The following is a 115,343-nucleotide window of genomic DNA, read 5'->3' as shown; positions in this document are numbered from 1 at the left end:
TGGGCGCTGACTACCTACGGTAGACGTCTGTTCCTATCCGTCATCGACGTCTGGAGAGACATCCATCACAATAGGGCCAAAACCTGCGAGATGGGGGAATACCGTGGTGGAGGATGAAAAGGCCTGTTCCATCGCCCTCGCCATGTGCAGAGGATTGGAGAGGACGAGCCTGCTGCGCTTGGTCGAGGCGCTCGGGAGTGCGACCAGGGTTTGGGAGGCAGACCCGAGGGACTGGACGGAAGCCGTGCGCCTTCAACCGGCCACCGTGCGGACGTTGGAGGATTGGCGCCGCCGAGCGCGACCGTTTCACCTCGAGACCCAACTGGCGGAGCGAGGGGTCCATTGCCTCGTCCGCGGCCTGCCGGACTACCCCAAGTCCCTGTTGCATCTGACCTATCCGCCGCTGTGTCTGTTTGTCAGCGGCCAGCTTTCGGCGTTGAAAAGGCTCAGTGTGGGCGTGGTGGGTACGCGCCGGGCGTCGCCGTACGGATTGGAGGCGGCCCGCTGGACCGGGCAAGTGCTGGCGCAAGCTGGGTTTTGTGTTGTGTCCGGCATGGCTCTGGGCATCGATGCCGCGGCCCAGGAGGCTGCCCTCTCGGCTGGCGGGTGTACGGTGGCCGTGTTGGCTTCCGGCATCGACATCTGTTATCCTCCTTCCCATCGGACTTTGTACGAACACATCAAGCGGCACGGCCTGCTTGTCAGTGAATATTCCCCGGGAACGCCTGTGGCCCGTCATCGGTTTCCGGAACGCAATCGCACCTTGGCGGCCTTGTCCCACGTGGTTGTGGTCATTCAGGCCGGAGAACGCAGCGGCGCCTTGGGGACGGCCGACATGGCGCTGGAGTTGGGCAGGGACGTATACGCCGCTCCAGGGCCTATCACCTCCATCCACTGCCGCGGCTCCAATCGGCTGCTTCAGGACGGGGCGCGCCTGCTGATCGATCCGCATGACCTTGTCGCCGACCTGGGCGGTGCCTTGGACTCGGTCCACCGCGAGGCCCATCGCCCTCCGCAGCGGTGGCAGGCGTTGTACGAAGCGGCGCTGATGCACGCTTCCCCCGATCAATTGGCGGCCGGTCTGGGTTGGCCGTTGGCCAGAGTGTACGCAGGCCTGTTGGAGCTGGAAATAGGCGGCTGGCTGGAGCGCGCGCCAGGGGGCGGGTACCGGGCAGGAGCGGGTTTGCAATCAAAAAAGCGGTGATGCTATCATGGGTTGACACAGGTTTCTGAGAATGAATGGGTAGGAATACCTATTCATTGTGGAGCGTGGAGCCTCCACCGGACCCGGACGCATCAGGCATGGCCGATGCAGAGCGGAGGCGCGGGATAGCCATGAACGCTGGCCGGGATTGAGGGGGAAACAGATTGGCGGATTATTTGGTCATCGTGGAATCGCCGGCAAAGGCGAAGACCATTGGCAAATATCTGGGAAAACGCTACACGGTCAAGGCTTCGATGGGACACGTGCGAGACTTGCCCAAGAGTCAACTGGGCGTGGATATCGAGCATGACTTTGAGCCCAAATACATCACCATCCGCGGCAAGGGCGACGTCATCAAAGGACTGCGCGAGGCCGGGAAAAAGGCGAAACGCATCTTCCTGGCGGCTGACCCAGACCGCGAGGGTGAGGCGATAGCCTGGCACCTGGCCCACCTGCTGAATGTCGATCCGTCCGATTCATGTCGTGTGGTGTTTCACGAGATCACCAAGGACGCGGTCAAGGCGGCCTTTCAGCACCCGCGGCCGCTGGATTTGGACCTGGTCAAGGCGCAGCAGGCGCGCCGCATCTTGGACCGGTTGGTCGGTTATCAATTGAGTCCGCTCTTGTGGAAAAAGGTAAAAAAGGGTCTGTCAGCCGGTCGTGTCCAGTCTGTGGCGGTGCGGCTGATCGTCGACAGGGAGCGCGAGATTCGCGCCTTTCAACCGGAGGAGTATTGGACCGTTGACGCTCGTTTTAAGACTGACAAGGGGGCCTTTACAGCCCGTTTTCACGGATACGGAGAGGAGAAGACCACGCTGGCCAACCGAGCGGCGGTCGACGAGCTGCTCCAGGCCGTTGCCGATGAGTCGTTTGTGGTGGAGTCGGTGAAAAAGGCGGAGCGGCGTCGCAATCCGAGTCCTCCGTTTATCACCAGCAGTTTGCAGCAGGAGGCTGCGCGCAAACTGGGCTTTCGCGCTTACAAGACGATGGCGGTCGCCCAGCAACTGTACGAGGGCCTGGACGTCGGTGCCGGCGGCGCCGTGGGCCTTATCACGTATATGCGCACCGATTCTACACGTATTGCCGAATCGGCCCAGGCAGAGGCTCGCTCGTACCTGCGGGAGCGGTTCGGCGAGGAGTATGTACCCGACGCCCCACGCCAATATACCAGCAAGGGCGGGGCCCAGGATGCGCACGAAGCCATTCGGCCGACCTCCGCGGCACGCGATCCGGAGTCAGTCAAGCCCTTTCTCTCGCGTGACCAATACCGTTTGTACAAGTTGATTTGGGAACGGTTTATGGCCAGTCAGATGGCTTCCGCCCTGCTCGACACCACCACGGTGGATATTCGGGCGGGGCGGGCGCGGTTCCGGGCCAGCGGCTCGGTTGTGCGTTTCCCCGGTTTCATGGCCGTGTATACGGAAGGCCGCGACGATGCGGGGGCAGATGATGAGCAGACCCGCCTGCTGCCGCCCCTGGAACCGCATCAAGCCTTGGCGCGACCCGATCTCCAGCCGGAGCAGCACTTCACGCAACCGCCGCCGCGCTATTCAGAATCCAGTTTGGTGAAGGCCATGGAGGAGTTGGGCATTGGGCGGCCCAGCACCTATGCGCCGACCATCGATACCATCCTGAAGCGAGGCTATGTGGTGCTTGAGCAGAAACGGTTCCATCCGACCGAGTTGGGCGAGATTGTGGTCGACCTCTTGCTGCAGTACTTCCATGAGTTGATTGATGTCGACTTCACGGCAAATCTGGAGCAGGAACTGGACTTGGTCGAGGAAGGGAAAATTGATTGGGTCAGGCTGCTGGGCGAATTCTACGACTCCTTCGAGCAGCACCTGCAGCGGGCCGAGGACCTGCTCGACCAGGTGGAAATTGCCGACGAGGAATCGGACGTGATCTGTGAAAAGTGCGGCCGCAGGATGGTTTATAAGCACGGACGCTACGGCAAGTTTCTCGCTTGTCCGGGCTTTCCGGAGTGCCGCAACACCAAGCCCATCGTCAAGGAGGCCGGGGTCAATTGCCCTCAATGCGGCAAGCCTTTGGTCGAGCGCCGCGGTAAGCGGCGGGTTTTCTACGGCTGCAGCGGCTATCCGGATTGCGACTATGTGTTGTGGAACCGGCCGACCGGAGCTTTGTGCCCGGTGTGCGCTCATCCCATGGTCGAGAAGCGGATCAAGGGGGAAACCGTGGTCGTTTGCAGCAATGAGGCCGCTCACCCGGACGCCGAGGGGAGCGCGGCGGGTGTCCGGAAGGAACGTCCGGCAACGTCTGGGGCATATGCTAGGGGGTAGATGCGGATGCATGTCACCGTGATTGGCGCCGGATTAGCGGGCTCGGAGGCGGCCTGGCAGGCTGCCCGGCAAGGAGCCTCCGTGACCCTGTACGAAATGAGGCCGCTGGTTCAGACGCCGGCCCATCACACGTCCTGGTTTGCCGAGTTGGTGTGCACCAATTCTTTGCGGTCCAACGCTCTGACCAACGCGGTCGGATTGCTGAAAGAGGAGATGCGGAGGCTGGACTCTCTGATCATGCGGGCCGCCGACGCGAATGCCGTGCCCGCGGGCAGCGCTTTGGCCGTCGACAGGGAGGGGTTTGCCCAGGCGGTGACACGGGCGCTGGAGCAGCACCCACGCGTCACCGTGCGTCGGGAAGAGGTCCGCGACATCCCGACCGACGGAATTGTCGTGGTGGCAACTGGCCCTCTGACTTCGCCGGGGCTCTCAACCGCCATCGAGAGATTGGTCGGTGGCCGGCACCTGTACTTCTACGATGCGGCGTCGCCGATTGTGACCAGCGACTCGATTGACAGGGAGAAGGTGTTCGCCGCTTCCAGGTACGGCAAGGGGGAGGCGGCATACCTGAATTGCCCGTTGGACGAGAAGCAGTTTGAGGCTTTTTACGAGGCGCTGGTCACTGCCGAGACAGCCCCTCTACACGACTTTGAGGAAGAAAGATACTTCGAGGGTTGTATGCCGATAGAGGTGATGGCCAAGCGGGGCCCGAAAACTTTGCTGTTTGGACCGATGAAGCCCGTGGGTCTTGAGGATCCGCGCACTGGGCGGCGGCCCTATGCGGTTGTGCAGCTGCGCCAGGACAACGCGGCCGGTAATCTGTACAACATCGTCGGGTTTCAGACCCACCTGAAGTGGGGTGAGCAAAAGCGGGTGTTCCGGATGATTCCCGGACTGGAGCAGGCGGAATTCGTGCGATACGGGGTGATGCACCGCAACACCTACATGAACAGTCCCACTGTCCTCCTGCCGACGTATCAGACACGGGTACGCCCCACTCTGTTTTTCGCTGGACAGATGACGGGCGTCGAAGGGTATGTGGAATCGGCGGCTGCCGGCCTGATAGCTGGTCTCAACGCCGGACGACTGGCCGTCGGCCAAAGCGTTCTCACGCCGCCACGAACCACCGCCATCGGCAGTTTGGCTCACTATATTACGGAAGCTTCACCGGACAATTTTCAACCGATGAATGCCACGTTCGGCCTGTTTCCACCACTGAAAGAGACAGTTCGTGACAAATGCGAGCGCCATCAAAAACTGGCGGATCGAGCGCTGGCGGACTGGCAGCGCATGCTGGCCGGAATCGAGGTGTGACTTGGGTGTCCTGTTTGACTTCGTATGTGACGGAGTTCTTGACCCGCCTGCAGGATGAAAGGGGTGCCTCTGTACACACCGTGGTCGCGTATCGTCAAGACTTGCAGATCCTCCAGGACTTTCTGCGGGAGCGCCACAAGGACGCGCCCGGCCAGGTGACCCTGACCGACCTGCGCGCCCTGTTGGCGCAGGAGGTGCAGCGAGGCCTGGCCAAACGCACGTTGGCCAGGCGGTTGTCCTGTTATCGGCGTTTTTTTGACTTCCTGGAACGCGAAGGTGTGGTGACCGGAAATCCGGCTCGAGCGGTGCGATTGCCCAAGTTCCCGAAGCCGATTCCGGACTTCTATTATCAGGAAGAGGTCAAGGTTTTGTTGGATTCGATAGGACAGCAAGACATCTGGTCGGCACGCGACCGAGCGCTTTTAGAGTTGTTGTACGCCACCGGTGTCCGCGTGAGTGAATGCGTCGGACTGGATGTGGGGGATGTAGACCTTGCGCAGGGGATAGTCCGCGTGTTGGGCAAAGGGCGCAAAGAGCGGTACGTATTGATGGGTTCCTATGCCATCCAAGCGGTGCGTGTCTACCTATCGTTGCGCGGGCCCGAACTTTCGTCCAACTCACCCCTGTTCATCAACCGGCGCGGGGCTCGCTTGACTGACCGCAGCGTGCGCCGAATTCTCGGTAAGTGCATCGAACGTGTCGGCCGTTTGCACCATATCAGCCCGCACGCGCTGCGGCACAGCTTCGCCACCCATATGTTGGACGGCGGGGCTGACCTGCGCGCCGTCCAAGAGTTGCTGGGGCACGCCAGTCTGTCCTCCACGCAAATCTACACCCATACGACACGGGACCGGTTGGCGCGCGTCTATGACCGGGCGCATCCGCGGGCACGGCTCACGGATGGGGGAACAAAGGAGGAGTAACACATGTCGGACTTGCACGCGACGACTATATTTGCCGTCTTGCGCGACGGCCGCGGGGCGATGGCGGGCGATGGTCAGGTGACGCTAGGCAACACCATGATCATGAAGCAAAACGCCCGCAAGGTGCGGCGGCTGTATCAGGGACGCGTCATTGCCGGATTCGCTGGCTCCGTGGCCGATGCGTTCACGCTGTTTGAGAAGTTCGAGTCGCGGCTGGAAGAGTTTGACGGAAATCTGCAGCGGGCCGCCGTCGAGCTGGCGCGCGAATGGCGTTCCGACAAGGTGCTGCATAAGCTGGAGGCCATGCTCATCGTCATGAATGAGCAGCACCTGTTCATTCTCTCAGGCAGCGGCGAGGTGATTGAACCGGATGATGGCCTGTGCGCCATCGGTTCGGGCGGGGCCTATGCCCTGGCGGCCGGGCGTGCGTTGGTGCGTCACACCTCCATGGATGTGGCGGACATTGCCCGCGAGGCCTTGAAGATGGCGTCGGAGATCTGCGTCTACACGAATGATCATATTGTGGTCGAGGAACTAGGCACAGGACCTGCTTAAATTTTGGAGGCGGTAAGATGGCCTATCGGGAACTAACCCCGCGTCAGATTGTCGAAGAACTGGACCGATACATTGTCGGGCAGCAGGCGGCCAAACGCGCGGTGGCCGTGGCGCTGCGCAACCGGATGCGACGCGCGAAGCTGGCGCCCGAGCTGCAGGCGGAGGTCACGCCGAAAAACATTCTCATGATTGGTCCGACAGGCGTTGGCAAGACGGAGATTGCCCGCCGCTTGAGTCGCTTGGTTGGGGCTCCTTTTATCAAGGTGGAAGCGACCAAGTTCACCGAGGTGGGCTACGTCGGTCGTGATGTCGAATCCATGGTGCGCGATTTGGTGGAGACGGCCATTCGCATGGTGAAATCGGAACACATGGAACGGGTCAAAGACCAGGCTCGAGAACACGCTGACGAACGGATCGTTCAGGCATTGGTACCAGACCCGAGCGCGAAGCGAAGTATGCGCAATCCGTTCGAAATGTTGTTTGGCGCCAACCCCGGCGCATCCGGTGAGCAGGAGACACTTTCGGAGAGCGTCCGCAGCGAGCGACGGCGGGTTCGTCAGCAACTGCGCGACGGTCAGCTGGAGGACCAGGAGATTGAAATCGAGGTGGAGGAACAGGCGGCGCCGATGATGGGTTTTCTGCCCGGCATGGGCGCGGAGGGAATGGGCAATCTGCAGGAGATGTTGGGGAACTTGTTGCCCAAGCGGCTGCGCAAGCGGCGCCTGACCGTGCGCGAGGCGAGGCGCGTGCTGGAGCAGGAAGAGGCGCAGAAACTCATTGACATGGATGCGGTGACGGCCGAAGCGGTCCGGCGCGTCGAAAACCACGGGATCATTTTCATCGACGAGATGGATAAGATTGCGGGCCGGGAGCAAAACACGCGCGATGTTTCGCGCGAAGGTGTGCAGCGTGACATTCTGCCGATTGTCGAAGGCTCCACGGTGGTGACCAAATACGGGCCGGTATCGACGGATCACATTCTGTTCATTGCGGCTGGTGCGTTTCACATCTCCAAGCCCTCCGACCTGATTCCGGAACTGCAGGGGCGGTTCCCGATTCGCGTGGAGCTTACGAGCCTGACCGCGGATGATTTTGAAAGAATCCTGAAAGAACCGCAACACGCCTTGCTTAAGCAATATACCGCTCTGCTGGAAACGGAAGGGGTGAAGGTCCGCTTCACCGACGAGGCGATCCGTCGCATCGCTGAACTGGCCGTGCAGGTGAACAAGGAGACCGAGAACATCGGGGCGCGCCGTCTGCACACCCTGGTCGAGAAACTGCTGGAGGACTTGTCCTTCGAGGCTCCAGACGTACACCTGGAAGAGGTAGTCATTACGCCTGAATATGTCCAGGAGAAGTTGGAGGCCATTGTCGTGAACCGCGATCTCAGCCAATTCATTCTGTAGTCCTGTGGGCTAAATCAGGTTGGGCCACCGAAAGTTTGGTGGCTTTTTTTCATTCATGGGGAATCGTGTCGAAGTATGCAGGAATCTACCGCAGGGTGTCGAATTAGTAACCCTAGGAAAGTTGTTATGCCCACAGGAATCGTGCCCATGTTGTGGCAGAGGATGACGGGGTGAAAACATGACACTGGACACAGGGACGTTTCAACTTCTGCAAAATGCGTTAGCGGCGTCCGATTTGCGTCAGAGCGTATATGCCAACAACATCGCCAATGTGGATACACCTGGTTACAAGCGCCAGGATGTGTCTTTTGAATCGATGCTGCAGCAGCAGCTGGCGTCGACGGATGGCTCCGGTCTGACCACGGACGAGTTGAATCAGTTGGTGTCCGTGCAGCCGCAGTTGGTCACTGACACATCGACAGAGGTACAAAACAACGGCAACAATGTCGATGTGGATGCCGAGATGAGCGAATTGGCGGCGAATCAGATCCGTTACAACGCGCTCGTGCAGGATGTGGATCTTCGGATACTCCGCCTGCGCGAAGCGATTCAAGGGGGGTGATACCCGGTGTCGTGGCTAGGCGATTTAGCCATCAGCGCGTCCGGGTTGACTGCTGAACGTTTGCGCATGGATGTGATCGCCAACAACATCGCCAACGCGAATACGACGCGCACCCCGACGGGCGGTCCCTACCGTCGAGAGATGGTCGTGCTAGCGCCGCGGACCAATAGCTTTCAGGATGCGCTGTCGGCGGCGCAATCGGGAACGGAGTCGGATGCCGGCGTCCAGGTGGTCGGGATTGTACAGGACCCGAGCCCCTTTCGAGTTGTTTACGACCCAGGCAATCCGGACGCGGTCAATGGATACGTACAGATGCCCAATGTGGACGTTTCCACCGAGATGGTCGACATGGTTTCCGCGGCTCGCGCGTATCAGGCGAACGTGACGGCATTTGACGCCGCCAAACAGATGGAGACGGCTGCTATCTCCTTGGGCAAGTAAGCGGCGAGCAGCGGATTGTCATGGAGGAGGAAAGTCTATGGCTATCACAGGCGTGAACGGTGTGGCTTCGTCCGCATCGACTCTGACATCGTCAGCGAGTGCGCCCGCGAAGAGCACAATGTCGTTCAGCGATGTGTTGGGCAAAGCCTTGGATGACGTCAATGGTGTCTTGCAGCAGGCAGATCAGGCGGCGGTGTCGTATGCTGCCGGTGGGTCGACGACGATTGACCAATTGATGGTGGCGGAACAACAGGCTTCGCTTGCTCTGGATTTGGTTGTGCAGACTCGGGACCGGGTGATCAGCGCTTACCAATCGTTGATGAACATGCAGATGTGACTCTGACAACCTGTGGCGTCAGAGCAGATAGGTGTCCGTGAGGGAACACAACGTAGACAAGAGATACAAGGCATGAAAGAGAATCCACATGGGGACTGGCTCGGCGCCTGCGGATGGTCAAGTCAGACGCGCCGGACGCACCCGTGCCCGTACACGATGCGGCTGCCTGTCTACCACTTTTGTGTTGGGAAAAGGGGTTTTTCAAGTGTGTAAGTAGTCTGTGAGTAAGGGTGAACTGGTTTGAACGCATCGTTCGGCGGTTGGTGGCAACAACTGAGTTCGCGCTTGAGTTCGCGCTGGGGACGCTTGTCCGGTCGGCAAAAACGAAATCTGGTGATTGCCGCTGCTGCGTTGACTGCCTGCATCGCTGTGTCTGCATGGCTCGTGTCGAGACCTCACTATGTCACAATCATGAGCGGGCTGGACGATAAATCGCTCGGAGAAGTCCAGTCAAAGCTTGAAGACCTCAAAATTCCTTTCGAAATCAATGGCTCGTCGGTGCTGGTGCCTCAGCGTCAGGCCGATGAAGCCCGCATCCAGTTAGCGACTGCTGGTCTCCCAGACTCTGGATACATCGGCTACAGTTCGGTTTCGAATTCCTTTGGGATGACGGAAGACCAGTTTAACATACAAGTTTTGGATGCCCTCCAGCAAAGCTTGAACCACACAATTGAAAGCATCGATGGCGTGGAAAGTGCGCAAGTACATATTGTCATGCCGCAGGAACAGGTGTTTGTGTCGCAGCCCCAGGACACGGCCAAAGCCTCCGTGTTTGTGCAGTTGGGCACAGGGGTGCAGTTGTCCTCCGCCCAGGTGGCCGGAATCCAGCAGTTGGTTGCCCATTCCGTCAAGGGTCTGTCGGCAAGCAACGTCACGGTCGTTGATCAGAACGGTGTGAATTTATCCTCCGACTCGGAATCGACCACGGGATCCGTCACGGCGAGCACGGAATTGGCGCAACGGCAACAGCTGGAGCAGGATCTACAGCAAAAGTTAACTTCCGGGCTGGAGCAAATCGTCGGCCCAGGGAACGTGGTGGTGATGGTGCACGCGAATGTAACGTTTGATCGCGTGCAGAGCAAATCGCACGTGGTTCAACCAGTGCCAGGCCAGGATACCGGGCTGCCCTCCAGTCAACAGGTGGTGCGCAAGTCGGACAATTCACAAGGGACGGGCGCGGGCGGCGCTGCTGGACAATCATCGACGAATCCCGGACTGCCCACCTATGCTGGAAACGGGACAGGCAGCTCCACGTCCCAATCCACAGATGACGAAACCAACACCACGTACGATAACAGCTATACCGATACCACCACAGTGCATGACCCAGTACAGATCAACGGCTATGACGTGGGGGTCATGCTGAACTCGTCCAGTGCCAAGCTCCCACCGGCCGTCCTGAACCAGGTGAAGCAATTCGTCCGCAATGCGGTCGGTGCTTCCACGGGGACCAATGCGCAGAATTCGGTGTCGGTGATGAAGGTTCCATTCCAGACGCAGCCCGCTACGGCGGCCCCGGCTGCAGCGTGGCGTTGGTGGGTGGCCGCTGTTGCCGCCGCTGTGTTGCTGGCGGGAGGCGTGTTGCTGTGGTGGAGACGCCGCCAGAACGAGGAAGGGGCGGAGCCAGAGTCCGTCGACCTCCCGGCCGTCGAGGAGTCTTTGCCTGAGTCCTTAACGGATGAGGAACAAATCAAGCGCCAATTGGCGCGGCTGGCCCAGCAGCGGCCTGAGGAGTTTGCGAATCTGATCCGGACGTGGCTTGTCAGTGATTAGTCGTACAAGGGGGCGGGTGCGGTGCAGCGGCGCAGACGAGAATTGACAGGTAAACAAAAGGCCGCCATCCTGCTCATCAGCCTTGGCCCTGAAGTGGCAGCCCGAGTCTATCAACAGTTGTCGGAAGACGAGATTGAACAGTTGACCTATGAGATCTCCAATTTGCAACAGGTGGACACGGACCTGGAGGAGCGGGTGCTGCAGGAGTTTCACGACATTGCGGTGGCCAAAGATTACATATTGACCGGCGGCATCGAGTATGCTCGCGAAGTTTTGGAGCGGGCCCTCGGCCGGGATGAGGCCGAGCGGGTGTTTCACAAACTGACGTCCGCCTTGCAAGTTCGCCCGTTCCACCAGGTTCGCAGGGCCGATCCGCAGCAGTTGGCCACTTTTTTGCAGGATGAGCATCCGCAGACCATGGCGTTGGTGTTGTCTTATCTCGATCCGGATCAGGCCGCTTTGGTGATCTCCTCCCTGCCGCATGACCAACAGGCGGATGTGGCGAGGCGAATCGCCTTGATGAACAGCACATCTCCCGATGTCGTGGCTGAGGTTGAACAGGTGTTGGAGAACAAGCTGGCCATGATGACGAATGTGGATGCCCAGATGACGGGCGGCGTGGACTCGGTGGTGAAGATTTTGAACAATGTGGACCGGGGGACGGAGAAATCCATCCTGGAGACCCTGGCGATGCAGGATCCCGAGCTTGTCGACAACATCAAGCAGAGGATGTTCACTTTCGACGATATCGTGTATCTGGATGCCCGTTCCATTCAGCGGGTCATTCGCGATGTGGACCCGCGAGACCTGCAACTGGCGCTTAAAGTCGCCGGCGACCAGGTACGGGAGGTCATCTTCAACAACATGTCCAAGCGGATGGCCGAATCGTTTCAAGAGGAGATGGAGTACATGGGCCCCGTCCGCCTGCGCGATGTCGAGGATGCTCAACAGCGGATCGTCGCTCTGATCCGGAGACTGGAGGAGGCTGGCGAGATTATTGTCGCTCGCGCTGGGGGAGATGACATCATTGTCTAAGGTGTTAAAGCACACCACGCAGATCTGGCCCCCCGTCGAATCGGTCACCATTGAAGGCCCTGCGGTCGCGGTGGCCCAGGAGGCGGTCGACATCGAGGTTTCCGGGGCGGCCGCCAGCGAGGTGGCTGAACGGATGGGTCTGGAGGAGTCTCTGGCCCGGGCGCGTCAGCAGGCGGATGAGATCGTCTCCGAGGCTCAGCGTCACGCGCAGCGAGTGTTGGAGGACGCGCGGCGGACAGAGGAGCAAATTCACGCGCAGGCCCGAGAAGCGGGCTTTGCCGCCGGGTTTCAGCAGGGCTTGGAACAGGGAGAAGCAAAGGCGCGCGAAGCTTGGCTGGAGCGAATTGCGCAGGCCCAGGCCATAGTGGCCCAGGCGGAAACGCAGCGCGTGCGGCTCCTGCAGGCAGCCCGCCCGCTGCTGGTTGGCATCGCCATGGAGGCAGTGCGTGTCCTCCTGCGCCGTGAATTGACCCTTGCCCCGGCTCAGATTGAGGAGATAGTGCAGGAGTTGCTCGATTACGTGCTGGAAGGGAGCCACGTTGAGGTGCGCGTCCACCCGGACGACTTTCGGCAGGCGAACGAGGCTCAGCCTCGCTGGCGTCTGGGCAAGCCTGGGGATTGGGACATTGCCGTGGTTCCTGATCCGGACATCAGCCCCGGCGGCTGTGAGGTGCGATCCGAAGCTGGGCGCTTGGACGCGCGGATCGAGACGAAGCTGGAGCTGTTGGAACAGGTCCTCCCGCAACTTCTGGAGAGGGGGTCAGAGGATGGTTGAGACCGCCTCCTACGCTCCCATATTGCAGAGCATGCGTTGGTTCCGGCTGTATGGTCGGGTGGCCAAAGTCGCCGGCATGACTGTGGAATCCAAGGGACCCTACGCCAGCATCGGAGACATCTGCTCCATCCTGTCTCAGGATGGGAGGCAGTGTTTGGCGGAAGTGGTCGGATTCCGCGACGAACGGCTGCTGCTGATGCCGTTGGGGGAGCTGTCATCGATAGCGCCCGGTGCGGAAGTGTTGGCTCTTGGTGAGCGGTTGACGGTTCCGTGCGGCCCGGGACTGCTTGGGCGTGTGTTGGACGGCCTGGGCTATCCGATGGACGGTCTGGGTCCCATCCTGGATGCCCGGCCGCAGCCGCTGGACACGGCGCCGCCCAATCCGTTGGTGCGGCAACCCATCTTGAACCAGGTACAAACCGGCGTTCGCGTCATCGACGCGCTGCTGCCCGTCGGCCTCGGCCAGCGGATGGGGATTTTCGCCGGCAGCGGCGTGGGCAAGAGCACGCTGCTGGGGATGATAGCCCGCAACACCTCGGCGGATGTGAACGTCATCGCCCTGATTGGGGAACGCGGTAGGGAGGTGCGCGAATTCCTCGAGCGCGATTTGGGCGAACAAGGCAAGCAGCGCAGTACCGTCGTGGTCGCCACATCGGACCAGCCGGCCCTGATTCGGCTCAAGGCGGCATTTGCGGCGACCGCGATTGCGGAGTACTTCCGGGATCAAGGGTTGGCCGTCAACCTGATGATGGACTCTGTGACGCGTTTTGCCATGGCTCAGCGGGAAATTGGCCTGGCTGTCGGTGAACCGCCCACCAGCCGCGGCTATACGCCGTCGGTTTTCGCGCTCCTGCCGCGCTTGATGGAACGAGCGGGGGCAGGGGAGACCGGCAGCATCACGGCCTTTTACACCGTGTTGGTGGACGGGGACGACTTGACTGATCCGATTGCCGACGCGGTCCGCGGCATCCTGGATGGGCACATTGTCCTATCGCGGGATCTGGCGAATGCAGGGAGATTCCCGGCGGTGGACGTGCTGGCGAGCGTAAGCCGGCTGTTTTCCCGCCTGGCAGGCCCGGGTCACCGCCAAGCCGCCGTTCAGGTGCGGGCTTGGCTGCAGCGCTACAAAGAGGTCGAGGACTTGCTGCGGATAGGAGCTTATCAGTCCGGACTGGATAAGGAGACCGATGTGGCCATCTCGCGGATGCCTGAATTGCGCCGATTCCTTGAACAAGGCGAGGAGGAGTCCGCATCGGTCGAGGAGACGGTGGCGAGATTGTGCGAGTTGGCGGGGGTGAGGGAATGAATCGCAAGCTGCAGGTCCCAGAGCGGATGCGTCAAGTCAATATGCGCCTGGAAGAGATGAGGCTGCTCCGCCTGGCTCAGGCGGAGCGGCAGGCGGCGGCCGCTCGGCAAGAGTGGGACCAGGTGCGCGACGAGCGTCAACGGGCGCTGGCGGCGCGGCTGCGGGCGCCATTGGGGCGGGATTGGTGGCTGTGGCAGTTGTATGCCGAAGCGCTGCAAGTCGCCGGAAAACGGGTCGGCGAACGCGTGGAGGGACTGGAGGCGGCGGTGGAACAGGGGCGCCAGGAAGTACGAGCGGCTCACCAGGAGCAATTGCGATGGGACACGCTGCTGCGGCAACGCAGGGCCCAAATCGCCGTCGAGCGACAAAAGGTCGAGCAGCGGCAACTGGATGAAATCGGGCTGCAAATGCGGATGCGGGCCGGGGCGGGTGAATGAGGTGCAGGCAGGAAAGCCAAGGAGTCAAGGACGGGCAGCGGCTGCGCCAGCGCGCCAGAAGATGGAGTTGGAGGCCAACGATTCTGCCGGTCGGAAAGTGGCATGGTTCCTCCTGGTCATCGTGGTGCCGTTGTTGGCCGCCGCCATCATGGTCGCGGCGGCGCTGCAGTACCTCGGTTTTCCCGTCTGGCAGACCGTGCGCCAGGACCTACACCTGGGTTCTCAGACATCTGGGACATCCGCATCCAAGCAGGATCAGCTTTCGTACAAGCTGACCCAACAACAAAGCCGGTTGAGACAGTTGCGGCAGGAAAATGCCCAGCTTAAGGCCGAGCTGCAGTCCGAACAGCAGGCCAATCGACGGCTCGACTCCCAGCTGCAGGCGGCGCAGCGGAAATTGACGCAAGCCACCGCGTCCCAGGCCAAGGCACAAGCCGAGGCCAAGGTGCTAAAAGACATGGAGCCCCAAGCCGCGGCCAAAGTCCTGGATCAGATGTCCATCGATGAAGCTGCTCAGGTGGTGGCGGAGATGTCAGCGGCCGACTCGGGGGCCATCCTGGCCGAGATGGATGCCGCCCGGGCAAGCAAGATCCTCGCCAAGTCCGCCGCGGAAGGCGCCGCGAACGGATCGGCCAGCGGCGCGGGGACGGCGACGGGCGCGGCCGCCATGCCGGCGAATGCGACTGGCGGGCAGAGTGTAACAAACGGAAATCAGGTCGGCTGACACAGTCTGAAGGGAGGTGACAGGTGTGATGCACAGCTTCCCATTCTCGGGGCAGGCCCCGCGAGCGCCGGGTACGCCGCCCTCGGTGACAACCCTGGACACCGGGAAGCTGCGGTCAGCGTTGGCACCAAATGGGCAGCCCTCCCTCCGGGGGGCCTCGGGGCGACGCCGGGCAGGCTTCCATCAGGTCGAGTTGGGACCGACAAGTCGGCAGCAGACCGACCCGTCCCCGCAGGATTTTTCCGCCTGGCTGTTCCTGCTGACACAGACGGGGGCAGGCAACCCGAGCCGGGTTGAGGATGGCCTCGTGCACAAGTCCCCGGAGGGGACGAGCATCGGGCGGACGCAGGCCCGCGCAAGTCCGGAGAGCGCCGGCAGGACGGTGGGAGTCCACATTCAGACCGCAGCCGCGGAGCGCTTGTTAGACGTCGGCCCTGGGCACGGACGGATGGCTGGCGCTACCGACCCACATTCCTCGGGTGCGAAGACGGTGGCGCGGCCTGGCGGGGCGGCGCCTGAAGCCGGACCTTTGCTCTTTCGTGCCGCTGGACCTCAGAGGGAAACACCCGCGCCGGGTGTGCCGTCGGACACGTCTTCCAAGCGGGAGGATGCTCGGTCTGAGTCGCCTATGGGTCGCACGCAGGTGATTGGGCAACAATCTGCACAGTTCGTGGGTCAGCGGCATCCGGCCCAACAGGGCGGGACTGAAGGGGTACGTTCCCACGTTGATGCCTCTCAGGGGAACGTGACGTCAGCCCCCGGGGGCTCCGGCAAGGATACGACGGGGAAACCGACCCAGCGTCTGCATACCGACATGACTGCCGGGAACCAGTTGGCGCCGCGCTCGAAGGGCGCAGTCGGCCCGTCCAACCAATCCGCGGCCACGGAGGGACGTCCGTCAGCGGCAGGCTTCGCAGCGGCTCTGAGCGGGCAGCTGGATGCGCCTCCAACCGCATCCGAGCGGTCCGATGCTATTCCACCACAGATGGTGAGCCAGACTGTGGTTCAGCTTGATCACCCGCTCGCATCGCGACAGCTGGCCGAGGTGGTGCACAGACAGGTTGCCCAGGGTGCAGCCACCCTGGAGGTATCGGTTCACCCCGAGGGATTGGGTCCGTTGTCGGTGACCGTGTCCGAGACGGGTGGCGGCGTCGCCGTGCAGATTACGGCTGCCCATCCAGCCACCGTCAGCTGGTTGCACCAGCAATCGGCCGCGCTGACGCACGCCCTGCAGGACGCGGGTGTCCAGTTGTCCGGCCTGCAGGTGGGATTCGGCAGCAACAGTTCCAGCTCGGGCGCAGGTGGCGCCGGTGGGGGATCGGACCGGGAGCGCGAGCGTTCGGCCAAGTGGCGCACCGCCCCAGAAGTTACCGCCGCGCAGGGGCAGACGCTATCCGGCCCCGACGCCAGCGGACTCGGGGCCTGGATGAGCGGTCAATCCATCGGCTTTGTCGCGCGCGCCTAACCGGTAATCATCTTCACGGAGGAGGCGAGGACACATGTCGAGTCAGGTAACGGCGCCGGGAGGCAACCTGGACGAGAACGCGTTCTTGCAGATGATGGTGACCGAGATGCAGTACCAGGATCCGCTGGAACCGATGGACGATACACAGTTTCTCTCGCAGTTGGCACAGTTCACCGCGCTCGAGCAAATGACCAACGTGGCCCAGACGGATCAGTCGGTGCTCAGTACTTTGCAATCCCTGGCCGGTATCTATCAAGCATCTTATGCGCACCAGTTGCTTGGTTCCAATGTGGTCGTTACGGCGGATGACGGTAGCACCGTCTCCGGCGTGGTGACAGCCATTCGCTACGTCAACGGAAGTCCACAGTTGGTGGTCAATGGAACCAATTACGCGCTCAGCTCCCTTCAGCAGGTGAGCGATTCGGCTTGAAGAGGGACTCTGGTCACCGAGCGAGAAACGATACGGGCATTCCAAGCAGGGAGTGAGAAACAATGCTGCGTTCCATGTATTCGGCCATTTCCGGCATGCACGCGTTTCAAACCGACCTGGACGTCATCAGCAACAACATCGCCAATGTCGACACCCCTGGCTTCAAAGCCGGCCGTGCCGATTTCAGCGATATTCTCAGCCAAACCATCAACACCGGCAGCGCGCCAGTGGGCGGTCTGGGCGGGACGAATCCCCAACAGGTCGGCCTCGGCGTGAAAGTGGGCGCCATCGACACGCTGTTCACTCAGGGCGCTCCGGAGACGACCAACAATCCGACCGACCTGGCCATTCAGGGGAACGGGTTGTTCGTCGTCGACATGAACGGCAATCGGTATTACACGCGCGCGGGCAATTTTACGGTTGATGAAAATGGGTATCTCGTTTTGCCCAATGGGGCCAGGTTGATAGGCTATGACGCAGCGACAGGCAATTTGGTGGATCTCCGGGTGGATCCGGACCAGTACACCGACATCAGCATCGGCCTGGACGGCACAGTGACCGCAACGGACAAGACCACCAACACGCTGACCACAATTGGGCAGGTGGCATTGGCCATGTTCCCTAACCCGGCCGGGCTGGAGAAGGTGGGAGACACGATGTATCAAGTGGCTCCTAACTCTGGTACTCCTACTATTACACAGCCGGAGAGCAACGGCGCCGGTCTGATTCAATCGGGCGCGCTGGAGATGTCCAATGTGGACCTCACCCAGGAGTTCAGCAACATGATCATCGCCCAGCGCGGGTTTGACGCCAATTCGAAGGTCATCGGCACCGACAATGCGATTCTGAACGACATCGTCAACCTCAAGAACAGCTGATCCGGACGACCGCTGGTCCGGCGGGCGGCCAGGGGACTCCCGGCCGCCCGGAAGAGGGGGAACGTTGGGTGATTGAATTGACACGCCTCAACGGCAGCGCCGTGTGGTTGAACCCTCTGCTCATTGAATCGATTGAAAGCACGCCGGACTCGGTGGTGACGTTGTCGAACTCCCACAAGTATGTGGTCAGGGAGACGCCGGAGCAGATTCGGCAGGCGGTGGTGGAATTTCTGGCGGCCGCCGGTTGGATGAGTGGAATGCAACGAGGGAGTGGAGAGTTTTGAAGAGGATGCTGTTGGTAATGTCTGCCGCCATTGCAGCGATTGCCGTGTGCCTTGCCGTGGCGGTCGGCTGGTATAAATATTGGCGGCCGACGGCCACGGCAAAGCCGGACAACAAAACGTTGTCACCGGCCCAGCAACACGCATTGCTGGTTCAACTGCCGCAAACCACGACGAATTTGAAAGGGGACGGATTAGTTCAGTTCACCATCGCATTGCTACCGCAGGACGATACGACAAAGCAAGAGTTGTCCGATATGAAGCCGGCGCTTTTGGACCTTCTGAATGCGACGATGCGTCGGTTCACAGCCGCCCAACTGGCCACGGACACGGGGGTCAATCAGTTGAAACAGACCGTATTGGATAGGGTCAATCAGTTGCTCCCCGATGGGCGCGTGGAAAAGGTACTCATTCTTAACCTTGTGACGCAGTAGAAAGGGGCGGGCTCTGTGTCGGAAGTTCTGTCGCAAAGCGAAATTGACGCCTTGTTGTCGGCCCTTACCAGCGGTCAATTGAAGGCGGAGGAAATCCGCGAGGCGGCCGAGGAGAAATCGGTTCGCGTTTATGATTTCCGCCGGGCGATGCGGTTTTCCAAGGACCAGATGCGCATCATCGCGCGCATCCATGAACACTTCGCGCGCCTGTTGACCACGCAGCTGGCGGCGCAGCTGCGGATTATTGTCCAGATTCAGGTCGAATCGGTGGATCAGGTTCCCTACGAGGAGTTCATCCGGTCGGTTCCCGCACTGACGGTAATGGAAGTGATGGAGTTCACTCCGCTCACCGGCAAGGTGGTTGTGGAGATGAACCCGCAAGTGGTGTTCGCGCTCCTGGACCGGATGCTGGGGGGGACGCCGCAGGGACCGTATCGGGAACGGGAGCTGACGGAAATCGAACAAGGGCTCTTGGAGCGCGGGCTATCCGGCATGGGCAATTTCTTTGCCGAGGCTTGGCGGAGTGTGGCGGACCTGAATCCGCATCTGCTGACGTTTGAGAGCAATCCCCAGTTCCTGCAGTTGGCCACGCCCAACGAGACGGTGCTGGTGATCACGCTGAGTGCGCGCATAGGCGGGGTGTCGGGTCTGTGGAACATTTGCATTCCATACGTCACGGTGGAACCCTTGGTACCCAAGCTGACCACCCAGTACCTGTTTGACGCCGCAGTGGCGAAACAGGATGGCTCGTCAGGCCACGCCTTGGCGGGCCACATGCAAGCTGTGGACGTGGAGGTCACCGCTGAACTGGGTTCCGCCGACTTGACCCTGGAGGAACTGCTCGACATCAATGTCGACGACATGATCCCGTTGAACACCGGCATTCACGATCCGATCCGGGTGTTTGTGGACGGCGTGCCGATGTTCACGGCCAGGTTGGGCCGCTCCCGGGATAAGATGGCGGTGCAGGTTCTCAGCTTGTGGAAAGAGGTGTATGACGATGACGGACCACCAGAAGCTGTCGCAGGAGGAGATTGACGCCTTGTTGCAACAGGCGTCGACCGCCTCCACTGGCGACGGCGCGCCCGAGAGCGACTCCTTCTCCATCACTGGGGAAGACATGGACGTGCTTGGGGAAATCGGGAACATCAGCTTCGGTGCTGCCGCCACGTCGCTGTCAACGTTGTTGCAGCAGCGGGTGGAGATCACCACCCCGACGGTCAGTCTGTACCAGGCGGAAAACCTGCGCGGGGAGTTTCCTAAGCCGTTTGTCGTGGTTGGGGTGCAATACACAGAAGGCTTGACCGGGACCAACGTTTTGTTGGTGCAATTGGATGATGCGAAGACGATTGCCGATCTCATGCTGGGCGGCAACGGGGAGAACGTCCCGGATGAACTCAATGAACTGCACCTGTCCGCCGTCGCGGAAGCGATGAATCAGATGATGGGCGGTGCGGCGACGGCGATGTCCCAGATTTTCGGCAGGCCCATCAACATCTCTCCGCCTGAGGTGCAGTTTGTCGACCTTTCCAGCGAAGAGTGGCATTTCGGGGTCTCCGGTCCGATTGTCAACGTGTCGTTTCGCATGCGGGTGGGCACTTTGATTGATTCGACCATTATGCAGTGGCTGCCCTTGTCCTTCGCAAAGGAAATGGTCAATTTGGTAAGGTCGCCGGATGGTTCCTCCGATGCAGACGAAGGTGCGGCGGCGCCGACGGAGGGAGACGGTGGGCCAAGTTCCCCGGAATCCGTGGGTGCTGGCGGTGCCAGCGCACAGGGTGCAGCGCAAGCGGCCGCTGCGGCAGCGTCAGACCGCGGCGCCGAGGCGGAGACAGCGGCGGCCTACGCGGGTCCGCGACCCACGCAAGTGAATGCCCGGCCGGCTCGGGTGGTGCGCCCGGAATTTGTCGACCTGAGCGCGGAGACGGCTGTGCGTGAAGGAGAACCGCGCAACCTGGCATTGTTGCTTGATGTGCCCCTGCATGTGACGGTCGAATTGGGGCGCACGAAGAAGAAAATTGGTGATATCCTGAATTGGACGCAGGGTACCGTTGTGGAGCTGGACAAGCTGGCCGGGGAACCGGTGGATATCCTCGTCAACAATAAGCGCGTCGCAACCGGGGAAGTGGTTGTCATCGACGAGAACTTCGGCGTGCGCGTCACCGAGATCATCAGCCCGTCGGATCGGGTTAGAAAGTTGCAATGAGAGGTGGATGAATAGTGTCCAAGCGGATTTTGGTGGTAGACGATGCGGCGTTCATGCGGATGATGATCAAAGACATCCTGACCAAAAACGGCTATCAGGTGATCGGCGAGGCTGCGGACGGCAATGAGGCTGTGGACAAGTACCAGGAACTGCGGCCGGATTTGGTGACTCTCGATATCACCATGCCGGAATTGGACGGGATTGGCGCGTTGAAGAAGATCCGCGCGCTGGACCCGGGGGCGCGCGTCATCATGTGTTCGGCTATGGGGCAGCAGGCCATGGTGATCGATGCCATCCAGGCCGGCGCCCGCGACTTTGTGGTCAAGCCGTTTCAGGCGGATCGCGTCCTGGAAGCCGTGCAAAAGGCGTTGGCGTAAAGGTTGGAGGAAAAACGGTGAGTTGGAGACAACGGCTCCGAAACCTGTTCGGAGCGGCCACCTTGGGGTGGGCGGCGGGTGGCTGGCTGTCCGTGGCCTGGGCCAAGACCTCGACGGTGGATTCCGCCGTCGGCAACACGTGGCTGATGGGACTGCGGCTGTTGCTGGCCCTCGGGGTGATTCTCACTTTGGTCCTGCTCACGCTGCGTTGGCTCGGGCACAAGGGCGGAGTCCCCGCCAGAGGCGCCATTGAGGTACTGGCGGCGCGGCAGATCGCACCGGGCCGGTTTGTCCAGGTGATTCAGGTGGAGAACAGGCGTTATCTGATTGGTGTCGGGGAACAGGTCAGTCTCCTGGCGGATGTGACGGAAGACTATCCAGTCCCCGAGGGGACATGGGAGCGGTCAGATGCTGCGCCGACAGATTCTCCCGCTGCCGTGTTGGCGGCTGCGGTGCAAGCGGTGCGCGACAAACGTCTGCTGGACATCGCGCGCACCCAGGTGCCCACGGAGCGGCCAGAGGCGAACGAGAATTCCGCACCCGATAGGGCTATCCAAGAACACGGAACGAACGGCCACAAGGACGCGGCGATACACCCTTCGTTTTCGCACATTTTGACCAAAGAGTGGGCGCAACTTGGCGAGGAGGATTTCACATGACGCGCAGACGCCGTATCCTCGCGACCTTGCTGGGCACCGTGGTGGTGCTGCTCATCGGGGCGTTCCTGTGGGCGACGCCGGCGGAGGCGGCGGACTCGACGGTGCTGCCGGGCCTTCACCTGTCGGTGGGCAGCGGCAGCTCCCGCAATTCGGTGGAGACGACCCTGCAGATCGTTGTGCTGTTGACAGTCCTATCCCTGGCGCCGGCGATCTTGATTCTAATGACCTGCTTCACCCGCATCATCGTGGTGTTGTCGTTCACGCGCAACGCCTTGGCCTTGCAGCAGACGCCGCCCAACCAGGTGTTGATTGGTCTCGCGCTGTTCATCACGCTGTTCGTCATGCAGCCGACACTGTCCGCCGTCAATCAACACGCGCTGCAACCGTATTTGCATGGACAGATTTCGCAGTCAACGGCGCTGACGCGGGCGGAGGTCCCGTTCAAGGAGTTCATGGCCAAGCACACGCGCAACGCCGACCTGGACCTGTTTTTGCAGTATCGGCACATGACCCGCCCCAAATCCGTCGCGAAGATTCCCTTGTCGGCGCTGGTGCCGGCCTACACTATCAGTGAACTCAAGACGGCGTTTGAAATTGGGTTTATGATTTATCTCCCGTTTCTTGTCATTGATTTGGTGGTCTCCACCGTCCTGATGTCGATGGGGATGATGATGCTGCCGCCGGTGGTCATCTCCCTGCCGTTCAAGATCCTGTTGTTTGTCATGGTCGATGGCTGGAATCTCGTTGTGGGGTCGCTGCTGCACGGCTATACGTGATGCGGCCACTGGAGGGAGTGCGTGATGGACGCCAATTTTATCCTCGGCCTTGGTCAACAGGTGATTTGGCTGGTGGTCAAAGTCACCGCCCCGATTCTCCTGTTTGGTCTCGGCATCGGCTTGATTGTCAGTATTTTTCAGGCGACAACGCAGATCCAGGAGCAGACCCTGGCCTTTATTCCAAAGATTGCAGCGGTCATTGTGGCTCTGGTGCTGTTTGGCCCGTTCATGTTGACGAGCATGTTGGAGTTCACGCGGGGCATCCTGGGCAATCTGATGTCGTTTGTGAACTGACATGTGGACCTACGCCATCAGCCACTATCCGCTGGTCTTCCTAGTCATGGTGCGTGTGATCGCCTTTTTCGCAGCTTCGCCGCTGCTGTCGGTGCGCGCGTGGCCGGTCATCGCCAAGGTGGGGTTGGCAGGGCTTGTGGCGTTGTGGGTGGCGCCGCTCCAGCCGGCAAGCGCTGTCGATCCGTTTGCCAATCCGGGCGGTTACCTCCTGTTGGCGCTGAAAGAGGCGGTGGTCGGTCTGCTGCTGGGGTTTCTCGCCACCTTGGTGTTTTCCGTCATCTCCATGGCGGGACAGATGTTCGACGTGCAGGTGGGCTTCAACCTGGCCACCCTGCTGGATCAGGGACTGGCCACGGGCGCGCAGACGGCCATCGGCGGCATGTTCCTGCAGGTCCTGTTCAGCCTGTATTTTATTGCGGCGGACGGGTTGGACGGGATGACGCTGTGCATCTTGCAGAGCTACCGCTACGTGGGCGTCGGTGCCTTGTCCGCTCCGGCCCATCCGTGGTCCGTTCTTACCGAGGCCTTGTCGATGGCGATGGCCGTCGCGCTGGAAGTGGCAGCCCCCCTGTTTGCTGCGCTGCTGTTGACCGACATCACATTTGCCTTGCTGTCCCGCGCTGTGCCGCAGATGAACGTATTCGTGGTCGGGCTGCCCGTGAAACTGCTGGTGGGATTGGCGGTGATGGCCGCGGCCATGCCCGGGCTGGTGTACCTGTTTGGACGCGTGTTTTCCTGGTTGTTCTCGGAACTTGACACGACATTGCAGTGGCTGGGGGGATAGCGGCGGTGCAGCGTCTCAACCTGCAGCGGTTCGCCGGCGAGAAGACGGAACGAGCCACGCCCGCCAAGCGGCGCAGACTGCGGCGGGAAGGGCGCGTCGTGCGTTCCCCGGAGTTGACGTCATCTCTGGTGCTGCTGGTCTCTCTCGCTGCCTTGCGGGTGTTCGGCCCAGACATCTGGAACCAGTGGGAAGGCTTGATGCGCTCCGATTTTACGCACGCCGCGGAGTTCAATGTGGCCGCACTGGATCCTAACCGGCTGTTTCGTGAAGGCGTATGGGTGTTTATGCGCATGCTGCTACCCTGGCTCGGTGTGGTCCTGGCTGTGGCTGGGGCAGCCGCCTTCGCCCAGGTGGGCCCAGGATTTTGGCCCAAGCGGCTCGTCCCGGACCTGCAGCGGATCAACCCCTTGGCCGGCTTCCAGCGACTGGTCAGCCTGCGCACCGCGCTGGAGGGAGTGAAATCCCTGCTCAAGCTCCTGGTGGTCGCCGTGGGCGCGTATGTCGGCGTCCGCAGAGTGCTCGCCGGACTCGCCGGCCTCAGCGGGGTCAATCCAGCCGCCCTACCCGCCCTGGTGGGCCACATGGTGTTCCAGATTGCGGTCATCATCGCCGGTTTGATGGTCGTCCTGGGCGGGCTGGATTACCTGTACCAACGGTTTGATTTTGAGCGGAGTATTCGCATGTCACTGCAGGAAATCAAGGATGAAATGAAGCGTGAAGAGGGCGATCCGCTCGTCAAATCGACGATTCGCAAGCGCGGGCGGGCGCTCGCGATGCGGCGCATGATGCAGGAGGTGCCGAAAGCGGACGTGGTTGTTACCAACCCAACTCACCTGGCGGTAGCCCTCCGCTACGACGCGAACGTGATGAAGGCACCCTGTGTGACAGCCAAAGGGGCGGAAGATGTGGCCAGGCGCATCCGCCAGTTGGCGCGCGAGCACGGTGTGCCGGTGGTGGAGCAGAAGCCGTTGGCCCAGGCGCTGTACCGGAACGTCGATGTCGGTGAGCCGATTCCGGAGGAGTTGTATCAGGCGGTTGCACAGGTTTTGGCCCACGTGTACCGCATGCGGGATGAAAGGATGGGGGTGCGGTCGTGAAAAAGCGGTCCGATGTCATCGTCATGGTCGCCGTGATTGGCATCGTTGCCATGATGGTGCTGCCCATCAACAAGACCCTGCTCGACGTGCTCCTCATCGTCAACCTGTTCGTCTCCGTGACGGTGCTGCTGGTGGCCATGAACACGCGGGAACCGCTGGAGTTTTCCGTGTTCCCGTCCCTGCTCTTGGTTACCACCTTGTACCGGTTAGCGCTGAACGTCTCTTCCACCCGGCTGATTCTGACCCAGCACGACGCGGGCGAAGTCATCCAGACCTTCGGCAGCTTCGTGGTCCGGGGTAATCTGGTGGTCGGCTTCATTATCTTCCTCATCCTGGCCATCATCCAGTTTATCGTCATCACTCGCGGGGCTGAACGGGTGGCGGAGGTTGCCGCCCGCTTCACGCTGGACGCTATGCCGGGGAAGCAGATTGCCATCGATGCTGATTTGAACGCTGGTCTCATCAGCGAAGAGGAGGCGCGCAAGCGGCGTCAGGCGATTGAACGGGAGGCCGACTTTTACGGTGCCATGGACGGCGCGTCCAAATTCGTCAGAGGCGATGCCATCGCATCCCTGTTGATTGTGGCCGTCAATGTGGTGGGCGGCTTCATCATCGGCATGATGATGAACCACATGGATTGGCAGCAGGCCGCCCAGACGTACACACTGCTTTCGGTCGGCGACGGGCTGGTCAGTCAAATCCCTGCCCTGTTGCTCTCGACCGCCACCGGTTTGATGGTGACGCGGGCGGCCTCGGAGGCCAATCTGGGCACGGACGTGCTCGGCCAGGTGTTTTCCACCCCGCGCACCTTGTACATTGCCGCCGGTGCCGTGTTTCTGTTGGGCTTGGTGACCCCCATCGGACTCATGCGGGCGTTGCCCGTGGCCCTGCTGGCCGCTTTTCTCGCCTGGCAGCGGCAGCAGCAGCTGTCACGCCAACAAGCCAAGCAGGCGGAAGAGCGCGTCCGCAGTCAGCATGAGCAGACCAAGAAACCGGAGAGCGTGTTGTCGCTCCTGACCGTGGAGCCGGTGGAGTTTGAATTCGGCTATGGGTTGATCCCGCTGGTAGACGCCAAGCAGGGGGGCGACCTACTGGAGCGTGTGGCTGCCATCCGCCGCCAGTTGGCGTTGGAGCTGGGGATTGTGATTCCCACGATTCGGCTGCGTGACAATGTACAGCTCAAGCCTTCCGAGTATGTGTTGAAGATACGTGGCCTCCAGGTGGCGGGCGCACAGTTGCAAATGGGTCATTGGCTAGCCATGAGCCCGGGGCCCGAAGACCCCAACGTTCAGGGCATTGCGACGACGGATCCCGCGTTCGGGATGCCCGCGCTGTGGGTCGACAAGGACATGAAAGCTCGGGCGGAGGCCGCCGGCTATACGGTGGTGGACCTGCCCACCGTCGTCGCGACACATCTGACCGAGGTGCTGCGCCGCCACGCCCACGAACTGTTGGGCCGGCAGGAGACCAAGGCCCTGTTGGATCATGTGCGGGAAACGGCACCGGCCCTGGTGGACGACCTGGTGCCGGGCGTCCTGTCGCTCGGCCAGGTGCAAAAGGTCCTGGTGAACCTGTTGCAGGAAAAGGTATCGATTCGAGACCTGGTGTCGATTTTGGAGACCTTGGCCGACGCGGCCAGTGTGAGCAAAGACCCCGATTATCTCACCGAGCGTGTGCGCCAGGCCCTGTCTCGGCAAATCTGTCACCAGTTCCGTGTACCCGGGCAGCCGCTGACGGTGATTACGTTTTCCCCGACCGTCGAGGAACGCCTGCAGCAGTCGCTGTTGATGCAGGAGGGCAGTGCGCAGATTGCTGTCGATCCGAACCTCGCGCAGCAAATCTATCGGCGTTTGCAGGAGGAGTCGAATCGACTGACGGCGCTGGGCAAGACGCCGATACTGCTGACGCACCCGCAGCTGCGGTTGCCGGTGCGGCGCTGGCTCGCCCGGTTTCTGCCGGATCTGACGGTGCTCTCTTACAGTGAACTCGATCCGGCCGTGGAGATTGAAAGTGGCGGGGTGGTGAATCTCTGATGGTCGTCAAGCGCTACGTTGTCAAGGACATGCCGGAGGCACTCCCGCAAATTCGCCGAGATCTCGGACAGGATGCCGTGATTCTGAGCAGTCGCCGCATTCATGAACGACGCTGGCTGGGGCTGGTTCGGAGTTCGCGCATCGAGGTGCTGGCTGCTGCCGGAGCCGACGTGCCGTTGTCACGGCCAGCGCCTGCACCGGTTCAGGGGCCTGCTGCGTGTCTCAAGCGCCACGGCGTGCGTGTGCCCGCTTTGCTGAAGCCCGGACTCGACTGGGCACAGATTGAACTGTTACTGCGCCAGCGGCTGGGTGGATTGGACGCAACTCCCCTTGGCAACTCCTCGAGGGTGGCGGTGTTTGTGGGCCCTACGGGCGTCGGCAAAACCACCACCATCGCCAAGCTGGCAGCGCTGCATGTCCTGGCCGGGCAGAGGGTGGCGCTGGTGACGACCGACCTGTTCCGCATCGCCGCCGTGGAGCAGCTGCGCACGTACGCGCAGATCATGAACACTCCGATGACGGTGGTGGAGGATGTGGCCGAGTTGCCGCAAGCGCTCTCTGCGCTCGCCGGGTACGACCACGTGCTCATTGACACGGCGGGCCACAACCTGCTCGCTCCGCGCCATGCGGAGCAGACGCGACGAGTGATTGAGCTGGCACGTCCGGACGAGACCTACCTAGTACTGGGGCTCACCGCCAAAGACGAAGACCTGTTCGAGGTCGTGGCATGCTTTCGCGATGTCGTCTTTGACAAATTTCTGTTCACGAAGCTGGATGAGACAAGGACGTACGGATCGGTCATCAACCTGGTTTGGGAGTGGCGGCGGCCGCCTTCTTACGCGACCATGGGGCAAAACGTCCCGGATGACATTGCTACCGTGTCGCTGGCCCAGTGGCTGCAACGGATGCAAAGGGAGGGTCCTGGATGATGGAGGACCAGGCGTCTCCCCTGCGCTCATTGATGAAAGCCCGGCAGAGCCAAGCGCCGGCGATGCCCGGGTCCATGCGCACCCTGATGTTCCTGCGCTCCCCCGGCGCCAGTCCCGAGTTTGCCCAGCAATTCGTGACGGCGGTGCGGCACCGGATGGGGGACGGGTCCCAGGGACAGGCCGCCGTGCGCGTCCCAGAGCCGATGGTCTCGGTGGGATCCTGGCCCGAGCAGCCTGCGGACGACATCATTGTGCATATGGACAGCGCCATGGGGCCCAAGCAAATTTTGGACTGGTTGTCCCATCTGTCTCGACACCCCGACGCCAAGCGGTTGTGGATGGTCGTGGAAGCGCCCGGAGGTCTGTGGCCGGCTCGCCAGGCGGCGGTGGGGCAACGGGTGCTGCTGGAACAACACGTCGGCCGGCCGGTGGAGGTGTTGGGGTACCTTGTGGGGGAGGCCGACACGTCCCTCTATCGGGCGGCCGTCCAGCAAGCGGCCTTCAATTATATCCGGAGGGTGGCGCACGGATAGCTACAAGGTGAGGAGGATGACAGGATGAGCGATTTCCAAGCGGTTGTGTTTCGACTCGGCGAGTATCAATTCGCGGCCGATGCCCGGCAGGTGGTCTCGATTGAACGGTGCGAGGCTGTACAGCCGGTGCCAGGGACGTTGCCTTCCATCAAGGGCGTGGTGAGTCGTGGTGACGAGATCCTGCCCGTGTTTGACCTGGCCGAGCAATTCGGCTACGCATCTGGCCGGGATGGGGACCAATTGGCGCAGTCGGAGACGAAACTGGTGGTTGTGAACACGGACGGATACAAAGTGGCGCTCGCGGTCGACGACGTGATCGACATCGTGCAACTGGATGACGGGCGAATGGTGGCTCCGCCGGATTTGGTTGGCGGCGTTGAGGCGCGCTATTTGTTGGGGGTTGTCGGCGGGCCAGAGAAACCGGTGGTTCTTATGAATCTGGAGCGAGTATTGAGTGATGTTCAGGTAGCTCAATTGAAGCAGGTTCAGGAGCGTGTGCGTGGGTGAGGCCCCTTCAGTTGTCAGCGGCACAGATTGATGTACTGCGCGAGATGGGCAACATCGGGGCGAGTCATGCGGCAACCGCGTTGTCGAAACTGCTCTCCAGCACCATCAACATGAAGATGCCCTCGGCCGCGGTGCTGCCGCTGGCGGAGATCGCCGAGGCCATGGGCTGCCCGGACAAATTGATGGCGGGCGCCTACATTCGCATTGACGGAGATTTTGCAGGCAACTTTCTCTTCTTCATGGACCTGGAGAGCGCGGGCCGCCTGCTCGACACGTTGGTTGCCGTGTCTACGGCCGACAAGGATGAGTGGGATGAGTTGGAACTGTCCACCTTCGGCGAGGTGGCGAACATCCTCTGTGCGTCGTACATGACGGCGGTGACGAATTTGACGCACCTGAACGTGCATACCTCTGTCCCGGCCATCGCGGTGGACATGATGGGGGCCATGTTGGATATCGCCTTGCTCGACAGTGCGGCTGAGGCCACGGAGGCGTTGCTATTGCAAACCGAAATTCAGCGCGGGACAGAGGATCTGGACGCTCATCTGGTGCTTTTGCCCGACCCGGGCGCGATGGCGGTCCTGCTGCGAGCGGTGGGGTGTTGGGACAGTGGCGAGTGAGGACAGTTCAGTCCGACGCATCGGCATCGGGGAAGGCGCAGTCATCCAGAGGCCGGGTCGGCTGTTGACGGTCGGGCTGGGGTCCTGCATCGGGGTCGTGATTTACGATCCGTACGCCGACGTCGCCGGCATGGTGCACGTGATGCTGCCGGCGGCGCGGGACGCGGAGGTGGCCGCACCGCCGCAAAAGTACGCGGATCTGGGCACGTTGTGGCTGGTTGATGCCGTCATCGCCGCGGGCGGCCGACCGGCGCAGCTGCAGGCCAAGTTAGCCGGAGGAGCGCACATGTTCACAGGCCGCCTGGCCTCGCCGGCGCTGCGCATCGGGGAGCGAAATCTGGAGTCGGTTGTGGCCGCGCTCGCCCGCGTCCGCGTGCCGGTGGTGGCCAAGGACGTCGGGGGCCGGGTGGGGAGAACGATTGAGTTCGACACTGCGACCCATCAGTTGTGGGTTCGCACGGCCCGTCAGACCTACGCGATATGAGACGAGCGGGGGTGTGGAAGGCATGGTGGAATCCTTGCTCTGGGACGTGGTCTTGCTCGTATTATTGGCTGGCTTGGGGTGGTACTACATGCGTCTGCAGAAACGGCTAAAGAAGGGCTCATCCTTGTCCGTTCCGCAAGCGTTGTTGGGGGCGGGGATGTGGCCCGGCTCCCGGCGCCAGCACGTAGCTCAGGCCACGCAGCCGGACGGCGCCGGGGCGGCTGGCGCGGGTGCGTCGCCAGACCGTCATTCGTCCGCTACAAACCCCATCACGCGCTGGGATCAGGAGGCAATCGAGAAAATTCTGAGCGGTATCTATGAGGATGTGGCGGCCGAACTGGCCCGACTGCGTGAACACCTGGAGGCGCAGATTGAACAGCTGCGCGCCGAAGTGAAAGCTGTGCAGCAGAGTCGCCTGGTCGCGGGGCCGTCGGCTGCTGGCGACGCCTTGGCCGCGACGACAGCCAGCATGATGGCAGAAGCCGGAGCCAGGACAACGGACGCGACCGATGCCCAAACGTCCGATGAGGGGGCTGCGCCGGGGGCGATCATGTGCGACGAACCCACGGCCTACCGTGCCCTCGAATTGCTGTACGCGGGTTGCTCCGACGAAGAGGCGGCTCGCCGCCTGGGAGTTGGGACGTCCGTCATCGCCAGCGTGCGGCGACTTTTGCTCGCGCCGGCAGGAGCCGGAAGCGACGGGCAGGCGAGCCGGCGAGGCCAGGCGCCCGGATTGCCAGCGGACGGGAATTTGTGATATATTCCTGTACAGTGTGACGGCCCGCCTGCGGGTGGAGTACACACGTCTGTGGACCTAGAGCCGGTGCCGCGCAAATTGCGGTTGGTTCTGGGGTGGAAGCGGACGGAGGATCAACCAAATAGGAGGTTTGTCGAGCGTGGCTATCATTTCGATGAAGCAGCTGCTGGAGGCTGGTGTCCACTTCGGTCACCAGACGCGTCGGTGGAACCCGAAAATGGCGAAATACATCTTCACCGAACGCAATGGGATTTACATCATCGACCTGCAGAAGACGGTTCGTAAGGTGGAGGAAGCGTACCACTTCGTGCGCGATCTCTCGGCGCAGGGCCACAAGATCTTGTTTGTGGGGACCAAGAAACAGGCCCAAGAGGCGGTTCGCGAAGAGGCGGAGCGCTGCGGGATGTATTACGTTAACCACCGGTGGCTGGGGGGTACGCTGACCAATTTCAAGACGATTCAGAAGCGGATTGCGCGCCTCTTGGAGATTGAACGGATGGAGGCGGAGGGGACTTTCGAACTTCTGCCGAAAAAGGAAGTCATCCTGCTGCGCAAGGAGCAGGAGCGATTGGAGAAGTTTCTGGGCGGCATCAAGGGGATGACGGAGCTCCCGGCGGCCATGTTCGTGATTGACCCGCGCAAGGAGCGCATCGCGGTGTCGGAAGGTCGTAAGCTCGGGATTCCGATTGTGGCCATCGTGGATACCAATTGCGACCCGGATGAGATTGACTATGTGATTCCGGGCAACGACGATGCCATCCGGGCGGTTCGCCTGTTGACTTCGAAGATGGCGGACGCTGTGTTAGAGGGGGCGCCCCAGGAGCCCGAAGAGGAAGAAATCACGACTGCTTAATCATAAACGACAGGATTTGGAGGCGATGGGGTGACGGGAGCTTCTGCCTCGTCACCCCATCGGTGTGTCAACCCTTTTCGCCCAGTGGTATGTTCGCATGAGAAGTCAAGGAGGGGCTGTCATGGCGACTGTAACCAGCCAGATGGTGAAAGAACTGCGGGAACGGACCGGCGCCGGGATGATGGACTGTAAACGGGCGCTGACCGAAGCGGACGGGAATATGGAGCGCGCGATTGAGATTCTGCGTGAGAAGGGGCTCGCCTCGGCGGCCAAAAAGGCGGGGCGCGTCGCCGCGGAAGGGCTCGTGGAATCCTACATACACGGCGGCGGGCGCATCGGTGTCTTGGTCGAGGTCAACTGCGAGACCGATTTCGTGGCCAAGAACGACGATTTCCGCGCCCTGGTACGCGACATCGCCATGCACATTGCGGCCAGCAATCCACAGTATGTCCGGCGGGAAGAGGTGCCCCAGCAGGTGTTGGACAAGGAGCGCGAGATTGTTCGTGCCCAGACCTTGAACGAAGGCAAGCCGGAACACATCGTGGACCGGATTGTGGAAGGCCGAATCGATAAGTATCTCAAGGAGATTTGCTTGCTGGAGCAGCCGTTTGTCAGGGACCCGGAGAAAACCGTCGAGCAGTTGGTGAAGGAGAAGATCGCCCAGATCGGTGAGAACATCTCGATTCGTCGCTTTGCCCGGTACGTAGTCGGGGAAGGCATTCAGAAAGAAGAAAAAGACTTCGTTCAGGAAGTCATGGAACAGGTCCGCAGATGAGCGGAACAGGGAACACCGCGAGTGTTCCCTTTGCATATGGGTAGTCGGGACGGCGTTGGCGGTGTGGGATGGAACGGGGGTAGACAGATGGCGACGCCGAAATACAGGCGCATCGTGTTAAAGTTGAGTGGTGAGGCACTGGCTGGCGATCTGGGGATGGGGATTGATCCCAATGTGATTCAGCGGATCGCTGACCAAATCCGCGAAGTGGTGCAACTGGGTGTACAGGTCGCGGTGGTGGTCGGAGGTGGGAATATCTGGAGAGGCGTCTCCGGCAGTCAACAGGGGATGGACCGGGCGACCGCCGATTACATGGGCATGCTGGCCACTGTCTTAAACGCGTTGGCGCTTCAGGATGCGCTTGAGAAATTGGGTGTGGACACACGGGTACAGACATCCGTGGAAATGCGCCAGGTCGCGGAGCCCTACATCCGTCGACGGGCCATCCGCCACCTGGAGAAAGGACGTGTCGTGATTTTGGCCGGGGGTACAGGCAATCCGTACTTCTCGACCGACACCGCAGCCGCCCTCAGAGCTGCTGAAATCGAGGCGGAAGTCATCTTGATGGCGAAAAACGGTGTGGATGGCGTGTACAGTGCCGATCCGCGCTTGAACCCTGACGCAATTAAATACGATGAGCTCGAGTTCTTCGAGGTGTTGCGCCAAGGGCTGGGTGTCATGGACTCGACTGCCACGTCGCTGTGCATGGATAATGACATTCCCCTGTTGGTGTTTGCGCTCGGGGAATCGGGCAACATCCGCCGGGCTGTGCTCGGAGAGTCCATAGGTACCATCATAAGGGGGAAGACGCGTGCTTGAAGACATTGTCAAGTCGGCCCAAGACCGGATGCAGAAGGCGATTGAAGCGTTGAAACGGGACTTGGCCACGGTGCGTGCCGGACGCGCTACGCCCGCCATGCTGGACAAGGTGATGGTGGAGTATTACGGTGCACAAATGCCCGTGAATCAGGTATCTACCGTTTCGGTTCCAGAGCCGCGGCAACTGTTGATCACGCCGTGGGAGAAGGGTATGCTGTCGGAAATTGAAAAAGCGATTCAGAAATCGGACCTCGGGCTCAATCCTATGAATGACGGATCTGTCATTCGTCTTGTGATCCCGCCTTTGACCGATGAGCGCCGTCAGGAGTTGATCAAGGTCGTGCGCAGGATGGCGGAAGAGGCTCGTGTCGCCATCCGGAATGTACGCCGAGATGCCAACGATGATCTCAAGCGCACCGAAAAAGCGGGAGAGGTCTCGGAGGACCAGGTGCGACGCGGAATGGACCGGATTCAGCAGCTGACCGACAGATTTGTCGTCGAGGTTGACAAGATGCTGGAGGTCAAGGAACGCGAGTTGAAGGAAATCTGAGGCTTGGCAGGTACTCGGGAGAACGGCTGGAGGATGAAAGGGGACGCGGGGTTCGGCGTGATTGGACGATGGTTCCGCGGGGCGAGGCGGGGGCAGGAGGATTTGCCCGTCCCGACGCAAAATCTGCCGCGGCACGTCGCCATCATCATGGACGGCAATGGCCGGTGGGCACGGCGGCGCGGGCTGCCGCGAGCAGCTGGCCATCACGCTGGGATGTTGGCGATGCGGGAGGTCATTCGCGCCTGTGACGATGCGGGAATTCAATGTTTGACTTTGTACGCGTTCTCAACGGAAAATTGGAAGCGGCCCGAGAGCGAAGTTGAGTACCTGATGCGCCTGCCGGAGGAATTTTTTCGCACGGAGATCGATGAGCTGGTGGAGCGCGGAGTGCGCGTGCGGTTCATCGGCGACGTGGAGAAGCTTCCTCCCTATACCCGGGACACGGTGGACCGCACGCTCTCGCGCACCCAGCAGGGAGCGGGTATGATTGTGACCTTTGCTCTGAACTACGGAGGCCGCGCGGATGTTCTGGGGGCAGTACGGAGGGTGGCGGAAGAAATCGTGCAGGGACGCATGCGAATGGACGAGTTGACTGAACAGTCGTTCGGTCAGCGCCTGGATACCGCTGGCCTGCCCGATCCCGATCTCATCATCCGTACCAGCGGTGAGCAACGGTTGAGCAATTTTCTCATCTGGCAGGCGGCGTACGCAGAGTTTTGGTTTACGGATGTGCTGTGGCCGGACTTTGGACGCCGAGAGCTGTTTGCTGCCCTGACCGATTATGGCCGACGCAAACGCCGCTTCGGCGGGCTGAAGTAGGTGACCAAATGTTGAAGCAACGGGTCGTGACGGCAGCGGTCGGAATCATCATCGTGATCGCGCTTATCGCCTGGGGATACATACCTTGGCGGGTCACGGTCTGGCTGGCTACACTGCTCTGCGCGGCAGAGTTTACCATGATGCTGGGGGAGCGCTGGTACCGTCCGCTGGCTGTTTTCAACTACGCGGTGGTCAGCCTGATTGAATGGTGGTCCGGTTGGCACACGCTGTGGGTGCTGCAAATCATGGTGGCCGTCACCCTGCTGTTGCCGGTCCTGACGCGCAATCGAGTCACGCTTGCCCAGGCGGCCAGTTCGTGGGTCGGCGCCCTGTACATAGGTTACGGTGGCCAGAGTCTGGCGGCCCTTCGTGGTTTGGCGGATGGGTGGTTATGGCTCTGGCTGTTGTTGATTGGAATTTGGATGACAGATACTTGTGCCTACGTGATTGGCCGGCGCGTAGGCGGCCCCAAGTTGTGGCCTGCCATCAGTCCGGCCAAAACGGTGAGCGGCGCCGTCGCAGGCGTGATAGGGGCTATCGTCGGTGTCCTCGTCTTTGCTTGGCTGGTACATCCGACTCAGCATATGTGGGCGTATGTTATCTTGGGCGCGGCGATCTCTGTCGCCGGCCAATTAGGGGATCTCATCGAGTCCGCGTACAAGCGGACGGCTGGTGTCAAGGACTCGGGACGGCTGCTGCCTGGGCACGGTGGGCTGTTGGACAGGGTGGACAGCCTGATCTTCGCGGCTCCGTTTGCACTGCTGTTGGTCTCCCGGCTGCCGCATTGGTTTCACTGATTGGACAGGGGATCCGTCCGCGGAACCCACTCTGGCTACGAAACGGACGGTGAACACGAGAGGGGGCTTGCCCAGTGGGCACGACGGTAACCGTCTTGGGATCTACCGGGGTTATTGGCCGCTTGACGTTGGAGGTCCTGGCTGCTCTCGGCGAAGAGTATCAGGTGCGAGCCCTCGCGGCCGGGCGCAACGCGGAATTGTTGGCTGAGCAGGTGCGCCAATGGCGGCCTGAAGTGGTGGCTGTGGCCGACGATGACGTCGGTCGGGAACTGCTCGGCCGGCTGGCGGGGTGGGCGCCGCAACCGAGTGTGGTGGTGGGGGATGCAGGACTCCGTGAAGCGGCCGAGGTGGAGACTGACATCGCCGTGTCGGCCATCGTGGGCGCCAAGGGGCTTGTGCCCACGTGGAGTGCACTGGGACGTGGGGCTCGCGTGGCGTTGGCCAATAAGGAGACCCTGGTCGCTGCGGGCGATTTGGTCATGCCGTACGCGGCCGCAAACGGAGCTGTTGTGGTGCCGGTGGACAGCGAGCACGCGGCAGTTCATCAATGCCTGCGCGCCGGGCGAGGAGCCGAATTGAGCGCCATTTGGCTGACAGCTTCTGGTGGACCCTTCCGAACCTGGACCGTGGAGCAGCTCCAGACAGTGCGGGTGGAGCAGGCTCTGGCCCACCCCAATTGGTCGATGGGGCAGAAAATTACGATTGACTCCGCGACACTGATGAACAAGGGGCTCGAAGTGATTGAGGCGCATCATTTATTCGCGGTGTCGTATGATAAGATTAAGGTGGTTGTACACCCTCAAAGCATCGTGCATTCCCTGGTTGAATTTCGTGACGGCTCCATCGTGGCCCAGATGGGCCCGCCGGACATGCGCATGCCCATTCAATATGCGGTGACCTACCCGCAGCGAATCCCGTCTGCATGGCCGCGGTTGAACCTGGCCGGGTGCGGGCCGTTATCGTTTGAAGAGCCGGATTGGCATCGGTTCCCGAGTCTGCGTTTGGCCTACCAGGCCGGTCGCGCGGGTGGTTTGGCCCCGTGTATCCTGAACGCAGCGAATGAGATTGCGGTGGCCGCTTTCCTGTCCGGGCGCATCCCGTTTGTGGCGATCCCGGAGTTGGTGGAGCGGGTGTTGGAAAGCGAGCAGCCAGGTGCGGCATCCTGTCTCGAGGAGGTGTTGGAGGCGGATGCCCGTGCGCGGGCCAAGGCGAGCGCGCTGGTCGAGAGGAGTGGGTGACCCTGTTGAGCGCTGCGATGCTGATGACGGTTCTCAAGTCGGCCATCGCGATTGTGGTTGTATTCCTGGTGTGCATCGTGCTGCATGAATTTGGCCATTTCATCGTCGCGAAGCGGTGCGGGGTGGCGGTACCCCAATTCGCTGTGGGGTTTGGCACGAAGCTGTTCAAGTGGAATTGGGGCGACACGGAGTTCTCGATTCGTCTGTGGCCGCTTGGAGGCCTGGTGCAGCTGGCGGGTGAGGTGCCGCAGGATGCTCTCTTTCGGAAGGGAGAAGAGATTGCCTTTCGCCTAGATGAGAAAGGACGGATTGCGCAGCTGGGTAGTCCGCGCGACATGCGCGGCGGCCAAGTCGGGGTGCTGCGGGCGCTCGACCTTGTCGATCGGCTGCAGATGACGATTGAGGCAGACGGGGCGGTGCGTACCTACCAGGTGCGTCCCTATGCGCAACTTCAGACGAGCCCTCGCAACGCCATCCCGTTGGTGGAGAAACACGAGCAGGTCCTTGGCAAACCCTTGTGGCAACGAGCCGCCATCATCTTGGCGGGACCGGTGATGAACTTTGTGTTGGCGGGTGTTCTGTTCGCAGCGTATTACACGCACACCGGGCTTCCGGTGAATCAACCGACCTTGGGCGCCGTGGTCGCCGGATCGCCGGCTTGGAGTGCGGGCCTTCGCGAAGGGGACACGGTCATATCCATCGACGGCAAAAGAGTGAACACCTGGGTGGATATGGTCGAAGAGATCCGATCCGACAAGGGGAACCCTCCGCAACCCATTCGCATGGACATTGAGCGCAAAGGGGCGGAGTATACCGTGGTGGTCCACCCGCGGCTGTCCAGCGCGGGGATTCCTCAGATTGGCGTGAATAACCCAGTCACCCATAACCCTGTGCAAACGGTGGCGAGCGGCTTCTCCGCTGTCTATTTCGGTTCCGTGAACATGCTGGCGGCTCTGGGCGACGTGTTCGTCCACCACCAGTTTCAAGACCTGGCGGGACCTGTGGGAATAGCGGACGTCATCAGCCAGCAGGCGCAAACCGGCTTCTGGCAGGTGGTCATGATAGCGGGTCTGCTCAGCTTGAACCTGGGCCTGTTCAACTTGCTGCCGATTCCGGCACTGGATGGCGGCCGACTGTTGTTCATGCTGGTGGAAGCGGTGCGCGGGCGTGCCATCGACCCCAATAAAGAGGGGCTCGTGCATTTGGTTGGGTTTGCACTGCTGATGTTGTTCGCGGTGGTCATCACCTACCGAGATGTCACGAGGCTGTTCTAAAGGGATGAATAGTTGGAGGCAGACGAATGAGCGAGATGCAGCATGCGCTGGCAGTGGATGCGGTCGAACCGAGCGACAGTTTCCAGCTTCCCCTGTGTGGGATTGAACAGGTGCAGCTGCACCTTCAGGCCAAGCGTCTAGTCGTTCGACCCTTGCCGCCGTTCCCCCAACAGGAGCCATCGGAAACGGCTAATCCTGCCGAAGTGGCGGAGGAGTTGTACCGGCAGGCGTGGGAAGCCCTGCAAAATCATCGCCTGGTGGGCCGAGTGTGCCAACAGGTTTTTCCGCCCAGCGTGGAGTTGCAACTGTTGTCGCCCGTCTGGGAGCGGCGGCCCACGCCGGCGGAGGTTTCGGCCATGGTGCAGGCACTCCTGGACGCGTATGCGGGCGTGGAACCGATGGTCGGCAATTGGTTTCGCCGGGCTCGACGCGAAGTGGTGGTCGAGGATTCATCCGTCTCATCCGATGTAACGGTGAACGCCCGGTTTTGGTTGGAGAGCCCATCCGTGCACGAACAGGTGCAACGCAAGCGGGCGGGTGAATGGTTGGCCCGTCTGGCGAAACAGGCGTTGGGCCTGCATCTGATCGTCCAGTTGGATGTGGATGCGGACGCGCAAGAGCGTGCGGAGCAGCTTCGCCAGGAACTGCTGGCCCAACAGCGGCAGGAGGTAGTCGAGATTGCCCGGCGAGAACGGCAGGCGGCGGAGGCCAAGCCGCCTGCTGCCGACACTGCCCGTCCGGACGCCTCCTCTTCCTGGCGCGGGCGGCGTGAGCGCGACGACGAGCCGATTCCCGAGTTGACGATTGGGAAGGGTGAAATCCATGGTCCCGTGACCCCGATGAAAGACATCGCGGACGAGATGCGGAGCGTGGTCGTGGAAGGGCGTGTCTTCAAGTTGGAGACCCGGGTGCTGCCCAGTGGGCGCAAACTCTATCAATTCAATCTGACCGACGAAGAGGATTCCATCACCGCAAAATACTTTACCAATTCGCCCCGGCAAATGGAGGCGCTGGATCCTCTCCAGTCTGGCTCTTACGTGCGCGTCATGGGCGCGGTTCAATTTGATCCCTATCAAAAAGAGCTGGTGCTCATGATTCACGCCATGCGCCCGGCCGAGCCGCCGCGGCGGACCGATACCGCGGTAGATAAGCGCGTGGAACTGCACCTGCACACCCCGATGTCGGCGCTGGACGCGGTAACCCCTCTGCAGCGCTTGATGGCGCAGGCGGCCGAGTGGGGACATCCCGCCATTGCGGTCACCGACCACGGTGGGGTGCAGGCGTTTCCCGAGGCCTACGAACTTGGTCAGAAGTACGGCATCAAGGTGCTCCTGGGAGTGGAAGCGTACGTGGTCGACGACGGCACCCCTATCGTCTACCGTCCGGCGCCGATTGCGCTCGATCCTACGCTGGAGTACGTGGTCTTCGACACGGAGACGACGGGACTGAATGCGCGCGAAGACACGTTGATTGAGATCTCGGGCGTCAAGGTGAAAAATGGCGAGTTGGTGGATAGCTTCACCACATTGGTGGATCCCGAACGCCGGCTGTCTGCGAAAATCACCGAGCTGACCGGCATTTCGCCGGATATGTTGGCGGGTCAGCCCAAGCTGCCCGAAGCCATGGCGCGCTTTCGCGAGTTTGTGGGCGATGCTGTGCTGGTTGCGCACAATGCGGAGTTTGACGTAGGATTTCTCCATCAGTGTGCCAAACGGATTGGTATGGAGGACTGGACGCAGCCGGTCATTGATACCCTGGCCCTGGCTCGCCTGTTGTATCCTGGCGAGAAAAATTACCGGCTGAAGACGTTGACCAACAAGTTCCACATCGAACTGGTCAACCATCACCGGGCCCTGGCCGACTCCGAGGCCACCGCCAAACTGTTTTTGCGCATGCTCAGGGATTTAGGCGAACGCGGGATACGTGATCTCCAGGCGCTGAATCAACTGTCCGGTGACATCGATATGTCGCGCGTGCGGCCGTTTCACGCCACCATATTGGTCACCAATCAGACGGGACTTCGCAATCTCTACGAACTGGTATCGCTCGGCCATACTCGCTATTTGCACCGTGTGCCGAGATTGCCGCGCAGCGAGCTGGTGCGTCTGCGGGAGGGCTTGTTGATTGGGTCCGCCTGTCAGCGCGGCGAATTGGTGGAAGCCTTTCTGCGCGGCAAGTCCCTGGAGGAGATCGAGGAGATCTGCGAATTCTACGATTTCCTGGAGATTCAGCCGCCCAGCCACTATGAAAACTTGGTCCGCGACGAAACCGTGCAAAGCCTGCAGAGCATCTGCGACATGCACAAACAGATTGTCGAACTGGGCAAGCGGCTGAACAAGCCGGTGGTGGCGACTGGGGACGTGCACTTCCTCAATCCCAAGGACGGGGTCTTTCGCGAGGTGTTCCTGCAGGCTCAGCCGGGTACTCAGGACGCACGCTCCGCGTCGCTGTTTTTCCGCACCACCGACGAGATGCTGGCCGACTTTGAGCACCTGGAGGAGCAGGACCGCAGGGCGGTGGTCATCGACAACCCGCGCGCCATCGCCGACGCCTGCGAGGTGGTCAAGCCGATACCCGATGATCTGTACACGCCGGTCATCGACGGCGCGGAAGACGAAATTCGCCAGCTGGCCTATGACAAAGCCAAAAGCTGGTACGGCGATCCGCTGCCGGATCTGGTCGAGCAACGGCTGCAAAAAGAGCTGAACTCTATCATCAACAACGGCTTCGCCGTGATCTACTTGATTGCTCACAAGCTGGTCACCAAGTCGTTGGAGGACGGGTACCTGGTCGGCAGTCGTGGTTCTGTCGGGAGCTCCTTGGTGGCCACGATGACCGACATTACGGAAGTCAATCCACTGCCGCCCCATTACCGCTGTCCGTCCTGCCGGCACAGCGAGTTCATCACGGACGGCAGCGTCGGCTCTGGCTTCGACCTGCCGGCCAAGGATTGCCCTCGCTGCGGCGCGTCGATGCTGAAGGATGGTCAGGACATTCCGTTTGAGACGTTCATGGGCTTCAACGGCGACAAGGTCCCGGATATCGACCTCAACTTCTCCGGGGAGTACCAGCCCCGGGCGCACCGGTACACGGAGGAACTGTTCGGCAAGGACCACGTGTTCCGGGCCGGAACCATCTCCGCGGTGGCGGAGAAAACCGCCTACGGGTATGTTCGCAAGTTCGCCGAGGAAAGGGGGTTGAACCTGCGCAGCGCGGAAATGGACCGGTTGGTAGAGGGATGTACCGGTGTCAAGCGCACGACCGGCCAGCATCCGGGTGGACAGGTGGTGGTGCCCCGGCACGAGACCATCTATCATTTTACGCCCGTGCAGTACCCGGCTGACGACAAGACGACCGGCACCTTGACCACTCACTTCGACTATCATTCCGGGCTCGAGCGGTGTCTGCTCAAGCTGGACATTCTCGGACACGACGATCCGACGGTGATCCGCATGCTGCAGGACCTCACGGGTGTGGACCCAAAGTCCATACCATTGGACGACCCCAAGGTCCTGGAGCTGTTCCGCGGGACTGAAAGCCTCGGCGTGACTCCCGAAGAGATCCGGTCCGCCACGGGCACCTTTGCGATTCCCGAATTCGGCACCAAGTTTGTCCGGCAGATGCTCGAGGACACGAGGCCGACGACGTTTTCCGAGCTGGTGCGAATTTCCGGCCTGTCGCACGGGACGGATGTGTGGCTGAACAACGCGCAGGACCTGATTCGCAACGGGATCGCGACCTTGTCCGAGGTCATCTGTGCGCGCGACGATATCATGGTGTATCTGATCTACAAGGGCTTGGAACCGGCGCGGGCGTTCAAGATCATGGAGTCGATTCGAAAAGGCAAAGGGGTCAAGGAAGAAGACGCCGCGTACATGCGTGAACACGGCGTCCCGGACTGGTACATCGAGTCTGGGCGCAAGATCAAGTACATGTTTCCGAAGGCGCACGCTGCCGCCTACGTCCTGATGGCCGTCCGCATCGCTTGGTTCAAGGTGCATCATCCGCTGGCGTTTTATGCCACGTACTTTACGGTGCGGGCGGACGACTTCGACGTCGAATTGATGGTTCGCGGCAAGGAAGCCATCCGCAATCGCATCGAGGAACTGGAGGCCAAGGGAAACGCCGCGTCGGCAAAGGAAAAGAACCTGCTGACAGTGCTCGAGGTCGCGCTGGAGATGACGGCGCGCGGGTACCGCTTCCTGCCGATTGATTTGTATCAGTCTCATGCCACCCGGTTTCAGGTGGTGGAGTCTGAGAAAGCCTTGCTGCCGCCGTTTGCCGCCATTCCGGGAGTCGGGGAGAGCGCCGCCACCAGTCTTTACGAAGCCTGTCAGCAGGGACCGTTCTTGTCCGTCGAGGACTTGCAGGCGCGGAGCAAAGTCTCCCGTGCGGTCATCGATATCCTCGATGCCCTGGGATGCCTGAAGTCGTTGCCGGAGACCAATCAACTGTCCTTATTTTGAGTCGCGCGGGAGGGATAGCGTGCGTCTGTATTACTTAGGACCGGAGGGAACCTTTTCCCAGGAGGCCGCCGCCTACTTCACCAGGCTGTGGCCGGGCCGTGGGGTTGAGGTTTGTCCGCTGCCGTCGATTGCGGCTGTCATTGAGCAGACGCAAAAGGAATGTCGGGAAGCGGTGGAGGCGGGCCGGGAAGGAGAGGCTCCGTTTGCCTCCATCCCGTTGGAAAACACCATTCACGGCGGTGTCACCACCAGTTGGGACCTGCTTGGCCAAATCGCTTTTCGGACCATGGACCAAGCTTCCTCACATTGGGCGGACCTGCAGATTGTCGCCACCCATACCTTGGCTATTGAACACTTCTTGTTGACCGTGAGCGCGGACGTTGAGCTGAACGAGATCGAAGAGGTCTTTTCCAAGGCCGAGGCGCTGGCCCAGTGTCAATCGTGGCTGTCCGAGCATCTGCCCCAGGCCCGCTTGACGGCGGTGGCCAGTACGGCCGAGGCGGCTCGCCACGTGCGCAAGGCAGGACGGCGTCAATGGGCGGCCATTGGATCCTCCCAGGCGGCGGCTGTCCAGGGCTTGGCCGCTTCCTATACGTGCCTGGCCGCGAGCGAGGGGAATCAAACCCGGTTTGGCTTGGTCGGACTGCCCATGCTGACGCCGCGGGCTGTGCGCCGGCACAACGGCCGGCGCAAGCGGTCGCTGGTCCTGGAGGGGGTGCCGAATCGGCCCGGAGGACTAGTTGACACTCTGCGCGTGTTTTGCGGCAAGGGATTCAACCTCAGCCGCATCGAATCCAGGCCCAGCGGCACAGGGTTGGGTACCTACGTTTTCTTTGTCGATGTGGATTGGGACCCCGAGGCGGCGCCGGAGTGGCGCCGAGCGCGGGCTGAGTTATCCGAGATGGGCATCCGTGTGGCCCACCTCGGACTGTATCCGGAAGTGTGACCCGGGACGAGGTGAGCCATTCCCGTGGCGGATGAGCCACACTGGCGTCAGGCTTCCACGGCCGAGGCCTGACGCTTTTGCTTCGCCTTGCGCTCCCGTTCTCCTTTGTTCAAATACCGCTTGCGCAGGCGGATGCTCTGGGGCGTGACTTCACACAGCTCGTCGTCCGTGATGTAAGTGATGGCCTCCTCCAGGCTGAGGATGCGCGGAGCCTTGAGACGCGTGGTCTCCTCTTTGGTTGAGGAGCGCACGTTGCTCATGTGCTTTTGCTTGGTGACATTTACGGTCAGGTCGTTTTCCCGGGTGTGCTCGCCAACAATCATGCCTTCATACACGACGGTGCCCGGCGTGATGAACATGACCCCGCGGTCTTCCAGAGCCTGCAGGCTGTAGGCGGTGGCCGTCCCGCCTTCACTGGCAATCAACACCCCCTGCCGGCGGGTGACCACATCGCCGCGCCAGGGGCCGTATTCGGCGAAGGTGTGGTGCATGGTCCCGTAACCCTTGGTCAGGGTTAGAAATTCGCCACGAAAGCCAATCAGACCTCGCGCCGGGACAAGAAACTCCATGCGTGTGGTGTTTCCGGACGGCGCCGCCGCCATCGACTGCATCTCGCCCTTACGTGTGCCCAGAGCTTCAACCACGGCTCCCACAAACTCGTCTGGGACATCCACCACCAGGCGTTCGAGCGGTTCCAAAACCTGTCCCTCCACGCGGCGCACGATGACGCGCGGTTTCGACACCTGCAACTCGTATCCCTCGCGGCGCATAGTTTCAATCAGGATGGACAGATGCAGTTCGCCGCGGCTGGCGACGCGGAACTGGTCCGCTTCCTCCGTTTCTTCCACCCGCAGGCTGACGTCCGACTCTAACTCCGCGAACAGCCGTTCGCGCAACTTGCGCGAGGTCACGTGTACACCTTCGCGCCCCGCCAGGGGGCTGTCGTTGACCATGAACGTCATTTCCAGCGTTGGCTCATCGATGGTCAACAAGGGCAGCGGTTCCGGTGCCTCGATGGCCGCGACAGTCTCTCCCACCGTGATGTCCCCGAGGCCTGCCATCGCAATGATATCCCCCGCGCTGGCGCTGTCCACTTCCTGACGGCGCAAGCCTTCGAAAGCGTACAACTTGACGACGCGAGATTTGTCCATGCTGCCGTCGCGCTTCAGAATAGCCACCGCATCGCCGACTCGCACCGTGCCACGGGCGATGCGACCAATGCCGATGCGTCCCAGGTATTCGTTGTAGTCGAGCATGGTCACCTGCCACTGCAACGGGGCTGTCACATCCACAGTCGGGGCCGGGACGTGTTCCAGGATGGCGTCAAACAGCGGACGCATGTCGGTGCCAGGATCATCCGGTTGCCGGCTCGCTGTACCACGCAGTGCAGACGCGTATACCACCGGGAACTCGCACTGTTCCATCGAAGCTCCCAAATCAATGAACAGGTCCAGTACCTCGTCGACCACTTCCTGGGGGCGTGCGTTGTCACGGTCCATTTTGTTGACCACGACAATGGCGGGTAGTCCCTCCGCCAGTGCGCGCTCCAATACAAACCGTGTCTGTGGCATGACCCCTTCAAAGGCATCGACCACAAGCAGCACAGCGTCTACCATTTTCACAATCCGTTCGACTTCGCCACTGAAGTCCGCGTGGCCAGGGGTGTCTACGATGTTGATCTTGACGCCGTGATAGGGAATAGCTGTGGTTTTCGCTAATATCGTGATGCCTCGTTCCCGTTCCAATTCGCCAGAATCCAAGGCCCGTTCTTCGATCTGTTGATGGCTGTGAAACAGTCCCGATTGGCGCAGAAGCTGGTCCACCAACGTCGTTTTACCGTGATCGACGTGGGCGACGATGGCGACGTTGCGTAGACCACTCATCGTTTCCATGAAGATCCCCCACCTTCTTGCGCGGTCTGCATCCCACAATACCATCCGGGCCCGACGCCTGCAACGCCAGCCCGTTCTCGGGCTCCGTTCAGGCATTGCGGCTACGGCGTACCGGTGCTATAATGGCTCTGTTAGACTCCGTATAGGTTATGCGGCGAAGAGTGGGGTTCACCCACTCTTCGATTTATGAGGCTGTCAACGCCCCTTACGCCCCAGGGGCGCCAAGCCGCAAACGACCCAGAGCGGGTTTTGAGGGAGGAACGTTCGTGCCCAAGCAATCCGTGACCGACATCGTGCAAGCGTTGGCGGAACCGATAGTCCATGCGTCCGGTGTGGATCTGGTCGAGGTGGAATACACAAAGGAAGGAGCTACCTGGTACCTGCGTGTGTTCATCGACAAACCGGGCGGCGTGGACATTGATGATTGCAGCCGCGTCAGCGAGGCGTTGTCGGAGCGCCTGGATGAGGTCGATCCCATCCCGAACGCTTACATCCTGGAGGTGTCCTCTCCGGGTGCGGAGCGTCCTCTTAAGAGACCGGAAGATTACGAGCGAGCCGTGGGTCGATCCGTGCGAGTGAAGTTGTATGAGCCGCTCGCTGGTGAGAAGGTGATTGAAGGGGTGCTGGACGATTTCGATGGGCAAACGCTGACCATCACGCGCCAGGTCGGGGGAGCTGAACGCCGCGTGCTGGTGCCGTTCTCCAAGGTGGCGGCGGCTCGCCTGTCGCTTGAGTGGTAATCGAGTCGCGACAGCCAAAGGGGGAATCGACGTCCCATGAATGTGGATTTTATCGACGCGTTGGAGCAACTGCAAAGGGAAAAGGGGATTGACAAGGATACGCTCCTGGAAGCCATCGAAGCCGCGTTGATTTCCGGTTACAAGCGCAATTTTAATTCGGCCGCCAACGTGCGCGTCGAAATTGAGCGGGAGACAGGCGAGGTGCATGTCTACGCGAGGAAGACGGTGGTCGAGGACGTGACCGACACGCGGCTCGAGATCTCGCTGGACGCGGCACTGGATTTGGATCCGAAATACCAGGTCGGCGACGTGGTGGAAATTGAGGTCACACCACGAGACTTTGGCCGCATTGCCGCGCAAACGGCGAAGCAAGTGGTCACCCAGCGGATTCGCGAGGCCGAACGGTCTATCATCTACAGCAAATTCTCCGACCGCGAGGAGGAAATTGTGACCGGCGTCGTCCAGCGATCCGATGGGCGAGCGGCTTACGTGGATGTGGGGCAGGCGGAAGCCGTGCTGCCGGCCTCCGAACAGATGCCGGGCGATATCCTGCGCCCTGGCGACTTCGTCAAGGCGTTCATCTCCCGGGTCGAGAGAACGTCCAAGGGACCGCAGGTGTTGCTGTCGCGCACTCATCCCGGATTCTTAAAACGCCTGTTTGAGCTGGAGGTTCCGGAAATTTACGATGGTGTGGTCGAGATCCGGGCCGTGGCGCGCGAGGCCGGGTACCGTTCCAAGATTGCGGTGTATTCGCGCAATCCGGAGGTGGATCCGATTGGCGCCTGTGTCGGCGCGCGAGGCATGCGGGTGCAGGCCGTGGTCAGTGAACTGCACGGTGAGAAGGTCGATATTGTAAAGTGGGATGAAGATGTCGCGACCTTCGTCGCCAATGCTCTCTCACCGGCCAAGGTTTCCGATGTGCAGGTGATGGAGGGCGAGCACATCGCCCGCGCCGTCGTTCCGGATCACCAGTTGTCTCTGGCGATTGGCAAGGAGGGGCAGAACGCTCGCTTGGCGGCCAAACTGACTGGATGGAAAATTGACATTAAGAGCGAGACGCAAGCGGCCGAATTGGGGATGTTTGGGACGATTGGCAGCTTCGCGGACGAGGAAGATGACGACATCGGCACCCTGTCCGAGGATTGGTTGAACGAGCCGTAATCCGTTTGTGGTTCTTGCCGCATGGGCGGCTGTGGAGTGTCAAGGGAGGGATGCGTGTGCAACGGCAGCGGAAGGTGCCCCTGCGCAAGTGTGTCGGATGTCAGGAGATGTTCCCCAAGCGCGAGCTCATCCGCGTTGTGCTGACTCCAGAAGGGGAGATTGTGCTCGACGCAACCGGCAAGCGCAACGGTCGGGGGGCGTACCTGTGCGGACGGCCCGAGTGCCTGCGGCAAGCGCGCAAGCGCAAAGCGTTGGAGCGCGCGTTGAAGAATCCGGTGCCGGCCGGCATCTACGATGACCTGGAAGTTCGCTTGCAGGGAGGGAACGGCGATGGATGACCCGACCGAGCCAAGGCCGGCCCTTGCTGCGAACGAACTTCGGACACTTAACAATTGGCTCGGACTCGCCATGCGGGCCGGCCGCATGCGGATTGGGTCCGAGGCCGCGCTGGCCGCAGTTCGGGCGCGGCAGGCGCAGTTGGTCGTGCTGGCGGGGGACGCGGGGACGAACGTCGCAAAGAAATTCCGCGACAAGTGTACGTACTACCAGGTGCCGTTGCTGACGGGACCCAACAAGGATGTGTTCGGACGGGCACTGGGGCGCAGGGCCGTAGTCGTGGCGGCCGTGCTGGATGCAGCCTTTGCCGAGCGGCTGCGGCGCCCCCTGCTGGCAATTTACGGAGGTGAAGCTTTTGACGAAACTGAGGGTCTATGAATACGCGAAGCAGTTGAACATGTCGAGCAAAGAAATTATCACCATACTGAATCGGTTGGATGTGCCTGTGGCCAATCACATGAGCGTGATGGACAACGACATGGTGGAGAAGGTGGAACAGTTCTTCCGGGACGTCAAGCGGCGGGCGGCTGAGCGGCACGCCAGCGAAGTGGAACGTGAATTGCGGGAGAAACAGCGGAACCGGGAGCGGGCGGTCCGTCAACAGGCGCAGGTCGACGCTGACCGGCAAGGCGGGGCTTCGCCACGCAATCGGTACAATGGCCACGGGCAGGCGGGTCGCCGGGACGGCCGGAATCCCGTGGGGGCGGGGATGCCGCAGCGGGACCGGGGGCGCTCCTTTGACGACCGGACCCGGCAGCCCGGGCGCGCCGAGGGTGCGGCGGGAACGGTTCGGACGCAGGTCGGAGGGGCGGACGGTTCGGCTGCGCAAGCTCCCGCGCGATCGGGCGGCTACCCCCGCAGCGGTCGGTCTTCCGGGGATTACGGCAGCCGGCCCGGCGGCGACGGACGCCGGGACGAGCGTACCAGCGACCGCCGGCCGGACGGAGCCGGCGGAGGGCGGTCGGATCGGCGTCTATCCGATAGGCCCGGTGAGCGCCGCGGCGCGGGGCCGCGTCCTGGCGGCGGTGCCGGGGGTGGCCGGGGCGGCCGTCCGGGAGGTCGACCCGGCGGTCGGCCTGGCGGTGGTTTTGGTCGGCCTGCTCCCATCCCGCCTGCGCCGGTCACGGGGAATCAAAACAAGCCGGTGACGGGACGAAAGGACAAGGAGCGCCCCGAGAAAGACCAGTTCGACCGCAAGGAGAAGTTCAACGAAGAGAAGCTTCTGCAGCGTCAGAGCGGGTCTCGCCGACGCGCACACGGTAGCGGGAACCGTCAGCCGCTGCCGACCAAGGTCACGGTTGAAGGGCCGATGTCGGTCGGCGATTTTGCGAAGCTGTTACACCGGGAAGCTTCCGAGATCATCAAGAAACTGTTGTTCCTGGGCATCATGGCGACGATCAACCAGGAGATCGACACCGATGCGATGGAGCTGATAGCCGGAGAATTTGGTGTAGAACTGGAGATTGTCGAACCGGCTGACGAAGAGGCCATCGACATGTTGGTCACCGAGGACAATCCGGAGGATCTGCGTCCGCGGCCGCCGGTGGTCACGATTATGGGGCACGTGGACCACGGCAAGACCACGCTCTTGGACGCGATTCGTCACAGCCGGGTTGCCGCTTCGGAGTCGGGCGGCATTACGCAGCACATCGGGGCCTATCAGGTGGAAATCGACGGCCGCCGTATCACGTTCCTGGATACACCGGGGCACGAGGCGTTTACCACCATGCGCGCGCGCGGCGCCCAGGTGACCGACGTCACCATCCTGGTGGTGGCGGCGGACGACGGAGTCATGCCGCAGACGGTGGAAGCCATCAACCATGCGAAGGCGGCCAACGTGCCGATTCTTGTGGCTGTGAATAAGATCGATAAGCCAGGGGCGAATCCGGATCGGGTCAAGCAGGAGTTGACCCAGTACGAGTTGGTCCCGGAGGAGTGGGGCGGCGACACCATCTTCGTTGAGATCTCCGCGCTCAAACAGGAAGGCCTGGATACCCTGCTGGAGATGGTCCTGCTGGTGGCCGACATCCAGGAGTTGAAGGCCAACCCGGAGGCGAGACCGCGCGGGACGGTCATCGAGGCCAAGCTGGATAAGGGCCGGGGTCCGGTCGCCACCGTGCTGGTGCAAAACGGTACACTGAAAGTGGGCCAAATCGTCGTGGCCGGGACTACCTATGGCCGCGTGCGGGCGATGATGAATGACCGTGGCAAGCGGATTAAGGAGGCAGGTCCCTCCACACCGGTGGAGATTCAGGGCTTGGGCGATGTCCCGAGCGCCGGCGACCGGTTTGTCGTTTACGACGATGAGCGGGCCGCCAGGGCCTTAGTGCAAAAGCGTCTGAACCGCGAGCGAGCGGCTCAGATGGAGCAATCCGCTCGTGTCACCTTGAACGACCTGTATCGGCAGATTCAGGAGGGCGGCATCAAAGAACTCAATGTCGTCGTCAAGGCCGATGTTCAGGGTTCGGTGGAGGCGGTTGTCGGCGCGATTGAGAAGATTGATGTCGAGGGCGTGCGGGTCAAGGTGATTCACAAAGGAGCCGGCGCTATCAACGAAAACGACGTGTTGCTGGCCAGGGCCTCGAACGCGGTCATCATCGGCTTCCACGTTCGCCCGGACGCGAACGCCCGCCGGGTGGCTGAGGCGGAGAAGGTGGACATCCGCCTGTACCGGGTGATTTACAACGTCACCGAAGAGCTGGAGGCCGCCATGAAAGGCATGCTGGATCCGGAATTTCAGGAGGTCGTGCTCGGGCACGCGGAGGTCCGCGAGGTGTTCAAAATTTCACGGGTGGGCACCGTGGCCGGCTGCTATGTGACGGACGGCAGGATGACCCGTGACGCGGAGGCACGCGTCATCCGCGACGGGGTGGTCGTATACGAAGGGGCGCTCGACTCGCTCAAACGTTTCAAGGATGACGTGCGCGAGGTCGCACAGGGCTTTGAGTGCGGTTTGACCTTGGAGCGGTTCCACGACATCAAGGTCGGTGACGTGGTGGAGGCCTTTAAGATGGAGGCGGTCAAGAAAGCCTAGTCGATGTTGGACCCCTTGGCGGCTGACCGTGTCCGCCGCCTGGACGAAGGAGGCTGAAGGCATTGGCTCGTCTGCGCGCCCAGCGTGTGGCTGAACAGATGAAAAAGGAACTGGCCGCCTTGATGCGTTCGGAGGTGAAGGACCCGCGCGTGGGGTTCGCAACCCTGACGCGGGTGGAGGTGGCCGATGATCTACAGCATGTGAAGGCATACGTCAGCGTGTTGGGAGACGAGGAGGCAAAACAGCACACCTTGTCCGCTCTCAGCAAGTTGGCCGGCTACCTGCGCGGGGAGTTGGCCCGTCGTCTGCATCTCCGTCTCACGCCGGAATTGGTGTTCCGGCTTGATGAATCCGGAGCTTACAGCGCGCGGATTGAGAGCGTGCTGCGGGAGCTCAAGAAGGACTCGCAGGGGGAGGCGTGAACGCATGTGGAATCCGGCCCCGCGTCAAGCGGCCGATTTGCAGCAGGTCGCGGAGGTGATTGCCAAGCGGGACGACTGGCTGATTGTCACCCACGAGCGGCCCGACGGGGACGCTCTGGGCAGCGCCTTTGCGATGGCCGAGATGCTGTCCAGTCTGGGCAAGTCGTGGCGGCTGCTGGTTGCGGAGCCGATGCCGCGCCGCTTCTCCTACTTGCCCGGGTTTGCCAAGGCCCAGGTAGCCGGGGAACCGACGGATCGACAATTTCAGCAGGTGATTGCGCTCGATTGTGCCGACAAGGGACGGTACGAGGGGGTGTCTTCCTACATTGCCGATGAGGCGCTCGTGGTCAATATCGACCACCACCAGACGAATCCTCGTTACGGCGACGCCAACTACGTGGACCCGCAGGCGGCGGCAACCTGTGAACTGCTGTATCACGTGGCCCGCCAGCTGGGGGTGCCCCTGTCGGAGGCGCTGGCGACTTGTCTCTATACCGGCCTGTTGACCGATACGGGCGGCTTCTCGCTGCCCAACACCACGCGCGAGGTGCATGAGATTGCGGCCGAACTGTTGGCCAGTGGGGTGCAGCCCTACGATGTGGCGGAGCCGGCGCTGGAATCGCGTACCTGGCCGCAGATGCGGTTGCTGCAGGCGGCTCTGGCCAACCTGCGTTTGCAGGAGAACGGGCGCCTGGCCACCATTTACGTGACCCGCGCCATGTTGGCGGAGGCGGGCGCCGATGACGATGACGCGGAGGGTCTGGTGGGTTTCGCGCGTAGCGTCGATACGGTGGAGGTCGGGCTGTTATTCCGGGAGACGCCGGACGGCAAGGTGAAGGTGTCTCTACGTTCGAAGCGGCGGGTGGATGTGGCTAAGATTGCTCAGCAGTTTGGCGGTGGAGGCCATGTCCGGGCTGCCGGCTGCACGCTGGGGCTGCCGTTGGCCGAGGCGATGGATAGGTTCACAATGGCGGTTGCCACCGAGTTGGGCCGCGTTTGACGGGGATGGTTGGCGGATGGTGCACGGAATTCTTGTGGTGGACAAACCTCCGGGGATGACCTCCCATGACGTGGTGGCCAGAGTAAGACAGCGCCTCGGAACCCGCAAAGTTGGCCACGCGGGTACGCTCGATCCGGACGCCACTGGGGTATTGGTGCTGTGCGTGGGCGATGCCACACGTTTGTTGGAGTATGTTTCGGCCGCGGACAAGGCGTACGAGGGTGAGGTCGTGTTCGGCCGGGCCACGGATACGGACGATGCCAGCGGCCTGGTGGTGGCGTCCGCCTCGGCGCGCCAACTGCGGGTGGAGGCGGTCGAGGCGGCGGCGCGGCGATTTGTCGGGGGCTACGACCAACGGGTACCCGCCTACTCGGCAGTACATATTGACGGCCAGCGCGCGTATGAGCGGGCGCGGCGGGGCGAGGCCCTGCAGCTGCCGCTGCGGCGTGTGCAGATCAGCAAGCTGGAGGTTGTTTCCTTCACACCCGGGGATGAGGCGCGCGCGTGGTTTCGTGTGGTGTGTTCGACGGGCACGTATGTCCGTTCGTTGTGCAGGGACTGGGGACAGGCCCTCGGTCTGCCGGCCCACATGGGATCGCTGCGGCGGACCCGGTCGGGGCGGTTTGATCTGACCCAGGCCGTCCGGCTGTCGGAGTGGGAGAACGCCGCCGATCCGGCGCGGGCGCTGCGGCCGATGGAAGAGGCGGTTGCTGCGCTGCCGCGTCTGTGTCTCGAAGGCGGGCAGGGTCAGCGCTTGGTGCATGGGCAAGCTGTACCATTGCCGCCGGACGTGGATCTGGGGACGGCAGAAACAGCCGGGGATGTCGCGGTCATGGCCTCGGATGGGAGTTTGTTGGCAGTGGGTCGGGTTCACCGTGAGGCCGGGCGTGGTTGGGTCCGGCCGCGCAAAGTTTTCTGGAAGAAGGGCGTGCCATGCAAGTAATCGACGTCAAGGACAGGCCCCCGGCACGCGACCGGGCGTGTGTGATGGCGATTGGCAAGTTTGACGGCGTGCACATCGGTCACCAAGCGATTCTGCAGGCCGCCCGACAAGCCGAGCCGCAGGCGGAACTGGCGGTGTACAGCCTCTGGCCTCACCCCGCCTGGGTGCTCGGTGGGCGGGAAGAGTACCGGGCTTCGCTGACGCCGTATGCAGAAAAGGTGCGGCAAATGAGGGCGCTCGGAGTCGACGTTCTGTACATGGTGGAGTTTTCCCGCACCTACGCCAAGACCTCGGCTGAAACTTTTGTACGAGACCACCTGGGTCCACTTCGTCCCTGCCGCGTGGTGGTGGGATCGGACTTTCATTTTGGTCAAGGCGGGCGCGCGGATGTGGAGGATCTACGCCGGCTCTGTGCAGAACTGGGCGTACCCGTGAGCGTGGTGGACCACGTGGAGGAGAACGGTCTTAAAGTGAGCAGTTCCCACATTCGCGAGCACCTGGCGTATGGTCGGGTGGAGGCGGCGGAGGCCTTGTTGGGGCGCCCCTACCGAATTGAAGGTCGGGTGGTGCACGGGGATGCGCGCGGGCGGACTATCGGTTTTCCCACTGCAAACTTGGAGTTGCTGGATGAATACGTGTTGCCCGCGCCCGGCGTCTATGCGGTCTCGGTCGAATGGGATGAGTTGGAGCAGGAGCGACGGGAGCACACGCGCAGGAGAAACTGGTTTGGCGTGCTCAACGCGGGCTACCGGCCCACGGTTGATGGCCGGGAGTTCCGTTTGGAGACGCACTTGTTTGGGGTAGAGCAAGATTTGTACGACCGGATTCTGACCGTATCTTTCCTGAGGCGTGTGCGGGAGGAGCGAAAGTTTGCCGGGTTAGAGGAACTGCGCGAGCAGATTGCGCGGGACGTTGCGAAGGTCAAGGATATGTTGGGCGTGCGTGGAAATTGATCTTTACACACGGTATGGACTCGTGGTATTCTATCACAGTATGACTAATGTAAGCTGCCCGTATAAACTGTGCCGCGGATTGTCGTTGCCTCCAGACGCTCTCTTCGGTAACAGGGATTCTTGCGGCAGATTTTTGGAGGGATAGAGGTTGTTGACCCAAGAACGCAAACGTGAAATTGTTGAACGGTTCCGCACCCACGAGTCCGATACGGGTTCCCCGGAGGTACAGATTGCCCTTTTGACGGAGCGCATCAATGACTTGACCGAGCATTTCCGAGTGCACAAGAAGGACCATCATTCCCGGCGAGGGTTGTACAAGATGATTGGCCATCGCCGGAATCTGTTGAACTACCTCCGGAAGAAGGATATCAATCGTTACCGTGAACTGATTCAGGCGTTGGGCCTGCGGCGGTAAGCGGGTATTGAGGCGGGCTTCGGCCCGCCTTGTTTATATCGGTCACGGATGTTTCCGGAAGCAGCCGGGCGGCGACAGGAGCCGGCTTGATCTGCACAGCGGAAGGAAATGCTATGACAAGGCCGAATTCATCCGGTGGACCGCTTGATGCAGGTGTGAAAGGGGACTTTTGAACGGTATGGTGAAGCAGCACGAATTTGAGCTTGCCGGTCGCAAGTGTATTCTTGAGACCGGCAAGCTGGCAAAACAAGCGACGGCTGCTGTGACGGTACGCTATGGCGACACGGTTGTGCTCGCCACGGTGACCGCCTCACAGGAGCCCAAGGAACTTGATTTTTTTCCACTGACGGTCAACTACGAGGAGCGTTTCTACGCGGTTGGGAAGATTCCCGGCGGGTTTATCAAGCGTGAGGGACGTCCGAGCGAGAAGGCGATTCTGGCTGCACGCTTGATTGACCGGCCCATCCGACCGCTGTTTCCGAAAGGGTTTCGCAACGAGGTTCAGGTGGTGACCATGGTTCTGTCCGTGGATCAGGACTGCGCTCCCGAGATCGCTGCGATGATTGGGACCTCGGCCGCTCTGACGATTTCCGACATACCGTTTGATGGGCCGATTGGGGGCGTGATCGTCGGACGGGTGGACGGACGGTTGGTTATCAATCCGACGGTCCAGGAAGCGGAACAAAGCGACATGCACCTGACGGTGGCCGGCACCAAGGACGCGATTGTCATGGTGGAAGCGGGAGCCAATCAGGTTCCAGAACGGGAGATGCTGGAAGCCATCTTGTTCGGGCATGAGACAGTGAAGCAGGTCATCGCAGAAATCGAAACGTTTGCGCAGGACGTGGCCAAGCCCAAACGGGAAGTGGAGCTGCACGTTGTGGACCCCGAGCTGGAGCAGCGGGTCCGAGATCTGGCGACAGAGGCCATCAAAGAGGCAATCAGGAACCCGGACAAGCAGGCCCGCGAAGCGGCGGTCGCCGAGGTTGGAGAGCAGGTGCAGGCCCAGTTGGTGGAAGATTACCCAGAGCATGCGAAGGACATCGACGAAGTGCTGCACGACATCCTCAAAGAGGAAGTGCGGCGGGCCATCATCTATGAAGGCATTCGTCCGGACGGACGAAAGCTGGATGAGATTCGCCCCATCTCCTGTGAGGTGGGACTGCTGCCGCGGGCACACGGGTCCGGTCTGTTCACGCGGGGGCAGACGCAGGCACTGTCGGTGTGCACCTTGGGGGCGCTCGGAGATGAACAGATCCTCGACGGATTGGATTTGGAGGAATCCAATCGCTACATGCATCATTACAACTTCCCGCCGTTCAGCGTCGGGGAAGCGCGGCCGCTGCGAGCTCCCAGTCGGCGGGACATTGGCCACGGGGCCCTGGGCGAACGGGCGCTGGATCCGGTGATTCCATCCCCGGACGAATTCCCGTACGCCATTCGTGTGGTGTCGGAAGTCTTGGAGTCCAACGGCTCCACGTCCCAAGCCAGCATCTGCGGCAGCACGATGGCTTTGATGGACGCGGGGGTGCCTATCAAGGCGCCGGTGGCCGGTATCGCCATGGGTCTGGTGGAAGAAAACGGCCAGGTGGCCATTTTGACGGACATCCAGGGATTGGAAGATCACTTGGGTGACATGGACTTTAAGGTGGCCGGCACGGCCCAGGGTGTCACGGCGTTGCAGATGGATATCAAGATCTCCGGGATCACGCGCGGGATTCTAGAACAGGCACTTGAACAGGCGCGCCAGGGGCGGATGTTCATCCTGGAGAAGATGCTGGCCGCTATCGGGAAGCCGCGTGGCGAGCTGTCCCGCTATGCTCCGAGGGTGGTCACGGTGCGCATTAATCCGGATAAGATTCGCGACGTGATAGGTCCCGGTGGGCGCGTCATCAACAAGATCATCGAGGATACGGGCGTGAAAATTGACATTGAACAGGACGGCCGCATCTTCATTTCGGGTGTGGATGCCCAAGGGGCCGAACGCGCAAGACAGCAGATACTGGATATTGTGCGTGAGGTTGAGGTGGGGACCACCTACGTGGGACGCGTGACCCGGGTGGAGAAGTATGGTGCGTTCGTGGAGATCCTCCCTGGCAAAGAGGGCTTGGTTCACATTTCCCAGCTGGACGTGGGACGTGTGGCCAAGGTGGAGGATATTTGCAAGGTGGGGGATGAAATCACCGTCAAAGTGACGGACATCGACAACCAAGGACGCATCAACCTGTCCCGCAAGGAGGTCTTGCGCCAGCGCCAGCGGTCTGGAAACCTGGCAAGCCACGGATAAGCTTGGCCCGCCCGTGTTCTTTCGTTTCTCCCATATGCATGTCTTGTGGACCGCAAGAATCCTTCCGCCCGTTCGGAGGGATTTTTTCGATTCGGGACAAGCTAACCCACGATACAAGACGTGCGAGGGGGAATCTCTATGGGACGTCATGGGCTGCGCATGTTCGCGTGCCTGGCCGCATGTTGGGTTGTTTGCACGGGAGCCGTTCCACAGGCGAGCGCCAAGGACAGAGACATCGAGGTGGAATTGCAAAGCCTGGGGGAGAAGTGGGCTCGGCCCGCTGTGAACGCTCGCGTAGACAGGGTGTGGCAAGCGATACCCGGGCTATCCGGTTGGCGGCTGGACGTGGCGGACAGTGTCCGCGAGACCCGGTTACAGCAGGATGGCCACCTTCATATGGTATGGAGGACCGTTGCTCCTCGCGTGCGCCTGGCGGATCTGCCGGCGAAGCCGATTTACCGCGGTCCACGCGAGGAAAAATCGGCCTGTTTGATGTTCAACGTGTCGTGGGGCGAGGAATATATCCCCGCGATCTTGCAGACGTTGGCGGCGGAAGGTGTGAAGGCGACGTTTTTCTTGGACGGCGCGTGGGTGGAAAAACACCCACAGTTGTCGTCGCAGATTGCGAGGGCGGGCATGGACATCGGCAGCCACGGCAGTGGGCACCCCGATTTTCGCAAGCTGTCGAACAGGCAGTTGACTGCGCAGATTGCAGGCTCTCGAGAGCGGATTGAGCAGACGACAGGGGTGCGCGTGGACCTGGTGGCTCCGCCGGCTGGCAGTTACGACCAACGGCTGGTCAAATTGGCTCGCCAATACGGGTGCTACACGATTCTGTGGACGGTGGACACCATAGACTGGCGTCGGCCCCCGGCCTCTGCCATTGCCGAGCGGGCGTTGGCGCATGCCGAGCCCGGCATGCTCGTGCTCATGCACCCTACCAAGCCCACCGTGGAGGCACTCCCACATATTATCATCGGCCTGCGCGAGCAGGGCTATAGCCTCAAAACGGTCAATCAGGTGGTGCACGAACAGCCGGCAACGGCCCCTCCCGATTTGTTGAGATAAGGATTGGCGGTCTGCTATAGTTAGTCTGGCAGATGCAGGCGTCCGTTCCATCGGTCGCCTTGACCCCAGGGAGGCTGCGGAGTGACGTACCGAGTCGTGTTGGATAACGGAGTGCGTGTCGTGGGCGAGGAGATCCCCAGCATGCGTTCGGTGAGCATGGGGATTTGGATTGGCACGGGTTCACGTTTTGAGACCAAGAAGAACAATGGCATCAGCCACTTTCTTGAACACATGTTGTTCAAGGGGACCCATCGTCTGTCGGCCAGGGAATTGGCCATGTTGTTTGACGAAATTGGCGGGCATGTCAACGCGTTCACCTCGAAAGAATACACCTGCTTTTATGCAAAGGTTTTGGATGAACACTTCGACACGGCGATTGAGACCCTGGCCGACATGTTTTTTGATTCCCAATTTTCACCGGAAGAGATGGACAGGGAAAAGAAGGTTATTCTTGAAGAGATCCGCATGTACGAGGATACCCCTGACGAGTTGGTGATGGATGTCATCGCCGAGGGGGCGTATCGCGATCATCCTTTGGGATATACGATTCTCGGCTTGGAAGACAATCTGGTGGCGTTCACTCGAGCGGATTTACTGGAATACGTGGCGAATCACTACCGTCCCGAGCGGGTGGTGGTGGCCATTGCCGGCAACATCCCCGAGCGTCGGGCGGTGGATACGGTCCGGCGGCTGTTTGGGCGAGCCTTCGTGGCTCCAGCCCGCACAACGGCGGAAGTCTCACCGCCCAGCTTCGACGCCCGCGTGACCGTTCGGGAGAAGGACATCGAGCAGGTTCACATCTGTTTGGCCGCCCCAGGGCTGGCTGCGGGAGACGAACGCCTGTACCCCCTGATTCTGCTCAACAACGCCCTCGGCAGTGCACCGAGTTCCAAACTGTTCCAGGAGATTCGGGAGGAACGCGGTCTCGCATATTCCGTGTTCTCGTTCCATTCGGCCTATCAGGATTGCGGCATGTTCGGGGTGTACACAGGCACCTCGCCTGAACACGTGGACACGGTCTTGGACAGGATTTACGCCATTTGTGAAGATTTGGCCAAGAAGGGCTTGACAGACAGCGAACTGCAGAAGTGCAAACAGCAGGTGAAAAGCTCCATCATGCTCAGCCTGGAAAGCACGAGCACTCGCATGAGTCGATTGGGCAAAAATGAATTGGTGTTGGGGCGCGAAGTGCCGCTGGATGAGACCTTGGCCGGCATCAACAGCGTAACTGTGGCGGATGTGAAGGCGATGGCTGAGTGGCTGCTTCAACAGGACTTTGCCTTGGCCGCGGTCGGGCCGGTGACGGAGAGCCGGTTTGAACGCTGGGTGAGGTGACGCGGATGGCCGATATTCACGTCAAGTATCGCGTCGTGTCCCCGCACTTCCGACCCGAGTATCTCCCCGAGTACGCCACGGCGGGGGCAGCCGGGATGGACCTGCACGCCTGCCTGCCCACCGCCATCACGGTGGCACCCGGTGAACGGGTCAAGGTCCCGACAGGCATCGCCATTCAGATTCTCAACCCGTATACTGTGGCCTTGGTGTACGCCCGCAGTGGCCTGGCGTTCCGCCACGGCTTGGCCCTGCCCAATGGCGTCGGTGTCATCGACAGTGACTACACGGGCGAGGTGATGGTGTTATTGATGAATTTTGGCGCCGAAGCGGTCACGATTGAGCCAGGGGATCGCGTTGCGCAGATGGTGTTTGCCCCCGTGCACCGGGCCGTACTCGAGGCCACGGATGCGTTTGTGCGGACGGATCGGGGGGAGGGTGGATTTGGTTCCACCGGGATCCGTCCGTAGGCGGGCCGCGCCGTACTCCACGATCCGATGACTATCAGATTGCAGACAAGCCCGACTGAGGGTGAGGGCCGCGACGTTCACCCCGTCAGTCGGGCTTTCTTCGTGCAGGCAGTTGCACCCGGATGGGCATTCGCTCATACACTGCATCGACCCAGTGGCAAAGGGGGGCGATGGCGGATGCTGACAGGCCGCCAGGTGCTGTTCATCGGGGGAGACGCGCGCATGGTCGAGGTGATCGCGCAGGTGATTGAATCGGACGGGAGCGTAGCGCTGATTGGTTTTGACCAGTTGTCCAAATCTTTCCCGGACACCCGTCACGTACCGCTGTCGGAACCGGTATTCAGTCAGGTGGACGGGATTGTCCTGCCCGTGGCAGGCATGGAGGACGACGGCCGCGTCGACAGTCACTTTGCGGAGGCCCCCATCTACCTGCGCGAGGACCTGTTTCGAGCCGCCAAACCGGGGACCTTCGTCTTTTCCGGCATCGCTCGGCCCGTCCTGGAGCAGTGGTGTCAGTCGGCCGGCTTGCGGCTGGTGAAGCTGATGGAGTTGGACGAGGTGGCTATTCTGAACTCCATTCCGACGGCTGAAGGGGCCATCGCCTTGGCGATGCAGCATACGGACATCACCTTGCACGGGGCCCGCGTCCTGGTGGTCGGTTTTGGCCGCTGCGGCCAGACGCTGGCCAGGACCGCGGCCGCTTTAGGGGCGAAGGTTCGTGTGGCTGCCCGCGACACGGCGGATTTGGCGCGAATCATCGAGATGGGCTTGGAACCGGTGGCCATGGATGGACTGGAGGCGGCGGTGCGCGACATCGATGTGGTATTCAACACGGTGCCTGCACCCATTCTGACCGCCGAGGTGCTGAAGGTGATGCCGCGTGAGACCGTAATCATCGATATCGCCTCCAAGCCGGGCGGGACGGACTTTCGCTATGCGGAACGACGTGGAATGAAGGCGATTTTGACGCCGAGTCTGCCGGGGTTGGTGGCGCCCAAGACGGCGGGGCGGATTATCGCAGCCACTGTGTGTAGGCTTCTGGCCGCCGATGGAGGAGGGATTACAGGTGGAGCTGAAGGGTAAGACCATCGGGTTTGCCGTGACCGGATCGCATTGCACGTACGCCGAAGTGTTTCCGGCGGTGGAACGGCTGGTGGCCATGGGCGCCACGGTCGTACCGGTTTTCTCCAACACCGTACTCGGCGTCGGCACACGGTTTGGGGAAGCGGGAGAGTGGGCGGAACGAATCGAAGCCGTAACCGGTCAACAGGGCATACGGACCATTCCCCAGGCGGAGCCGCTGGGGCCGAGCCAGCGTCTGGACAGCCTGGTCATCGCCCCGTGCACAGGCAGCACGCTCAGTCGTTTGGCCAACGCCAACACCGACTCTCCCGTTCTCATGGCAGCCAAGGCCACACTGCGCAACGACCGGCCGGTGGTGTTGGCCATATCGACCAATGACGGATTGGGGCTCAATCTATTCAATCTCGCCAAGCTCCTCAATACGAAAAATATTTTCTTCGTTCCGTTCGGCCAAGACGCGCCGCATGTTAAAATAAACTCATTGGTGGCGCAGATGCGGTTGATTCCAGAGACGTTGGAAGCCGCTCTCGAGAAAAAACAACTGCAGCCGTTATTGATTGAACGGTGGCGCGAGGAGCGGCCGTCGATATCTCCCTGACGGGGAGGGCTGCGGGAGAAGGAGTCGGAGACGAGTGCAGCGCAAGGAGAAATATTGCGTGGCCGTGCTGGGGGCGACAGGCGCAGTCGGCCGCAGGATGATTGATACATTGGCACGGAGAGAGTTTCCGGTCGGGGAGCTGAGGCTCTTGGCTTCCCCGCGGTCGGCGGGTACCACGCTCTCTTTTCGGGGTCAGTCCGTGCCCGTCGAGGCCGCCTCGGCGTCCGCCTTTGACGGGGTCGACATCGCGCTGTTCAGCGCCGGTGCCAGCGCCAGCCGGACCTACGCCCCGCTGGCGGTGGAACGGGGCGCGGTGGTTATCGACAACAGCAGCGCCTTTCGTCTCGAGCCGGACGTGCCCCTGGTGGTCCCGGAGGTCAATCCGCAGGCGGCCGAACAGCACAAGGGGATTATCGCCAATCCAAACTGTTCCACCATCCAACTGGTCGTGGCTGTCAAGCCGTTGGTCGACTTCGGGTTGGAACGCATCACCGTGACCACGTACCAGGCGGTCAGCGGCATGGGACAGAAGGCCATCGACGCGCTCAGCCAGGAGATCGCAGCCGGACCGAGCGATGTCAAAAAGACGCTGTTTCCGGTGCATGGCCAGTTCGCGACCTACCCGATGGCGTTCAACGTCCTGCCCCAGTGCGATGTGTTTGTCGAGGACGGGTACACCCGAGAAGAGATGAAACTGGTCAACGAGTCGCGCAAGATTTTAAGTATGCCGGGCCTTGAAGTCAGTCCGACAGCGGTTCGTGTGCCCGTTCTGTACGGTCACGCCGAGGCGGTGGAATTGCGCTTTCGGACACCGGTTACCCCTGAGCAGGTTCGGGATCGACTGGCGCACGCCAAGGGCGTGGTGGTCGTCGACAACCCGAATGAAGCGGTGTATCCGCATCCACGCATGGCCGCGGGGACGGGCGAGACGTATGTGGGTCGCATCCGCCGGAGCTTGGCCGACGACCGTTCAATTCTGATGTTCGTGGTGGCGGACAACCTGCTCAAAGGAGCCGCCTGGAACGCGGTGCAGATAGCCGAGTTGTTGGTCGGGATGGATCCGAATCGCAGTGACTGCGAACCAGTGGCGGAGGCGCCCCTGTCATGAGCGTGATTGTGCAAAAGTTCGGCGGCACGTCGGTGGCCGCCGAGGATGGCCGGCTCGCAGCCCTGCGCCATGTGGAGTCGGCTCTGGCTGACGGTTATCAAGTGGTGGTGGTGGTCTCCGCCATGGGCCGCCAGGGCGATCCGTACGCCACTGATACCTTGCTCGGCCTGATTCCCGACCGGCGGGGGACGCCGCCACGCGACCTGGATCTGTTGATGTCCTGCGGGGAGGTCATCTCGGCGGTGGTGTTTGCCGCGCTGCTGCGGGGGCGAGGGCATGAAGTGGCTGTGTTGACCGGGCCGCAGGCGGGCATTCGGACGACATCGGAGTACGGTCGGGCGCGCATTCTCGAGATTCGGGCGGATCGGATTCGCGAAGAGCTGCGCGACGGAAAGGTTGTCGTGGTGGCGGGCTTTCAAGGGGCTACGGAGACCGGCGAGGTCACGACGCTGGGGCGCGGCGGCAGCGATACCACGGCGACCGCGCTGGGTGTGGCGCTGGACGCCAGCTACGTGGATATCTTCACGGACGTCGACGGCATCATGACCGCGGACCCGCGAATTGTGGAAAACGCTCGTCTGTTGCCGCAGGTGACGTATACGGAGATTTGCAATCTGGCTTATCAGGGAGCCAAAGTCATCCATCCGCGAGCGGTGGAAATCGCGATGCAGAAAAACATTCCCATCCGCGTCCGCAGCACGCGGTCGGACGATGCGGGGACCTTGGTCGTCTCGGCCGCAGACGTGCTGGAGACGCGGGCGGTGACGGATCGGCTGCTGACGGGGGTGGCACACGTACCCCACCTGACGCAGATTCGCTTGGAAGGCCCCGGCGCTCGGCACCATGTGTTTGACGCGCTGGCCCGACACGGCATCAGCGTCGATTTTATCTCTGTCGAGCCAGGGCGTATCTCGTTCACGGTGCCGGACGCGGAGGCGCCGGGCGCGCTGGCGGTGCTGAGGGACCTGGGAATGGAGGCGAAGACGACGCCCGGGTGCGCAAAGGTGTCGGCGGTGGGGGCCGGCATGGCCGGCGTTCCGGGGGTGATGGCGCGCATTGTCGAGGCTTTGGCAGCGGAAGGAATCGAGGTGCTGCAATCCGCTGACTCGCACACCACCATCTGGTGTTTGGTGCGCGGCGAGGATATGGAGACGGCCGTGAAGGCCCTGCATCGCGCTTTTGGCCTGGGCCAAGAACCGGAATCGCCAAGCGCCGGATTCGACTACGGTACGGAGGTGAAGTAGCGTGGATTTTGGCCGCATTGTGACCGCCATGGCGACGCCGTTCACGAGTGCGGGGGATTTGGACGTTGTCGGTTTGGAACGACTGATCCATCATCTGCTGGACACGGGTACCACCTGTCTGCTGGCGGCCGGCACGACGGGAGAGTCCCCCACGTTGACTCACGAGGAGAAGCTGCGCCTGTTTGAACACACGCTGCGCCTGGCCGACGGGCGGGTGCCAGTGATGGCAGGAACGGGCACGAATGACACCCGAACGTCCATCGAGCTGTCTCGCGAGGCCCAACAGATGGGCGTTCACGGCCTCCTCTTGGTGACCCCGTATTACAACAAGCCCTCCCAGGAAGGTCTCTACCGTCATTTCGCCGCTGTGGCGGAAGCAGTGGACATCCCCATCATGTTGTACAACGTTCCCGGCCGCACCGCGGTCAATATGGATGTGGAAACGGTGCTGCGTCTGTCGGAAATCCCGAACATCGTGGCGCTCAAAGAAGCGAGTGGCAATTTCAGTCAAATCCTGGAGATTGCGGCCCGCAAGCCGGACGATTTTCTCCTCTACAGCGGGGACGACAAGTTTACGCTTCCGATGATGGCTGTAGGAGGCTACGGTGTGGTCAGCGTGGCTTCGCACGTGGTGGGCTTGGAGATCCGGGAGATGATAGACGCGTTCCTGGGCGGGGACCACCGCAGGGCAGCCACCTGGTCAGGGCGGTTACTGCCGATATTTGAGGCCCTGTTCCGCACAACCAGCCCTTCACCGCTCAAGGCGGCGTTGCAGCTGTTGGACGTTCCGGTCGGCGGGGTGAGGTTGCCGCTGGTCCCGGCTGGCGAATCTGTGGTGGAGGAGTTGAAACGGGAACTCATCCGCTTGCGCAAACTGCCAGAGTCTTGATTCGTCACCACGCTGCAGGCGAGGGGGAACCCTCGCCTTTTTTTATTGGTTGTGATTGCCGATGCGTCCGGGTATAATATTCTCAACGTGACTGGTGCGGCGGCCTGACAATCGCAAATAAATACGCGTCTGCGCGTTCCGGCAGACGCTTGGGTATTTGTGCGTATTGTACGGAATCGGTGTGCGGCGAGTCGTTTTTGGACACGGCGGATCTGGATGCCCAGTTTCGACACCAGGGGCACAATTCGCAGAGAGGATATTTTTGTGTTTTTTTGTGGATCAGATGTACGAGCTGGACGGCTCGCAAGTACGGAGGTGCTACGTTGGCGCGCAAGCAAAAATTGACTATCGTCTCGCTGGGAGGAGTCGGCGAGATTGGGAAAAATATGACTGTGTATGCTTATGGGAATGACATGATTGTTGTCGATGCCGGATTGAAGTTTCCGGAAGAAGAGTTACTGGGGATTGATGCCATTATTCCGGACATCTCATACCTGTTGGAAAACAAAGACCGCGTTCGCGGTATTTTTCTGACCCACGGTCACGAAGACCACATCGGCGGCTTGCCTTACGTCCTGAGGAGTTTGAATGTGCCGATTTACGGAACTCGGTTGACGCTGGGATTGGTGGAGGGCAAGCTGCGTGAACATGGCTTGCTGGATACAGCCAAGCTGATCAACATCGATGGGGACAGCGTGATTGATGCCGGCGCATTCAAGGTTTCTTTCTTTTATGTGAACCACAGTATTCCCGACTCAGGGGGATTTGCCATTGATACGCCTGAGGGTCTTGTGATTCACACCGGAGACTTCAAGTTTGACCATACGCCGGTCGACGGCCGGCTGGCGGATGTGCAGAAGTTGGCCGCATACGGAGCGCGCGGGGTGCTGGCACTCGTGGCGGACAGCACCAATGCCGAACGTCCAGGATTCACTCCCTCGGAACGAGTGGTGGGCAAGGCCATTGAGAACATCCTGGCGCAGGCGGAGGGACGCGTGATTCTGGCCACCTTCGCGTCGAACATCCACCGCATTCAGCAGGTGATGACGATTGCTGAACGGATGGGGCGCAAAGTGGCTCCTGTTGGCCGCAGTATGGTCAACAACATCCAGGTCGCTATGCAGTTGGGGTACCTGGATGTGAAGCCCAGCACGTTAATTGACGCCGACGATGTGAGCAAGCTTGCACCCGAAAATGTCCTGATTCTGTCCACCGGGTCGCAGGGTGAGCCGATGTCGGCTCTGACGCGGATGGCCCGCTCCGCTCACCGCAAGATCGAGATCTACCCGGGAGACACAGTGGTCCTGGCCAGTTCTCCGATTCCCGGCAACGAGCGGGCGATTGCGCGGACGATTGACCAACTGTTGAAGATTGGCGCTCATGTCATCTATCAAGGGGTGCACGTGTCCGGCCACGGCAGTCAGGAAGAGCTGAAGTTGATGCTGAACCTGGTGCGCCCGCAGTATTTCCTCCCCGTACACGGGGAGTATCGTATGCAGCTGCGCCACGCGGAGCTGGCGGAGGCGACCGGGGTTCAGCCAGAGAACATCTTTATCGTCGATTTGGGCGATGTGGTGGAGTTTGACAACGGTCGCGCCCGTTTGAGCGGTAAGGTCACAGCCGGCATGGTGTTGATTGATGGTCTCGGAGTCGGGGATGTCGGGAACATTGTGCTGCGGGATCGCAAACTGTTGTCGCAGGACGGCATCCTGGTCGTGGTTGTGACGCTGTCGAAGACCGCCGGCACTATTCTCTCCGGTCCGGATATCATCTCGCGGGGGTTTGTGTACGTGCGGGAGTCGGAAGCCTTGCTCGAGGAGGCCAACAAAATTGTGGCGTCGACGTTAACGAAGATGGTGGCGGACAATATCAGCGAGTGGTCTTCCTTGAAGACGGCGGTGCGCGACGCCTTGGGGCGTTTCCTGTATGAACAGACGCGCAGGCGGCCCATGATTCTGCCCATCATCATGGAGGCGTGAGAGAGTTCCACTTGGTATGAGGCGGCCTAAACGGGTCGGCTTTTGCATGCGGTGGCAGCTTCCACCCCATACTAGGTCTTGAGTAGAGCCTCTTGTCGCAGGGGTGACAAGTGAAGGGGTGGATTGACATGACGTATGGGGACGTGGGGAGTCAGCTTGCCGATGCGGCGGGAGGGGGAAACAGCCAGCAGGCACTGAGAATGGACGGCGAAGCGCAGCCTGCCCCGGTTGCGCCTGATGCGCAGAGCCCCAATCCGGAAGGGGTCGCCAACGCCATCGCCTCGTTGGGGCAGCCCGCTCCCGTGCAGGCCGAATCGAACATCTATTGTCTGACGGTCATCGGACAGATTGAGGGCCATCTGGTCCTGCCCGCGCAAAACAAGACCACCAAGTACGAACACATCATCCCGCAGCTGGTGGCCGTGGAACAAAATGAAAAAATCGAAGGTTTGTTGCTCATTCTCAACACAGTAGGGGGCGACGTGGAGGCGGGGTTAGCGATCTCGGAAATGGTAGCCAGTCTCAGCAAGCCGAGTGTGTCGTTGGTATTGGGCGGCGGCCACTCCATTGGTGTGCCGATTGCTGTAAGTACAAATTATTCCTTTATTGCAGAGACGGCTTCGATGACCATTCATCCCATCCGTTTGACCGGCATGGTTATCGGCGCCCCTCAGTCGTTTGAATACATGGAGCGCATGCAAGAGCGCGTGATCCGCTTTGTCGTACAGCACTCCCACGTCAGCGAACCTGTGTTTCGCGATCTGATGCTGAACACGGGCGAACTCGCGCGCGACATCGGGACAACCGTGGTCGGACCGGACGCTGTACGCTACGGCCTGGTGGATGAGGTCGGCGGCATCGGCAAGGCGATGGCCAAGCTGCAGCAGTTGATAGCGGAGCACAAAGCCCGTCAACCGGTGGCGGGGCTGGCGGCGCCTGCATCGGGGATGAAGCAATGAGCCTGTTTTGGAGTATCGTTCCCTTTGGTGCCGTGATGTCCGAGTTGAACGAGGTCAGTCCGTACCGGGAGTGCGACTTTCAAGGGGTGCACCTGTTAGTGACCCCCACAGGCTCGGGCAAGGCGCGGATTGAGCGCGTTCTGAGTCCGTATCCTCAGGATTACCTGCGGCCGTACCTGCAACCGGGAACGGAGATTCCGTACCCTGGGGACTGACGGGCAAGCGTTGGCGGCCGATTGGCAGGAAATGCACCCCCACATCGCGAAATAGTGTCCGAATGAGTGCCGGATGGCACACAGGAGGGCGCACAAGTGGGTAAGAAACAGCACAAGCAAGAAATTCTACGCTATGAATTGACCGGCATGGCGCTGCTTTCCCTCAGTGCCCTGGCCCTGGGTCGACTGGGAAAAGTGGGTCAATATCTGGATATTGCCTGCGTCTGGATTGCCGGTTCGTGGAGTTTTTTGCTGCCGGTGTTTGTAGGGTACGCGGCGGTGTACACTATGGTGCGCCGGACGACCTTTCCGTGGCATCATCGCCATATGGGGCTTCTGGTCTTATTCATCACCTGGCTGACCGGGATGGAGTACTCGTTTTATCAAAACGTCTCCAAGTTCTATCCGTCCGGAAATGTCCCCCTGTTTTCGGCCACCATCACGGCCATCAAACAAATGTGCCGGCTGGTTATGGATCCGGCCGCAGTCGACTCGTCGCAGGTCAGCGGAGCCGGCGGTGGGCTGGTCGGCTATGCGTTCTTCTCGGTCGCTTATTACTTGTTCTCGGGCACGGGCACCTTGTTGGTGTTGGGCGTTGGCGTGATCATCGGCGGGGCGTTGGCCACCGGCGTCTCCTTGGTCACGGTGGTGCAGCGCGGCACCGACTTCATGGAGCAGCGTTTGGAAGGGGTTTGGCGGGGCACGAAGGGCTATCTCGGTTTGTTGTTTGGTCCGGATCCGCAACATCCCCGCGGGCAGAGAAGACAGCGCAAGGAGCGAACAGAGGATCGGGAAGGAAATTCCATCGGCCGTGAAGGCGGCAGGAAGCGACGGCGCCAACCGGCGGCGGTGGTGGAGGGAGAGTTTTCGGAGATCCCCTTCACACCTGATGCAGCGGCGTCCTCTGGAGACCCATCCGACACGGACAGGCGGCCGGTGATCCACGATTTCGCGGCCAGACGACGGGCTCAACAGGACGTCGAAGCGGCGCGGGAGGGTCCCACGATGGAGCAGGTGGGGAGCCAGATCATCATGCGCTATCCCGATCCGCCCGTTCCCTCCCTGCAACCGCCACCGAAAAAGACGGCCGGGGTGTCACCGCCGCCAGCCGCTGGCCACGCGGAGAGCGAAGTGGGCTATCCGGTCGGGGCACCGGTTCGGGATGAGAACTATCAATTGCCGCCGCTGCGGCTTTTTAAACTGCCCAAGGGTGGCAAGAGCGGGTTCAGCCATAAAGACGCGCAGGACAACGCGCGCAAGCTGGAGATGACTCTGGAGAGTTTCGGCGTGCATGCAAAGGTTTTGGAAATCAGCCGTGGGCCCACGGTCACCCGCTATGAACTGCAGCCGGCCATTGGTGTCAAGGTGTCGCGCATTGTCGGGCTGGTGGACGATATCGCGCTGGCGCTGGCGGCGCGCGACGTCCGTATCGAAGCGCCCGTGCCGGGAAAGTCGGTGATTGGGATTGAGGTGCCCAACGCGGAGGTAGCCATCGTCACCTTGCGCGAGGTGCTGGAGGCGCCTGAGTTTCAGGAGGGCGACAGCAAACTAGCCCTGGCGCTGGGGCGTGACATTGGCGGCGCCGCCATCGTCGGAGATCTGCAGAAAATGCCGCACCTGTTGGTCGCGGGAGCTACCGGATCGGGCAAGAGCGTATGCATCAACGGGATGATTGCCTCCATCTTGATGAAGGCGAAGCCGCACGAAGTCAAGTTGATGATGATTGACCCGAAAATGGTGGAGTTGACTGTGTATAACGGGATCCCGCACCTGCTGGCGCCGGTGGTGACGGATCCGCGTAAAGCTGCGTATGCCCTGAAGAAGGTTGTGCTGGAGATGGAGAATCGATATCGCGCGTTCGCAGAACGCGGAGCGCGGGATATTGAACGGTACAACCAGATGGTGGAGGGAGAAGGGGCGGATCCGCTGCCGTATATCGTCGTGATCATCGACGAATTGGCTGACCTGATGATGGTGGCGCCGGGAGACGTGGAGGATGCGATTTGCCGCATCGCACAGATGGCGCGCGCCGCAGGCATTCACTTGATTGTAGCGACTCAGAGACCCTCGGTCGACGTCATCACCGGCTTGATCAAGGCGAATATTCCGAGCCGCATTGCCTTCGCCGTCTCCTCGATGGCCGATTCGCGCACCATTCTTGACATGGGTGGAGCGGAAAAGCTGCTCGGACGCGGCGACATGCTGTACCTGCCGGTGGGCGCTTCGAAGCCGGTGCGGGTACAGGGGGCGTTTCTCTCCGAGGAAGAGATTGAGCGCTTGGTGGCGCATGTCAAGCGACAGCAGGAGGCGGTATACACCGTCGATTTGAATCAGCCGGATGATACCGCCGGCGAGGCGGAGGAGACCGGCAACGATGTGGACGACCTGTTCGTGGATGCGATGGATCTGGTTGTGGACAGCGGACAGGCGTCGGTATCCATGGTCCAGCGGAGGTTTCGGGTCGGATACTCGCGGGCGGCCCGAATCATCGACCAAATGGAACAACATGGGCTCGTCGGCCCGTTTGAAGGCAGCAAGCCGCGGGAGGTGCTCGTCAGTAAGGAACAATGGATGGCGGTCCGAGAGTCGTTTCGTCGCCGATGAGGCATGGATGTCCCACCAGGTTCATACAATGTACGGCACGGTACGGCAGGCGGATGGGGGTGACTCCTCCGTCCCGCCCGTGCCATGGACAAGCGGTGAGGGGGGCGTTCCATGCCTTTGCTGTCCCAAAAAGGCCGTGGATTGTGGCTTGGCGGTCTGGGTTTGTTGCTGATGGTTGCGACCGTGCTGGGTATCGCGGGTGATGAACTGCGGTCGACGATGCATAAACTTTTGGCGCTGGATGCGCCAGCGCGGTCCGTTCGAGCGGACCACTCAGCAGGAGGTGAGCAAGCCTCCGCTGTGCGGGATGTTCCAGATTCGGTGGTAGCCGCGGTGGCGCAGCACGTAGGCGGCATTCAGGGGTTGGACGAACTGGTGGTGCTCCCGCACGGAAACGAATACTTGGTGTCGGCCACGGTCAATGTGGCATCTGGGGATCCAGGGGCCGAGCGGTTCAAAATAGCGGCCGACGTGCAGACCTTTTTCGCCGGGATATTCGCCAGTGACAAGAAGGTCCAGCAGGGCGAACTGTCGTTTCTGTCTGCCGACGGGGATATCGTGGCCAGTGCGGGACTGGGACGTCATGCCTACCAAGCGATGAGCGTGTCTGCAATGGGGAAGAATGGGATTTGGTTTACGGAGCAGATGAACCGCTCTGAGGACGATAGCCAGGGCGTGAACGCATCTTGGTTTCAGGTCGATGTCAGCCGCCTGCAATAGGACCAGGTTGACACGGCCATACAAAGCGGTCAGCGCCGCTTCGTATGACCGAACATGTAGGCGTGGGAGACGCCGATGTCGCGCCGGCGCACTTCCCGCATTAATGCCCGCACTAAAGGCTGATGCCCAGTTTTCATCAAAACCTCAATAATGGTTTGAGTGGTGAAGGGTTCATCCAAGGATTCTACAACCTCTGGGTTTTCTTCCAGGTGTTCCAGCCATCGGTCGTCGAACTGTTCTCCCCGCCGCTGTCGATACGCACGCTGGTACAGGTCCTTCACGGTGACCGGGAGGTTGAGCACCTCAAGATAAAAATTGAGTTGGTACAGCGCCTTAGCCACCGACAGGTGTTCTCCTGAATGTGTCATGTTTGGCCACCTCTTGCCTTCATTATCCCGGTTTGCCGACAGAATGGCAAGGACATTTCCGAAATACACGGTACCTGGAACATGGTACAATATGCAGCGATGGCTGAGGACAGCGTGTTGGAGAACCGTTCGATAAGGGGTATGCCGATTGCAACGCGGGTTCAGAGTTCAGACAACAATCCTGCTGGGAGCCTGCCTGTGCCTGCTGGGCGCGGGCGGATGCGGGGCTCCCGATCTCACGACGATGCGCCCGAGTGTGACGAAGCAGGCGGCGATTGTGTACCTGGTCGGCCATCGACTGCCGCATTGGTCGGAAAGTCAGGTGCTGGCCCTGCAGTCTTCCACCGGTTTGGTCATCGCGGCCACATCGTTGACGGATCGCGGCCAGGTACTGTCGCGCGCGCGCGAATTGGTCCGCCGTACAGCCGATAGGCCGCCCCTGTTGGTGGTGGTTGCGGAGCAGCCACCGAGCGCAGATTTTGTGTCGTTCCTGCGCCGACACCAAGACCTCAAGGTGGAATGGATCTGCCGCAAGGCGGCATCGGTGCAGCTGGACAACCTGCGACAGGTGGTGGACAACCAGCGGCTGGCCGCGTATGCAGCCGGCTGGCTGGCCGGATCGATTGCTATGCAGAGATCCTCCCACTCCCTAGCCACCGTCGGTTGGTACGTGACGGGGAGCGAGCCGTCGGCGCCGCTCGGCCACACGTTCCTCGCCGGCTTGTACAACGGGAACACGACGGCGAGGGTGGTTGCTCTGCCCGCGGACAGTTCGACGGAGCTTCCGGGAGTAGTGGTTGTGTGGGGGGAGGTTCCGGCCAAGCTTCGGCAGCAGGCTCTTCTGTCGGGCAGTCTGCTGGTGACCCCGCTAGGGCAAACTCCATCGGCGGACTCGGTGGTTTTGACGTTGCCCCCCGTATCGGCACTGACTGCCGATTTGCGAGCGTATAAGGAGAACAAGTGGCGTCCCGGTGTTCAACAAGCGGACACAGCTCCTCAGATTGACGTTGACCCTAGTGTCGTGCCAGCGGATATGGTTACGGATCTGCAGCAGGTTCAGACGACGCTTGCAGCCCAGCCGACCGTACCGGAGAAACAGTGGCAGGCAATCAGCGCGGAAGTGAAGCAGAAATGGCAGTCCGATCTGGATATCCCTTCCGCATGATCCCGTATGGCTTTTGGCAATCTACTGGGAAGGAGTCTGAATCCGCGTGTCGAATGGGAATAAGGATAGCGCATCGGTCGTGCACGAATTCTATCTGCAGTATCACATCCGCAACAACCGTCCCGGGCTTCTCGGCGACTTGGCGTCCCTGTTGGGGATGTTGGGGTTTAATATTGTGCAGTTGAACGATTTGTCGGAGGAAAGCCGAGGTTTCCTGTTGCAAACCACCCATCCGGAGAATGTCGAGGTGTTGCGCCATATCCTCAGTTGTCTGGAGGATGTGGAGTTGGCGGGACTACGTCCGCCGTCGTTGCGGGATCGGATGTCGCTGCGGCACGGGCGGTTTATTGAACGGAGCGACACGGAAGCCCGAACGTACCGGTTTGTGCGTGATGAATTGGGCGTCTTGGTAGATTTCCTGGGCGAGATCTTGAAGCGACCGGGGCACCAAGTGATAGGGTTTCGCGGACAGCCGCGTGTGGGCAAGACGGAATCCATAGTCGCCTCCAGCGTGTACGCCAACAAGCGGTGGACCTTCATCTCATCCACTTTGCTCCGGCAAACGATACTCAAGGACCTGCCGAACGAATATTGGCGTGGTGAGCGGTTTGTGTACATCATCGACGGGGCTGTATCTACGCTCCGTGGGGGGGAGCAGCATATGCGTTTGGTGGAGCAGGTGATGGCGATGCCGGCTCCCATTGTGATTGAGCACCCGGACATCTTCGTACGGCATTCTCGCTTCGGCTGGAACGTGTTTGATTTGTTGATTGAACTTCGTCACCAGCCGGATGAGCAGATTCTGTACGAAGAGTATGAACGAGAGGCGGCGAATTGGCAGGAATAGAGGCTCATGACGTCTGGAGGGTTTGGCATGCGCGAGTTGGGCGAGACGTTGCGTCGGCGGCGCGAGGAGCTGGGAATGGACCTGGACCAGGTTGAACGGATGACGAAGATACGTAAACGCTACTTGTCTGCCATCGAGCAGGGGGATTGGAGATCTCTCCCCGGGGACGTATACGGGCGCGGGTTTGTGCGCAGCTATGCAGAAGCTCTCGGGCTTGACGGCTTGGCCTTGCTGCGTGAAATGGATGAGCGCCGCGCCCGTGCGGCAGTTCCAACTGACGATACGGCGACAAGGGGCGACGATGACCGGACCGTTTCACAGACAAGCTCATTTTCCGTTCAAAAGGAGCGGGACGATATGCCCCTTGCCCGGGCGAATCCGGTTGACGCGGGACCCAGGCGTTCGGCACCCGTTCGCGATTCCCACTCGCGCAAACCGGGCATTTCAATCCCCAGTGGTTCTGGACAGGCGGCCATCGTTGCGGCCATCTTGGTTGCGCTCGGAGCCGGGTGGTGGTACCTCAGCCATGTGCATGGTCACGGGGCATCGCAGCGGGCTGCGCAGAACACGGCCGCAGGCGGTACACATGCCACCAACACCGCCTCCTCGGGCGGCCATCAGCCGAAAACGAGCCACCATTCTTCCGCTCACAAGGGCGGAGCGAAGCCGACGCCGTCTCCCAAACCGAGTGTGACCATCACGACGGAGCCCTATCAGGACGGCGTGCAAAAGTATGTAGTGCAAGCCAGCGATCCGTTGACCATTCGTGTCAGTGCGGTGAGATCTCGCTGCTGGACGCAGGTCACCGCCGATGGCAAAGTGGTGACCAGCAGTGATATGTTGGAGACGGGGCAGAACCGCACGTGGCACGCCGAGTCTTCCCTGAACATGGTTTTGGGGGCGGCGTCTGCGGTACAGCTGCAAATCAACGGCAAATCGGTTAAACTGCCGGATGTCAACGGCCGGGTAGAGGTGCAAATCGTCAAGTCTGGGTCAGCAAAGTGACGCCCGGGTGTATCACCATTCTTACTGTACGGGAGTTGGACGGGAGGGGTTTATATGGCGAAGGAAGCATCGTTTGATGTGGTCTCCAAGGTCGATATGCAAGAAGTGGACAATGCTGTCAACCAAGCGAACAAGGAACTGTCGACGCGCTTTGACTTCAAGGGCAGTCGCAGCCGCATTGATTTTGAGGGCAAGGAGATCACCATCCTCGCGGATGATGAGTATAAACTCGCGGCCGTGTTCGATATCTTGCAGAGCAAGTGCGTCAAACGTGGAGTGCCGCTGAAAGCTCTCCAGCGGGGCAAAGTGGAGCCAGCGAGCGGTGGCGCCGTTCGGCAGACCGTGACCATACAGCAAGGGATCTCGCAAGATGTCGCCAAGCAGATCACAAAGCTTGTCAAAGACAGCAAACTCAAGGTGCAGGCGTCCATACAGGGGGAACAGGTGCGCGTCTCCGGGAAGAGTCGCGATGACCTGCAGGCTGTCATTCAGCGCCTCCGCGAAGAGGACCTTTCTGTCCCATTGCAGTTTGTCAACTTTCGTTCATGACTGCGTACGCGTCTGCCCGGTCTACTTTGACTGCTTTTTTGTAAGTAGGCTATACTGAGTGCGGTGAGCACGGCGCGGAAAGTGCGCAGCAAAGAATGGGGCGTGGGTGCGATTGAATCTGGCTAACCGGATCACGATAGCCAGAATTTTCTTTGTGCCGGTCATCGCGTTTCTACTTCTGGTGCGGTTTGACTTTTGGTCCTTCACCATCAATCATCGGACAACCACGGGCAGCGAGATCCTGGCTGCGCTCGTATTCATGCTGGCAGCTAGTACAGATGGGATCGACGGATATATTGCAAGGAAACAACAAATTATCACTAATTTCGGCAAGTTTTTGGATCCGTTGGCTGACAAGCTGCTCATTTCGGCGGTGCTCATCAGTCTCGTCGAGATGCAGCGTCTGTCCGCCTGGGTGGCCATCATCATTATCAGCCGCGAGTTCGCAGTGACCGGGTTGCGATTGGTCGCGGCGGCGGACGGCATCGTCCTGGCCGCGTCCAAACTAGGGAAGTTAAAGACCCTGTCCCAGGTGATCGCGATGGTCGCTTTGATTGTCAACAACTTCCCGTTCTCTCTGATCCGGTTTCCGTTTGATACCTTGATGGTTTACGTCATGGTGGTGATGACGGTGGTCTCAGGAATGGATTACTTCGTTAAGAACAAGCACGTCATCGACGTCAGGGGTTGATTGTGTGCAGGGTAGCGAGGTATGTCGAGCTGAACATATTGCGGTTGGCAGTGAAATTCTGCTTGGCCAAATCGCTAATGGACACGCGCAAACGATCTCTCTGGCCCTTGCGGAACAAGGGTTTTTTCTGTTTTATCACACCGCAGTCGGTGACAACCGGAAACGCCTCATCGAGGTGTTTCGGCAGGCGGCGCGGCGTTCCAACACGGTGATTGTCACAGGCGGATTGGGGCCCACCGAAGACGACTTGACGAAGGAAGCGCTGGCCGAGTACTTGGGCCGGCGGTTGATTCTGTCCCAGTCTGCCCTGGAACATCTTGAGTCCTATTTCCGCGGCCGCAAACGACCGATGCCAGAGCAAAACCGCAAACAGGCGTTGTGCATTGAGGGCGGCGAGTTGATTCCCAACCCCAATGGGACAGCACCGGGGCAATACATTTGTGCGCATGGCGTACACTACTTCTTGTTACCCGGTCCGCCGTTGGAAATGAAGCCGATGTTGCTGACATCCGTGCTTCCGAAACTGACACAGGTGTTTCCCAACCGACAGCTGATTCGCTCCCGCGTCCTCCATTTCTGTGGCATCGGAGAGTCAGATGTGGATGCGCAGATTTCGGATCTGCTGGCACAAGCGAATCCCACCTTGGCTCCGTTGGCGGGGGAGGGGGAAATGCTACTACGCATCTCCGCTGCCGCAGACAATGAAGACGCCGCTTGGGCGTTGATTCAACCGGTGGAGGAGGAGATTCGCCGGCGCTTTGGGGCGTACATTTACGGTGTAGACGAGGAGACGCTGCCGATGGCGGTGGGCCGTCGCCTGCGCGAGGCGGGGTGGACATTGGCCTTAGCAGAAAGTTGCACGGGCGGACTGATATCCTCTATGATAACGGCGGTGCCAGGAAGTTCGGTGTACTTTCAAGGCGCTGTAGTCGCGTATCAGAATGAGGTCAAACGGGCCGCGCTCGGGGTTGAGGAGACCACGCTCGGCGCGCACGGGGCCGTCTCAGAGCAGACGGCGGCCGAGATGGCGGTGGGCGTCAAAGCGCGGCTGCAAGCGTCGGTCGGGGCCGCTGTCAGCGGGGTTGCGGGACCCGGGGGTGGGACTCGCGAAAAACCGGTCGGCACGGTTTGCGCCGCTGTGGCTTGGCCGGGCGGTGTATGGACCTGGACCATGAACCTGCGGGGTTCCCGCGAGCAGATTCGCATCCGGGCCGCGAAGCGGGTTCTGTGGGAGGTGTACCGCCGGATAGGGAATGGTCCGTCGGAGAAATGAAGCCGACTTCCGGATGGGAACAGCAGAGAAAGGTGAGAACATGACGTCATTTACGGATTTACCGCTGAGCAAACGCGTCCAGGACGCGATTAACGACATGGGTTTTGAAGAGCCGTCGCCGATTCAAGCTGCGTGTATTCCGCTCGTCCTGGAAGGGCGGGAAGTGATTGGACAGGCACAGACGGGTACAGGGAAGACAGCCGCTTTTGGCATTCCCATGGTGGAGATGGCGACAACCGACAGAGCCGTGCAGGGGCTGGTGCTCACGCCGACACGTGAGCTGGCCATCCAGGTGGCTGGTGAGTTTCGGAAAATCGCCAAGTACAAGCGGATTCGCACCTTGCCCATCTACGGTGGACAGTCGATTGTCCATCAAATCCGGGCCTTGCAGCAAGGTGTGCAGATTGTGATTGGCACACCTGGGCGCGTGCTGGATCACCTGCGTCGCGGGACGCTCAATCTGAACCATGTCCGAATGGTGGTGTTGGACGAGGCGGACGAAATGCTCGATATGGGTTTCATCGAGGACATTGAGGCCATCCTCTCCGAGACGCCGGAGGAACGCCAGACGCTTTTGTTTTCGGCCACGTTTCCAGCCGCGGTCAAGCGACTGGCCGGTCGGTACATGCACAATCCCGAGCACGTGACCGTCAATCGCGGCGAGGTCACGGTGCCGATGATCGATCAGGTGTACTACAAAGTTCTGGAGCGCAACAAGCTGGAGAGTCTGTGCCGCATCATTGACAGCGAAGAGGTCTCTTTGGGCATCATTTTTTGCCGCACCAAGCGCGGCGTGGATGAGTTGACCGAAGCGCTCCTGGCGCGTGGATACCTGGCGGACGGGCTGCATGGAGACCTGAGCCAAACACAGCGGGACAGGGTTATGCGCAAATTTCGCACCGGTGACATTGAGCTTCTTATCGCCACCGATGTCGCCGCGCGCGGCATCGATGTCGAGAACGTGACACACGTCATCAACTACGACCTGCCCCAAGACCCAGAGTCCTACGTGCATCGCATCGGCCGGACCGGCCGCGCGGGCAAGCGGGGCTTGGCGATATCCTTGGTCACCCCGCGGGAGTTTAAGCTGTTGAAGCAGATTCAGCGGGAGACAGGGGCCAACATGGAGGGCCGTGATGTCCCCACCCTGGCGGATGTGGCGGAGAGGCAGGCGGAAATGTGGCGCGAGCGGTTGGTGGAGGCGATTCAAGAGGGCGGTCTCGCCCACTATCGTGCCATTCTCGGCAAGGTGGTCGATGATTTCGATCCGGTCGATGTCGCCTGCGCGGCCTTGAAACTGGCTTCTGCTGGCGAGATGCAGGGGCGCGAAGAGGATGACTACGATTTTGGGGATACGGGCGCCAAGCCAGGGATGGTGCGGTTCTTCGTCAACATCGGCCGTGCCGCTCGGATTGGACCTTCCGATTTGGTGCGGACCATCTCGGAAGAAGCGGGAGTCCCCGGACAGGCTATCGGGAAGATCGATATCTTTGACCGCTTTACTTTCGTGGAAGTGGAACAAGAATCGGCTCCTTTCGTGTACGAGGCGTTGCGTCACAGTCGCATCAACGGTTCGCGGGTCAACCTGGAGCCGGCCAAACCGCGCAGCCGCATGCGTTGAATCTGGGGATCGCGAGGCCGGACGTCCCGGCAGGACGCATCTGCGCACCCGGCAGGGGTGCGGATGCGTCTTTTTCGATGTTGGAGGGGAACAGGTGTTTGCATAAGCATCAGGAATTGATACAATAGGCAACAGGAGAATCATCAGTGGATGTCGAAAACCGGTGTACGTAATGATGGGAACGCTGAATCCGTGCAGCGGGATGGCGGACCAGACAGGATGGTGGCAAGGATGAACGATAAACGGGCGGCCCTGGAGATGGCCTTGAAAAGGATTGAGAAGGACTTCGGCAAAGGGTCTGTCATGTGGTTGGGCGAGGCCTCGGCTTCCATGAATGTGGAGTCCATTCCGACAGGCTCTATCGCCCTGGACATAGCACTGGGTGTCGGTGGGTTCCCGCGTGGGCGAATCATCGAGATCTACGGAGCCGAATCCTCCGGTAAGACGACTGTGGCGCTGCATGCCGTGGCGGAGGTCCAAAAGCGGGGTGGGCAAGCGGCTTTCATTGATGCGGAACACGCGTTGGATCCTGTGTACGCGCAAAAGCTGGGCGTGAACGTGGACGAGCTGTTGATTTCGCAGCCGGATACAGGTGAGCAGGCGCTGGAAATTGCCGAGGCACTCGTGCGCAGCGGCGCCGTGGACATCATCATCGTGGATTCGGTGGCAGCTTTGGTGCCCAAGAATGAATTGGAAGGGGACATGGGCGACTCGCATGTGGGTTTGCAAGCTCGATTGATGTCCCAGGCACTGCGAAAATTGGCTGGCGCCATCTCTAAATCAAAGACCATAGCCATCTTCATCAACCAGATCCGTGAAAAGGTTGGCGTGATGTTCGGGAATCCGGAAACGACTACCGGCGGCCGTGCGCTGAAGTTCTACTCCACCATCCGCTTGGAAGTGCGCCGTGCGGAAGCGTTGAAAATCGGGAATGACATCGTCGGCAGCCGCATGCGTATCAAAGTGGTCAAGAATAAAGTCGCGCCGCCGTTCAAGCAGGTGGATGTGGACCTGATGTTCGGTGAAGGCATTTCGCGAGAGGGCAGTCTCATCGACATCGGCACAGAGTTGGACATCATTCAGAAGAGCGGCGCGTGGTATTCATTCCAGGATGAACGCCTGGGCCAGGGACGGGAAAATGCAAAGCAATTTCTGAAGGATCATGCTGATATCGCGGACAGCATCGAACAGCAGATCCGTGCCCATTTCGATTTAAACCCGGCACCGATTGCTGTGACTGCGGCCGCCGACGACGATGATGAGGGATTCGCATTTGAAGAATGAACAGGATTCACAGCGGCCTGAGCCGCAGATTCCCGGAAAGTGGGAGCCTGACTCTGCGGAAGCTGCGCTGCCCGCCGACGGTTCATGTGAGCGCCGCGAGTGGAAAATCGCGTCTGTCTCTGAAGTGACAGGACAACCCGACTGGCTCCGCGTGCAGTTTGCGGATCGTCCGGAAATTGTCGTGGCGCTCAGGGACTGGGTTGATGGACGATTCAAGGTGGGGCAGACTGTAGACACCGAGATGCTAGCCCAATTGGAGCGGAGTGCTCAGGAATTGGCCGCTTTCGAAGCGGCTCTCCGCTATTTGAGACGGGCGCACACGGAAGCTGAAGTGCGAAGTCATTTGCGGCGGAAGGGGTACCCGAAGGATGCTAGGGAGGGGGCTATCGCCCGTCTCAAGAGGATGGGCGCTATCGACGATGAGGCTTATGTAGCCCGCTTTATCGAGGTGAAGGCAGGCCGCATGAGTCGCAGAGAATTGTCTTGGAGACTGCGGCAGAAGGGCGTGGAGGGGCGGGTTCTGTCTGCCCACATGGATGACGAGCGGACCCGGCAGGCGGAGCGGGATACCTGCCGACAGCATGCCCAAAAGTATTGGAATCGCTTGAAAGATCACGACCCGTCGGTGCGGGCGCGCAAACTGGCCGCGTATTTGGGCCGCCGGGGATTTCCGGCGGATGAATGCCGCGCAGCTATCCATGAAATGCTCTCGCGCGCAGATGCTGATTCCGTATATGAGGACACGGATTGGATCTGACCGGTGATCTGATCTCAGACTCGGCCTTTGGGCCGGGTTTTTTGTTTTGTTATCGGTGGATTATGCTTTGCCGTCGTGTTCGCAGCGAAAATCGCAGTTGACATCGCCCGTTGGGGTCGCTATATTCAAGGTGCGGAAAACCCATAATCCGTATATAATTAGTTTGATTTAGCGGCGCGGGAGGATTTCCCCCAGACAGGTGGTGACGTGGAAAGGATGGCGGCCTCTTTTCATCTTGATGACGAGTGGAAAGACCGAATTGCCGCGAGTCTTGACGGGATGCGATTCGGCACGGTCGAAATTACGGTGCACGAGGGTCGCATCGTTCAGATTGAGCGGCGAGAGCGCGTGCGGTTTGACGCCTCGGGCACAACCCGTACCCCCGCCGCAACCACACGGGCGACAGCAGGAACCAGACCCTCTCGCGGGAATGCCCCACCATCGTAGAGATGTTTCGATCCGGTTGCTGTGCGTGAATTGTACCCATCTCCATAGGCCGATCGGACCACCGAAGGCTCTGGCTGCGCTAGCGGATAGCGTAGAATTCAGGGCTATTTTTTGTGTTCGTGGAGAAGTGGGGCCCGCACACGTGTGGCTGCGAGCGGAATGCGCTGGACAGAGCGGGTTGTTGGGACGGTGAGCAAATGGTGAAGATTCATCGACCGGCAGCCGACCGGGATGGCGTTAAAAGGAGGGAAGGATCTTGATACGACGCAAAGCTAGGTTCGGAATCCCGCATCACGGATGGCGACTCGGTATTGGTGCCCGTGGAGCAGTCAAGCGTTTCGCAGCCGCGCTATCCGTGCTGGGCCTGTGCGCGGTGGTCTCCGCCTGCGGCACCGCGGGCGGCAACGAGCAAGCGGGAGGCACCACGTCGAACAGCGGTGCGGGTACAGGTGGCGTTGTCCACATTGGCTACCAGAAATACGGAACGTTGAACATCCTGAAGGCCCGAGGCACCCTGGACAAGGATTTGAAGAAAATCGGATACCGAGTCGACTGGACCGAGTTCCCAGGTGGCCCGCAGCTCCTGGAGGCGATGCGCTCGGGCAGTATCGACATTGGACACGCCGGGGAGGCGCCGCCCGTATTTGCGCAGGCGGGTGATGTCTCCTTGGTCTATCTGGCCCATGAGCCCGCCAGCCCGCACAACGAGGCGATTCTTGTACCGAAAGGTTCTCCGATTCACACCTTGGCACAGTTGAAGGGCAAGAAGATTGCCTTGAACAAAGGGTCCAACGTGCACTACCTGCTGGTGAAGCTGTTGCAAAGGGCCGGCTTGAAATACAGCGACATTCAGCCGGTCTACCTGGCGCCGGACGAGGCACGGGCAGCCTTTCAACGGGGCAGCGTGGACGCATGGGTCATCTGGGATCCGTACTTTGCCGTGGCTGAATCGCAGCTGCACGCGCGGGTACTGGCGGACGGCGAAGGGGTGGTACAAAACCACGAATTCTATTTGGCTTCCCGCACCTGGGCGCTTCAGCACCAGGCCGTGGTGAAGGTTTTCTTGAGAGACCTGTCGGAGACGGACGCTTGGGCCAAGACTCATCGAGCTGCGGTGGCGCGCCTGCTGGCTCCGCAGCTCGGCATCGACGAGAAGACGCTGCTGGTGGCCGCCAATCGCCGGACATACGGCGTGCAACCGATGGACAAAAAGACGGTTCAGCAGCAGGACATCGCCGACACGTTTTATCGCCTCGGTCTGATTCCGAAGTCCATCCATGTCGCGCAAGATGTGCTTCCCCAAAATGGAGGGTGATAGTATGGACGTGTTTTGGTTTATCCCCACCCACGGCGACGGGCGTTACTTGGGAACCCAATATGGTGGACGCAGCGTGGATCTGGCGTATGCGCGACAAATCGCCCAGGCTGTCGATGCCCTGGGCTACAGCGGTGTGCTTTTGCCGACCGGCCGCTCCTGTGAGGACGCATGGATTATGGCTGCGGCGTTGATGCCGGCGACGGTACGCCTGAAGTTCCTCGTGGCCCTGCGGCCAGGGCTCATGTCTCCGGTCGTAGCAGCCCGTATGGCTGCTACTTTTGATCGCTTGTCGCAAGGTCGCTTGCTGCTCAATGTGGTCACCGGAGGCGATCCGGCCGAGCTCGCGGGGGACGGATTGTTCTTGGAACACGATGAGCGGTACCGGCTGACGGCGGAGTTTCTGGCCATTTGGCGGCGGGTGATGTCCGGGGAAACGGTGGATTATCAGGGCCGTCACCTGCGCGTCGAAGGCGCCAGGCTGCTCTTTCCCTCACTCGTGTCCCCGCATCCGCCGCTGTATTTTGGCGGATCGTCCGCGATCGCGCAGGAAGTGGCGGCCGAACACGTGGATGTGTACCTGTCCTGGGGTGAACCCCCACGCCAGGTGGAGGAGAAAATTTCCCGCGTCCGTCATTTGGCGGAGGCCCGCGGCCGGCGATTGCAATTTGGTCTGCGGGTGCATGTCATCGTTCGCGAGACCCAAAAAGAAGCCTGGCGCGCTGCGGAGGAGTGGATACAATACTTGGACGAGGAAACGATAGCCCAGGCGCAACGGGTGTTTGCCCGTTACGACTCGGAGGGACAGCGTCGGATGGTGCAACTGCACCGGGGCAACCGAGCGCAGCTGGAGATCAGCCCCAACCTGTGGGCCGGTGTGGGATTGGTCCGAGGCGGTGCTGGTACCGCGCTGGTTGGCGACCCCGACACGGTGGCCGCCCGCTTGGATGAATATCGTGAATTGGGAATTGACACGTTTATCCTCTCTGCTTATCCGCATTTGGAGGAAGCGTACCGCGTAGCGGAACTGCTGTTCCCCAAGTTGGGCATCAAATCGGGTTTGGGGAAGCCTCGGTTGCAGGGGCCTTGCGGGGAGATTGTGGCCAATGAGCAGATACCTGCTCCCATTTCGGAGGTGAACTCATGAACAGACGGCTGCGCATGCGGGTCCTCGCGACGCAGCGGCCAGCCGGATTGGCCGTAGTGGCCTTCGTGATACTGGCCTGGCAGGTGGCGGGGACCTGTGGATGGTTACCGGGGAGTGTGCTGCCGACTCCCTGGCTCGTCCTGAAGGCTGCGGTGCAGTTGGCGAAAAGCGGTGTGCTCGCCAGTGACTTGGCGGTCAGCGCGGGTCGGGCGTTTCTTGGGCTGGCCATAGGTGGCAGTTTGGGATTGGTGTTGGGACTTATCTGCGGTGTGTTCCGGATTGCCGAAACCCTGTTGGACTCGCTTTTGCAGATGATTCGGACCATCCCACACCTGGCGCTTTTGCCACTTGTGATTCTGTGGTTTGGCGTGGGGGAAGTAGCGAAGGTCTTTCTTGTGGCTTTAGGGGTCTTGTTTCCTATGTACCTGAACACCTACCATGGCATTCGTTCGGTGGACCCGGGATTGATTGAGATGGGAAAGATTTACGGATTAGGAACCTTTGCGCTGTATCGCCGTATCATTTTTCCGGGCGCGCTGCCGTCTATCCTGGTTGGGCTTCGCTATGCCCTGGGCATCATGTGGACCACGTTGATTGTCGCGGAAACGATTGCGGCCAACAGCGGCATCGGCTACATGGCGATGAACGCGCGTGAGTTTATGCAGATGGACGTGGTGGTGCTGAGCATCGTGCTCTATGCACTGCTGGGAGCACTGTCTGACATGGTGGCACGCATGCTGGAACGGAGGTGGCTGATATGGCATCCACAGTTCCTGAACGCCGCTTCTTGAATGACGGTGACGACCGGGATACGACAGGCGCCCGGGTTGAGGTTGACGATGTTGTCCGCCAGTTTGATGCGAATCGGGTGCTCAACAACCTGGAATTTACGGTGAAAGCGGGCGAATTCATCGCGGTGGTCGGAAAATCGGGGTGTGGCAAGAGTACGCTGCTGCGCATCCTGTCCGGCCTGGATAAACCCAACAACGGCACGTTGCGGGTGGACGGGCAAAGGATCGAGGGGCTTACGCCAGGCACGCGCGTAGTGTTTCAAGATGCGCGATTGCTGCCGTGGCAACGCGTGGTCGAGAACGTGGCCTTAGGTCTCCCCGCCGAGCTCCGGCAGGAGGCTGAGCAGGCCTTGGAGTGGGTGGGGCTGGCGGACAAGGCGCGGGAGTGGCCGGCCCGACTGTCGGGAGGACAGAAACAGCGCGTGGCCCTCGCCAGAGCTTTGGTGTGGAGGCCGCGTCTGCTGCTCATGGATGAACCGCTCGGGGCGCTGGATGCACTGACCCGCCTTGAGATGCAGCGGTTGATTGAACGCACCTGGCTGGAACGGGGATTTACGGCCATCTTGGTCACGCACGACATCTCAGAAGCAGTGATGCTGGCGGATCGGGTGCTTTTGCTGGAAGCGGGAAGGGTGGCTATGGATGTGCGCATCGACTTGGAGCGGCCGCGGCGGCGGACGGCAGCGTTCGACGGGTTTGAAGAGGCCATTCTCTCCCGCATCCTTGGGGACGAGGCGTCGCACCCTGCGAGCGAGGGAGGCGGGGCACCGGAGACGGGGCGGCCTACGCCGGCACCGTTGGCTGCCCAAAGCTGAGATGCGCGTTCGTCCCTCGCCATCTCGAGTCGCTGCCTCTCTAGAGGGCGGTTTCGGCGGCCGTTTCCACGGTCGGAGACGGCCGTTTTCCTCACCTTGACATCCCTTCTCATCAAAATATAGAATGAAAATGCGTATCATTTACGGCCTCTAGCTCGAACTGTGGTGTCGCCATGGCGTACCTGCTTGCGTGGCGGTTCGCGGCGGTGAGCAAGGAGGCAAATCCATGTCCAGTACTGCTGTGATTGTCGTCGCGGCAGCAGTTGCTGTCGTGGCATTGTTGGTCGGCTTTGGAGTTGGTTACGTCGTCCGGCGTGCGTTCGCGGAGGCGAAGATCGGCAACGCGGAGTCCAAGGCGCTTGAGATCTTGGAGTCGGCGCGGCGCGACATGGAAGCCAAGAAAAAGGAAGCCTTGTTGGAAGCCAAGGAAGAAGCGCATCGGATGCGCCACGAAGCAGAGCGGGACATCCGGGAGCGCCGGAATGAGATTCAGAAGCTGGAACGTCGTCTGTTGCAGAAAGAAGAGGCTTTGGACCGCAAACTGGAAGTTCAGGAGCAAAAGGCGGAGGAACTGAAAGACAGGGAGCGGCGCATCCAAGCTCTCGAAGCTGAAATCGAGCAGCTCCATACACAGCGCGTCGCTGAATTGGAGCGCATCTCGGGACTGACTCAGGAGAGCGCTCGCGAGATGATTCTGTCCGCTGTGGAGCGAGAAAGTCGTCATGATGCTGCCGTTCTGATGAAGGAGATTGAGCAGGCGGCGCGGCTGGAAGCGGAAAAAAAGGCAAGGGATATCATCGCGACCGCGGTGCAGCGGTGTGCTGCGGATCACGCGGCGGAGATCACCGTGTCGGTGGTGAACTTGCCCAACGATGAGATGAAAGGGCGCATCATTGGTCGCGAAGGGCGTAATATCCGGACGTTGGAGACACTCACGGGGATTGATCTGATCATCGACGATACCCCGGAAGCTGTCATCCTTTCAGGGTTCGACCCGGTTCGTCGTGAGGTGGCACGCGTGGCGCTGGAGCGGTTGGTCGCGGATGGCCGTATCCATCCGGCGCGAATTGAGGAGATGGTGGAGAAGGCACGGCGTGACATCGACGAATTGATCCGTGAAGACGGAGAGCAGGCGACCTTTGAGACAGGCGTTCATGGATTGCACCCAGACCTGGTAAAGTTACTGGGGCGTCTGAAATTCCGCACCAGTTACGGTCAAAACGTGCTCAAACACTCCATCGAAGTCGCACACTTGGCAGGCTTGATGGCGGCAGAACTCGGTCTCGATGTGCAGTTGGCCAAGCGAGGCGGGTTGCTGCACGACATCGGCAAGGCGGTCACCCACGAAGTGGAAGGCTCACACGTGGAGATTGGGGTCGATCTAGCCAAGAGGTACCGAGAACACCCGGTCGTAATCAACGCGATTGCTGCGCACCATGGAGATGTGCCGTTTACGTCCCCGGTTGCTGTGATTGTCGCAGCTGCCGATGCCGTCTCCGCGGCCAGACCCGGTGCGCGTCGGGAGACACTCGACATCTATATGAAACGTTTGGAGCAGTTGGAGTCGATTGCCGAATCGTTTGAAGGCGTGGAGAAGAGTTATGCGATTCAGGCGGGACGTGAAATCCGCATCATCGTAAAGCCGGAAGTGGTGGATGACGCGGAATCGATTCGCATCGCGAAGCAGATCTCGAAAAAGATCGAGAATGAATTGGATTATCCTGGACAAATCAAAGTCACTGTGATTCGAGAAACTAGAGCCGTGGAATACGCAAAATAGAGTAGCCTTTCGGCTACTCTATTTTTTCCCGCTTTATCGGGCTGAACGGGGGGCCTGCCTGGAGGAGGGCGTAGGTGTGCGCGTGTTGTTTATCGGCGATGTCGTCGGCCGGCCTGGTTTGGAGTTTACGGAAAAGGTGCTGGCAAGGCGGCTGCCAGACTGGCAACCCGACTTGGTTGTGGCCAATGGAGAAAACGCCAGTGCCAGCGGCCGCGGGTTATCTCCGCGTGTGGCGGAGCAACTGTACGAAGCGGGCGTGGAGCTGTTGACGCTCGGCAACCATGCGTGGGACCAGCGGGAACTGGTGGAGTATATCGATACAGACGCCCGTATCGTCCGCCCGGCCAACTTTCCGCCGGGCACGCCCGGTCGCGGCTATACCGTGTGCCCGGTCAACGGCAAATCTGTTCTCATTATCAATGTGATGGGCCGAACCTTCTTGAGTCAATTGGACTGCCCGTTTCGAGCTGTGGACGAGATCCTGGATGGGCACCGGGACGTGCAGCACGTGATTGTGGATATGCATGCTGAAACCACATCGGAAAAACTGGCCATGGGCTGGCATCTGGACGGTCGTGTGTCGGCCGTTATCGGCACGCACACGCATGTGCAGACAGCGGACGAACGGATTTTGCCGCGAGGGACGGCCATGATCACCGATGTGGGAATGGTCGGACCACGCAACGGCATTCTCGGTATGGACAGGTCGCGCATACTCCGCAAGATGTTGACGCAGATGCCGGAGCGTTTCGCCGTGGCCGAGGGTCCGTGCCAGTTCTGTGCGGTCCTCATCGATCTGCATGAGCAAACGGGCAAGGCGGTTGCCATTGAACGGGTTTGCATCTATGAAGACTCGTGAGGGTCTACGAACGGCGAGGATTTTCCACGCTGCAAGGAATCATTCGGGAATCTGTGAATATCGATATAATGTCCTAGTCCCGAGGTTTTCCCGAAGGAGGTCATCCGAGCGTGGATGTATTAAAGGTGTCCGCCAAGTCCAATCCCAACTCTGTAGCAGGGGCCTTGGCAGGAGTTTTGCGAGAACGTGGATCCGCCGAGATTCAGGCCATCGGGGCAGGTGCACTCAACCAGGCGGTCAAAGCTGTAGCCATTGCCCGTGGGTTTGTAGCGCCTAGCGGGGTGGACTTAATCTGTATACCTGCGTTTACGGACATCGTCATTGATGGGGAGGAACGCACCGCCATCAAACTGATTGTGGAGCCCAGATAAAGAAAGGAGAACCTGCGTTGTCGGTTATACCGGTGGCGGACGCGCACGTGGACGTGCTGTGGCGAATGGATGAACAGGGTCATCCTTTTTACGGAGACTCCCCCTTGATGGCCAGTTATGCGCGCATGCGCGCGAGTCATGTGCGCACCCAGGTCTTCGCCCTGTTCAGTTCCCCGCGGCAGTCCCCCGGTGCTCAATTGGAACAGGTGATGCGCTCATTGGATGTGTTCTACCGAGAGGTCGTGCGGCCTGGGAGTGTCCACATAGCCACGGATGCGCGCAGTCTGGCCGAGGCCCACGGTACGGGTCAAGTGGCGGCTTTGTTGTCGTTGGAGGGGGCCGGGTGTTTGCGCGGTCAGGTCTCTTTGCTGCGTGTGCTCCACCGTCTGGGTGTGCGGGGTGTGGGGTTGACCTGGAATGATGGTAACGAATTTGCCGACGGATGTTTGGAGACCCGCAACGCCGGGCTCACGCAACGGGGACGAGAGCTGGTGCGAGAGATGGCGCGGCTCGGCATGTGGCTGGATCTGGCCCACCTAGGAGACCAGAGTACGGCGGACGCCCTGCGCGTCTCGGATGGACCGGTGATGGCTTCCCATGCCAATGCTCGAAGCGTGTACGCTCATCCCAGAAACCTGACCGATGAGGTAATTCATGAGATCCTGGAGCGCGACGGTTGGATTGGGGTGACGTTTGAAGGGTCGTTTGTGGCCGAGCCCGAGCACCTGGGTGTGGAGGCGGTCTTGCGGCACATCGATCACCTGTTGCAATTGGGCGCCGAGGACCATGTGGGGTTTGGGTCTGATTTTGACGGGACCTCTCATCCCGTTCCGGGATTGGCTGACATGGAGGATTACAATGCACTTTCGGAACGGCTGCGCGAGCGCTACGGACGACGTCTGGCGGAAAAGCTGCTGTTTGAGAATCTGGAGCGGTTTTTGATGCAGGTTTTGCGTGCGCAGTCGCGCACCTAATCCACAGAGATAAATAAGAGCCGTCTGTTCGTCTCCATGAGTCTTATTCATGAGTCTATGGGTGACGCGGTGGTTCGCGGCCGCGTCGTGACGTCAGACGGTGCCCTTCTCCTCATTTTCGCGTTCTCTGGGCAGTGTGCCGGTTACCTCCGGACGCTGCCCTTTTTTGCACCTCCCATGGGCAGTTTGCATACTGATGAACTAACCCGGCCTGGGCGGGGCGGCGCGTGAATCGGCTGACAGTCCGGGAAAAGAAGGAGGTTACCGCATGGTACTCTCAGCGAAAGACTTGAATTACCGTGAGATCGTCGCCAACGCGGTATGCGGGCGTGGCAGCAAGTATTCACAAACCACGTACACAGTTCGTCCGACCAACCGGCCCAGCACCATTGGCGGGTGCTGGGTGATGAACCACCACTATGACGCCGAGTTGGTTGGAGACTATGTCGAGGTGCACGGGCGTTTCGACATCAATGTATGGTACTCGTACAATGGCAACTCCGAAACGGCGGTTGCCAAGGATACTGTATCGTATGTAGAGCAAATCGCCCTGCGCGACCTGGATTCCGCATGCGAGCGGGACAGTCGGCAGGTCGAGGTGCGGGTTCTCCAGAGCCCCAACTGCCTTGACGCCACCATTACCGGAAACGGATCGGAGATTCTTGTGCGCGTGGAGAAGGAGATTGGGGTCGAACTGATTGGCCAGACCAAACTGTGCGTGGTCACGGCGGAACTGCCCGAGAAGAAGGACGACGACTTTGCGGAAGAAGACGAGGTATTGGAAGAGGTCGAGATTGAAGACTGAAAATCGGTCGTGCACCCTCGGGGCGTGGGAGCGCCCTCTTTTTGTCGGAACGGGAAGGGGGAGTGCGTATGCTGCTGAAGGTCATGGTCGATACAGATTTGTCCGGTGCACAAATGGATGCGGGAAGTGAACCCTTGCCGCGCACGGTGCGTTACGGCGACAGAACGGTCGCTATCGCGTATCCTGCCGATCCGCCCCCCGTCCAGACTGCGTCGCTTACGCATGACCCCGCCCAGCCGATGACTTGTCGAGTGAGCGAAAGTCTAAGCCGGCAGCTGCGGCTGCCGGCCAATCTGTGTTTGCACCGCAAACTCGAAGCGGACGGGTGGCGATTGGGGCCATGTTTAGGAGTGTATACTCGAGCGTCGGAGGGGCGGCCGTTTGCCTCCCAAACCCGGATGTTGGAGGACCTGGTGGAACTGGGGGCAGAGCTCGGAGTGGATGTGGTGGTGTTGACCCCGGGCTTCTTGGACACGGGCGTGGGCTGGCGGTATCACCTGAACAGCCGTCGCTGGCAAGCGCAGCCGGTGCCTCTCCCGGACATCGTCCTCCGCCGGGCCGCCAGCTTCCCCTCGGCGCCAGCCACAGCTCAGCGTGAGCTGCGGCACCTGGCTGCGGCCGGTCGGTTGCATACATTGGCGCCCGAATACGGAGACAAATGGCGGGTACACCAGGAACTTTCCCAGGCCCCCAGTTTGTCTTCCTATTTGCCGCTGACCCGTCCAGCTCGGTCCGTGGATGAGATTGTCCGCACAACGGCCGAACTTGGCGATGCTTATGTCAAGCCGACACGCCGCGCCCGCGGCGCTTCCATCGTTCGTGTGCTGCGGCGCCATCAAAGCTGGGAGGTCACGTTTAACAGGACACGCCGGACCAAGTTGGGGAGGAAGATGGAAGTGGTGCGGCGGCGTCTGGACGGCGAGCGGGCGGTGCGGCGGTTTTGGAACACACGCCGCTTGACCCCATGCATCGTGCAGCAGACCATACCCGTTTGCCGGTTGCCGAACGGACAACCTGTGGACTTTCGCTGGCTGGTGCAGTTTATTCCTGACCCTGTGGTGACGGCGCGCATCGCCCGCGTTGGTCGGACCCGGGCGGTGACGACAAACCTGCATACAGGCGGCCGGCCAGCGACGGCGGAATCGGTGTTATGTCAATTAGGGTTGGATGCACCAAGCCTGCTGCAGAATTGCGACGACGTGGTGAAGGAGGTGGCTTGTCACCTCTCTCGCTTGCACCATCCGTTTGTCGAGTTGGGCATTGACCTGGCCATTTCGCCCCAGGGCCAGGTCTATCTGCTCGAGGTCAATCCGACTCCGGGTAGGCGGATGCTTAGATTGCTGGGGACCGATGTGCGGGAAATGTCATTACGAAACTGGCTCGAATATGCTATCAACGCAGCCGGGTTTCGGGAGTAGACCTGATGGGAAAGGGGCGGAGCGGATGGACGCGGACGGGCGCCTGACGCTGGAGTGGTTTCCGAGTCCGTATTCCTTGCTGCGTCTCCATCCCCGTACGGCGCAGACCCTGCTGGGGAGGGCGGCGGCATCCTGCGACCTTGTGTGCGCCGGTAAGACCTTCAGCGTGCCGCTTTCTGTGGATGATGCGGTGCCAGAGGGCACCGTCCAGGTCAGCAGTAAACTTGCCCAGGAACTCGCCATCACGGAGTTGCGGGATGAGTTGACTGCTTTCTTTGTCAATGGGAAACTGCGCCTGGGTCCTATCATCGGCATCCTGTGCAATCCCCGCTGGGACGCGCGTAAAGCGCGCCTCAAGCCCAGCCAACAGCAGCCTTTGCTCGACAAACTGGCAGCCGCCGCCGCCGCTGACGGGGCGGTATGCTGCCTTTTCCGCGCGGACGACGTGGATGTGAAGAAAGGAAGGATCCGCGGTTATGTGCTGCGGACCGACCGGTGGGAACCCAGTGAGTTGCCGATGCCGGACGTGATTTATGACCAGGTCATCTCGCGCAAAGCTGAACGCCGCTCGGGCGCGGCCAAGGTGCGGCGGGAGTTGTCGAAAATGTACGGGGAGCGCATCTTCAATGATGGATTCTTCGACAAGTGGCAGGTACACGAATGGTTGACGGCCAATCGACGCACCCGCGCCTGGGTTCCGTTGACCGCTCGTTACACGACGTCGGCGGCCGCCGCGGGGTTCATCGCTCGTTTTCCGTTGACGTACTTGAAACCGGTGCATGGAAGCTTGGGGCTTGGGGTCATCCGGGTAGAGCGCAGCGGAGATGGGTATCAGTGGACCATGCGACGCAAACACGCTCCTGCCCAAGGCGCCTTTGCTGCCAGCGCCGAAGAATTGGTTGAGCGCTTGAAGCCACGGCTCCAATCTCGGCCCTACCTGTTGCAGCAGGGTCTGGTTCTAGCGACCGTGCACCGGCGGCCGTTTGACATTCGCATCTTGATGCAGCGGGACGGAAGCGGTCAGTGGCGTCGCACCAAAATGTTTGCCCGCGTGGCAAGGTCGGGAGAAGTCACCTCCAATCTGAGCAGCGGCGGGGAGGCGTATCCGGTACCAGCCGTGCTTTCCCAGATTGCCGGACGGGGAGCCAAGACGGGGCGTCTCTTGCGCCAAATCCGTCGTACCGCCTGGCATGTGGTCGATGTGGTGGAAAGGGGGGCTGACAAGTCGTTTGCGGAGCTGGGCATTGATTTGGGGATTGATCAGGAAGGACGGGTCTGGGTAATTGAGGTCAACTCCAAGCCTTGGAAGACACCTCAGACCTCCAGAGGGCGCCAGGAATTGACCGAGCTGGCTTTCATCAGGCCGATGCAATACGCGATGCACGTGGCCAAGCAGATTTAAACTTCCGTTTGGGAAAGGGGAAATCGCGCATGGCCTGCTATCTGTTGCATGCGGGGCAGCCCTCCGCCAAAAGGCTGTTACGGCGGGTCAGCGCCTTGCAGGCATACGTCTCCGCCAGCGCGGTGGGAGCCAAGGATGTCATCCTGCGCTGGGGGGCGGCGCGGGAAGCGGATCCGGTCCTCGGCCGCGTCCTCAACCCTGCCCAAGCGGTTGCCCGTACGCGTTCCCGAGTGGCCATGGCACGCTTCCTGCGCCGAGTCGGGATTCGCGCGGCCCGCGAACACACTCGCGATGACGGAGAAGAGCGGTTTCACGGCCAGTTTCGCATTCCGGTGTTCAATATGGCGCCGCTGGCCTGCTTCCGCAGCGACGGTGGTTCCGCGTGGATTAATCAACGCATTCAACGTGTTCAGGAGTCATTTACTGAAGTGCCGCTGGAGGAAGAGCGCTTGACCCGACGGGCGGTCCGCTTGGCGATGCGTACGGTGCACGCGCTGGGACTGGACTTTGGACTGGTCAGCATCGGTGTGTCCGGCAAGGGAATGCTCTCTGTGCTGGACGTGACGCCGAGCCCGGTCCTCACGGGACGGTTGTTGGAACTGTTTGCGGACGCGGTGGACGCCTTCGTGCGCAGCGAGGAGCAGGCGCCGGATACGTACAATGGCGTCCAACTTGGCACCGACATGGAACTGATGTTGCGTAATCCCGCGGGAAAAATGGTGCTGGCCAGCAAATACTTTGGCCGCAGAGGGCCCATTGGTTGTGACGACCGAAGCGTTCGCATGGACGGGAGACGATTGCCGCTTTTGGAATTGCGTCCAGATCCGGACAGCAACCCGCTCGTGGTGGTCAAGCGTCTGCGCGACCTGATGACGGAAGCGGCACTGACCATCAATCGCAAAGGTGTGGAGTGGCGGGCGGGCAGCATGCCCTTTCGGCCGTATTGCACCGGCGGCCACATTCATTTTTCCCATGTTCCTCTGTCCAGCCATTTCGTGCGCGTGCTCGACAACTACCTGGGCCTGCCCCTGGTGTTGGTCGAAAATCCGGAGACATCGGTGCTGCGGAGGCCGCGATACGGGTTCTTGGGGGACGTGCGTTACAAAAGCTGGGGATTTGAGTATCGCACGCCCGCGAGCTTTCTTGTGGATAGAGACGTGACCACGGCGGCCTTCTGTCTCGCGTGCGTATTGGCCGCGCATCACCGGGAGCTTCCGGTCGTCGACGTGTACGACGCGCATCTGCAGACCGCCTTTTACCGTGCGGATCCAACAGAGTTGCGGGCGATTGCGCTGCGCAACCTGGCAAATCTGTCCGGCCTGCCGGTGTTTGAACGTTATCGGGATTACATTCAGCCATTGATTGAGATGATTGAACGGGATGAAGTCTGGGATGAGTCTGTGGACGTGCGGGTGGTCTGGGATATTCCGTTGGCCAAGGTGGCCACGGGACGCCGTCGGGTACGGGTGCGCGCGGCGGTTTCAGGCTGAAAGGGTGGACGGGAGGTGAAGCCCATGGTGCGCGGAGTGGGGCCGCGACTGGTTTGGTTGGACCGCGGCGGTCGACTGGAGATGGCGGTGCTGTGGCGGCGTTCGCGGGGCTCGCGGCGCCAACGGGCGGTGCCCGTCCTTCAGCGGGTGCGCGTGTCCAATCTGCTTCTACCGTGCTATGAATCCGTTCCCGGGCGCGTGGTGTTCAGCGCTCCCTTGACGTGGCAGCGACTAGGCGACGGTGTGGCCGAGGCGGGCCCGGTGTTTGCGATTCTGGCCGGCGGGAGGGATGGCAAATTTGTCGGCAACCGCGCGCACTTTCGCGACCTGATACGGATCGCCAGGGGCCAGGACCAGTTTGTTTACGTATTGCCTGACGACCGTGTCGACGGGGGAGACACGTGGTTGGGGTTTGTCCGTGTCCGATCCGGTGTCTGGCGGCAACTTCCATGTCCACAGCCCCAGGCTGTCTACAACCGCATCCCTCAGCGCCATCTGGAGCGCTCTCCGGTGGCGGTGCGCGCTCGGCAGACCCTGCGCGAGCGGGGGATTCCGATGTTTAACCCGGAGTATTTCAATAAAGCGGTGCTTTACCGTGTGCTCGCTACGTCGGAACTGTCTCATTACCTTCCTCAATCTACGTTCTCCATCACCTCGGCGGCACTGGGGCGCATGCTGGCGCAGCATGGGGGAGTGTATCTAAAACCGGTGGGTGGCAGTATGGGACACGGCATAATGCGTGTTGAGCGAATGCACTCGGGGTATCGCGTGCAGGTTCTGAAAAAAGGGCGCACCAAAAGCTTACATGCTGCCAACCTGGCGGAGGTGCGGCAGGTCGTGAAGCGTGAGCGTATCGGGGGCGCCTATGTGATGCAGGCCGCCAAACCGTTGCTCGACTGGCGCGGCCACCCGTGCGATTTTCGCGTTTTGCTGCAGAAACAAAACGGCGTCTGGCGCGTTGTCGGCGTCGGTGTCCGGGCCGCTGGTGACGGTGTCATCACGACCCACGTTCCCAATGGCGGGTTCATCGTCGACGCAGACTCGGTGCTTCACCATCACTTTGGTCCCCGTCGGGGACAGATTGCCCACGCGCTGGAACGGATGGCCTGCGCGTGTGCGAGACGGATTGATCAATACTATCGGGAACAGTTGGGCGAAATGTCGATGGATATCGGTGTCGACCGAGAGGGCAACCTGTGGTTCTTTGAGGCCAATTCCAAGCCGATGAAGTTCGATGAACCGGAAATTTGGCGTCAAGGCTTGCGCGGCACCCTCATGCACCTGGCTGAACGGGCGGCTGCAGCCCCAGCTCATGCCCGCAGGTAAGTGCAGACAGCCGGGGTTGTTGGATTTTCTCCGACGTGCGCTCGGCTCATGGTATAATAAGATATTGCCGCAGAGCTGCGGCGTATTGCGAAACCCATGAGCGGGCCGGCGGAAGATTCGCCGGAGGTCATCCGCCACAGGAGGGGGAGCGCATGGAGAACCGCATTCAACAACTTCGGGAAGGCCGACTGGTGCCCGGCAAGGGCATCGCCTTCAACACCCATCGGCCGCGTCCCGTGGATTATATTCAATTTGACGTCGATGCCGTCGCGCGCAAGTACGCGGTGGGCACGAAGCCGGGGGGACAGCCGTACCGGTTTCTGATCAGGACCTATGGCTGTCAGATGAACGAGCATGACACGGAGATGATGGCTGGTCTCCTGCGGACTATGGGATACGAGCCGGCGGACGATGTAGAGTCGGCTGACTTCATCTTGTTCAACACCTGCGCGGTGCGTGCGAACGCCGAGGACAAGGTGTTTGGCGAAATCGGTCGGCTGCGGCCCCTGAAAGCGACAAATCCGGAGCTCATTTTGGGCCTGTGCGGCTGCATGGCCCAGGAAGAGAGCGTGCAGGCGATGGTGTTGGACAAGTTTCCGTGGGTAGACTTGGTCTTTGGTACGCACAATATCCATCGCCTTCCGGAACTGTTGACAAGGGCGCGGGAAAGCCAGGAAACGGTCATGGAGGTCTGGGATCAGGCGGCAGCCGCCGTGGAGCAGCTGCCCAAGCTGCGGAAGGACCGGACGCGTGCGTGGGTGAACATTCAATACGGGTGCAACAAGTTTTGCACGTACTGCATCGTGCCTTACACCCGCGGCGCACAGCGCAGCCGGCGACCCGAGGATATCGTCTCCGAGGTAGAGCAGCTGGTCTCCGAAGGGTTCCGGGAAGTGACCCTGCTCGGACAAAATGTCAACGACTACGGTGTGGACCTGGGGGATGTGACTTTTGCCGGGCTGCTTCGCCGCGTCAACGACATTCCGGGCATTGAGCGCATTCGTTTCACCACGTCCAACCCATGGAATTTCACCGACGAGTTGATGGCTGCCATCGCCGAATCGGAGCACGTGGTGGAGCACATTCACCTGCCGGTTCAATCCGGCAACAATCAGGTGCTCAAGCGCATGAACCGTACCTACACCCGTGAGTATTACCTGGCCCTGGTGGAGAAAATCCGCGCAGCGGTACCAGGGGTGCAGCTGACTACGGACATCATCGTCGGGTTTCCGGGAGAAACCGACGAGCAGTTTGCGGACACACTGAGCTTGGTGGAGCAGGTGCGCTTTGACAATGCCTTCACATTCATCTATTCGCCGCGTGAGAACACACCGGCGACGCGGTTTGTCGATGATGTTTCCCCGGAGGAGAAAAAGCAACGTCTGTTCCGACTGAATGAGCTTCAGTACCGAATCAGCCGGGAATTGAACGAACAGATGGTCGGACGGACGGTCGAGGTTTTGGTGGAGGGGCAGAGCAAAACCAATGCGGCGGTCCTGTCGGGTCGCACGCGAGGCAATAAGTTGGTGTTGTTCCCGGGCAGTCCCATCTGGACCGGCCGCTTGGCGCAAGTAGAAATCACAGAAGCTAAAACCTGGACGTTGGCGGGCCGACTGGTCAGCGTGGAATCCGGAGCGGATGCCGATGAGGAGGGACTCGCGTGATGGGTGTGGCCCCAGCCATTGAGTTTTCCCATGAGTCCATTCTGGCCAAGGCGGATGCCATCGCGAAACAGATCGCCAGCATGGATGCATACACACGTTTTTGGCAGGCAAAACAGAAGATGGAACACCACCGGCGGGCCCAGCAGCTGTTTGAGGAACTCAAGCTCAAGACCAACCAAAGCTTGATTCTTAAACAGCGCCTGGCTTCCGACCACCCGAAGGTGATGCTGGCCGACCTCGAGGTGCAGGAGATCGAGGACGAGCTGTGGAAAATTCCTGTGGCTATGCAGTACAAGGAAGCGCAAGCGGAGCTGAACGAGTGTTTGCAGGGCGTGATTTCCGTCCTGCTGGCCCGTTTGGGCCAGGTGCTTCCGGTGGAGCAGGGACCGCGCCAAGGTTGTGGGCGCGGGCATGGCGGCCAGGGATGTGACTGCGGCAGGCGCTAGGTGCTTGGCGATAGGCCGCAAAAATCACGGGCACCCATGGAGGCAGCTTTATGTCCTTAACGCCGATGATGAAGCAGTACCAAGAGATGAAGCGGCAGCATCAAGACGCCTTGTTGATGTTTCGCCTGGGGGACTTTTACGAACTGTTTTTCGACGACGCGGAGACGGCCAGCCGCATCCTGGATATCACGCTGACGGGGCGTGACGCAGGGAGCGCTGGCCGTGTTCCCATGTGCGGGGTTCCGTTTCACAGTGCGGATCAATACATTGCTCGCTTGGTGGACCGCGGCTACTCGGTTGCCATCTGTGAACAGACGGAAGACCCCAAGCAGGCCAAGGGACTGGTCCGCCGTGAAGTTGTCCGGGTCATTACACCTGGGACCAGCGTCCGCGACGAAGAAGTCGGCCATCGCTTTTTGACCGCCATCGTACAGCGGGAAGGTCGCTATGGGATGGCGCTCGTGGACGTTGGCACGGGCGATGTACTGGTAGATGAGCCCACCGCGGTGGATGAAGTCCTGCAGACCTTGCTGCAGTGGTCGCCCGCGGAGGTGCTTGTTACACAGGCTGCGGACGGTTGGGACTGGTTGGCAGATTGGCAGAAGCGCACCGGCGTGCGGATGACCGTGCGGGACTTTCGCGAATCCGAGACACGCTTGCAACAGCGGGTCTTGCAGCAGTTTGCGGCGGATCATCAGACAAGCTTACGACCGCTCGAAAATGGCGCGGCCGTAAGCGCGCTTGGTTTCCTGCTCGCTTACTTGGAAGAGACTCAGAAGCAGAATCTGCTCCACCTGAAAGCGCCGCGCCGGCTACGGGAGGAGAAGTGTCTGGTCCTCGACGCGACTGCCCGTCATCACTTGGAACTGTTGGAGACAGCGCGTACCCACAAGCGGCAGGGTTCCCTGTTTGGATTGCTGGCCAAGACTCGCACGGCTATGGGAACCCGTCTGTTGGGACATTGGATTGAGCGGCCGCTGTGCGACGTCAGAGCCATCGAAGAACGGTTGGATGCGGTGGAGGCCTTGGTCCAGGAGATGATCCTGCGCAGTGAGTTGCAGATGCTGCTGGGTCAAGTCTACGACCTGGAGAGACTGGCGGCCAAGGTGTCGTTTCAGACCGCCCAGGCCCGGGATCTGTTGGCTCTGGCCAAGTCTCTGCGGGTGGTGCCGGAGGTGCGCACCAAGCTGGCGGCAGTGGAAACCGGGCTGGTGCAGCGGTTGCTGCAAGGATTGCCCGACGTCTCGGATTTGGCGGAGGATATTCTGTCCTCCCTCGTGGACGATCCGCCCGTCCACCTGCGCGAAGGGGGCATCATCCGCGAGGGTGTGGACGCCGAGTTGGACGAGTTGCGAGCGCTGGCAAAGGGGGGCAAAGCCTGGTTGACCGCCTTTGAACAGCAAGAGCGGGAACGCACGGGCGTCAAGTCGCTCAAAGTCGGGTATAACCGCGTCTTCGGTTATTACATCGAAGTCTCCAAGGCCAACGCGCACCTGGTTCCGGACGAATACGAGCGACGCCAAACCCTGGCCGCGGCGGAAAGGTACGTGGTGCCGGCGCTCAAGGAGCAGGAATCCCGCATTCTGGGCGCTGAGGAGCGAGCGAAAGAGCGGGAATACGAACTGTTTGTGCAGCTGCGTGAGCGTGTCCTCCGGCGCCTGGACGATGTGCAGGCCACGGCGTCGGTCCTGGCGCAGGTCGATGTCCTGGTGGCTCTGGCCAGTGTCTCTGCGGACAACCGGTATGTGCGTCCGCAGATTCACGAAGGCCGCGGCATCCACATTCGTCAGGGTCGGCACGCTACAGTCGAGGCGATGTTGCCGAACGAATCGTTTGTGCCCAACGACGTCCACCTGGATGAAAACCGCCAATTGGTTCTGTTGACTGGCCCCAATATGGCGGGCAAGAGTACATACATGCGACAGGTCGCATTGATCGTGGTGATGGCGCAGATGGGCTGCTTTGTGCCCGCCGAAGCCGCCGAGATTGGCTTGGTGGACCGTATTTTCACCCGCATCGGGGCATCGGACGACTTGTCCCAGGGACAGAGCACCTTCATGGTGGAGATGGTGGAGCTGGCGCAAATTCTCCACCAGGCTACCCCGAGAAGTCTAGTTCTGTTGGACGAAATCGGACGCGGCACGAGCACGTACGACGGCCTGTGCATTGCGGAGGCGGTGATGGAAAGTCTGCTGCGGCCAAGCCTGTCACCGTTGGTGCTGTTCGCGACCCATTACCACGAACTGACCGACGCGGCAGAGCGATTGCCGAAGGTCGTCAATGCCTCCGTGGCGGTGCATGAGAAGGGCGATACGATAGAGTTTCTGCACACGGTGGTGGATCGACCGGCCGATAAAAGCTACGGGATCCAGGTCGCCCAATTGGCCGGGATTCCGGACGACGTGATTGCCCGTGCGCGTGAACTCCTGACCGTACGAGAAGAGCGCGCAGGCGCCCCGGTTACCCCAAGCGACAGCGTGCATGAGGCGGCGGCAGCGGTGGAACCAGCTGAGCTGGTCACCTCTGCGACATCGCCAGCCGGACAAGGCGCGTCAAGTCAGACTGTGCCGTTATTGCAGGCGGCAGCCCTGTCGTTGCTGGAACAGATGTCCCGGCTCAATCCGTTGGAGATGACCCCGCTGGAGGCACTCAACCAGTTGTATGCCCTGTGCAAAGAGGCGAGGGAGGTATTGGAATGGGATCCATTCAGGTGATGCCCCCATCCCTGGCCAATCAGATTGCGGCCGGGGAGGTGGTGGAGCGCCCCGCCTCGGTGGTCAAGGAGCTGGTGGAAAACAGTCTGGATGCGGGGGCATCCCACATCGTCGTGCAGGTGGATGAGGGCGGCATTGAACGCATCGTCGTCCAGGACGATGGTTCAGGAATGGATGCGGAGGACGCACGCTTGGCGTTTGCGCGTCATGCGACGAGCAAGGTGCGCAGTCCACGGGACCTGTTTCACATCACCACACTCGGCTTTCGCGGCGAGGCTCTGGCTTCGATTGGGGCGGTGGCCCGCGTCGAGCTTTGCACTCGACTGCGTGGTGCCGATGCCGGTGTGAGACTGCGCATGCATGGGAGCCAATGGATTGGCGAAGCGGAGCCGGTCGGTATGGCATCTGGCACCCGCATCGAGGTGCGGGATCTGTTTTTCAATACTCCGGCGCGTCTCAAGTACCTGCGCGCGGTGGCTACAGAACAGGCTCGGTGCCTGGAGGTGGTGCACCGGGCCGCCCTCGGCCGTCCCGATGTGGCCTTTCGTTTCGAGGCGGCTGGCCGGACAATCTTTCAGACCCCGGGCAGCGGCCGATTGGAGGAAGTGTTGGCGGCGCTGTACGGCCCGGCGGAGGCCAAGCAGTTTCTTCCGCTCGTCGGCGAAACGCCGGACTATCGATTGACCGGGTTCATTGGGCGGCCGGAACAGGGCCGCTCCAATCGCGCCCACGGCCATCTGTTCATCAACGACCGACCGATTCGCAACCATCTGCTGCACCAGGCGGTGGTATCCGGCTATCGGGGCCGGCTGATGATCAACCGCCACCCGATGTACGTCATTCGACTGCACATGGATCCAACCCTGGTGGACGTGAACATTCATCCTCACAAGGCGGAGGTGCGGTTGAGCGAGGAGCGGGATGTGACGCGTCTAGTGGAGGACAGCGTGCGCACGGCTTTGGACAGCGCCTTGTTGATTCCGGAACTGAAGTATCCGCCCTCGCACCGTCCGTCCGAGCAAAGGCAGGCGGACAAGGGGCGGCGGGAATTTCGTTGGCAGTCGCAGTTGGCTTTGGAGCGTCCGGCTGAGTTTCGGAATTCCGGCGGTCATCAATCGTCCTCCCGCCAAGATCGGCAAGTGGAAGGGCGGCTGATAGAGCGGGTCTACGGAGCTGTCGAGACGGGGAGGATGAGCGCAGCGCAGGCGGATCCACACGTTACACGTCAGGCTCCCGAGCCCGAGGGTCTGCCGCAGCCTGGCGCGCCATTGGCCGAGCGGGAGGCGGCGGGTAGACGACCGGATCGCAATCCGGATATGGAGCCCCTTGAAGCGGCCGCACCCGCTACCCAGGACAGTGGCCGGGTACTGTCCCGACTGCGCCCGATAGGGCAGGCTTTGAATATGTATATCGTCGCCGAGGATGGAGAGAGTCTCTATTTGATTGACCAGCATGCAGCCCATGAACGGGTGTTGTACGAGCGCTTCAAAGCTCAGATGGAAGCGGACGATATCCGCGTTCAGCCGCTGCTGACGCCGATTCCGCTGACCCTGAGCGAGCCGGCGCGCGCCCTTGTGTCTGAACAGCGCCGGGTTCTCTCTGCAATGGGGCTGGAGTTGGAGGAGTTCGGGGGCCGCGACGTGGTGCTGCGGACCGTGCCGGAGATTTGGGAAGGGCTGGATGCGGGAGCTCTGGCAGAGGAAGTGCTGGAGTCGCTCAGGGACCTTCGAGCCGGTCAAGACGTCCGCGAGGTCATCCAAGACCGCGTCATCACGCGCGCGTGCAAGGCCGCTGTGAAGGCCCACCAGCGCCTGTCGATGGCGGAGATGGAGGCCTTATGCGCGTCTCTGTCGGAGGTGGAGGATCCGTTCCACTGTCCACACGGGCGGCCGGTTTTGCTCAAGTGGACGAATCGGGACTTGGAAAAGGGGTTCAAACGGATTGTCTGACGCGGTTTGGATGGGGGTGGAGACTCGGGATGCCGTCTGCGTGCCGCCTTGGCAGGAAACCGCGCAGACGTGGGAGCGGGCGCGCCGCATGGGGGCTTGGTTTGGTGTGCGTGCGGTGCGGCGCAAGCATCGCAGCTTGGCCCGCATCCTGCGTGACGAAGGGGTGGCGGCGGTGCTGGTGGCGGATGCCGAGCCCACCTGGTATCACGCACAGGATTTGCAGCACCCGTTCCGTTTCCACCCAGGGATGGCCTGGCTGCGGCTGCAGGCGATGGAGCAGGGGCAGTCGGATCGGTTGTTGACGGCTGCCGACATCGCTCCCGGCGACACGGTGCTGGATGCGACGCTGGGCATGGGGATGGATGCCCTTGTTCTGGCGGCAGGGGTTTCGGACACCGGCCGGGTCATCGCCTGCGAGTCGTCATCTGTGCTGGCCCGCACGTTCACGTGGGCTATCCGCGAACGGCAAAAATATGAACCGCGCTTGGCCGAGGTGCTGGCAAGGATTGAGGTTCAGGAACGAGAACACGCAGAGTGGCTGTCGGGACTCCCCGACGATTCGGTGGATGTGGTCTATTTTGATCCGATGTTTCGCCGGGCGCCCGACAGGACGACGCCGCTGGATGCCATACGCCCGTTTGCCAGTCCACAGCCGTTGTCGGACCGGGCATGGAGAGAAGCCTGTCGCGTGGCGCGCAAGGCTGTCGTGCTGAAGGAGCGGCCGCACAGCGGCGAGTTTGAGCGATTCGGTATCCGTCCTGACAAGCCATCGGCTCGTTTTGCCTACGGAGTGTGGCGAAAGCGTTGAGGAGACAGGGGGCAGAGCCACAGGTGGATGATTGGTCAAAGCGGTGGCCCGTACTGTGCATCGTCGGCCCCACCGCAAGCGGGAAAAGTCAGCTCGCGGTGCGGGTGGCGCGCGAGGTGGGCGGAGAGGTCGTCTCGGCCGACTCGATGCAGGTATACCGGCGCATGGATATCGGCACGGCGAAGCTCACCCGAGATGACATGGAGGGCGTGCCTCATCACTTGATCGACGTGGTGAATCCAGAGGATCGATTTACGGTGGCACAATGGAAGAAAATGGCCGAACGGGCAATCAGCGAGATTGTGGCCCGCCGTCGCCTCCCCCTGGTAGTCGGGGGAACGGGCCTGTATGTGCGTGCTATCACGGACGATCTCGATTTTATGGCGCGCGACGCTGGCGGCGAGGTTCGTCGCAAGTGGCGGGCGTATCTGGACCAGCACGGTCACGAGGCGTTGTACGCCGCGCTTTGCGACATCGACGAGAAGACAGCGGCGCGCCTGCACCCCAACGACACACGGCGGGTTATTCGCGCCTTGGAGGTCGCCGAGACCCGGCAGCAGCCGTGGTCGGCGACCTACGATTTTAGGTACCGCGAAGGCCGTTTTGCCACGGTTCAGTTCGGCTTGATGATGGATAGACAGGCGTTATACCGTCGGGTTGAAGAGCGGGTGGACAAGATGCTGGCCGATGGCCTGGTAGCGGAGGTGCAAGGCCTCTTGCAATCCGGGCTTCTCCCTGACTTGACTTCGTTGCAAGCCATCGGCTATAAAGAATTAGCGGCCTTCCTTCATGGAGACCTTTCCTATGCGGAAGCGGTTGCACAGATTAAGCGCAACACGCGGCGCTTTGTGAAGCGGCAACTTTCTTGGTTTCGGCGCGATCCGCGCGTGATCTGGCTGCAGGTGGCAACGGACGGTTCCCTGTCGGATGGGGACTACCAGCGGGTTGTGGATGTGGCTCGAAAACTCGCGGCAGGAATTCGTGGTGGGGATCGCGAATAAAACAGGGGCAGCAGCTACCTGCGGGAGTGGAGGAGGCCATCATGAGCAAACAGCCCATCAACATTCAAGATACGTTTCTCAATCAAATCCGTAAGGAGCGGATACCCATCACAGTGTATCTTGTGAATGGGTTTCAAATTCGCGGAACGTTGCGCGCATTTGACAATTTCACCATCATCCTGGACAGTGACGGAAAACAGCAGATGATCTATAAACACGCCATTTCGACGTTCACGCCCTTACGCAGTGTCAATCTAACCTTTGACGCTGGAAATTCCAATACAGAGTAGTTCGCGCACAGAATAATTTGTGCAAGACGGTGGGATCAGATAGGTATTGACAATCGGCGATTCGATGTGCTACTTTAAGTCGTGTCGCCGACGCGGCGCCAGCGTAGCTCAGTAGGTAGAGCAACTGACTTGTAATCAGTAGGTCGCAGGTTCGATTCCTGTCGCTGGCTCCATTGCGGAGGGGTACCAAAGTGGCCAACTGGGGCGGACTGTAAATCCGTTGCGTAAGCTTCGAAGGTTCGAATCCTTCCCCCTCCACCACGGTGACATTCCACTGACCAGCTCAGATGCACTCTAGGGGCGTAGTTCAGTTGGTAGAACGGCGGTCTCCAAAACCGCATGTCGTGGGTTCGAATCCTGCCGCCCCTGCCATGGTGAGTATGGCGAAGTGGTTAACGCACCGGATTGTGGTTCCGGCATTCGTGGGTTCGATTCCCACTACTCACCCCACAACTATCTTTCTTGATGGGGAGTAGCCAAGTGGTAAGGCAACGGATTTTGGTTCCGTCACTCGAAGGTTCGAGTCCTTCCTCCCCAGCCATTTCGTGTGGTTCATGGAGTCCTGGGAACGGTCGTAGACACTGTCTGTCGTCTCAGTGTTTCTTCGCCCCGGGATTGTGGGTAATTGAATTTACTTGAAATTGACAGTTCCATCGTTTAGGTGTGTGCCCGTAGCTCAGCTGGATAGAGTGCTTGACTACGAATCAAGAGGTCGGGAGTTCGAATCTCTCCGGGCACGCCATCGGAGCATAGCGCAGCTTGGTAGCGCGCCTGCCTTGGGAGCAGGAGGTCGTGGGTTCAAATCCCGCTGCTCCGACCAGCAATGGAACTTGACGGAACTTGACGGGGGTATAGCTCAGGGGGAGAGCACCTGCTTTGCACGCAGGGGGCCGTCGGTTCGAATCCGACTACCTCCACCATGTGCCTCAAATTTCATTGCTACAGACGAAGAGGCGGTGTGCCATCTTTCCCCGATAGCTCAGCGGTAGAGCATCCGGCTGTTAACCGGAGGGTCGTAGGTTCGAATCCTACTCGGGGAGCCATGCTCCCATAGCTCAGTTGGCAGAGCGCATCCATGGTAAGGATGAGGTCACCAGTTCGAGCCTGGTTGGGAGCTCCACGGCGGAAGGCCGCGCACAAGTGCAGTGCGCGGCCTACTCTTGACCGGATGCGGGCGGTTAGCTCAGTTGGGAGAGCACCTGCCTTACAAGCAGGGGGTCAGCGGTTCGAGCCCGTTACCGCCCACCATAAAATCGTTGATATGGCGCGGATTTTGAGACCTTGGCCGCTCGTTGCTGAGCGGCCTTTGTCATGGTTTGTGTGCGTATTGTGTGCGGGCCGTTCTATTGGCCTCGGTCAGAATGATGGAATACCGGTCCCGCTTGCACGAAGAGCTCGTTTGGCGGCGCTATCTGCTGCCGACGAGACCCCTGTACAGGTGTTGCACGAGGCCGGGCGACGGCGGAGATAAAACCCTACACGTGCAGTGGGGCTTTCCTCATGCCCGTGGTCGGCAAAAGAGTGAATGTTTTCAAGGTGTACTCCGTTTGACATTTACGGCTTCCTTGATTCGTTCCTCAATCGCTTTGCGCTCTTCCCGCCACCACAGCGAGCCCTCATTCTCCTTCAAGGCTTCGACGATTTCATCTTCACTAGCAACAGCCGGCGGAGACCCACGAAGCGGTTTTCCGGAAGTATCCTTCACATAAATGGTGAGGACGATCAGGCCAATCACACAGGAGAAAATCAGGTAATACGCGGGAACCATGCGGTTGGCAGTGAGATCAATCAGCCACGCAACAACCAAGGGAGCTGTTCCCCCAAATAGAGACGTTGACATATTGTACGTGATGGCAAGGCCGCCGTAACGGACATGTGTAAAGAAAAGCGAGGGCAGCAATGCAGGCATAGTGCCCTGGAACGAGGCGAGAAAGACCGCAAGAATCAATAGGCCCCAAAATACGGCGATATTACCACCGCTGTCGATCAGCCAGAACGAAGGGATCGACAGTACAATCAGTCCGCTCAATCCCAGCTGAACCAACCGTTTGCCACTGATGCGGTCACCAATGTAACCCATCGCGATGACAAGCGGGATCATGATAAACATGACAATCAAGATCATCAACAACCCTTTTGTGGCGCCATAGCCGAGCACGGCGGTCAAGTGCGACGGCATATACGATAGAACGGTATAGTCAACTACGTTATAAAAGAATACCAGGATCAAGCCAACCAGCAGCGGGCGCCGGTGGTACACCAGGATCTCTTTCCATTCCACATGTTTTCTTTCCTCACGGGATTTCTCCATCTTCTTGAACGCAGGGGTTTCTTCCAGGCGCGTCCGCAGATAAAGACCAATTAGCCCCAACGGTGCAGCGATAAGAAAAGGGATCCGCCAACCCCAATGCAGCATTGCTGTTTTTCCCAGCGAAAATGTCAGCAAGGTGACGATACCGGAACCAAAGATGTATCCGACGAGTGTCCCGACTTCGAGTCCGCTCGCCATTCTGCCACGTTGCTTATCCGGTGTCGATTCCGCGATAAACGTCATTGCTCCGGCGTACTCGCCCCCCGTCGAAAATCCTTGAATCAAACGGGCGAGCAGGAGCAAAATGGGTGCTGCCACCCCAATCGTTGCGTATCCAGGGATCAACCCGATGCCAAGAGTTGCCAAGGCCATCAGCAGCAAGGTGAACGTAAGGACTTTCTTACGTCCGATGCGATCTCCCAGGGTTCCAAAAAATACGCCGCCGATTGGGCGTACCAGAAAGGAAATAGCAAAGGTGGCAAGACTATAAATCAGTTGTTCCGGACCATTGAATTCTGGAAAGAAGACCTTGCCAATGGTTGAGGCCAAGTAGGAGTAGATTCCGAAGTCGAACCACTCCATGGCATTGCCGACTGCGGTTCCGACAACGGCTTGTTTTGCCACACGCAGATCCACAACCGTAATGTCGTCTCTTCGCAATCGTTTTTTCACAGTCAATAAAATCCTCCTAATGTATTAATTTAGAATACTAACTGTGTCAACAAGTCTCTCGAACCTGTGTTTGCGAATATACATTATCTTTGGGCCCCAAAAACCCCCGTAGACGATCTACGGGGGTCGAAATGTAAATTGGTGTAAGTGGACATACATCCACTTTCCTCTCTTATACGCTTACGAAGTTAGCTGTCGGGTTAGGACTAAGAGATTGCCCTTCCAGTTCACCGAACTGAATTCACCCCAGAAAATTGGTTCCCCCGTTCCCTTACAGGATTCAGCGAAAGCGTTATTCGTTTGTGCATAACAGTGTATTTTGTATATGCTGAAACAGCAACCAGGGTTCTGAGTAGGAAATGTCAGGATTCAGGTGGATTCCAGAGGATATGTTGGCTGACATACTGTGACAATGGATTACAGTGATTATGGCACTTGGCTGATTCCGCCGATACCCAGCGATTCCACAAGTTCGTCTACTTTACGGGTGCTCACACCATGTACATCGGCTTCTTGAACGACATTGAGTAATGCTTTTTCTGCTCTTCGCCGTGGTTCTAATAAGCTCGCCCTTTTCGGAGCTTGGGAATTCGCAATTCAATGGTTCCAACCCTCGTATCTCAGTCCCTGCGGCGGTATCCATTGCGGTGATTCTTGTGCCCAGTCCTTCGTTCGAAGCGCTCAGCACCGATGAGTTGACTCATTTCGGCATCCATCACGGCTTCGGCAGGACCTTCAAACCCTTCAAACAGGACAAGCGGGCCGCGTACGGGTTTCTGACCGGGTGGACAGATCTCGATGAAATAACGCTTGGGTTCCACCGAGGCGACCTCACTGAGGACCAAGTGGTGAAAGTGTCGTCGGCCATCCACGTGACCGCGGATGTTCCCATCGACGACGCCCGCACTGTGACGGCGGACTACATCGCGGCGGAAATGAAGCGCTGGAAACAGACGCACGGGCTGGACGTGGCAATTGTGGGTTACCTGCAGGAAATCAAGGAGCCGCCGGAGCCCAATGACAACGCCGGATCGGCGTACGGCCGGGTGGCCCGGAAACTGCGTAAGGCTGCGCAACAATGCGATTGCGCGGTCATCGCCTTGAGCCAACTGCTTCGTGATGCCGAGGGAGGGAAGCCGCAGTTGCGGCATCTGTACGGCAGTTCCGGCATCGAAAGTGCAGCTGACGTCATCATCCTGTTGCACCGGGACAAGGAGGAGGCGCCAAACGTCCTGGAGGTGGACCTGGCGAAGCAGCGAAACGGCCCGACCGGGCAAGTCAGCCTGTACTACAACCTGGATAAGATCTGCAGGTTGGCGCGAGCTGTATGAGGCCGGGTGGTTCGTATCGGAAAGGTACCACGACGAGCAGAAGGCGCAGGCCATCTTTCAGTTGGCCGAGACGTGGGGGGTCACGCAGTACGCGGATGACCGCTTGTGATGGGAAAAATGCCGCGTCAATCTCATGTCTGTCTCCGTACACTGAGCCATGTCAGTCCAAGGAGGTGTGAAACAGTGGACGGCAGCTTGTTTACACGTTGGGCCATTGTATTCCTGATTATCTTCGTGTTGTTCTTCCTTCTAGTTCCAGGTTACGGAGGTTACGCAGGGGGCGGCGCTTACGGCCCAGGTGCTGGTGCTTATGGACCGGGTGCTGGTGCTTACGGGCCAGGTGGTGTTGGAGTTGGAGCATACTGAGTAAGGCAACAAGGGTAGAAACACCGCACTTGGTGCGGTGGGTACCTTGTGTGTCTGTCAGGGCATCGGCTACGGCCGGTGCTCGAATTACTTGTAGGACAATGGCCGCTTCGGGTGGGGACATGGATTGTAATATAAGTCAGTCGTCAGTTCGAAAGGGGGATTGACGCATGGACGGATGTTTTGGTGGCTTTACGCGCTGGGCAATTGTATTTCTCATCATCTTTGTGCTATTCGTCTTGATCATTCCAATAACTGGGGGAGCAGGATATTGATCAGACATCCTGCATCTGTTTATTGGGGGTGACTGTGGAGTGAATTGCCCACCAATCATATGTCCGCCTCGTTACTGCGTTCGAGATTGCTACATTCCCCGGATGGTTCCTTATGTCCATCCGATTGTAAACATCAACAGACATGTCATTGTGAACGTGCCGCAGCACTTTTATCAACCTGTCACGAGGAATGTAGTTGTTGATCCCGGATGTCCAGGAGCACGTTGTCACCGACCTGGATATTATTGAAAAGGGATGGTGGAGAGAAAGCTATTTGTACCACGGTATCCGTTTACTGGTGAGCAAAATTTCGTGCGTTTTTGGTGCACTTTTCGCGCGTTTTCCTGGCGAAAATGCCGTGGGGAGCGGTGCTATACTGGGGCCAGGCGAAGCTATGTCCATCAGGCCCTGCCGATATGGCGGGGTCTTTTCGTTTAGGATGAGGAAGCCAAGTGACCAAGCGAGCGCCGCCCCACACAGTCAGCGCGTTCGGATACTCGCGGAGACTAGTCAGAGACCTGAGGCGATTGCGGAACGTGCTAGGCGACGCGAGAAGAGGCCCAGGCAGCGTCAGAGGGACTATGCCCGCGAGAATCGTACTCCTCACCCCTCTGACGGTGGGCACCCAAATTTCTTACATGGCGGTGGATGGCTGCGGGAAACCGCGTCTACGTGCCGACTTGGCACCCTTCTCCTTCGTACCCTTCTCCTTCGTAGAGGGTGGATTAGACACATTGGGGTGGCTGATTGGCCATCGACTCTCTTTCGCGGACTTGCGGCTAGTGCGCTGTCCATAGACCTCATGACAGATCGCGCGAAAAATCTTCAGCCTCCCGGAAGCAGCAGCACTGTGTACGACGTACCGGCGGGCAAACCGGTACGCAGCTGCGCCCTCCTTTCGTGCCGTCGAGCGCCACCTGGCGATAAGGCTGGAGCTGGTGGGCCGCGCGGCGCAATTACATACGACACCCGCTCCAGCAGGTTTCTTGTTTACCTGCGGATAGGTGACTATGTGTCGCCCTATTCATCGGTTTTTCGTTGTTGGTGTCAGTGTCTCGAGATGCTTTAACTCCGGGCCTCTGCGGCCGGGACGCCGAAGTGTATCAGTGAGGAACGGACGCTGGTGACGAGCCAGTGGAGGAGCAGTGGCCGCCACCACTGCGTCAGAACATGTACATCCGAACGCATTGGTCCTGCACCTGAATCCCGCCACGACCTTCGCGAATTTGGGAACAACAGCGTATCAGACTTCACCTGGTCGTTAGTATCTGGCCCTAAAGATACACCCACCCTAATCAGTGCTGGGGGACTTTGTTCGACTGCAGGAGAGCCAGGTCGACCGAGCGCGGGACGTTGTCGTGGAGGAGATCAAGCGCGTCGATGGTATGTCTGCTGAGTCCGAGCAGGGTATAAAAATTCCAACCCATGTTGGGCATAAGTTTGATGAATGTCTAGTCGACTGTCCACTCGAATTCTTCAGTGATGTCATACTCTACCCCTGGAAAGGGGGGATTCATGTGGATGGCGTATTCGGTGGTTTCACACGTTGGGCGGTAGTGTTTTTGATTATCTTTGTACTGTTCATCCTGCTTATTCCGCATCACGTCGGATATCAGACGACCTGTACAACAACTCCTGTGTACTAAACGAAAACGGGATCACTAAGAAATCTCTCATTCAATGGCAGGTATCTTTTGCGTCTTGTGAGGGCACCGGCTACAGCTGGTGCTTTTGTTATTACATATTACATTTATCCTGCAAGGCGGTTTGTGTAGACCGAACATCTCCTGGCGCGCCTGGCGATTTTGCAGCGCCTTCCCTGGCTATGAGAGCAGCGGTACGATGTCAAGCAGCTAAGTCAACATAACGTGCATCGTGCTCATGCCTTTTGGGAGGTGGATCGAATAGAAGGCAATACCAAACTAAGCCCACCATATCGGGATTTAAAATATTCCCTGTAAATCCATGAATCGGTGGGATGGAGTCGGTCCGGTTCGGTTAGACGGTTTGTCGGCTCCCTCCTTCGGGGACGTAAAGTCGATTGGTCTTCAGCAGATAAAAGACCACTCGCATCAGTTTACGGGCTGTAAGCGCAAGGGCTCGTCCCTCGGCAAATTCTTTCGGCTCCGCTTTCTTCTTGGCGTAGTACTCGGCAAAAACAGGGTCGTGCACCCGGACGCTGTTCGCCGCCTCAATCATGTAGTACTTGAGATAGCGGTTGCCAGAATGAATCAGCCGGGTTCGATTTGCTGTAAACTTCCCGGACTGGTGAACGGTCCAAGCCAGCCCTGCGTATTTCGCCGCTTCCTTGTGGCTTTTGAACTGGCGAACATCCAGTTCGGCCAGTATTCCGGAAGCAAAGATGGGACCGATACCGGGAATGGAATCCAGCGTTTGCGGGACAGTCGCCAGATGGTCTTCAATGCCTTTGCGAAGCGTCTTTAACTGCTCTGTACCGTGCGAATCACGCGGATGCTTGAAGCCATCGCGAGATTGACGGAGTCCGCCATGGCTTGCGGCAATCGGTACGAGGACCGAGCAGCTTTTTGTAAGGCGCGGGCGACCGCCTCAGGATCGTCGAATCGGTTCTTGCCGTGCTGCACGAGGAAGTCGATAAGACGTTCAACGGACATCTCGGCAAGTTCTTCGGTGGATTCGAACTCTTCCATGACCGCCAGCGAGGTGGCGGATAACTTGTTTCTACGAAACGGTCCAGTGATGGTGTAATCACTGAACTTGAGAAACAAGTTGGTCATGAGAAAGTTGCTCTCCCGGCTTCTCATCGTCCCGAGTCAAACAGCAAACCGTATTGGCTTCGCTGCTTACATCAATTCCGACAAACAGGGGAGATGGCATGAAATCACCTCCTTCGATTGGAATGAAGATGCCTACGGCCCTGGGATGTCCCTGGGAAACCCGTGAACGACAGCCTTGCGAGCTATTGGAATACACCGGGGGCCATCGGTGCACGTGCCTCCCTCTGCTTGCAGGAGGGATGACCAACCGGGATACAGTCAACGTGTAGGTCTATTCCACGGGGCCAGGGATACACTCTCAAGTTCGGAGGACACCCTCATGACGACGAGCAACGGGAGAGAACGGAACATTCCCTTGGTAGACACCTGCGGCTATTTTCTCAAAGACAGCCCAAGGCCGTAAACACACTGTATCTGAGTTACTGGTTTTGGTGGATGGATGATTCCCTATGGAGCACGCGCCCTCACTTGGGCTACATCCTCACCTACTCAAACCATTCATTTTCAAGGAACAGAAATTCAAAAAAGCAACACACAACTTGCTTTTATGTAAACCAAATTGGTCGCTGCTCTTAATATACAAGGAGAGACAGCGATGAAGCCATTTGGGTATGGCACCTTGTTTACGTTCGCAAAGAAGATCATGGAGAGCCCCTTCGGCGGGTTTTTGGTTTGCAAGAAAATATCCCCGCTCACATGCACGGGGTTTTTACTGCTGCCTTAACGCCTTAATTGCTAGGCATCGCTTTCGCAATCGCGGCCAGTTCTTGAGGCGTGAACTTCGAAAGCACTTGGTCCTCAATCTGGATCTTCTGCTGTTCGGTCAGGCTGTTGCGGTGGAGGTAATCCTGCGCCAGTTGCAGGGTTTCCTTGAGAGACAGCTTGTTTATGGCGTACTGGACAGCCTGCTGTTCGCTGTCAAAGTGAAGGTCGCCGGAATTGGACTGGCGCAGCTTGGAGAGTTCGGCTTGGACTTGCGGGTTCTGCAGGAGCTTGCGTAACTGGGCTTGACCACTCGGGGTATTCAATTCTGCGACGACCTTGTTGCTTGCCTGTTGGGCGACTTCTCTTTTGGCGTACCATCCACCCGCACCTGCAATCAAAAGAATAACCATGACGAAGGCGATGATGGAGCGCATGTATCAGATCTCCCTTCGAGTGGTTTCGTGCCGTTCGTGGATGCCGAGACGTTCTTTCACGGCGTATTGCAAGACCTCCAACAAGTTAAGGCCGCTTTCTTTGGCTGCGTTCTTGAGCCACCTAGGCAGCGTCACTGTAGTGTTCACCGCTTTATGAGCCATTTCTTCTCGTACCGGAGACATCCAAACCTCAATGAGGGCGACAACCTGGTTACCTTGTGGACGTAGCTCGAAGATCGAGGACGGTTCTGGAATGCTATCGCCGTCTTCTTCCATGCCGAATAGGTGTAAAGCTAGGGCGTCTTTAGCCATTCGCAATGCTTCTTCCTGAGTGTCTCCGCATGTCAAACATCCTGGGAGGTCGGGAAATTCAACAGAAATGCCGCCTCCATCGAACGAGAAGATGGCTGGATAGATATAACGGTCTTTCATGATTCATCATCCTCCCAAGCTGGATTGAGACCAGCCTGTTTTAGGATGCTCTTTTGCTTGCGTATCGGGCGGTTTTTTTAGGGCGCGGTATGGTCACGAGTCCGATCTTTTCTGGGTGGCGAAACTGATGATGCTCTCCGGTCATTCGGACCAGGTACCATCCATCAGTTTCGATTCACTTGATAAGCTCTCGTAACGAATACTCTTCTTCCCGTGCCTCCCTACAGTTTTCATTATACACGTGTTATTGACATGTGTCGATGTTGGGTGTTAATCGTGGATTCGCGCCGTCAGCAGTACATTTATGAACCCGCTTCGGCAACGGGGTCGCCTGGCGACCTGCTCATGGTCGGCAAGACCGAGCGTACGCTCAAGCGCAACACCCTGGACGTCATGGAGCAGGGCCTGGGGCCGCGCCTATATCGCTACAACCACGGTAAGGGTGAGGTGTACGTCTGTGGCCGGCGGGAGTCTGTGGCGGGGCCACCGACGAGCGGGCGGAGAACAAAATCCGTGGCTTGCCTTGGCTGGGGCCTAGGGCGACGAGATCACGCTGTGGCCGGAGAGCTTCTTCCGCATGCTGACGTCCCGTCTGTCGGTGCCAGGCGCCAAGTTTTTCGGGACGACGAACCCGGACAACCCGTTCCATTGGCTCAAAGTTGGCTACCTCGAGCGCTCGGGGATGGATCTAAAAGTCTGGCACTTTGAGCTGGAGGATAATCTGAACCTCGAGCAGTACGTCGAGAACCTCAAGCGCGAGTATACAGGCCGATGGTATAAGCGATTTATCCAGGGCCTATGGGTGCAAGCCGATGGCGCGGTCTACGACATGTGGGACGAGGGGTCGGCACGTGGTCAGTGAAGTTCCGAACCCACACGAATCCGATTGACTGATTGTCGGTGGGGGCTGCGCGACCGCGAACCTGGCGACGCTTCAGCTCATCGGTGGGCATGGAGGACGGTGGTACGTCCTGCGGGAGGATGACTTCGACAGCCGGGAAGCCGGCCGGCAAAAGACGGATGCAGAGTACGCGACCGACGTCGAGCGGTGGCTGGAAGACGTCCGCGACCGCGTGACCATCTCGCAGCCAGTCGTGCAGCTGATGGAGCAGGCCGAGTGTCGGTGGAGGGACGGTGAACGAACCTCGAGAAAATGAACGAATTTCCAGCCCATGTTGGACAGAAGTTCGACGAATGTGCAGTCTATTTGTCCACTCGGGTTGTGCAGCGACGTCATATTCTATCCCTGGAAAGGGGGGGATTCATGTGGATGGCGTATTTGGCGGCTTCACACGTTGGGCCGTGGTGTTTTTGATCATCTTTGTGCTGTTCATCCTTTTGATTCCCGTCGGCTATACGACGACCTGCACAACAACTCCTGTCTACTAGTAGGTAAAGTAACCAGGATCACGACATCTCTCCTTGAATCGTTTGGTCATTCCTGTATCTTGTAAGAGCACTGGTTTCGACCAGTGCTTTTCATATATCGCCACCTATCGGCACCGCAAAGTTGTGCCGGTTGACCTAACACTTCAGGTCGAAACGGAACAGTGCCTCCAAATGCTTTTCATGAGGGTGCGCGTCTTTCATCACGAGATACAAGCCGTCTCACGACAGCACGTTGTTCCATACGCTGCATCGCAGGGGGGAGGTGAGTCAGGATGTACGATGGTGGATGCTTCGGACCTTTCACGCGGTGGGCAGTCGTGTTCTTGATCATCTTTGTGCTGTTCATTCTGCTTGTTCCGTTTGGCGGCGGGTACTGATCCGCTCAGAGTGAGGTCACGTCCAGACGGAATCGGCCTTGCCGTGCTCCGTGATGGGGCAGCAAGCATTGCAGCGGCACCCGGGGAAGAACTGAGGGGAGAACATGCGGCCGGTGGAACGAGTATCGATGTCAGCAAGGGGAATTCTTCTGACTGCTTCTTCATCCGTTGGTCAGTCATCCTGTTCTTTTCTCCGTTCTCCTACAGCTGCGGTTTGTAATTTGACAGATAATAAGGTTAGACAGTTGCACAGGTGAGAGTCCAATCCAGTTTACACCCGTCCCACGTGGCGGGTGTCTTC

General features: G+C 60.1%; 111 protein-coding genes, 11 tRNA genes, 1 pseudogene and 1 riboswitch. Of the genes and pseudogenes, 114 read left to right on the top strand and 9 right to left on the bottom strand.

Annotated elements, in window-relative coordinates; genetic code table 11:
- Positions 1 to 106: 106 nt before the first annotated feature.
- From dprA to ASH01S_RS00375, 45 genes are all read left to right on the top strand, one after another.
- Complete coding sequence (gene dprA, locus ASH01S_RS00595) at positions 107 to 1,204, top strand: DNA-processing protein DprA (RefSeq protein WP_157066914.1); 1,098 nt, start codon at positions 107 to 109, stop codon at positions 1,202 to 1,204.
- 164 nt (positions 1,205 to 1,368) lie between these two features.
- Positions 1,369 to 3,501, top strand: coding sequence for a type I DNA topoisomerase (topA, locus tag ASH01S_RS00590; protein ID WP_067921836.1), 2,133 nt, complete (start codon positions 1,369 to 1,371; stop codon positions 3,499 to 3,501).
- Between the two features lie 6 nt (positions 3,502 to 3,507).
- The gene (gene trmFO, locus ASH01S_RS00585; protein WP_157066913.1) at positions 3,508 to 4,815 is read left to right on the top strand and encodes a methylenetetrahydrofolate--tRNA-(uracil(54)-C(5))-methyltransferase (FADH(2)-oxidizing) TrmFO; all 1,308 of its coding nucleotides are present in this window, start codon (positions 3,508 to 3,510) and stop codon (positions 4,813 to 4,815) included.
- Between the two features lie 5 nt (positions 4,816 to 4,820).
- Positions 4,821 to 5,738 (top strand): tyrosine recombinase XerC, encoded by a 918-nt coding sequence (xerC, locus tag ASH01S_RS00580; RefSeq protein WP_281178166.1) that lies wholly within the window; start codon positions 4,821 to 4,823, stop codon positions 5,736 to 5,738.
- Between the two features lie 3 nt (positions 5,739 to 5,741).
- Entirely contained in the window at positions 5,742 to 6,293 is a 552-nt protein-coding gene (gene hslV / locus ASH01S_RS00575) for an ATP-dependent protease subunit HslV (protein ID WP_067921832.1), read from the top strand.
- 17 nt (positions 6,294 to 6,310) lie between these two features.
- Positions 6,311 to 7,699: an ATP-dependent protease ATPase subunit HslU gene (hslU, locus tag ASH01S_RS00570; protein WP_067921830.1), complete on the top strand. Its 1,389-nt coding sequence runs from the start codon at positions 6,311 to 6,313 to the stop codon at positions 7,697 to 7,699.
- A 178-nt stretch (positions 7,700 to 7,877) separates the two neighbouring features.
- Complete coding sequence (flgB, locus tag ASH01S_RS00565; protein ID WP_067921822.1) at positions 7,878 to 8,261, top strand: flagellar basal body rod protein FlgB; 384 nt, start codon at positions 7,878 to 7,880, stop codon at positions 8,259 to 8,261.
- Between the two features lie 6 nt (positions 8,262 to 8,267).
- A complete protein-coding gene (flgC, locus tag ASH01S_RS00560; RefSeq protein ID WP_083516687.1) occupies positions 8,268 to 8,702 on the top strand; it encodes a flagellar basal body rod protein FlgC in 435 nt (144 codons plus the stop codon).
- A gap of 37 nt (positions 8,703 to 8,739) precedes the next feature.
- Complete coding sequence (gene fliE, locus ASH01S_RS00555) at positions 8,740 to 9,039, top strand: flagellar hook-basal body complex protein FliE (protein WP_067921819.1); 300 nt, start codon at positions 8,740 to 8,742, stop codon at positions 9,037 to 9,039.
- A gap of 240 nt (positions 9,040 to 9,279) precedes the next feature.
- Positions 9,280 to 10,812 (top strand): flagellar basal-body MS-ring/collar protein FliF, encoded by a 1,533-nt coding sequence (gene fliF / locus ASH01S_RS00550; RefSeq protein WP_245628871.1) that lies wholly within the window; start codon positions 9,280 to 9,282, stop codon positions 10,810 to 10,812.
- A 21-nt stretch (positions 10,813 to 10,833) separates the two neighbouring features.
- Complete coding sequence (gene fliG, locus ASH01S_RS00545; protein WP_067921813.1) at positions 10,834 to 11,847, top strand: flagellar motor switch protein FliG; 1,014 nt, start codon at positions 10,834 to 10,836, stop codon at positions 11,845 to 11,847.
- Position 11,848: 1 nt separating this feature from the next.
- Entirely contained in the window at positions 11,849 to 12,622 is a 774-nt protein-coding gene (locus tag ASH01S_RS00540) for a FliH/SctL family protein (RefSeq protein WP_245628874.1), read from the top strand.
- Complete coding sequence (locus ASH01S_RS00535; protein ID WP_067921807.1) at positions 12,615 to 13,928, top strand: FliI/YscN family ATPase; 1,314 nt, start codon at positions 12,615 to 12,617, stop codon at positions 13,926 to 13,928. Before ASH01S_RS00540 ends, ASH01S_RS00535 begins: the two co-directional genes overlap by 8 nt.
- Complete coding sequence (locus tag ASH01S_RS00530; RefSeq protein ID WP_067921805.1) at positions 13,925 to 14,365, top strand: flagellar FliJ family protein; 441 nt, start codon at positions 13,925 to 13,927, stop codon at positions 14,363 to 14,365. The genes ASH01S_RS00535 and ASH01S_RS00530 overlap by 4 nt, the downstream gene beginning before the upstream one ends.
- The gene (locus ASH01S_RS00525; RefSeq protein ID WP_067921803.1) at positions 14,358 to 15,089 is read left to right on the top strand and encodes a MotE family protein; all 732 of its coding nucleotides are present in this window, start codon (positions 14,358 to 14,360) and stop codon (positions 15,087 to 15,089) included. The genes ASH01S_RS00530 and ASH01S_RS00525 overlap by 8 nt, the downstream gene beginning before the upstream one ends.
- A gap of 28 nt (positions 15,090 to 15,117) precedes the next feature.
- Entirely contained in the window at positions 15,118 to 16,554 is a 1,437-nt protein-coding gene (locus tag ASH01S_RS00520) for a flagellar hook-length control protein FliK (protein WP_157066911.1), read from the top strand.
- A gap of 34 nt (positions 16,555 to 16,588) precedes the next feature.
- Positions 16,589 to 16,984, top strand: a complete 396-nt coding sequence (locus tag ASH01S_RS00515) for a flagellar hook capping FlgD N-terminal domain-containing protein (RefSeq protein ID WP_067921799.1) — start codon at positions 16,589 to 16,591, stop codon at positions 16,982 to 16,984.
- 62 nt (positions 16,985 to 17,046) lie between these two features.
- Positions 17,047 to 17,862, top strand: coding sequence for a flagellar hook-basal body complex protein (locus tag ASH01S_RS00510; protein WP_067921796.1), 816 nt, complete (start codon positions 17,047 to 17,049; stop codon positions 17,860 to 17,862).
- 68 nt (positions 17,863 to 17,930) lie between these two features.
- Positions 17,931 to 18,146, top strand: coding sequence for a flagellar FlbD family protein (locus ASH01S_RS00505; RefSeq protein ID WP_067921793.1), 216 nt, complete (start codon positions 17,931 to 17,933; stop codon positions 18,144 to 18,146).
- Between the two features lie 5 nt (positions 18,147 to 18,151).
- Positions 18,152 to 18,577: a flagellar basal body-associated FliL family protein gene (locus tag ASH01S_RS00500; protein ID WP_083516685.1), complete on the top strand. Its 426-nt coding sequence runs from the start codon at positions 18,152 to 18,154 to the stop codon at positions 18,575 to 18,577.
- Positions 18,578 to 18,592: 15 nt separating this feature from the next.
- Positions 18,593 to 19,615, top strand: coding sequence for a flagellar motor switch protein FliM (gene fliM, locus ASH01S_RS00495; protein ID WP_067921788.1), 1,023 nt, complete (start codon positions 18,593 to 18,595; stop codon positions 19,613 to 19,615).
- Positions 19,578 to 20,783 carry a flagellar motor switch phosphatase FliY gene (gene fliY / locus ASH01S_RS00490; protein WP_067921786.1) on the top strand — a complete coding sequence of 402 codons (1,206 nt, stop codon included), beginning with the start codon at positions 19,578 to 19,580 and terminating at the stop codon, positions 20,781 to 20,783. Before fliM ends, fliY begins: the two co-directional genes overlap by 38 nt.
- A gap of 14 nt (positions 20,784 to 20,797) precedes the next feature.
- The gene (locus ASH01S_RS00485; RefSeq protein WP_067921783.1) at positions 20,798 to 21,160 is read left to right on the top strand and encodes a response regulator; all 363 of its coding nucleotides are present in this window, start codon (positions 20,798 to 20,800) and stop codon (positions 21,158 to 21,160) included.
- A 17-nt stretch (positions 21,161 to 21,177) separates the two neighbouring features.
- Positions 21,178 to 21,819, top strand: coding sequence for a flagellar biosynthetic protein FliO (locus tag ASH01S_RS00480; protein ID WP_067921780.1), 642 nt, complete (start codon positions 21,178 to 21,180; stop codon positions 21,817 to 21,819).
- A complete protein-coding gene (gene fliP / locus ASH01S_RS00475; protein WP_067921778.1) occupies positions 21,816 to 22,595 on the top strand; it encodes a flagellar type III secretion system pore protein FliP in 780 nt (259 codons plus the stop codon). The genes ASH01S_RS00480 and fliP overlap by 4 nt, the downstream gene beginning before the upstream one ends.
- A 24-nt stretch (positions 22,596 to 22,619) precedes the next feature.
- Positions 22,620 to 22,889: a flagellar biosynthesis protein FliQ gene (gene fliQ / locus ASH01S_RS00470; RefSeq protein ID WP_067921776.1), complete on the top strand. Its 270-nt coding sequence runs from the start codon at positions 22,620 to 22,622 to the stop codon at positions 22,887 to 22,889.
- 1 nt (position 22,890) lies between these two features.
- Positions 22,891 to 23,673 (top strand): flagellar biosynthetic protein FliR, encoded by a 783-nt coding sequence (locus tag ASH01S_RS00465; protein WP_067921774.1) that lies wholly within the window; start codon positions 22,891 to 22,893, stop codon positions 23,671 to 23,673.
- 5 nt (positions 23,674 to 23,678) lie between these two features.
- A complete protein-coding gene (gene flhB, locus ASH01S_RS00460; RefSeq protein ID WP_067921773.1) occupies positions 23,679 to 24,770 on the top strand; it encodes a flagellar biosynthesis protein FlhB in 1,092 nt (363 codons plus the stop codon).
- Positions 24,767 to 26,803, top strand: coding sequence for a flagellar biosynthesis protein FlhA (gene flhA / locus ASH01S_RS00455; protein ID WP_067921772.1), 2,037 nt, complete (start codon positions 24,767 to 24,769; stop codon positions 26,801 to 26,803). The genes flhB and flhA overlap by 4 nt, the downstream gene beginning before the upstream one ends.
- Positions 26,803 to 27,732 carry a flagellar biosynthesis protein FlhF gene (locus ASH01S_RS00450; RefSeq protein ID WP_067921771.1) on the top strand — a complete coding sequence of 310 codons (930 nt, stop codon included), beginning with the start codon at positions 26,803 to 26,805 and terminating at the stop codon, positions 27,730 to 27,732. The genes flhA and ASH01S_RS00450 overlap by 1 nt, the downstream gene beginning before the upstream one ends.
- Positions 27,729 to 28,265: a hypothetical protein gene (locus ASH01S_RS00445; RefSeq protein WP_067921768.1), complete on the top strand. Its 537-nt coding sequence runs from the start codon at positions 27,729 to 27,731 to the stop codon at positions 28,263 to 28,265. Before ASH01S_RS00450 ends, ASH01S_RS00445 begins: the two co-directional genes overlap by 4 nt.
- A 24-nt stretch (positions 28,266 to 28,289) precedes the next feature.
- Positions 28,290 to 28,772, top strand: a complete 483-nt coding sequence (locus tag ASH01S_RS00440) for a chemotaxis protein CheW (RefSeq protein ID WP_067921765.1) — start codon at positions 28,290 to 28,292, stop codon at positions 28,770 to 28,772.
- An 11-nt stretch (positions 28,773 to 28,783) separates the two neighbouring features.
- Positions 28,784 to 29,392, top strand: a complete 609-nt coding sequence (locus tag ASH01S_RS00435) for a chemotaxis protein CheC (protein ID WP_067921763.1) — start codon at positions 28,784 to 28,786, stop codon at positions 29,390 to 29,392.
- Positions 29,382 to 29,876: a chemotaxis protein CheD gene (locus ASH01S_RS00430; protein WP_067921760.1), complete on the top strand. Its 495-nt coding sequence runs from the start codon at positions 29,382 to 29,384 to the stop codon at positions 29,874 to 29,876. The genes ASH01S_RS00435 and ASH01S_RS00430 overlap by 11 nt, the downstream gene beginning before the upstream one ends.
- 22 nt (positions 29,877 to 29,898) lie before the next feature.
- Entirely contained in the window at positions 29,899 to 30,633 is a 735-nt protein-coding gene (locus ASH01S_RS00425; RefSeq protein WP_157066909.1) for a MalT transcriptional regulator family protein, read from the top strand.
- A 139-nt stretch (positions 30,634 to 30,772) separates the two neighbouring features.
- Positions 30,773 to 31,486 carry a 30S ribosomal protein S2 gene (gene rpsB / locus ASH01S_RS00420; RefSeq protein WP_067921749.1) on the top strand — a complete coding sequence of 238 codons (714 nt, stop codon included), beginning with the start codon at positions 30,773 to 30,775 and terminating at the stop codon, positions 31,484 to 31,486.
- Positions 31,487 to 31,607: 121 nt separating this feature from the next.
- Positions 31,608 to 32,261 carry a translation elongation factor Ts gene (gene tsf, locus ASH01S_RS00415; protein WP_067921746.1) on the top strand — a complete coding sequence of 218 codons (654 nt, stop codon included), beginning with the start codon at positions 31,608 to 31,610 and terminating at the stop codon, positions 32,259 to 32,261.
- Positions 32,262 to 32,348: 87 nt separating this feature from the next.
- A complete protein-coding gene (gene pyrH, locus ASH01S_RS00410) occupies positions 32,349 to 33,080 on the top strand; it encodes a UMP kinase (RefSeq protein WP_067921743.1) in 732 nt (243 codons plus the stop codon).
- Between the two features lie 28 nt (positions 33,081 to 33,108).
- Positions 33,109 to 33,630, top strand: a complete 522-nt coding sequence (gene frr, locus ASH01S_RS00405) for a ribosome recycling factor (RefSeq protein WP_373278536.1) — start codon at positions 33,109 to 33,111, stop codon at positions 33,628 to 33,630.
- A gap of 33 nt (positions 33,631 to 33,663) precedes the next feature.
- Positions 33,664 to 34,449 carry an undecaprenyl pyrophosphate synthase gene (gene uppS / locus ASH01S_RS00400; RefSeq protein ID WP_083516684.1) on the top strand — a complete coding sequence of 262 codons (786 nt, stop codon included), beginning with the start codon at positions 33,664 to 33,666 and terminating at the stop codon, positions 34,447 to 34,449.
- Positions 34,450 to 34,457: 8 nt separating this feature from the next.
- Complete coding sequence (locus ASH01S_RS00395) at positions 34,458 to 35,246, top strand: phosphatidate cytidylyltransferase (protein ID WP_067921739.1); 789 nt, start codon at positions 34,458 to 34,460, stop codon at positions 35,244 to 35,246.
- A 74-nt stretch (positions 35,247 to 35,320) separates the two neighbouring features.
- On the top strand, positions 35,321 to 36,484 hold the full coding sequence (locus ASH01S_RS00390; RefSeq protein ID WP_067921737.1) for a 1-deoxy-D-xylulose-5-phosphate reductoisomerase: 1,164 nt from the start codon (positions 35,321 to 35,323) through the stop codon (positions 36,482 to 36,484).
- 5 nt (positions 36,485 to 36,489) lie between these two features.
- Complete coding sequence (locus ASH01S_RS00385; RefSeq protein WP_245628870.1) at positions 36,490 to 37,758, top strand: M50 family metallopeptidase; 1,269 nt, start codon at positions 36,490 to 36,492, stop codon at positions 37,756 to 37,758.
- Positions 37,759 to 37,784: 26 nt separating this feature from the next.
- A complete protein-coding gene (locus ASH01S_RS00380) occupies positions 37,785 to 42,224 on the top strand; it encodes a PolC-type DNA polymerase III (RefSeq protein ID WP_067921733.1) in 4,440 nt (1,479 codons plus the stop codon).
- Positions 42,225 to 42,243: 19 nt separating this feature from the next.
- On the top strand, positions 42,244 to 43,170 hold the full coding sequence (locus ASH01S_RS00375; protein ID WP_067921730.1) for a prephenate dehydratase: 927 nt from the start codon (positions 42,244 to 42,246) through the stop codon (positions 43,168 to 43,170).
- A gap of 47 nt (positions 43,171 to 43,217) precedes the next feature.
- Here the strand turns inward: ASH01S_RS00375 and typA are convergent, their stop codons facing one another.
- Positions 43,218 to 45,062 carry a translational GTPase TypA gene (typA, locus tag ASH01S_RS00370; RefSeq protein ID WP_067921727.1) on the bottom strand — a complete coding sequence of 615 codons (1,845 nt, stop codon included), beginning with the start codon at positions 45,060 to 45,062 and terminating at the stop codon, positions 43,218 to 43,220.
- A gap of 266 nt (positions 45,063 to 45,328) precedes the next feature.
- Between typA and rimP the strand changes: the two genes are divergently transcribed.
- The 24 genes from rimP (at position 45,329) to ASH01S_RS00250 (ending at position 70,622) form a co-directional block, all read left to right on the top strand.
- On the top strand, positions 45,329 to 45,802 hold the full coding sequence (rimP, locus tag ASH01S_RS00365; protein WP_067921724.1) for a ribosome maturation factor RimP: 474 nt from the start codon (positions 45,329 to 45,331) through the stop codon (positions 45,800 to 45,802).
- Positions 45,803 to 45,838: 36 nt separating this feature from the next.
- The gene (gene nusA / locus ASH01S_RS00360; protein WP_067921721.1) at positions 45,839 to 46,963 is read left to right on the top strand and encodes a transcription termination factor NusA; all 1,125 of its coding nucleotides are present in this window, start codon (positions 45,839 to 45,841) and stop codon (positions 46,961 to 46,963) included.
- Positions 46,964 to 47,019: 56 nt separating this feature from the next.
- Positions 47,020 to 47,301 (top strand): RNase P modulator RnpM, encoded by a 282-nt coding sequence (rnpM, locus tag ASH01S_RS00355; protein WP_067921718.1) that lies wholly within the window; start codon positions 47,020 to 47,022, stop codon positions 47,299 to 47,301.
- Entirely contained in the window at positions 47,294 to 47,677 is a 384-nt protein-coding gene (locus tag ASH01S_RS00350; protein WP_067921715.1) for a L7Ae/L30e/S12e/Gadd45 family ribosomal protein, read from the top strand. Before rnpM ends, ASH01S_RS00350 begins: the two co-directional genes overlap by 8 nt.
- A gap of 19 nt (positions 47,678 to 47,696) precedes the next feature.
- Complete coding sequence (gene infB, locus ASH01S_RS00345; protein WP_373278535.1) at positions 47,697 to 50,333, top strand: translation initiation factor IF-2; 2,637 nt, start codon at positions 47,697 to 47,699, stop codon at positions 50,331 to 50,333.
- Positions 50,334 to 50,395: 62 nt separating this feature from the next.
- On the top strand, positions 50,396 to 50,755 hold the full coding sequence (gene rbfA / locus ASH01S_RS00340; protein WP_067921709.1) for a 30S ribosome-binding factor RbfA: 360 nt from the start codon (positions 50,396 to 50,398) through the stop codon (positions 50,753 to 50,755).
- 4 nt (positions 50,756 to 50,759) lie between these two features.
- Positions 50,760 to 51,755, top strand: coding sequence for a DHH family phosphoesterase (locus ASH01S_RS00335; protein WP_067921706.1), 996 nt, complete (start codon positions 50,760 to 50,762; stop codon positions 51,753 to 51,755).
- A gap of 16 nt (positions 51,756 to 51,771) precedes the next feature.
- The gene (gene truB / locus ASH01S_RS00330) at positions 51,772 to 52,698 is read left to right on the top strand and encodes a tRNA pseudouridine(55) synthase TruB (RefSeq protein ID WP_067921703.1); all 927 of its coding nucleotides are present in this window, start codon (positions 51,772 to 51,774) and stop codon (positions 52,696 to 52,698) included.
- Positions 52,689 to 53,651, top strand: a complete 963-nt coding sequence (locus tag ASH01S_RS00325) for a bifunctional riboflavin kinase/FAD synthetase (protein ID WP_067921701.1) — start codon at positions 52,689 to 52,691, stop codon at positions 53,649 to 53,651. The genes truB and ASH01S_RS00325 overlap by 10 nt, the downstream gene beginning before the upstream one ends.
- Before the next feature lie 148 nt (positions 53,652 to 53,799).
- Positions 53,800 to 54,066, top strand: coding sequence for a 30S ribosomal protein S15 (gene rpsO, locus ASH01S_RS00320; RefSeq protein ID WP_067921698.1), 267 nt, complete (start codon positions 53,800 to 53,802; stop codon positions 54,064 to 54,066).
- A gap of 178 nt (positions 54,067 to 54,244) precedes the next feature.
- Positions 54,245 to 56,353: a polyribonucleotide nucleotidyltransferase gene (locus ASH01S_RS00315; RefSeq protein WP_067921695.1), complete on the top strand. Its 2,109-nt coding sequence runs from the start codon at positions 54,245 to 54,247 to the stop codon at positions 56,351 to 56,353.
- Positions 56,354 to 56,491: 138 nt separating this feature from the next.
- Positions 56,492 to 57,421, top strand: coding sequence for a polysaccharide deacetylase family protein (locus tag ASH01S_RS00310; protein ID WP_067921692.1), 930 nt, complete (start codon positions 56,492 to 56,494; stop codon positions 57,419 to 57,421).
- A gap of 81 nt (positions 57,422 to 57,502) precedes the next feature.
- Positions 57,503 to 58,756 (top strand): M16 family metallopeptidase, encoded by a 1,254-nt coding sequence (locus ASH01S_RS00305; protein WP_083516680.1) that lies wholly within the window; start codon positions 57,503 to 57,505, stop codon positions 58,754 to 58,756.
- 5 nt (positions 58,757 to 58,761) lie between these two features.
- Complete coding sequence (dut, locus tag ASH01S_RS00300; protein WP_067921689.1) at positions 58,762 to 59,223, top strand: dUTP diphosphatase; 462 nt, start codon at positions 58,762 to 58,764, stop codon at positions 59,221 to 59,223.
- A 177-nt stretch (positions 59,224 to 59,400) separates the two neighbouring features.
- The gene (gene dpsA / locus ASH01S_RS00295; RefSeq protein WP_067921684.1) at positions 59,401 to 60,306 is read left to right on the top strand and encodes a dipicolinate synthase subunit DpsA; all 906 of its coding nucleotides are present in this window, start codon (positions 59,401 to 59,403) and stop codon (positions 60,304 to 60,306) included.
- Positions 60,290 to 60,904, top strand: a complete 615-nt coding sequence (locus ASH01S_RS00290) for a dipicolinate synthase subunit B (RefSeq protein WP_067921683.1) — start codon at positions 60,290 to 60,292, stop codon at positions 60,902 to 60,904. Before dpsA ends, ASH01S_RS00290 begins: the two co-directional genes overlap by 17 nt.
- Before the next feature lie 34 nt (positions 60,905 to 60,938).
- Complete coding sequence (locus ASH01S_RS00285; protein WP_067921680.1) at positions 60,939 to 62,012, top strand: aspartate-semialdehyde dehydrogenase; 1,074 nt, start codon at positions 60,939 to 60,941, stop codon at positions 62,010 to 62,012.
- Entirely contained in the window at positions 62,009 to 63,256 is a 1,248-nt protein-coding gene (dapG, locus tag ASH01S_RS00280) for an aspartate kinase (protein WP_067921677.1), read from the top strand. Before ASH01S_RS00285 ends, dapG begins: the two co-directional genes overlap by 4 nt.
- Position 63,257: 1 nt before the next feature.
- Positions 63,258 to 64,145 (top strand): 4-hydroxy-tetrahydrodipicolinate synthase, encoded by an 888-nt coding sequence (gene dapA, locus ASH01S_RS00275; RefSeq protein WP_083516679.1) that lies wholly within the window; start codon positions 63,258 to 63,260, stop codon positions 64,143 to 64,145.
- A 323-nt stretch (positions 64,146 to 64,468) separates the two neighbouring features.
- A complete protein-coding gene (locus tag ASH01S_RS00270; protein ID WP_067921675.1) occupies positions 64,469 to 66,124 on the top strand; it encodes a ribonuclease J in 1,656 nt (551 codons plus the stop codon).
- 200 nt (positions 66,125 to 66,324) lie between these two features.
- Positions 66,325 to 67,083 carry a ClpP family protease gene (locus tag ASH01S_RS00265; RefSeq protein WP_067921891.1) on the top strand — a complete coding sequence of 253 codons (759 nt, stop codon included), beginning with the start codon at positions 66,325 to 66,327 and terminating at the stop codon, positions 67,081 to 67,083.
- On the top strand, positions 67,080 to 67,298 hold the full coding sequence (locus ASH01S_RS00260) for a YlzJ-like family protein (protein ID WP_067921672.1): 219 nt from the start codon (positions 67,080 to 67,082) through the stop codon (positions 67,296 to 67,298). The genes ASH01S_RS00265 and ASH01S_RS00260 overlap by 4 nt, the downstream gene beginning before the upstream one ends.
- Before the next feature lie 96 nt (positions 67,299 to 67,394).
- Positions 67,395 to 69,902 (top strand): FtsK/SpoIIIE family DNA translocase, encoded by a 2,508-nt coding sequence (locus tag ASH01S_RS00255; RefSeq protein WP_067921669.1) that lies wholly within the window; start codon positions 67,395 to 67,397, stop codon positions 69,900 to 69,902.
- A 111-nt stretch (positions 69,903 to 70,013) separates the two neighbouring features.
- Positions 70,014 to 70,622, top strand: coding sequence for a hypothetical protein (locus ASH01S_RS00250; protein WP_067921666.1), 609 nt, complete (start codon positions 70,014 to 70,016; stop codon positions 70,620 to 70,622).
- A gap of 29 nt (positions 70,623 to 70,651) precedes the next feature.
- Here the strand turns inward: ASH01S_RS00250 and ASH01S_RS00245 are convergent, their stop codons facing one another.
- A complete protein-coding gene (locus tag ASH01S_RS00245; protein ID WP_067921664.1) occupies positions 70,652 to 70,990 on the bottom strand; it encodes a thioredoxin domain-containing protein in 339 nt (112 codons plus the stop codon).
- 148 nt (positions 70,991 to 71,138) lie between these two features.
- On the opposite strand from ASH01S_RS00245, the gene ASH01S_RS00240 reads away from it, so the two are divergent.
- The 41 genes from ASH01S_RS00240 (at position 71,139) to ASH01S_RS00045 (ending at position 105,242) form a co-directional block, all read left to right on the top strand.
- A complete protein-coding gene (locus ASH01S_RS00240; RefSeq protein WP_067921662.1) occupies positions 71,139 to 72,155 on the top strand; it encodes a hypothetical protein in 1,017 nt (338 codons plus the stop codon).
- Between the two features lie 46 nt (positions 72,156 to 72,201).
- Positions 72,202 to 73,002, top strand: coding sequence for a DUF3388 domain-containing protein (locus ASH01S_RS00235; RefSeq protein ID WP_373278532.1), 801 nt, complete (start codon positions 72,202 to 72,204; stop codon positions 73,000 to 73,002).
- 27 nt (positions 73,003 to 73,029) lie between these two features.
- On the top strand, positions 73,030 to 74,007 hold the full coding sequence (locus ASH01S_RS00230; RefSeq protein ID WP_067921660.1) for a helix-turn-helix domain-containing protein: 978 nt from the start codon (positions 73,030 to 73,032) through the stop codon (positions 74,005 to 74,007).
- Positions 74,008 to 74,061: 54 nt separating this feature from the next.
- Positions 74,062 to 74,556 carry a YajQ family cyclic di-GMP-binding protein gene (locus ASH01S_RS00225; protein ID WP_067921658.1) on the top strand — a complete coding sequence of 165 codons (495 nt, stop codon included), beginning with the start codon at positions 74,062 to 74,064 and terminating at the stop codon, positions 74,554 to 74,556.
- Positions 74,557 to 74,668: 112 nt separating this feature from the next.
- Positions 74,669 to 75,247 carry a CDP-diacylglycerol--glycerol-3-phosphate 3-phosphatidyltransferase gene (pgsA, locus tag ASH01S_RS00220; protein WP_067921647.1) on the top strand — a complete coding sequence of 193 codons (579 nt, stop codon included), beginning with the start codon at positions 74,669 to 74,671 and terminating at the stop codon, positions 75,245 to 75,247.
- Positions 75,248 to 75,251: 4 nt separating this feature from the next.
- On the top strand, positions 75,252 to 76,520 hold the full coding sequence (locus ASH01S_RS00215) for a competence/damage-inducible protein A (protein WP_067921644.1): 1,269 nt from the start codon (positions 75,252 to 75,254) through the stop codon (positions 76,518 to 76,520).
- A gap of 40 nt (positions 76,521 to 76,560) precedes the next feature.
- Positions 76,561 to 78,141: a DEAD/DEAH box helicase gene (locus tag ASH01S_RS00210; protein ID WP_067921885.1), complete on the top strand. Its 1,581-nt coding sequence runs from the start codon at positions 76,561 to 76,563 to the stop codon at positions 78,139 to 78,141.
- A 231-nt stretch (positions 78,142 to 78,372) separates the two neighbouring features.
- On the top strand, positions 78,373 to 79,425 hold the full coding sequence (gene recA / locus ASH01S_RS00205) for a recombinase RecA (RefSeq protein ID WP_067921637.1): 1,053 nt from the start codon (positions 78,373 to 78,375) through the stop codon (positions 79,423 to 79,425).
- Positions 79,415 to 80,182 (top strand): regulatory protein RecX, encoded by a 768-nt coding sequence (locus ASH01S_RS00200; protein ID WP_067921635.1) that lies wholly within the window; start codon positions 79,415 to 79,417, stop codon positions 80,180 to 80,182. The genes recA and ASH01S_RS00200 overlap by 11 nt, the downstream gene beginning before the upstream one ends.
- A 216-nt stretch (positions 80,183 to 80,398) precedes the next feature.
- On the top strand, positions 80,399 to 80,629 hold the full coding sequence (locus tag ASH01S_RS19440; protein WP_083516675.1) for a YezD family protein: 231 nt from the start codon (positions 80,399 to 80,401) through the stop codon (positions 80,627 to 80,629).
- Between the two features lie 310 nt (positions 80,630 to 80,939).
- A complete protein-coding gene (locus tag ASH01S_RS00195; protein WP_067921882.1) occupies positions 80,940 to 81,944 on the top strand; it encodes a sulfonate ABC transporter substrate-binding protein in 1,005 nt (334 codons plus the stop codon).
- Positions 81,945 to 81,948: 4 nt separating this feature from the next.
- Complete coding sequence (gene ssuD, locus ASH01S_RS00190) at positions 81,949 to 83,091, top strand: FMNH2-dependent alkanesulfonate monooxygenase (protein ID WP_067921632.1); 1,143 nt, start codon at positions 81,949 to 81,951, stop codon at positions 83,089 to 83,091.
- A 14-nt stretch (positions 83,092 to 83,105) separates the two neighbouring features.
- Entirely contained in the window at positions 83,106 to 83,882 is a 777-nt protein-coding gene (locus tag ASH01S_RS00185; protein ID WP_217996286.1) for an ABC transporter permease subunit, read from the top strand.
- A complete protein-coding gene (locus ASH01S_RS00180) occupies positions 83,849 to 84,697 on the top strand; it encodes an ABC transporter ATP-binding protein (RefSeq protein WP_083516674.1) in 849 nt (282 codons plus the stop codon). Before ASH01S_RS00185 ends, ASH01S_RS00180 begins: the two co-directional genes overlap by 34 nt.
- Positions 84,698 to 84,923: 226 nt before the next feature.
- Entirely contained in the window at positions 84,924 to 86,477 is a 1,554-nt protein-coding gene (gene rny, locus ASH01S_RS00175) for a ribonuclease Y (protein ID WP_067921627.1), read from the top strand.
- A 76-nt stretch (positions 86,478 to 86,553) separates the two neighbouring features.
- A complete protein-coding gene (locus tag ASH01S_RS00170) occupies positions 86,554 to 87,336 on the top strand; it encodes a TIGR00282 family metallophosphoesterase (RefSeq protein WP_083516673.1) in 783 nt (260 codons plus the stop codon).
- A 110-nt stretch (positions 87,337 to 87,446) separates the two neighbouring features.
- Positions 87,447 to 87,707, top strand: coding sequence for a stage V sporulation protein SpoVS (gene spoVS / locus ASH01S_RS00165; RefSeq protein ID WP_026962035.1), 261 nt, complete (start codon positions 87,447 to 87,449; stop codon positions 87,705 to 87,707).
- Between the two features lie 17 nt (positions 87,708 to 87,724).
- The gene (locus tag ASH01S_RS00160; RefSeq protein WP_245628868.1) at positions 87,725 to 88,681 is read left to right on the top strand and encodes a dipeptidase; all 957 of its coding nucleotides are present in this window, start codon (positions 87,725 to 87,727) and stop codon (positions 88,679 to 88,681) included.
- A 268-nt stretch (positions 88,682 to 88,949) separates the two neighbouring features.
- Complete coding sequence (cotE, locus tag ASH01S_RS00155) at positions 88,950 to 89,486, top strand: outer spore coat protein CotE (RefSeq protein ID WP_067921622.1); 537 nt, start codon at positions 88,950 to 88,952, stop codon at positions 89,484 to 89,486.
- 68 nt (positions 89,487 to 89,554) lie between these two features.
- Entirely contained in the window at positions 89,555 to 90,904 is a 1,350-nt protein-coding gene (locus ASH01S_RS00150; RefSeq protein ID WP_067921619.1) for a YheC/YheD family endospore coat-associated protein, read from the top strand.
- Positions 90,905 to 90,929: 25 nt separating this feature from the next.
- Entirely contained in the window at positions 90,930 to 92,306 is a 1,377-nt protein-coding gene (locus ASH01S_RS00145; protein ID WP_067921616.1) for a YheC/YheD family endospore coat-associated protein, read from the top strand.
- A gap of 29 nt (positions 92,307 to 92,335) precedes the next feature.
- Entirely contained in the window at positions 92,336 to 93,796 is a 1,461-nt protein-coding gene (locus ASH01S_RS00140; RefSeq protein WP_067921613.1) for a putative amidoligase domain-containing protein, read from the top strand.
- Positions 93,797 to 93,820: 24 nt separating this feature from the next.
- The gene (locus ASH01S_RS00135; protein ID WP_067921610.1) at positions 93,821 to 95,122 is read left to right on the top strand and encodes a YheC/YheD family endospore coat-associated protein; all 1,302 of its coding nucleotides are present in this window, start codon (positions 93,821 to 93,823) and stop codon (positions 95,120 to 95,122) included.
- A 152-nt stretch (positions 95,123 to 95,274) separates the two neighbouring features.
- Positions 95,275 to 96,786 (top strand): tRNA (N6-isopentenyl adenosine(37)-C2)-methylthiotransferase MiaB, encoded by a 1,512-nt coding sequence (gene miaB, locus ASH01S_RS00130; RefSeq protein WP_067921607.1) that lies wholly within the window; start codon positions 95,275 to 95,277, stop codon positions 96,784 to 96,786.
- Entirely contained in the window at positions 96,786 to 97,232 is a 447-nt protein-coding gene (locus tag ASH01S_RS00125) for a YlbF/YmcA family competence regulator (protein WP_067921601.1), read from the top strand. The genes miaB and ASH01S_RS00125 overlap by 1 nt, the downstream gene beginning before the upstream one ends.
- Positions 97,233 to 97,282: 50 nt before the next feature.
- Positions 97,283 to 99,946, top strand: a complete 2,664-nt coding sequence (mutS, locus tag ASH01S_RS00120; RefSeq protein ID WP_067921599.1) for a DNA mismatch repair protein MutS — start codon at positions 97,283 to 97,285, stop codon at positions 99,944 to 99,946.
- Complete coding sequence (mutL, locus tag ASH01S_RS00115) at positions 99,928 to 101,895, top strand: DNA mismatch repair endonuclease MutL (RefSeq protein WP_245628867.1); 1,968 nt, start codon at positions 99,928 to 99,930, stop codon at positions 101,893 to 101,895. Before mutS ends, mutL begins: the two co-directional genes overlap by 19 nt.
- Positions 101,888 to 102,703 carry a class I SAM-dependent methyltransferase gene (locus ASH01S_RS00110; protein WP_245628866.1) on the top strand — a complete coding sequence of 272 codons (816 nt, stop codon included), beginning with the start codon at positions 101,888 to 101,890 and terminating at the stop codon, positions 102,701 to 102,703. The genes mutL and ASH01S_RS00110 overlap by 8 nt, the downstream gene beginning before the upstream one ends.
- Before the next feature lie 23 nt (positions 102,704 to 102,726).
- A complete protein-coding gene (miaA, locus tag ASH01S_RS00105) occupies positions 102,727 to 103,704 on the top strand; it encodes a tRNA (adenosine(37)-N6)-dimethylallyltransferase MiaA (RefSeq protein WP_067921597.1) in 978 nt (325 codons plus the stop codon).
- A gap of 41 nt (positions 103,705 to 103,745) precedes the next feature.
- Complete coding sequence (gene hfq, locus ASH01S_RS00100) at positions 103,746 to 103,994, top strand: RNA chaperone Hfq (protein ID WP_067921595.1); 249 nt, start codon at positions 103,746 to 103,748, stop codon at positions 103,992 to 103,994.
- Positions 103,995 to 104,091: 97 nt separating this feature from the next.
- Positions 104,092 to 104,167 (top strand) — tRNA-Thr (locus ASH01S_RS00095).
- A gap of 4 nt (positions 104,168 to 104,171) precedes the next feature.
- Positions 104,172 to 104,255, top strand: a tRNA-Tyr gene (locus ASH01S_RS00090).
- Positions 104,256 to 104,290: 35 nt separating this feature from the next.
- Positions 104,291 to 104,366: transfer RNA gene (locus ASH01S_RS00085), tRNA-Trp, on the top strand.
- A 2-nt stretch (positions 104,367 to 104,368) separates the two neighbouring features.
- A tRNA-His gene (locus tag ASH01S_RS00080) sits at positions 104,369 to 104,444 on the top strand.
- Between the two features lie 16 nt (positions 104,445 to 104,460).
- A tRNA-Gln gene (locus ASH01S_RS00075) sits at positions 104,461 to 104,535 on the top strand.
- A 124-nt stretch (positions 104,536 to 104,659) separates the two neighbouring features.
- Positions 104,660 to 104,736, top strand: a tRNA-Arg gene (locus tag ASH01S_RS00070).
- Between the two features lies 1 nt (position 104,737).
- Positions 104,738 to 104,814: transfer RNA gene (locus tag ASH01S_RS00065), tRNA-Pro, on the top strand.
- A gap of 25 nt (positions 104,815 to 104,839) precedes the next feature.
- Positions 104,840 to 104,914: transfer RNA gene (locus tag ASH01S_RS00060), tRNA-Ala, on the top strand.
- A gap of 48 nt (positions 104,915 to 104,962) precedes the next feature.
- Positions 104,963 to 105,037: transfer RNA gene (locus ASH01S_RS00055), tRNA-Asn, on the top strand.
- Between the two features lies 1 nt (position 105,038).
- Positions 105,039 to 105,114: transfer RNA gene (locus tag ASH01S_RS00050), tRNA-Thr, on the top strand.
- Positions 105,115 to 105,166: 52 nt separating this feature from the next.
- Positions 105,167 to 105,242: transfer RNA gene (locus ASH01S_RS00045), tRNA-Val, on the top strand.
- 283 nt (positions 105,243 to 105,525) lie between these two features.
- Here the strand turns inward: ASH01S_RS00045 and ASH01S_RS00040 are convergent.
- Both ASH01S_RS00040 and ASH01S_RS17750 read right to left on the bottom strand, forming a co-directional pair.
- The gene (locus ASH01S_RS00040) at positions 105,526 to 106,977 is read right to left on the bottom strand and encodes an MFS transporter (RefSeq protein ID WP_245628865.1); all 1,452 of its coding nucleotides are present in this window, start codon (positions 106,975 to 106,977) and stop codon (positions 105,526 to 105,528) included.
- 162 nt (positions 106,978 to 107,139) lie between these two features.
- A riboswitch (cyclic di-AMP (ydaO/yuaA leader) is annotated at positions 107,140 to 107,273 on the bottom strand.
- A 139-nt stretch (positions 107,274 to 107,412) separates the two neighbouring features.
- Positions 107,413 to 107,729, bottom strand: a pseudogene (locus ASH01S_RS17750) (transposase); the annotation flags it as partial.
- Here ASH01S_RS17750 and ASH01S_RS00035 point away from each other — a divergent pair.
- Both ASH01S_RS00035 and ASH01S_RS00030 read left to right on the top strand, forming a co-directional pair.
- Entirely contained in the window at positions 107,634 to 108,308 is a 675-nt protein-coding gene (locus tag ASH01S_RS00035; protein WP_245628864.1) for a DnaB-like helicase C-terminal domain-containing protein, read from the top strand. The pseudogene ASH01S_RS17750 and the gene ASH01S_RS00035 sit on opposite strands and share 96 nt — an antisense overlap.
- 1,999 nt (positions 108,309 to 110,307) lie before the next feature.
- Positions 110,308 to 110,595, top strand: coding sequence for a hypothetical protein (locus tag ASH01S_RS00030; RefSeq protein ID WP_157066907.1), 288 nt, complete (start codon positions 110,308 to 110,310; stop codon positions 110,593 to 110,595).
- Positions 110,596 to 110,947: 352 nt separating this feature from the next.
- Here ASH01S_RS00030 and ASH01S_RS19885 read toward each other — a convergent pair whose 3' ends face one another.
- The 5 genes from ASH01S_RS19885 to ASH01S_RS19580 all read right to left on the bottom strand — a co-directional run bounded on the left by ASH01S_RS19885 (position 110,948) and on the right by ASH01S_RS19580 (position 113,421).
- Positions 110,948 to 111,286, bottom strand: a complete 339-nt coding sequence (locus ASH01S_RS19885; RefSeq protein WP_505578019.1) for a transposase — start codon at positions 111,284 to 111,286, stop codon at positions 110,948 to 110,950.
- 104 nt (positions 111,287 to 111,390) lie between these two features.
- Entirely contained in the window at positions 111,391 to 111,705 is a 315-nt protein-coding gene (locus ASH01S_RS00020) for a hypothetical protein (protein WP_067921579.1), read from the bottom strand.
- A 728-nt stretch (positions 111,706 to 112,433) separates the two neighbouring features.
- Positions 112,434 to 112,844: a hypothetical protein gene (locus ASH01S_RS00015; RefSeq protein ID WP_067921577.1), complete on the bottom strand. Its 411-nt coding sequence runs from the start codon at positions 112,842 to 112,844 to the stop codon at positions 112,434 to 112,436.
- 3 nt (positions 112,845 to 112,847) lie between these two features.
- A complete protein-coding gene (locus tag ASH01S_RS00010) occupies positions 112,848 to 113,276 on the bottom strand; it encodes a type II toxin-antitoxin system HicB family antitoxin (protein WP_067921575.1) in 429 nt (142 codons plus the stop codon).
- A 40-nt stretch (positions 113,277 to 113,316) separates the two neighbouring features.
- Positions 113,317 to 113,421 (bottom strand): type II toxin-antitoxin system HicA family toxin, encoded by a 105-nt coding sequence (locus ASH01S_RS19580; protein ID WP_306302846.1) that lies wholly within the window; start codon positions 113,419 to 113,421, stop codon positions 113,317 to 113,319.
- Between the two features lie 432 nt (positions 113,422 to 113,853).
- On the opposite strand from ASH01S_RS19580, the gene ASH01S_RS00005 reads away from it, so the two are divergent.
- Positions 113,854 to 114,138, top strand: coding sequence for a terminase large subunit domain-containing protein (locus ASH01S_RS00005; RefSeq protein ID WP_067921574.1), 285 nt, complete (start codon positions 113,854 to 113,856; stop codon positions 114,136 to 114,138).
- 404 nt (positions 114,139 to 114,542) lie between these two features.
- On the top strand, positions 114,543 to 114,665 hold the full coding sequence (locus tag ASH01S_RS19435; protein WP_281178162.1) for a hypothetical protein: 123 nt from the start codon (positions 114,543 to 114,545) through the stop codon (positions 114,663 to 114,665).
- Positions 114,666 to 115,343: the final 678 nt, after the last annotated feature.

Source organism: Alicyclobacillus shizuokensis NBRC 103103, from assembly GCF_001552255.1.
Classification (GTDB): Bacteria; Bacillota; Bacilli; order Alicyclobacillales; family Alicyclobacillaceae; genus Alicyclobacillus_G; species Alicyclobacillus_G shizuokensis.
Note: the sequence above shows the minus strand (reverse complement) of the source record. Positions and strands in the feature narration are given on the sequence as shown.

Excerpts from the sequence above, each read along its gene's own strand:
- ASH01S_RS00010 (WP_067921575.1), bottom strand. The coding sequence starts at position 113,276 with ATGAAAGACCGTTATATCTATCCAGCCATCTTCTCGTTCGATGGAGGC.
- ASH01S_RS00180 (WP_083516674.1), top strand. The coding sequence starts at position 83,849 with ATGGCATCCACAGTTCCTGAACGCCGCTTCTTGAATGACGGTGACGAC.
- trmFO (WP_157066913.1), top strand. The coding sequence starts at position 3,508 with ATGCATGTCACCGTGATTGGCGCCGGATTAGCGGGCTCGGAGGCGGCC.
- nusA (WP_067921721.1), top strand. The coding sequence starts at position 45,839 with ATGAATGTGGATTTTATCGACGCGTTGGAGCAACTGCAAAGGGAAAAG.
- ASH01S_RS00150 (WP_067921619.1), top strand. The coding sequence starts at position 89,555 with ATGCTGCTGAAGGTCATGGTCGATACAGATTTGTCCGGTGCACAAATG.
- ASH01S_RS00005 (WP_067921574.1), top strand. The coding sequence starts at position 113,854 with ATGCTGACGTCCCGTCTGTCGGTGCCAGGCGCCAAGTTTTTCGGGACG.
- pyrH (WP_067921743.1), top strand. The coding sequence starts at position 32,349 with ATGGCGACGCCGAAATACAGGCGCATCGTGTTAAAGTTGAGTGGTGAG.
- ASH01S_RS00210 (WP_067921885.1), top strand. The coding sequence starts at position 76,561 with ATGACGTCATTTACGGATTTACCGCTGAGCAAACGCGTCCAGGACGCG.
- ASH01S_RS00395 (WP_067921739.1), top strand. The coding sequence starts at position 34,458 with ATGTTGAAGCAACGGGTCGTGACGGCAGCGGTCGGAATCATCATCGTG.
- typA (WP_067921727.1), bottom strand. The coding sequence starts at position 45,062 with ATGGAAACGATGAGTGGTCTACGCAACGTCGCCATCGTCGCCCACGTC.
- ASH01S_RS00425 (WP_157066909.1), top strand. The coding sequence starts at position 29,899 with ATGGTGGAATCCTTGCTCTGGGACGTGGTCTTGCTCGTATTATTGGCT.
- ASH01S_RS00445 (WP_067921768.1), top strand. The coding sequence starts at position 27,729 with ATGATGGAGGACCAGGCGTCTCCCCTGCGCTCATTGATGAAAGCCCGG.
- rny (WP_067921627.1), top strand. The coding sequence starts at position 84,924 with ATGTCCAGTACTGCTGTGATTGTCGTCGCGGCAGCAGTTGCTGTCGTG.
- miaB (WP_067921607.1), top strand. The coding sequence starts at position 95,275 with ATGGAGAACCGCATTCAACAACTTCGGGAAGGCCGACTGGTGCCCGGC.
- hslV (WP_067921832.1), top strand. The coding sequence starts at position 5,742 with ATGTCGGACTTGCACGCGACGACTATATTTGCCGTCTTGCGCGACGGC.
- mutS (WP_067921599.1), top strand. The coding sequence starts at position 97,283 with ATGTCCTTAACGCCGATGATGAAGCAGTACCAAGAGATGAAGCGGCAG.
- frr (WP_373278536.1), top strand. The coding sequence starts at position 33,109 with ATGCAGAAGGCGATTGAAGCGTTGAAACGGGACTTGGCCACGGTGCGT.
- ASH01S_RS00535 (WP_067921807.1), top strand. The coding sequence starts at position 12,615 with ATGGTTGAGACCGCCTCCTACGCTCCCATATTGCAGAGCATGCGTTGG.
- ASH01S_RS19440 (WP_083516675.1), top strand. The coding sequence starts at position 80,399 with ATGGCGGCCTCTTTTCATCTTGATGACGAGTGGAAAGACCGAATTGCC.
- fliQ (WP_067921776.1), top strand. The coding sequence starts at position 22,620 with ATGGACGCCAATTTTATCCTCGGCCTTGGTCAACAGGTGATTTGGCTG.
- dut (WP_067921689.1), top strand. The coding sequence starts at position 58,762 with ATGGCCGATATTCACGTCAAGTATCGCGTCGTGTCCCCGCACTTCCGA.
- ASH01S_RS00015 (WP_067921577.1), bottom strand. The coding sequence starts at position 112,844 with ATGCGCTCCATCATCGCCTTCGTCATGGTTATTCTTTTGATTGCAGGT.
- ASH01S_RS00325 (WP_067921701.1), top strand. The coding sequence starts at position 52,689 with ATGCAAGTAATCGACGTCAAGGACAGGCCCCCGGCACGCGACCGGGCG.
- ASH01S_RS00500 (WP_083516685.1), top strand. The coding sequence starts at position 18,152 with ATGCTGTTGGTAATGTCTGCCGCCATTGCAGCGATTGCCGTGTGCCTT.
- ASH01S_RS00350 (WP_067921715.1), top strand. The coding sequence starts at position 47,294 with ATGGATGACCCGACCGAGCCAAGGCCGGCCCTTGCTGCGAACGAACTT.
- tsf (WP_067921746.1), top strand. The coding sequence starts at position 31,608 with ATGGCGACTGTAACCAGCCAGATGGTGAAAGAACTGCGGGAACGGACC.
- dpsA (WP_067921684.1), top strand. The coding sequence starts at position 59,401 with ATGCTGACAGGCCGCCAGGTGCTGTTCATCGGGGGAGACGCGCGCATG.
- ASH01S_RS00520 (WP_157066911.1), top strand. The coding sequence starts at position 15,118 with ATGCACAGCTTCCCATTCTCGGGGCAGGCCCCGCGAGCGCCGGGTACG.
- ASH01S_RS00135 (WP_067921610.1), top strand. The coding sequence starts at position 93,821 with ATGGTGCGCGGAGTGGGGCCGCGACTGGTTTGGTTGGACCGCGGCGGT.
- ASH01S_RS00335 (WP_067921706.1), top strand. The coding sequence starts at position 50,760 with ATGTGGAATCCGGCCCCGCGTCAAGCGGCCGATTTGCAGCAGGTCGCG.
- ASH01S_RS00020 (WP_067921579.1), bottom strand. The coding sequence starts at position 111,705 with ATGACCAACTTGTTTCTCAAGTTCAGTGATTACACCATCACTGGACCG.
- ASH01S_RS00230 (WP_067921660.1), top strand. The coding sequence starts at position 73,030 with ATGCGCGAGTTGGGCGAGACGTTGCGTCGGCGGCGCGAGGAGCTGGGA.
- fliE (WP_067921819.1), top strand. The coding sequence starts at position 8,740 with ATGGCTATCACAGGCGTGAACGGTGTGGCTTCGTCCGCATCGACTCTG.
- ASH01S_RS00310 (WP_067921692.1), top strand. The coding sequence starts at position 56,492 with ATGGGACGTCATGGGCTGCGCATGTTCGCGTGCCTGGCCGCATGTTGG.
- ASH01S_RS00465 (WP_067921774.1), top strand. The coding sequence starts at position 22,891 with ATGTGGACCTACGCCATCAGCCACTATCCGCTGGTCTTCCTAGTCATG.
- ASH01S_RS00185 (WP_217996286.1), top strand. The coding sequence starts at position 83,106 with ATGCGGGTCCTCGCGACGCAGCGGCCAGCCGGATTGGCCGTAGTGGCC.
- dapG (WP_067921677.1), top strand. The coding sequence starts at position 62,009 with ATGAGCGTGATTGTGCAAAAGTTCGGCGGCACGTCGGTGGCCGCCGAG.
- ASH01S_RS00380 (WP_067921733.1), top strand. The coding sequence starts at position 37,785 with ATGAGCGAGATGCAGCATGCGCTGGCAGTGGATGCGGTCGAACCGAGC.
- flgB (WP_067921822.1), top strand. The coding sequence starts at position 7,878 with ATGACACTGGACACAGGGACGTTTCAACTTCTGCAAAATGCGTTAGCG.
- ASH01S_RS00125 (WP_067921601.1), top strand. The coding sequence starts at position 96,786 with ATGGGTGTGGCCCCAGCCATTGAGTTTTCCCATGAGTCCATTCTGGCC.
- hfq (WP_067921595.1), top strand. The coding sequence starts at position 103,746 with ATGAGCAAACAGCCCATCAACATTCAAGATACGTTTCTCAATCAAATC.
- ASH01S_RS00145 (WP_067921616.1), top strand. The coding sequence starts at position 90,930 with ATGGACGCGGACGGGCGCCTGACGCTGGAGTGGTTTCCGAGTCCGTAT.
- mutL (WP_245628867.1), top strand. The coding sequence starts at position 99,928 with ATGGGATCCATTCAGGTGATGCCCCCATCCCTGGCCAATCAGATTGCG.
- ASH01S_RS00515 (WP_067921799.1), top strand. The coding sequence starts at position 16,589 with ATGTCGAGTCAGGTAACGGCGCCGGGAGGCAACCTGGACGAGAACGCG.
- ASH01S_RS00510 (WP_067921796.1), top strand. The coding sequence starts at position 17,047 with ATGCTGCGTTCCATGTATTCGGCCATTTCCGGCATGCACGCGTTTCAA.
- hslU (WP_067921830.1), top strand. The coding sequence starts at position 6,311 with ATGGCCTATCGGGAACTAACCCCGCGTCAGATTGTCGAAGAACTGGAC.
- ASH01S_RS00225 (WP_067921658.1), top strand. The coding sequence starts at position 74,062 with ATGGCGAAGGAAGCATCGTTTGATGTGGTCTCCAAGGTCGATATGCAA.
- ASH01S_RS00315 (WP_067921695.1), top strand. The coding sequence starts at position 54,245 with ATGGTGAAGCAGCACGAATTTGAGCTTGCCGGTCGCAAGTGTATTCTT.
- truB (WP_067921703.1), top strand. The coding sequence starts at position 51,772 with ATGGTGCACGGAATTCTTGTGGTGGACAAACCTCCGGGGATGACCTCC.
- uppS (WP_083516684.1), top strand. The coding sequence starts at position 33,664 with ATGAAAGGGGACGCGGGGTTCGGCGTGATTGGACGATGGTTCCGCGGG.
- infB (WP_373278535.1), top strand. The coding sequence starts at position 47,697 with ATGTCGAGCAAAGAAATTATCACCATACTGAATCGGTTGGATGTGCCT.
- ASH01S_RS19580 (WP_306302846.1), bottom strand. The coding sequence starts at position 113,421 with ATGACCGGAGAGCATCATCAGTTTCGCCACCCAGAAAAGATCGGACTC.
- ssuD (WP_067921632.1), top strand. The coding sequence starts at position 81,949 with ATGGACGTGTTTTGGTTTATCCCCACCCACGGCGACGGGCGTTACTTG.
- cotE (WP_067921622.1), top strand. The coding sequence starts at position 88,950 with ATGGTACTCTCAGCGAAAGACTTGAATTACCGTGAGATCGTCGCCAAC.
- ASH01S_RS00140 (WP_067921613.1), top strand. The coding sequence starts at position 92,336 with ATGGCCTGCTATCTGTTGCATGCGGGGCAGCCCTCCGCCAAAAGGCTG.
- ASH01S_RS00245 (WP_067921664.1), bottom strand. The coding sequence starts at position 70,990 with ATGACACATTCAGGAGAACACCTGTCGGTGGCTAAGGCGCTGTACCAA.
- ASH01S_RS00260 (WP_067921672.1), top strand. The coding sequence starts at position 67,080 with ATGAGCCTGTTTTGGAGTATCGTTCCCTTTGGTGCCGTGATGTCCGAG.
- ASH01S_RS00440 (WP_067921765.1), top strand. The coding sequence starts at position 28,290 with ATGAGCGATTTCCAAGCGGTTGTGTTTCGACTCGGCGAGTATCAATTC.
- ASH01S_RS00250 (WP_067921666.1), top strand. The coding sequence starts at position 70,014 with ATGCCTTTGCTGTCCCAAAAAGGCCGTGGATTGTGGCTTGGCGGTCTG.
- ASH01S_RS00265 (WP_067921891.1), top strand. The coding sequence starts at position 66,325 with ATGGACGGCGAAGCGCAGCCTGCCCCGGTTGCGCCTGATGCGCAGAGC.
- ASH01S_RS00450 (WP_067921771.1), top strand. The coding sequence starts at position 26,803 with ATGGTCGTCAAGCGCTACGTTGTCAAGGACATGCCGGAGGCACTCCCG.
- ASH01S_RS00530 (WP_067921805.1), top strand. The coding sequence starts at position 13,925 with ATGAATCGCAAGCTGCAGGTCCCAGAGCGGATGCGTCAAGTCAATATG.
- fliP (WP_067921778.1), top strand. The coding sequence starts at position 21,816 with ATGACGCGCAGACGCCGTATCCTCGCGACCTTGCTGGGCACCGTGGTG.
- recA (WP_067921637.1), top strand. The coding sequence starts at position 78,373 with ATGAACGATAAACGGGCGGCCCTGGAGATGGCCTTGAAAAGGATTGAG.
- fliY (WP_067921786.1), top strand. The coding sequence starts at position 19,578 with ATGACGGACCACCAGAAGCTGTCGCAGGAGGAGATTGACGCCTTGTTG.